The organism is Citrobacter sp. L55, from assembly GCF_002850715.1.
Classification (GTDB): domain Bacteria; phylum Pseudomonadota; class Gammaproteobacteria; order Enterobacterales; family Enterobacteriaceae; genus Citrobacter; species Citrobacter braakii.
The window spans coordinates 1-91,478 of sequence record NZ_KZ559414.1 but is presented as its reverse complement, the minus strand read 5'-3'; the positions used below and the strand labels follow the sequence as shown (position 1 = coordinate 91,478).

Here is a 91,478-nt window from a genome sequence, read left to right as displayed (position 1 = left end):
ACAGAATTTGCCTGGCGGCTGTAGCGCGGTGGTCCCACCTGACCCCATGCCGAACTCAGAAGTGAAACGCCGTAGCGCCGATGGTAGTGTGGGGTCTCCCCATGCGAGAGTAGGGAACTGCCAGGCATCAAATTGCAGTAAACCGGGATGAATAATCCGGGTAGTGACAAAGAAATTCGGTGGAGCGGTAGTTCAGTTGGTTAGAATACCTGCCTGTCACGCAGGGGGTCGCGGGTTCGAGTCCCGTCCGTTCCGCCACTTATTAAGAGCCCTGAGCTAACGCTCAGGGCTTTTTCTTTTCCAGCGAATTAATTATTGCTGAATCCGCAAAAATCCTCTGCATTTTTCACTCTTTTTCGGTAAAGAACTGATGGTCATAATCCTCTCAGTTAACGAACATAGTGATTAAAAAGAGGAATTCTATGACTATCCCTGCATTCGGTTTAGGTACGTTTCGCCTGAAAGACGACGTGGTTATCGCTTCTGTCAAAACGGCGCTTGAGCTGGGCTACTGTGCTGTCGACACTGCGCAAATCTATGAAAATGAAGCGGCTGTTGGTCAGGCGATTGCCGAAAGTGGCGTACCGCGTAACGAGTTGTACATCACCACCAAGATCTGGATTGAAAATCTCAGCAAAGACAAACTGATCCCAAGTCTGAAAGAAAGTCTGAAGAAACTGCGTACGGATTATGTCGATCTGACGCTGATCCACTGGCCATCTCCGGGCGATGCGGTATCCGTTGAAGAATTTATGCAGGCGCTGCTTGAAGCGAAAGAGCAGGGGCTGACTCGCGAAATTGGTGTCTCAAATTTCACTATTCCGCTGATGGAAAAAGCCATTGCTACAGTAGGTGCAGACAATATCGCGACCAACCAGATTGAGTTGTCTCCGTATCTGCAGAGTCGTAAGGTGGTTGACTGGGCTAAAGCGCACGGTATCCACATCACCTCTTACATGACGCTGGCTTACGGTAAGGCACTAAAAGATGAAGTGATTGCACGCATTGCCGCTAAACATAACGCGACCCCGGCGCAGGTTATTCTGGCATGGGCAATGGATGAAGGTTACTCCGTGATCCCTTCATCTACCAAGCGTGAAAACCTGGCAAGCAACCTGCTGGCGCTGGACCTGCATCTGGATACTGAAGATAAAAAAGCGATCGCTGCACTGGACTGTAACGATCGTCTGGTCAGCCCGGAAGGCCTGGCCCCTGATTGGGATTAATTGCCCGACCCTCTGTACCTTTAACCCTCTTTCACAGCTCCTTCGGGAGCTGTTCTTATATATTCACTTAAAAAGTCTATAAATGCCCGAATGCGTGTACTGACCGCGCGATCGCTGTAGTAAACGGCGCTGAAAGGCATTTCTACCGGCAGACGTTTATCGGCCAGCAGCTCCACCAGTTCTCCCCGCGCGATCTCTTTATCAATCATATAATCTGAAAGACATGCGATACCATTGCCGCTCAGGCAAAGCTGTTTTAACGTTTCCCCGCTGTTGGAAGAAAGCCCACATTCGACCTCATGGAGCTGTCCGTCGCTACGGGCAATCGGCCAGGTATTGAGTGAAACGGGTTCGGAAAACCCCAGACACAGATGCTGCTTTAACTGTTCGACGGTCTCGGGCTTGCCAAAACGGGCAATATAGTCCGGTGAGGCAATAATCTTACGATAGCTGGTAAACAACGGACGCGCACGCAGGCTTGAGTCAGTCAGCGTACCTGCTCGTATCGCGACATCCACTTTTCGTTCAATAAGATTGATGAACGTTTCTGAGGAGACAAGAGACAACGTCATCTCAGGATATCGCTCACGGAACGGTTTGATTAGCGGCATCAGGAAATGCAGCATCACCGGCGTTGCCGCGTCGATACGCAGCAGGCCGCGCGGGATATTGCGCGACTCCATGATTTCCGTTTCTGCTGCTGCCATCTCTTGCAGTATCTGCTGCACACGCCTGAAGTAGCGTTCTCCTTCTTCAGTCAGGCTTAGCTGTCGGGTAGTTCGATTAAGCAGACTCACACCCAATTTCATCTCCAGCTTTTTTACTGCCCGACTGACTGCGGAATTAGCCTGACCGAGTTGTTCTGCCGCCCGGCTGAAGCTGCCGCTTTCCACAACGGCCACAAAAATCGCAAGTTCTTCAGAGGTTGCTTTCATTTTTGCACCTGACGCAAAATTATATTGAGATTTTGAATATTTTTGTTATTAAAACATCCCGGCATACTGCGTGTCATCTGATTACTGATGTTACGGAGTTATTTATGCCTCTCGCATTATTTGCACTAACAATAAGTGCCTTCGCTATTGGCACGACTGAGTTTGTGATTGTTGGCCTGGTGCCGACCATCGCTCAACAACTGGCGATCTCGTTACCTTCAGCCGGGATGCTGGTTTCAATCTATGCGCTGGGTGTGGCGATTGGTGCACCGGTACTGACCGCTCTGACCGGAAGCCTGCCACGTAAACAGCTGCTTGTCGCGCTGATGGTCCTGTTTACGGCGGGGAATTTACTGGCATGGCAGGCACCCGGGTATATGACACTTATTGTCGCCCGTCTGCTGACGGGGCTGGCTCACGGCGTATTCTTCTCGATTGGTTCCACTATCGCGACAAGTCTGGTACCAAAAGAAAAAGCGGCTTCCGCCATCGCTATTATGTTCGGTGGCTTAACGGTGGCGCTGGTCACGGGCGTGCCGCTGGGTACGTTTATCGGCCAGCACTTTGGCTGGCGTGAGACTTTCCTGGCAGTGTCAATGTTAGGCGTGATTGCGCTGATTAGTAGCCAACTGCTGATCCCGGCTAACATTCCTGGTCGAGCGGCCGCCAGCATTCGCGACCAGGTGAAAGTGCTGACTCATCCTCGTTTGTTGCTGATTTACGCCGTTACGGCATTGGGCTACGGTGGTGTGTTCACGGCTTTCACCTTCCTGGCACCGATGATGCAGGATCTGGCGGGCTTCTCCCCGGCAGCGGTGAGCTGGATCTTACTGGGTTACGGCGTATCAGTCGCTATCGGCAATATCTGGGGCGGTAAGCTGGCGGATAAGCATGGTGCGGTTCCTGCATTGAAATTCATTTTTGCCGCGCTGTTTGTTCTGCTGATGGTCTTCCAACTGACGGCTTCCACGCAGTACGCCGCGCTGGCTACCATTCTGGTGATGGGGATCTTTGCCTTCGGTAACGTACCAGGGTTGCAGGTCTACGTGGTACAGAAAGCGGAACAATTTACGCCCAATGCTGTTGATGTGGCGTCAGGGCTGAACATTGCAGCGTTTAACATTGGTATTGCACTGGGTTCCGTGATTGGCGGACAAACGGTCGAGCATTATGGGTTGGCGCAGACACCATGGATTGGCGCACTTATTGTTCTGGTGGCTTTCCTGCTGATGGGGCTGAGCGGCCGTCTTGATAAGCCCACGCACGTTGCTCTGGGGTAAATCATTGATGTAAGCGCCCACTTACAAAACAAACTGCAATTGTTCGTTGAAAGTGAGTGCTAAAATCCCTATAACAGAAGAACCAGTCCGGCTGCGGACTGGTTGACGTTACAGAGGTTTGAAAGTCTAAAGTGCGAAAAAACACCTATGCCATGCGTTATGTTGCCGGACAACCCGCCGAGCGGATTTTACCGCCGGGCTCGTTTGCGCATATTGGCCAGGCATTACCCGCAGGCGTACCGTTGAGCAGTGAAGATCGCATTCGCGTGCTGGTATGGAATATTTTTAAACAGCAGCGAGCAGAATGGCAGTCGGTGCTGAAGAATTTTGGCAAAGACGCGCATCTGGTGTTATTGCAGGAAGCGCAAACCACACCAGAACTAGTGCAGTTTGCGACCACTAACTATCTCGCTGCCGACCAGGTTCCCGCCTTTGTGCTGCCTCAGCACCCCTCTGGCGTTATGACACTCTCCTCCGCCCATCCAGTTTACTGCTGCCCATTGCGCGAGCGTGAGCCTATTTTACGGCTGGCGAAATCGGCGCTGGTGACGGTGTACCCGTTGCCTGACACTCGGTTGTTAATGGTGGTGAATATCCACGCGGTTAACTTTAGCCTTGGCGTTGATGTCTATAGTAAGCAGTTACTTCCCATTGGCGATCAGATTGCTCATCACAGCGGTCCGGTGATTATGGCCGGCGATTTTAATGCCTGGAGCCGTCGACGGATGAATGCGCTGTACCGCTTTGCGCGTGAAATGTCGCTGCGCCAGGTGCGCTTTACCGACGATCAGCGCCGCCGCGCGTTTGGTCGTCCTCTCGATTTTGTGTTCTATCGCGGTCTGAACGTGAGTGAGGCCTCTGTGCTGGTCACCCGCGCCTCCGACCACAACCCGCTACTCGTTGAATTCAGTCCCGGCAAACCTGAACAATAACGGTGTGTCAGGTCTGCCGTAGGGCAGGCCTGTGATGGTTGCCCTTCATATTTCACAACAACCGAAGGACAACACAATGACAACACGCTCTCATCATGACAACGTCGAAAAACAGTTTGGCTCTCAGGCTAATGCCTACTTAACCAGTGCGGTGCACGCCTCTGGTCGTGACTTGCAACGTCTGGGGGAAAGGTTGCTGGCATTTCTGCAGGCCCGCGTGTTGGATATGGGATGCGGAGCGGGGCACGCCAGCTTTGTGGCCGCGCAATACGTAAAGCAGGTAGTGGCATATGATTTATCGTCGCAGATGCTTGACGTGGTCACTGAAGCGGCAAAGGACAGAGGTCTGGAGAATATCGCCACACGGCAGGGTTATGCTGAAAGCCTGCCGTTTGAAGATAACGTATTTGACGTGGTGATTAGCCGCTATTCCGCGCATCACTGGCATGATGTCGGGCGTGCGTTGCGAGAAGTGAACCGCGTTCTGAAGCCCGGCGGCGTGCTGATTGTGATGGATGTGATGTCGCCAGGCCATCCTGTACGTGACATCTGGTTGCAAACTGTGGAGGCGTTACGCGATACCTCGCACGTACGCAACTATTCCAGCGGAGAATGGCTGTCGTTAATCAATGACGCCAATCTGATTGCCGATACCTTGTTAACCGATCGTCTGCCGCTGGAGTTCAGTTCGTGGGTGGCGCGGATGCGCACGCCTGCAGCATTGAGCGACGCGATCCGTGTATACCAACAAAGTGCTTCTGCGGAAGTGAAAGCCTATTTTGCGTTACAGGAAGATGGCTCGTTTACCAGCGACACGATAATGGTTGAAGCACATAAAGCGGGATAAATAAAAAAGGCACTGGGGGGAAACCAGTGCCTTCATTTCTACAATGCTATCAGGAGTCCGGCATACCGCTGTTTTTCACAAACAACGTTAGCTGATCGCCTGGCTGCAGATTGTTCGTATCGCTGTTCCAGCGCATCACATCCTTGATGTTAACCCCGTGGCGTTTGGCAATGCTCGAGAGCGAGTCGCCTTTACGCACACGATAGGTGATGCTATCGCTGTTGTTCGCCAGTCGCTGTGCGCTGGTACCAGCGCCCACCGTCAGATTTTGGCCTACTTTCAGCGATGACCCGCGCAGATTATTCCACTGCTTAAGGTCATTGGTGCTCACGCCAAGACGTGAAGCGACACCAGAAAGCGTATCGCCAGAGCGAACTTTGTAGCTACGGCTGTTCAGCGGCGTGTTATCCGCAACCAACGTTGACTGCACGGCTGCAATTTCGCCTGAGGCCAGAGACTCACGCAGCTTCTCTGCATGCTTCTTTGGCACCATCACATATTGCGGACCGCTGGCACCCAACGTGGAGCCTTTCACGCCTGCATTGAAGGTTTTCAGCTTGCTGACGGAAATACCTGCCATATTGGCAACCTGAGCCATTTCAACCGGGCTACTCAGGCGAACACGTGCCAACGCGCGGCTTTCGTCTGTTGTTGGCAGACGCACGCCATAGCGTTTGCTGTTTTTGAGTATATCGCTCAATGCCAGCATTTTTGGCACATATAGCTTCGTTTCCTGAGGCAATGGCAACGACCAGAAGTCAGTGGGTTTACCACGGGCTTTGTTCGTTTTAATTGCCTTCATGACACGACCTTCACCGCTATTATAAGCAGCAACGGTCAGCAGCCAGTCGCCATCAAACATTTTGTTCAGACGCTGCATCATGTCCAGTGCGGCGGTGGTGGAAGCCACAACGTCGCGACGTGCATCATAATTGCGGGTCTGTTTTAAACCATAATTGCGCCCCGTGCTCGGAATGATCTGCCAAATACCTGCGGCATTGGCGCCAGACGTTGCGTGAGGATCAAAAGCGCTCTCCACTATGGGTAGTAGTACCAGTTCCATTGGCATGTTACGTTTCTTAACCTGCCCGGCTATCCAGTACATATACGGCTCTGCCCGTAAAGTTACATCGTGGAGATAGCTCTTATTGCGTAAATACTTCTGTTTCTGTTCGCGAATCCGGTTGTTTTCCGGAATTCCCATCTTTAGCTCGTCACCAATGAAAGCCCACAAATCTTGATCAGCAGCGATAGATGTTCCGTCGTCCATCCATCGCGCCTGACTTGTAAACTTTCCTGCTTCCCCTTGACCAGCTGCAGAAAGGCTCTGTGCGTGTTGTTGGACGTTACCAGTATTCTGGCACCCAACAAGCAGGACAGAGGCGAGTAATATCGCTTTTGCCTTCATGTGTGTGTCAATAGTTGCTTAAAAGACGACCGATCATAACGGCGAAGTTTTCAAAAGGCAACCCGCAATTGTCAGAACGTATCTTTCTTTGACCTTAACCAGGCAAAACGCTCTTCAGGTTGTTGCAATATTGTTTTTTTATTTATTTCATTAATTAAATCAATATCTTCTGTTCTTAAAAAAAGATTATTTCGTCGCTCATTTTTCAGAATTACGGGGAGTGTCATTTGTTTTTTTACGCGTAACTCATTAACTTTACGATAATATTCATTTATGAACGGATCGTGCGGAAGAATGCTTAAGGCAAACTTCATGTTTGCTAATGTGTACTCATGTGCGCAACAAATCAATGTATCGTCAGGAAGTGCGTTTAGTTTTTTAAGTGATTGATACATTTGAGATGCTGTGCCTTCAAAAAGCCGACCGCAGCCACCGGAGAAGAGCGTGTCGCCGCAAAACAGGTAAGGGTGGCTAAAGTAACAGATATGTCCTAAAGTGTGACCCGGCGTAGCAATTACCGTAAATTCATGCCCCAAAACGAGTGCAATATCGCCATCTTCGACTATATGCGTCGTTCCCTTATCTTGCGTTTCAGCCGGTCCGTATACCGCTATTTGTGGGAAATGTTGCAGAAGTTCTTTCACGCCGCCCACGTGATCCTGATGATGATGTGTCAGCAGAATGGCCTCGGGAACCCAGTTATGTTCTGCAATAGCTTTCAGAACAGGTTCTGCTTCACCCGGGTCCACAATCAGACAATGTTTGTCATTATTCGACAGGACCCAGATGTAATTGTCCTGAAATGCAGGAATACTGTTAAGATTCATAGATTACCTCTCAATGCGTAACGGAAGGTTGTGATGAAACCGGCAAGGATCCCTCAAACTGTCGTAGCGCCCGTTAGTTGGGATGATTTGCCCTGGGGCGAACACTATCGTCAGGCGCTGGAGCATCAGCTTAACCCGTGGTTCGCAAAAATGTACGGATTTCATCTGCTTAAGATTGGTAATTTAAGCGCAGAAATCAATTCCGAAGCGTGCGCGGTTTCTCATCAGGTAAATGTTTCTTTGCAAGGCGCTCCCATGCAGGTGACTGCCGATCCTTTACATCTGCCCTTTGCCGATAAGTCCGTGGATGTTTGTTTGTTGGCTCATACGCTGCCGTGGTGTTCCGATCCACATCGCTTACTGCATGAAGCCGATCGCGTGCTTATTGATGACGGTTGGTTGATTCTGAGCGGCTTTAACCCGGTAAGTCTGATGGGATTGCGTAAACTGGTGCCCGTATTGCGTAAAACATCGCCCTACAACAGCCGGATGTTTACCCTCATGCGGCAGTTGGACTGGCTCTCATTGCTGAATTTTGAAGTACTGCACTACAGCCGTTTTCATGTCCTGCCCTGGAACAAGAAGGGCGGGAAAATGTTAAGCGCCCATATCCCTGCGCTGGGCTGTTTGCAACTGGTGGTTGCGCGTAAGCGAACCATTCCGCTTACGCTCAACCCGATGAAACAAAATAAAAGCAAAACGCCTATCCGCCAGGCCGTTGGCGCAACCCGGCAATACCGTAAACCGGACGCTTAAGCCTCCGCCTGATACCCAATATCATCCTGAGTGGGACGCATTGCTGCGGCGCGCGCAAGCTCATCACAGCGTTCGTTTTCCGGATGGCCCGCATGGCCTTTAACCCATTCCCATTTGATTTGATGCGGCCCCAGCGCGGTATCCAGACGTTTCCACAGATCGACGTTCTTCACTGGTTTTTTATCTGCTGTTTTCCAGCCGCGCTTCTTCCAGTTGTGGATCCACTGCGTAATGCCCTGGCGCACATACTGGCTGTCCGTGCTGAGTATCACTTCACACTGTTCTTTCAGGGCTTCCAGCGCAACGATTGCCGCCATCAGCTCCATGCGATTATTGGTGGTGAGGTTGTAGCCTTCGCTAAAGGTTTTTTCGCGCCCGCGATAGCGTAAAATCGCCCCATAACCACCTGGCCCTGGATTTCCCAGGCAAGAACCATCGGTGAAAATCTCTACCTGTTTAAGCATCTCTGGTAGACTTCCTGTTTTAGCAAATCGAAATCAAACGATAAGTCTGACATAAATGACCGTTATGAGCACTGGAATTACACGACAGATCGTCCTCGATACCGAAACCACCGGTATGAACCAGATTGGCGCCCACTACGAAGGCCACAAGATCATTGAGATCGGTGCGGTTGAAGTGGTGAACCGCCGCCTGACCGGGAATAACTTCCACGTTTACCTGAAACCGGATCGGCTGGTGGACCCGGAAGCGTTTGGTGTACACGGAATCGCAGACGAATTCCTGCTTGATAAACCTACGTTTGCCGATGTGGCCGATGAGTTTCTCGACTACATCCGCGGTGCGGAGCTGGTCATCCATAACGCATCGTTTGATATCGGCTTTATGGATTACGAATTCGCTAAGCTCAGGCGGGATATTCCGAAGACAAACGAATTCTGCAAAATTACCGATAGCCTGGCGCTGGCGAGGAAAATGTTTCCTGGCAAGCGCAACAGCCTTGATGCGTTATGCTCACGCTATGAAATAGACAACAGTAAGCGAACCCTGCACGGCGCATTGCTCGATGCCCAGATTCTGGCCGACGTTTATCTGATGATGACCGGTGGGCAGACCACGATGGCGTTCTCAATGGAAGGTGACAGCCAGCAGCAGAATGACACGGGGATCCAGCGTATTGTGCGACAGTCCAGCAAACTACGCGTTGTTTTCGCCACTGATGAAGAGTTAGCGGCCCATGAGTCGCGCCTTGACCTGGTGCAGAAGAAAGGCGGAAGTTGCCTCTGGCGGGTATAGTTTGTACGTTTTCCGTATGGAAATGACCATTCGGGTGATTTTTGCAGCAAACGATTAAAAAACGTGAGAAAAAGCGTTGACGAGGCGTGAGGCAATCCGTAATATTCGCTTCGTTCCCAAGCGGAACACAACGCGGAGTGGTAGTTCAGTTGGTTAGAATACCTGCCTGTCACGCAGGGGGTCGCGGGTTCGAGTCCCGTCCATTCCGCCACTATTCAGAAAGCCTGAATCAGAAATGATTCAGGCTTTCGTCGTTTTAGCCCGCCACAATAATAATCTCATCATCACACTTTATCGACCACGTCCGTGCTATCGGGCAGGCAACACATCAGGTCATCCTTAACCCGACGCATATCCAGGGGCAGATCAACCTGCGAAGTGATTCATCACGCAGGCGAAGCGGGGGGAAAAGTTATCGCCGATAAGCACCGTTTCTTCATTCAAGTGCTTTAGCATATACAGCTTGTCGGCACGTTCGTAAGCGTCGAAGAAGAGATAATCGACAGCATCCGTTGCTTCATCATCGGGAGATTTTTCACGTCCGTTGGGAGTGAGCATGAAAACACCGGCGGTATGGCCGAGTGGTCGGGCATAGCGAAAGAACAGTTTTCGGTTCACAGCAAACTCGCCATCATCACTTTTGAGTTTCCCTTGTACTGACAATGAAAGGTGTCCGGAGTTGTAGCTGGTAATCAGCATTATTCCATGGAGTACCTTTTTTGTATCCTGGATGTCGAGTATCGACGTGAATTCCGAGGAGCAGGAAAAACTGATTTCTTGTTTTTTCGCATTCCCGGCGATAATAAAAAAAGCGATAGCCGCCAGCCCAAAAATGGCAATCACGACTGACCATAGTAAAGGAGAGTGATCGCTTTCTTGCTTCATATCATTCCTCATGATGGCGATACTGGCTGATGCAATGGTAATAGCCGAGGTTCAGCCCGCATTCAGCGGCAAACGACCACTCAACCAGATTATGGTTGCTCGCCCAGGTATTGAGATACAGATCTTTTGGGTACGAACAGTCGGGGTTAATGCCCACGGACTTGAAAATATCCAGCGCTTTCTTTTCGGTTATGGTATCGGTGAGGGCGTTTCCTAATATATGTACACGGCATTGTTCATAGTCGATAGTCCGCAGGATAGTCGCGTCCGTCATGGCGATTTCATTGGGTATCCATGTTAACCACGCTGTCGCCAGCACGGCGATACCGGTAATTAACGCGGTTATCGCCACAGGCCAACGGCTTTGTTTCTTTTTGTTGAGCGTCGATGCAACATTGGCAATTCTGGCGGGAGCTTGCGCTTCTTCCAGTTGCTGAATATTGATATTAGCGTCGCCCATCCGAAATCCCATCCGCGGAATTGTGACGATGAGTTCTGCAGGATGACCCGTAGACGTTATTGCTTTGCGCAGAAATGAAATGTGCTGATTGAGATTCGCATCCGTCGCTCTGGCGCCATTATGCTGAAAAACATTCAGCAGAATTTCATCACGCGAGGATATCTCTTTACCATTTTGCAACAAATAGAGCAGTAATTGTGTTGCCACATTATTCAATGTGGCCATTTCACCAGATGCCAGGTCTTTTAGGGTATTTTTATGTGGTCTGAAAACTAAGCCATCACCAATAATTACGGATTTAATTTTGTTTATTGGTATATGAGAAATCACTGATGTCTCCTTTAAAGCAGGATATCTCGCATTCGAGTGGGTGAAGCAATAGCATAACATAATTCATTTATAAAAAATGGTTGTGCCATAGATCGCTTTATTAATATTTACATAACAATCTCTTAATATCTCTTATAGAATCCTCTTTTCTCCTTCCTCTCTTTCACTATCTTATTGTCATTACTCACTTTTGATATCCAATTTCATTTTTACAAAAATTTCATAAATACATTTTGCCTGTTGTTCTGGCTAAATAAAAAAATAGTTGATAGATAAAAACTCTATAAAAATGCTAAATGATAGATACTAACACTGGCTGTGTCGTGATTTTTGGCGGTTTTTTAGGTAAACGATCGCTCTGCAGACAGTGTTACAACATGATTCCCTGAGTTTGATTAATACCGGATTTTTGCATTGTGTCATTTTCTCGTCGACTTAATATAAGCCCCGAAACAGCGTAAGCAACTGTGGACGGTATTTCTGATGGAATACCAATGAAGTTCAAAATACGGGGCGGCTTGAGATGGATTGTTTGCAAGGATATGCGCTACCGCCACCTGCAGATCAGGATTTTCCGGACATAAATTATCTGCGGAAATAGATCTTCGGAATAACTAAAAAACAGATATAAGGTTAAGTAGTAATATGAAAATGAAAAACGTGGCTGTGGCCTGTGCGCTGATGGCGGGAATGACTTTTACTGCCTCTTCTGCTTTTGCTGCAAACAATGTCGAACCGACTAACGGTAAAATTCACTTCACCGGTTCTCTGGTTAATTCCGCATGCGGTCTGGCACCAGAATCCAGCCCGGTACAGGTTAATTTTGGTGAGATCCCAACTTCCCAGTTAAAAGACAACCAACGTGCTGGCGTTAAGCATGCCAAAATCGTTCTGCAGGGCTGTGATACGACCGTCGCGAAAACGGCCACTGTGACCTATACCCCGGCAACGATTGATACAGACAACAACGCGCTGGCTGCGTTCACCTCTGGTACTGCAAAGGGTGCGGGCATCGGTATGATTGACAGTGGCAACCAGGACGTGGAATGGGGTCAAGCCGCCTCTCAGGTCAACATTACCGATGGTGAAACCGACATTGATTTCGTCGCTTACCTGCAGGCAAACAACGCATCTGCCGCGGTAACTCCGGGTGATTTCGAATCTACTGTTAATTTCCAGATCGACTACCAGTAACGATCTGCAGCAGGCGCATTAACGCGCCTGCTTAACCCTTCCTGCGAATAACTGAAAGGAAATGCGGTGATGCCTGGATGGCGAATTTTACTGCTTTTTATCTTCATATCGCCTGCATGGGTTTTGGCTGACACCAATCGTCTTGTCAGTACGCCCGGCAAAATGCGCATGCGCGGAAATATTATTGAGGCTGCCTGTTATGTCGATCCACGCGACCGGTCGCTACTGGTTGAATTTGATGATCTCTCAGCCAGAGATATTTCCGGAAAACCAGAGAAAGTATCAGCGCATGATTTCAGCATTCATTTGTTGGGATGTTCATTAGGGGATTCTCAACACCCCGGGAATCTGTTTCAACGCGCCAATATTACCTTTTCTGGCGCACCGGATAGTGACAATCCTGATTATCTAAGCGTGCAATCGGAAACTGAAAATTTAGCGATAGAAATATATGACAGCAACGGACAGCAAATTCATCTGGGTGAGCCATCACCGGACTATGTGCTTAATCCAGGGAAAAACACGCTCAATTTTACGGCTTATTTGATCTCCCGCGACGGAAGAATGACATCTGGCGAATTTACTGCGGTCACGCATTTTGTTGTGAATTATCTCTGAGCTGCACTGCAATTCGGGTATCTGAAGGTTTGCGAACGAAAATGATCACGCTGAAAACAGATAAAAAACGTCTGGCGCTTTTTATTGCTCTGGTCTGTGCCTCTTCATGGGCTGAAGCGGATGAGGCCATTGAATTTAATACCGACGTACTGGATGCCAGCGACAGGCACAATGTCGATTTGCAGCGTTTTTCCGAAGGCAACTTTGTGACTCCCGGAGAATATCTGCTGGATGTTCGTATCAACAGCCAGGAGATTCCACAGCAGTCGATCCGTTATATCGTCGATCCTGCCAACCCGCATAAATCCATGGCATGTCTGACCCCGCAACAACTCGAATTACTGGCGCTCAAAGAAGAAGCGCTGGCCTATATTCATCCGATTAGCGCGACCTGCTATGACATTTCCCGCCTGCCGGGTGTGGCGTTGAATAATAGCGCAGGCGTACTGGACATTATCGTGCCTCAGGCGTGGATGAAATATACCGATCCAGACTGGACGCCACCGGAACGCTGGGATAACGGCGTCGCGGGGCTGATTTTTGACTACAGCGTCTCGGGCCAGGCCACACATTATGAACAGGGCGGCGATCGTTATCGCTCTCTGTCTGGCTATGGGCAGACAGGTTTTAACCTCGGCGCGTGGCGATTTCGTGGCCAGTATCAGGCCAATTACGCTTCGGATGATAATCGCGGCCGTATCGACTGGGATCAGATCTATGCCTATCGACCGTTGCCGATGCAGGCTGCAAAACTGACGGTCGGCGAAATCTACCTGAATTCCCAGGTTTTTGATTCGGTACGTTTCACCGGGGCTAACCTCGCCAGCGACGAGCGTATGTTGCCACCGAATTTGCAGGGCTACGCGCCTGAAGTGCACGGCATCGCCCGCAGCAATGCGAAGGTTACCGTCAGTCAGCAGGGCCGTGTTATCTATCAAACCACCGTTCCTGCAGGGCCATTTAATATTCAGGATCTGCACGGTTCGGTACGCGGCACGCTGGATGTTCGCGTCGAGGAGCAGGATGGCAGCGTACATACTTTTCAGGTCAATACGGCCGATATTCCTTATCTGACGCGCCCAGGCTATGTGCGCTACAACGCCGCGGTTGGGAAGCCATCGCGTTATAACCACGACGTTCAGGGGCCTGCGTTTTATAGCGGTGATTTTTCATGGGGGGTCAGCAATGCATGGTCGCTGTACGGCGGCGCGCTGCTGACTGGCGATCGCTATAACGCCTGGTCGATGGGGATTGGGCGGGACTTGAGCTGGCTGGGGGCGCTGTCGGCTGATGCGACGCAATCCGTGAGTCGGGTAAAGCATCAGGCTGAACAAAAAGGCATGTCTTTTAAGCTCAGCTACGCCAAAACTTTTGATGAGTACAACAGCGCCATCACCTTTGCCGGTTACCGCTTCTCACAGCGTAACTTCCGCACTTTCTCGCAGTTTCTCGACGAGCAGTATGAAAATAACAACAGTGTCGGCAACGAAAAAGAGATGTACACCATCACCGGCAACAAAACCTTCTTTGCTGACGATCCACTATTAGCGACCACGCTGTACCTGACCTATACCCACCAGAACTATTGGGATCGCGGTTCCCAGGATCGTTACGGATTATCGATGGGGCACAGCTTTTCATTTGCTGGCATCCAGGGGATCAGCGCCAACGTTGCGGCTTACCGCTCTGAGTATCAGGGCAAACGAGACGACAGTCTTTCGCTTTCAATCTCGGTGCCATGGAGCGATGGCCGCTCTATGGATTACGAATTGCAGAACAGCGGCAACCAGACCAGCCAGATGGTTTCGTATTCCGATAACCGTGACCGTAACAATCCGTGGCGTTTGCGCACAGGGGTTTCCGGTGAAGGGCGTACGGCATTTGATGGCTATTACAAGCACCGCAGCATGATGGCGGAACTGGAATCTAACGTCAGCTGGCAGCAATCACGTTATTTCTCCGTTGGCGGCACGATGCGCGGCGGCTTTACCGCGACGCGTCACGGTGCGGCGCTGCACAACAGCCAGGCGTCGATGAATACCGCCAGAGTGATGGTTGATACCGACGGGGTGGCGAACGTGCCGCTGAACGGCGAACAGGCGCACTCAAACCGCTTCGGTATTGCCGTCGTACCGGACGTCGTTAGCTATCACAGCTTTGATACCCGTATCGATGTGGACGCAATGGACGAGGACATTTCCGCGACTAAAGCCATCGTGACCAACACCCTGACGGAAGGAGCGATTGGCTACCAGCATTTTGCCGTGGCGCAGGGGCAAAAAATGATGGCGCTGCTGCGCCTGAAGGATGGTTCGGTACCGCCGTTTGGCGCCGAAGTGTTTAACGCTAACGGCGTTAGCGTCGCCATGGTAATGGAAAACGGTATGGCCTGGATTGCGGGTGTGAATCCGGCTGAGCGTCTTTCCGTTGCCTGGGCTGGCCGTGCGCAGTGCCACTTACAGGTGCCACAACAAATCAACCCGGAAGGTAACGTGCTGTTGCCTTGTGAATAATTTCAATAACCTGAATGAATTTTGTCATGAATAATCAAGCTTTTTACTCCGTGCAGCGTTGGCTTAAACCCGTGGCCTGTGGCCTGCTTTTGATTGCAGAGATCAACACCTCATGGGCGGGTATTGCGCTCGACCGTACTCGCATGATCATCACTGGTGATGCGCGCTCAGTCAGTGCGAACTTAACCAATACCAGCCCGAGCATTCCGTTTCTGGCTCAGTCGTGGGTGGAAGATGCCAACGGAACAAAAATTACCTCGCCGCTGATGGTCTTACCGCCGCTGCAACGAATTAACGGCGGGCAAAAGGGAATTGCCCGCGTGACGAAAACCAGCGGGATCAACGCCCTGCCGCAGGATCGCGAGAGCTTGTTCTACCTGAACGTACGTGAAATTCCGCCTAAACCGGATAAGCCGAACGTGCTGCAACTGGCGATGCAGTCGCGCATCAAATTGTTCTACCGTCCGGCCGCCATTGTGCCGGAAACGCCGGGCGCCGTGTGGCAAAACCAACTGGTCTTTCACAAGCAGGGCCAGCGCTGGCGTGTGGATAACCCAACGCCTTACTTCGTCACCTTAATCGGCTTAAGCCGCAAGCCAGAAGCGCAGGGAGGCGGCAGATTGACCGACTTCCCCGGCGTTATGGTCTCACCAAAATCCTCTCTCGATTTCAGCGTCACGGACGGCAGCGTCAGCCAGTTCAGCATGATGTACGTGAACGATTTTGGCGGTCATCCCGAACTGAAATTCAGCTGCACAGGCAATGTATGTAAAGCATTGCCGATGGAGCAACAGCCCCGGTAACAGGAATCGTAAATGAAAAAGATGCTTTGCGCCCTGCTGATGGCGGGCATGGCCTGGCAGGTTCAGGCCACCAGCGGCCGCCAGGATATGAGCAACGTGTCCGGTGAGTATGGCAACGTCCGCTTTCACGGCCGGGTCTACGTGTCGCCGTGCGTGCTGGATATGGCCTCACGCGATCAGACCATCAATCTTGGTGATATTTCCGCCAGTCGGTTTCGCCAGGGCGGCGATCGCAGCGAACCGGTGTTGGTCACGCTGTACCTGAACGGCTGCTTAAAGGGCTCTGGTCATACCCTGAGGGATTTCCCCGGGCAGACCAGCGAAATGCCTGAGCTGGCGCACAGCACGGTGGAACGTGGCGTTTCTATGACGCTGATGGCCGAAGGCGCGCCGGAAAACAGTGACCTGGGGCGTATTCGTGGTGATGTGCGCGGCGCGGGCATTCGGCTACTGACCGAGCGTAATCAGCTGATCCATCTGAACCAACCGCAACGTATGTGGATCCTCAAACCAGGCGATAACGCCATTCACTTTCTGGCCACGCTGGAATCTTTTGGGCCAGAGGTGACTGCCGGAGAATTTAACGGCCTGGTGAGACTTAAGCTGGAGTATCTATGAGCGTATTACGCAAAGCGCTGTTGTGGGTTGCCCTGGCTGGCTGTCCACTGGCCGGGCAGGCATTTACACAGGGGGAAGGTGAGCCGGAGGGCGGGTCGCCGCATCAGTACGATATCGAATTGAGCTCGCTGGATGTCAGTAAAAACCACGTGGGTGGCAGAACGGATCCGTTTACCTGGAATCTGGGCAGTTGGTATGTGGTGAATTTCTATTGCGAGCAGGCTGACATCTCCCGGTCGCCGATTTACTACACCACCACGACTACGATGCCGCCTTCAAATCAGGGGGCGAACCGTTTTCGGCTAAATGAGTATCTGGATGTGGAAGTGCAGGTGTGGGTTGCCGGGGGCTATAAACAGTATGTTCAGGCGCCTTTTACCAACGTTTCAAACCGCAACAGCAATAACACTTGCAAAAAGCGCAAGGGCTACACGCGCGCCACTAACGTTGAAAGTGGTTCAAAAGGGAAAGTGACGTTTATTGTCACTAAACCCATTATCAACGGCATCAATATCACTTCCCAATCGCTGGTGGAGGTTGCCGGGCGCATGGGGAGCGCGGGACCTACGCCCACTACGGCGATTTCCCGTGTGGTGATTAAATCCGGGCTGATTACCGTACCGGACAAATGCACCTTCAACCGGGGAGACAAAATCAGTATTGAGTTTGGCGATCTGCCAGGATCCGCTGCCCGGCTCAATGGCACTAACTACAGCAAGTCGATCCCCATTCATGTTGTTTGTGAAGGCGGCAGCTTCGATCAGGGCGCGCTGAACATTAATCTTGGCGTACAAACTACCACGGCGTCAGGCACTGCGGGGTTCAACGATCATCTCCTCGGCACGCTGAGCGGCGGACAAAAGCGCGACGATCTCGGCATTATGCTTAAAGACGAGAGCGGTGGCACCGTCGTGCCCAATCAATTCTATAACGTGAAAGGTTTTTACCAGAATCAGGGCGACTGGAATCTCACCGCTGCACCGGTGGCAAAGCCGGGCGTGGGAAGCGTTAAGGAAGGTGAGTTTGAAGCCTCTGCCACCGTTGTTGCGCAGTTTCAGTAGGGGGATGCCATGAGATTTTCGGCGTTATTCGCGATCGGTGTGTTACTGCTTGGCGGCATGGCGCAGGCCGACACCAAACTGGTCGGCGGTGATATGTATTTTCACGGCACTATCAGAGCGCTGGCCTGCAGCCTGGCACCAGGAGGCGACAAAATCGAGGTCGATTTCGGGCAAATCGCGACGCAGGATCTCTATCTCTCGGGGCGCAGTAAGCCGGAAAAATTCAGCATTCAGCTACGCGACTGCAACCCCGAGGTTTTTCGCGGGATCTCGGTCACTTTCAGTGGTAGTGAGGATGCTGAACTGGACGATCATCTGGCGCTGGATAGCAGTGAACAGGGTGGCGCGACTGGGATCGGTATTGGGATGAGCGAAGAGGACGGCACGGCAATTCGCCTTGATGAGAGCACGTCAGTCAAAGAGATAACTGCAGGCTCGATGACGCTAAATTTTTGGGCGTGGGTCGCAGCAGAGCCGTCGGCGATAAAAAATCAGTCTCTCGAATACGGTCCGTTCAGCGCCAGCGGGACCTGGACACTGAACTACCAGTAGCATGATGAACGCACTGAATCGTATTGCCCCGCTGCCTGCGCAGAAATTATTGCTCGTTATTAGTCTGTTTTTCTGGTGTGGGGTAATGCATCTCTACTGGCCGAATAACGGCGGCAGCGGTCTGTCGTTGCCGCTTAATATTACGAGCTGGATTTATGCCGTTGTGCTGGCTGCAAGCGCATCAGTGCTGGTGCCTCGTCAACGCTGGCGTATCACTGTCCCCGCCACGGTTTTTTCGATGGGGGCGCTCATCCTGACGCTGCTTTGTCTGCTGACGCCTGGCGTCTGGCAGTTCGAGGCGCAGCTGGTCGCAGGGGCGCTGCTGGGAGGCGTGCTCGTCTATCTGGTGACATTACAGATTCCGCTTGCGGCAAACACCCTGACGGTACTGCTGACTCTGCTATGGGGCGCGTGCGTCATCGAATGTCTGGCGTTTTTGTATCAGTACTGGCATTTGCCGGGTGTTGATTACTGGGAGTTTGCCTGGCGACGCGGTACGCGGCCCTACGGTATTTTTCAGCAGGTCAATCTGATGGCCAGCTTCACTGCATCTGGTGTGCTGCTGTCAGCTCCGCTCTTTTTACGGCTACGCGACAGATATCGAATTGTCATCGGGATTGCCCTGGTGATGATGGGCTTTGTGCTGCATGAATCCCAGTCGCAAACCGGCTATGTGTCTGTGGTGGTAGGTGAAGTCTTGCTGCTGGTGGTTTTCCCGGCGCAACGCCGTATGTTGTTGCTACTTCTGCTGCCGCTGGCGTTAGGCATGGTGGCGGGCACGCTCGCTCGCTATTTTTTGTCCGTTGCTACAGTCGATCACCTGACCACTTCCCAGGTGCGCTGGACGGTGCTTAAAACGTCACTGGCATTATTTGCCGAACGCCCGTGGACGGGGTGGGGCGTGGGCAGTTTTGCCGCCGTGTTTCTCGAACGTGCGGGGCCGTTGGGGCTGAGCAGCATCTCGCATCCGCACAATGAGCTGGTGCTGTGGCTGGTGGAGGGCGGCCTGGTGGGGTTGGCGGGGGCGCTGTGCTTTATTACGGGGGGCTTCTGGCTGTGGATGCACGGAAATCGCTGGCGTCGCGCTTGTCTGGTGGCGGCGCTGCCGGTGGTTATTCATATGTTGACGGAATACCCCGTCAGGCAGTCAACACCACACTGGTTACTGCTGGTCCTGTTGCTTCGTTGTGCAGATAGCCCGCTAAAAGTGGCTCGCCTGACGCTTACGTCGACGTCGCTGATTCGTGCGCTGGCATTGATCTCGTTTTTAACCTTCACGCCATTGTTGCTTCTCTCACTGCACACGCAACAGCAGTTGACGCTGGCGGAGCGACAATCAGCGCAGTGGCGTCTGGCCGAGTCGCTCCCGGTAGGAGGCTGGCTCCTTGCCCCTCGCTACCGGTTTGATGTTCAGATGGGGTATCTGCAACGGTATCAGCGTACCCGGGACGCTCGCTGGCTGGAAGCGGTTCGCCGCTGGGCGCCTGACTATGTGCGTGTTCACCCAGACCCGAATGTCTCCTTCACGCAAATCTTGCTGGCGTTACAGCAGCGCGACCTACCTGAGGCGCATCGTCTGGCGACGCGCTTTTACCTGACATACCCGAACGATCGCCGTATCCCGTGGCTGCAGGATGCACGACGTCCTTTCAATCAAAAAATGGAATGATATGAACAGATTCAGCGAACAGACCCGCCCTGGGCCAGAGCTTCCCCGCAACGCCGAGCTGCTGCGGATCACCGGGATCCGTTTGCAGCGCATCCATTTTTTTGATGATGCATCGCTGGATGTCTGTGAGGTGTTAAGTCAGGTACGCACGCCGCTACCGCTCGATCTTTTTTTCAAGCACCTTTCCATCACCGCAAAACAGCAGCTATTTCTGTGGCAAATGCGGCAGGTACTGGCACTCTCAGGAAGTTATTCGCTGAATTTATCCGTCAGGATGCTGACCTGTCTGTCGTGGATTGCGCAGCTCGCCCGGCAGGCGCATCAGGGGCGGATTGTTATCGAAATACAGGATCCTGGCACCATGATGCGACTGGAAAAGGCAGAACAGCAGGCCGTATGCATTGCCGTTAAAACCCTGGTGCGTCACGGGTTTCGCGTGTGGCTGGATGATGTTTCGCCTGAGCTATTTTTTGTCTGGCGACTGTCTGGCATCCGTTTCGATGCCATCAAAATTGAAAGCGGAATGTTTCATCAGTTCAGGACGTCGGAGTGGCAGTTGAGGGTACTGGTCAATCAATTTCGCGGGCAGGGAGAACGGGTTGTGATCGAGGGGGTGGAAACGCCGCAGGATTACGCCATTTGCCGTATGAGCGGCGCAGATGCTGTGCAGGGATTTTTGTTCGAGCAGGAAGTATTACCGAAAGGCCTGAATCATTGCTGATTCAGGCCATGGTCATTATTCGCTCAGCGTCTGTGCGATATCTTTTTGCACCTGCTGGCGCTGTTCTGGGGTCAGTACTTTGTTCAGGTCGAAATAGTATTTCACGCGGTAATAACGCGCCTGCTGTTCGATATTGCTGAACGCGGAAAGCTGTTTTTTGACGGCGGCGTCATCCCATTTCCCGGACTTGATGACGTCAATCAACGCGCCGTCTTTAACATCCTTCACCGATATCTGGCTAACGTTGGTTTCAAGCTGCTGGTGCAGTTTTTTAATCTGCGCAACCTGGTCAGTGCTCAGTTTAAGGTGCTGAACTACCGGGTCCTGAGCTGGTGCGGGTACAGTGGATACGTTTGCTGCAAGCGTGCTAAAAGAAGCGCCAGCCACGGTTGCCGCCAGCAAAGTCATGCGTACGAAGTTCTTCATTTCGGGATCCTGATAAGGGAATTATTAACATTGTCTGTCACTCGCTGGTGACGAGTGATTATCCTTTGCAGAATACGATGCCCGAAGCACGTCGCCACGCGAATTTGTTTTGCGGTTGGTTACGGAGTGAAACAATCCCGCTACGGAAAACGTTGTGCAGCGGGAAGAAGGCGATATCTACAGCGTGAACGGGTCAGCGTCCTGCCAGGCGGGGAATTTCTCGCGGTACTCGCGCAGCGCCGAGAGTGACAGTTCAGCGTCAATGCGCGTAGCCTGATGCGGCTCGGCGGTGGCAATAATCTCCCCCTGCGGATTAATCACCCGGCTGTCACCGCGATAATGATGGCCGTTACCGTCAGTACCCACGCGGTTACATCCTGCTACATAAGCCTGGTTCTCAATTGCCCGTGCGGTGAGCAGAACCTGCCAGTGTAGCGAACGCGGCGCCGGCCAGTTGGCGACATACAATGCCAGGTCGTAATCGTTGCGGTTGCGCGACCATACCGGAAAACGCAGGTCATAACAGACCAACGGCAGAATGCGCCAGCCGCGCCATTCAAAAATAACCCGCGCGTCACCCGCCTGATAATGTTGATGTTCATCCGCCATGCGGAACAGGTGGCGCTTGTCATAGAAATGGACATTACCTTCGGGTTCGACCAGCAAAAAGCGGTTTACCGGGCCACGTTCAGACAGGAGAGCGGCGCTGCCTGCAATAAGGGCGTTCGTCTGTTGCGCCTTAGTGCGCATCCAACTGACAACCTCTTCCTGCGGCAGCGATTTGCTTGCCGCTTCCATGGCAAATCCGCTGGTAAACATTTCAGGTAACACAATGACATCACGTCCGGTGACGGTTTCCAGTTGGCGGTCGAAATGGCGCAGGTTAGCCGGGCCATCCATCCAGATCAGCGGTTGTTGCAGCAGAGTAATTTTCAAACCGGGCACGATCGAGGCTCCTCATTGAACAACATTTTGACACTGTAGCATGAGCTCTAACGGAAATGTGGCAATAAAAAGCCCCGCATTAAGCGGGGCTAAACGTTGTGCGTGTGTCGTTACGCGGCTTCGACTTTACGCACTTTCTCTGGCAGCTTTACCGGCTGAGTCGCCAGCGCCTCGGGTTCAAAGTCATCCACGTTAATGCTACGCAGACGACTCGCTTCGGCTTTCACCAGAATTGCGGCTTCATCTTTATCAATCAGCCCTTTAGCCAGCGCATTTTGCGCCAGTTCATCCAGGCGGGTAAACGGCAGGTTTTTACCCAGCTCTTTGCAGATCCGCTGGTGGATAGGGTCGGCTGCAATCACATCCAGCAAAGCCTCTTCCAGCAAACCTACCGGGTTATGCTCGCTCGGCGTCAGGTATTGACCACGACCAAGGCGAGAACGGGTGGCGCTCGGAACCTGCAGAATCTTCGCGACTTTATGATCCAGCTTGTCAGACGGTGCATGGTAGTGGCGACCGGTAGGGAAAATAACCACATTCAGCAGGCCCGCGACCAGTCGGTTCGGGAAGTTTTTCAGCAGGTCGTCCATCGCCTGTTCCGCTTTGTACAACGCATCCTGAACGCCCCAGTGAACCAACGGCAGGTCTGCTTCATTACGGCCTTCATCGTCATAACGCTTCAGTACCGCAGAGGCCAGATACAGCTGACTTAACACATCGCCCAGACGCGCGGAGATACGTTCACGGCGCTTCAGGCTACCGCCCAGTACGGCCATGGAGACATCTGAAAGCAGTGCCAGGTTAGCACTCAGACGGTTCAGATGCTGGTAGTAACGTTTGGTCGCATCGCCGGTTGGCGTGCTGCTGGTTAAGCCGCGCGTCAGGCCCAGCCAGAAGCTGCGCACTTTGTTACTACCGACGTGGCCGATGTGTTTGAACAGCAGCTTGTCGAACGCATTCACATCGTTACTCTGTGCCGCAGCCATCTCTTCCAGAACGTACGGATGGCAGCGAATTGCCCCCTGACCGAAGATCATCATGCTCCGGGTCAGAATGTTGGCACCTTCAACGGTAATGGCGATAGGCGCGCCCTGATAAGCACGGGCGAGGAAGTTGCTTTCGCCAAGCATAATGCCTTTACCGCCAGTAATATCCATTGCATCGATGATTGACTGCTGTCCACGGTGGGTACAGTGATACTTCACGATGGCCGACAGCACCGCCGGTTTTTCACCCAGCATAATACCGTAGGTAATCAGCGACGCCGCTGCATCCATCACGTACGCGTTACCCGCAATACGTGCCAACGGCTCTTCAATACCTTCCATCTTACCGATAGAGATTTTGAACTGGCGACGAATGTGCGCATACGCGCCGGTTGCCATTGCGACCGATTTCACGCCGCCCGTCGAGTTAGACGGCAGAGTAATACCGCGTCCCACGGACAGACATTCCACCAGCATGCGCCAGCCCTGACCGGCCATTTTTGGGCCACCGATGATGTAATCAATCGGCACGAAGACATCTTTGCCCAGCGTCGGACCGTTCTGGAACGGCACGTTCAGCGGGAAGTGTCGACGCCCAATTTGTACGCCTGGCGTTGACGTTGGGATCAGCGCACAGGTAATGCCAAGATCTTCTTCACCACCCAGCAGTTTTTCCGGGTCGGAGAGTTTAAATGCCAGACCCAGTACGGTAGCGATAGGCGCCAGCGTGATATAACGCTTATTCCAGGTCAGGCGCATACCCAGCACCTGCTGGCCCTGCCAGTCGCCCATACAAACCACGCCGGTATCAGGGATCGCGCCTGCGTCGGAACCCGCTTCCGGGCTGGTCAGAGCAAAGCAGGGGATCTCCTGACCGCGTGCCAGACGCGGCAGGTAATGATTCTTCTGCTCTTCGGTGCCGTAATGCTGCAGCAGTTCGCCAGGGCCTAAGGAGTTAGGTACGCCAACGGTGATCGCCAGGATCCCGGAAACGCCGGAGAGTTTCTGCAGAACGCGAGCCTGAGCATACGCGGAGAATTCCAGCCCGCCGTACTCTTTCTTAATGATCATCGCGAAGAAGCGGTGTTCTTTCAGATACGCCCACAGTTCCGGCGGCAGATCCGCGAGTTCATGGGTGATCTGGAAGTCGTTCGCCATGCGGCAGGCTTCTTCCACCGGGCCGTCAATAAACGCTTGTTCTTCAGCTGTCAGATGCGGCTGAGGATAGTTATGCAGTTTTTTCCAGTCTGGCTTGCCCTGGAACAGGTCGCCTTCCCACCAGGTTGTACCGGCATCAATCGCCTCTTTCTCAGTGCGCGACATCGGCGGCATGACTTTACGGAAACCGCGGAACACTGGCGCAGAGATCATGGATTTGCGCATTGGCGTAAAGTTAAACGGTACGAGGAGAATGGCCAGAGGAACCAGCAGCCAGATTGACCACAGGCCAACCACGCCAAGCGCAGCTGTCCAGGCGAGCAAAATTAAGCTGCTGAGGAATAAGCTCACGCGGTGATAAAACAGAACGCTGAGCAGAACAACCGTAGCGATAATACTCAAAATCATCATAACGAAAAGCTCCCTTGCTTGTAGGAGGTCTGACCACTTGTGATGATATGGTTGTAGTGGATGTAAATTCTTTTAGCAATGTGTTTACAAAATAATTACAACAAAGCTCACATTGTTGCTGTTTTAACCGGCACAAAAAATCAAAAGCCGCAGCCATTCCTGTGGCTTGTACTTCTCGCTGGTAGCGCTATCCGGTACACTGCATCTTGTCATTTACATTCATGCTGAAGGATATCCTCATGTACCAGGATCTTATTCGTAACGAACTGAGCGAAGCGGCGGAAACGCTGGCTAATTTTCTTAAAGATGACGCCAATATTCACGCCATTCAGCGCGCGGCGGTCCTGTTGGCAGACAGCTTTAAAGCTGGCGGTAAGGTACTTTCTTGCGGTAACGGCGGTTCCCATTGCGACGCGATGCACTTCGCCGAAGAGCTGACCGGACGTTATCGCGAAAACCGCCCAGGCTACCCGGCGATCGCTATCTCTGATGTCAGCCATATCTCCTGCGTCAGCAACGATTTCGGTTACGATTATGTCTTCTCCCGCTACGTTGAAGCCGTGGGTCGCGAAGGCGATGTCCTGTTAGGCATCTCTACTTCGGGTAACTCCGCTAACGTGATTAAAGCGATTGCCGCAGCGCGTGAGAAAGGGATGAAAGTCATCACCCTGACGGGTAAAGATGGCGGCAAAATGGCGGGCAGTGCGGATATCGAAATTCGCGTACCACACTTTGGCTATGCTGACCGCATTCAGGAAATTCATATCAAAGTGATCCATATCCTGATCCAGTTGATCGAAAAAGAGATGGTGAAGTAAGAAGGCTATTTTATTTGCCATTTTGAATCCGGGCAGTGCCCGAAATCCTCACGTACTACGTGTACGCTCCGGTTTCTGCGCGCTGTCCGAATCTAAACTGGCTGCAACAATTACGCCTTCCCGCTTAAAGGCGTTTGTGGAGGTGATGTATGTGCGAACTGCTCGGGATGAGCGCCAATGTGCCAACCGATATCTGCTTTAGCTTCACCGGGCTGGTTCAGCGCGGCGGAGGTACCGGGCCGCACAAAGACGGCTGGGGTATTACGTTTTATGAAGGTAAGGGTTGCCGTACGTTTAAAGATCCGCAACCCAGCTTTAATTCGCTATCGCCAAACTGGTACAAGACTATCCCATCAAATCCTGTTCCGTGATTGCCCATATTCGTCAGGCGAATCGTGGCGAAGTGGCATTGGAAAACACCCATCCATTTACGCGTGAACTGTGGGGACGTAACTGGACGTACGCTCATAATGGACAGCTCAGCGGCTATAAATCGCTGGAAACCGGTAATTTCCGCCCGGTCGGGGAAACCGACAGCGAAAAAGCTTTCTGCTGGCTGCTCCACAAGCTGACTGAACGGTATCCGCGTACGCCTGGCAATATGACGGCAGTGTTTAAATATATCGCTATGCTGGCAGGAGAATTGCGTGAGAAGGGCGTCTTCAACATGCTGTTGTCTGACGGGCGTTATGTGATGGCTTTCTGCTCGACCAACCTGTTTTGGATCACCCGTCGTGCGCCGTTTGGCGTGGCGACACTGCTGGATCAGGATGTGGAAATCGATTTTAGCTCAGAGACCACACCCAATGATGTGGTCACCGTGATTGCCACTCAGCCGCTAACCGGCAATGAAACCTGGCAAAAGATTATGCCAGGCGAGTGGGCGTTATTTTGTCTCGGGGAGCGTATAGTTTGATGCCAGTTGCGGCTGAACCACTTCGTGACTCAACGGCTTGCTGATAACGTAACGGCCATCGACGACGGAAACGGTCGGTGGCTTACGCGTTTGTTCAAAGTAATCGTAGCCAGGCTTTAGCTGCGCCCAGAATTCTTTGTAATACGAGAACTTATGGCGCTGCATGTTGGCATCGGTCATGCGGAATGGATAAATGCTAACCTGCACGCTGGACTGCCCAAACACCAGTGCGCCGGTGACAAACTGGAAAATCTCATCAATGCCGTTGTCGGTCATTGCGTAGCAGCCGACGGAAACGCAGGCGCCGTGGATCATCAGGTATTTACCTTCATAACCGTGTGCGCGGTCATAGGCGTTAGGAAAACCAATGTTAATCGCTTTATAAAAGCGGCTATCCGGTTTCAGCTGTCCGCGCTGTACGCTGTAAAACCCTTCCGGGCTTTTGAAATCGCCCTGACGCTGTTTCGGACCTAAGCCGCCGGAATAATTGCAGATCTTATAGCTGTCGAGCAATTGATACTGTTCGCCCATCTTGACGTACAGATCCAGCGTTCGCTCTTCTTTGAAGATCTGGATATAGACGGGGGAGCCCATTAATTGCTGCTTATATTCTTTGCTGACAGGCGTAGTCGGGCTGCTGCTGCTCAGCAAACCGGCAAATGAAACGCACGGCAATAAAAGCATCGCAAGAAAAAATGCGATTTTACGCATACTGCTTATTCCTTGATAAAACGATTACACACGCCAGGACGGCAAAAAGAGTTCCCAAATCGGATAAATCTGGATCTGGAGCGCTCACATTATCACCCAGAGAGTTTTTCGCAAGTCTCTCGTGCGGCGTTTACACTTTAGATTTTCTTTATACGGAAAATTGTGCTTAAAGGCAGTCAGACACTGACGTATTTTGCGGGTTAGCGCACGTCATTAAGTCTTCTGAGTGCAGAATTCCTAATATATTGAATTTAAAAAATTAATAATTTAATAATCGAATATTAAAATGGAATGCCCGGCAATAGCGGTAGACTGCGGCGAACGTGTTTGATTAGGTAGTGTTGTTTTCATGTCTTTTGTCTCTGCGCCCCGACGCTTTTTGCCGGGTCTGCTGTCTTTGTGTGTTGTGTTGTCCTCGCCGTCTGTCGCCAAAGTTCAGCCCCTCTTATCTGACGCCCATTTAAGCTATGCGGCGCAATTACGCATGCGTAACCGCGCCCGGCTGCTGAAGCAGTACCACGCGCAGGTAAAAAAGCAGGAAAGTTATGTGGTGGAAGGTAATGCGCAAAGTAAAAGCGCGCTGCGCCAGCAAAACAGGACGCTGATTAAACAGCACCCGGAGTGGTTCCCGGGGCCACTAAAAGCGAGCGATCAACGCTGGCAGGAGCTGGCTGAGAATGACCATTTTCTCAGTAGCGATCATCTGCACAACATAACCGAAGTGGCAATCCACCGTCTTGAACAGCAGTTAGGTAAACCCTATTTGTGGGGCGGGACCAGCCCGGAACAAGGCTTTGACTGTAGCGGGCTGATCTTTTATGCCTACAACAAAATTCTGGCAGCAAAATTGCCACGTACGGCGAATGAAATGTATCACTATCGGCGGGCGACCATCGTCGCTAATCGCGACCTTCGTCGTGGTGATTTATTGTTCTTTCATATTCACAGTCGGGATATTGCCGATCATATGGGCGTCTATTTGGGGCAGGGACAATTTATTGAATCGCCGCGTACGGGAGAAACGATTCGGGTGAGCAATTTATCCGATGACTTCTGGCAGGATCATTATCTCGGCGCCCGTCGTATTCTGACGGAAAATACCATTCTGTAATCAAAAAGGCGGTGCGAATGGCACCGCCTCGTCAGGGGTTAACTCAACGCCCCCATGATCTTTAATTCCAGCTCATCCGGAACTTCGTTATATGACAACACCTGTAAGCCTGGTGCAAACAGGCGCGCATAGCGCGCAAGCAGAGGACGTAGCTGCGGTGCGACCAGCAGTACCGGCTCTTTACCCGCGGCTTTCATCTGTTCTTTAATCTGCGGCATATTGGTCTGGAACTGATTCAGCATATTAGGATCGACCGGTACGCTATCGAGCACCACTTTTCCACTTTGCTGAGCCTGATTCACTACATTAGCCAGCAGATTCTCCAGCTCATTATTCAGCGTGTAGACCGCCAGCTCATCTTTGCGCACAAACGGATGGGTAATGCTGCGACGGAGCGCCAGACGCACATCTGCCGTTAACAGAATATGATCTTTAGTGACGGCGCTACTGGCGACCAGTACGGTGGCAATGGTAACGATATCGCGCAGCGGCACGCCTTCGACCAGCAGCGCCCGATAAACCTTCAAGAGCTGGCTGTAATTCAGCGCCGCGCTCAGATCTTCCGCCAGACGGGGGGCCATCGAAGAGAGGCGGTTATGCAGTTGGGTAATATCATCGTAGTTAAACAGGTCGGGAATAAAGTTGCGAATGACCTTATTCACATGCGTCGCAATGACGCTGGCACTATCAATGACCTGATACCCCATATTTAGCGCTTTGGCTTTTTGCGCCGGGACAATCCACGTCACCGGCATACCGTAGGCCGGATCGTGGCCTAAAACACCATCGATCTCGCCATACGTTTCACTGGAGGGCAGCGCCATCAGCTTATCTGAGGGAATATCGGCCTCATCAGCCTTGATCCCATTGATAAAAATGGCGTACTGGGTCGGTTTTAGACGGAAGTTTTCGCGGATGCGAATTTCCGGGAGCAGCACGCCGTTAGTGTCTGAGATAACCTGCCGTACACCGCGAATACGTTGGGTGAGCGGATTCCCTTTGGATTTGTCTACCAGCGACACCAGCTTGTACCCCAGGCTCAGGCTGATTGGCTCGATCAAAGGGATAGTTTCCCAACTGACCTGTTGCTCAGTAGTTTCAACGATGGTTTTAGTCAGCGTCTCAAGATTTTTCTCTTCAGTTTCAGCCACCTTCGGGCGCTTGCTCATACGCCAGGCGGTGAAACCCATCAGGGCGCTGAACACCAGGAACGGGAAATGCGGCATTCCCGGTACCACCGCCAGTACAAACATAATGCTGGTGGCGGTATAAAGTACGGAGGGGCTGGCCAGTAACTGGCTACGCACGTCTGTGGCGATATCACCGCTGTCGCTCACGCGAGTAACGATAATCGCCGCCGCGGTCGACAGCAGCAGAGACGGGATCTGGGCAACCAGACCGTCGCCGATGGTCATCAGTACGTATTGCTGGAATGCGGCTTCGGCGCTTAAATCGTATTTAAAAATACCGATACAGACGCCGCCTATCAGGTTGATGGCCAGGATCATCATCCCGGCGATGGCATCACCGCGCACGAACTTCGACGCACCGTCCATTGCGCCATAGAAATCCGCTTCGCCCGCCACATCTTTACGTCGCGCCTGCGCCTGTGCCTGATTAATCAGGCCTGCGTTCAGATCGGCATCGATCGCCATCTGCTTCCCGGGCATGGCGTCCAGCGTAAAGCGGGCCGAAACCTCGGAGATACGCTCGGCACCCTTGGTAACCACGATAAAGTTGATTGTGAACAGCGTCAGTAAAGCTGACCGCGAAAATATCGTGGCGGCGCTGCATGGTCAGTCAATCTTTAACGGTGGCGGTATGGCGCCGTTAAATAAGCTGGGCAAGCAGCCGATAGCGCCGGGAGCGCAGAAGAAAAACGTCACGCGCAACAAACTCGATAAAACCGTCAACCCGCAGGAGACGGCGAAAATTACGGAAGAGAACGCGAAAAAGGCGCTGGATGTGAATGAAAAAGCGGTGCTGCTGAAACAAAAATCAGCCCGCGAATTGGGCGAACTGGCGACCGACATTAACGTTATCGCCCGCAATGCGCATATGGAAACTAACCTTGAGATGGAGATTGTTCCTCAGGGGCTGCGCGTACTGATTAAAGATGACCAGAATCGCAATATGTTTGAACGCGGTAGCGCCAGGATTATGCCGTTCTTTAAATCGCTGCTGGTCGAACTGACTCCCGTGTTTGACTCGCTGGATAACAAGATAATCATCACCGGGCATACAGACGCGATGAGCTATAAAAGTAACATTTACAACAACTGGAACCTCTCCGGCGACCGCGCTTTGTCGGCGCGACGCGTGCTGGAGGATGCCGGAATGCCGCAGAATAAAGTCATGCAGGTCAGCGCGATGGCGGACCAAATGCTGCTGGATGCGAAAAACCCGGAAAGTGCCGGGAACCGTCGCATTGAGATCATGGTGCTGACGCAAAGCGCTTCCGATACGTTGTATCAATATTTTGGCCAGCAGGGAGAGAAGGTTGTGCAACCGCTGGTGGATAAGCTGGACAAGCAAAAGCAAGTGACTTCTTTACGTCAGCAATCTGCTCCCGTCACTCATTAATTCTGTTCCCGTCCCCCACGCAATGTGGGGGCAATTTATTCCTCAGGAAGGCAATGTGATAGATGTAACCCATATTATTCCATTGGAGATTCATACTGATAACGTCACCGATGTAGCCTGTCAGGGGGCGCATTTCGACAAGGTTTCAGGTATCTGGTACACCGAACCCCACGAGCTAAACGGGGCGCTTCGTGACTATGTCTACGAGACCGACAATTTTAATATTGTCGCGCCGTACTCTCTGGTGATTACCTCGAAGATGCACTGCTGGAGCTGCCACCAAATTACCCGCATCCATGGCGTGATGTTTACCCGCTTTATTAAGAAAAATCAGGATGGTCAGGGCTGGCAGTCGGTCAGGCGTAACAGCTTTTTGTTCCACATTAATTCTCTGCCTGAAGAGATAAAAAAGAGCATCAAAGCCAGCAATTACTACCTCGATAAAAGTAAAACCACCGGGCTACGTTACTGGATGAATCACTGTGAAATTTGTGGTGAACGTCTGGGCGACTACGAACTTTTCTGCGTTGAAAATGATGCCTTCCGGCTGATGACAATCGAAAAACTGCTGCGGGCAAATGTTCGCAAAGTGAATAAACTGTTTGTCAGTACGGCGGGTAATCCCGCAGAACATACGAAAAAGGATATTGTGCGTTACCTGTGCGATGCCCGCTTCGTCATGAATGGTCCGGCGTAAGGAATAATCATACTTCTCACACTATAAAAATACTGTATACTTAAACAGTGTTGTGGGAGGCGAGTAATGCGCAAAATCATACATGTTGATATGGACTGCTTTTTCGCAGCGGTGGAAATGCGCGATAACCCCGCTCTGCGTGACATTCCCATTGCCATCGGCGGCAGCCGGGAGCGCCGGGGGGTTATCAGTACAGCCAATTACCCGGCGCGCAAATTTGGCGTGCGTAGCGCGATGCCAACGGGAATGGCGTTAAAGCTATGCCCGCATCTTACCTTATTACCCGGTCGCTACGAGGCCTACAAAGAAGCCTCCCGCCAGATTCAGGCGATTTTCTCCCGCTATACCTCGCTGATTGAACCCCTGTCGCTGGATGAAGCCTATCTGGATGTAACCGACAGCACCTACTGCCACGGTTCTGCCACGCTGATCGCCCAGGAGATCCGCCAGACGATTTTTAACGAGCTGCAGCTAACCGCTTCTGCCGGGATTGCGCCGGTTAAATTTCTGGCAAAAATAGCCTCCGATCTCAACAAGCCCAACGGGCAATATGTGATTACCCCTGCCGATGTTCCTGAATTTCTCAAAACGTTACCGCTAGGCAAAATTCCCGGCGTCGGCAAAGTCTCCGCCGCGAAGCTGGAATCAATGGGATTGCGTACCTGCGAGGATGTTCAAAAATACGACCTGGCAATGCTGCTCAAACGTTTTGGTAAGTTTGGTCGCGTGCTGTGGGAGCGAAGCCAGGGCATTGACGAGCGGGACGTTAACAACGACAGACTGCGCAAATCCGTCGGCGTGGAGCGCACGCTGGCGGAAGATATTCATGAGTGGTCAGAGTGTGAGGCGATTATTGAGCGGCTTTATCCCGAACTGGAACGGCGTCTGGCCAAGGTAAAGCCGGATCTCCTTATCGCTCGCCAGGGGATAAAACTCAAGTTTAATGATTTTCAGCAGACCACGCAGGAGCACGTCTGGCCGCGCTTAAATAAAGATGACTTAATTGCGACGGCGCGTAAAACCTGGGAAGAACGTCGGGGAGGGCGAGGCGTGAGGCTGGTGGGATTACACGTCACGCTGCTGGATCCCCAACTGGAAAGACAGCTGCTGTTGGGGCTGTGACTCTGATGGATTGCCGGATAAGCGTAGCGCCATCCGGCATTTAGCGCAGGATCTTACTTCGCCGGAATAGACTTCAGCAGTTCAGTCAGCAGCGTCCAGTAGTGACCAACGCTTTCGATATGAACCTGCTCATCCGGGGAGTGCGGACCGGTGATGGTTGGCCCGATGGAAACCATGTCCATTTCCGGATACGGTTTCTTGAACAGACCACATTCCAGACCGGCGTGAATGATCTGGATGTTTGGCGTTTTGTTGAACAGACGCTGGTAGGTTTCGCGAACCAGGTGCATAACCGGAGAGTTAGCATCCGGCTGCCAGCCTGGGTATCCGCCTTTGGCCTGGGTTTTCGCGCCAGCCAGTTTACCCAGTGAATCCAGCATGCTCACCACGTAGTCTTTACCGCTGTCGATCAGGGAACGGATCAGGCAGTGAATTTCAACGTTGTCGTCAGTCATGGTTACAACGCCGACGTTCAGGGAGGTTTCTACCACGCCTTTGGCTACGTCGGAGTTGCGGATAACACCGTTCGGGGTGGCGTTCAGCAGACGTACGAAGCTGTCGCGAGACTGAGTGGTCAGCGCGGCTTTGTCGTGAGTAACGGCATCCAGCAGTAGAGCCAGGTTCTTCTCTTTGGCTTCCAGTTCGTTTTTCAGGATTTCCTGGTAGGTGTTGACCAGCGCTTTTAACGCATCAACTTTATCTGCCGCCACGGCGAGGGTGGCAAAGGCTTCACGCGGAATTGCGTTGCGCAGCGTACCGCCGTTGAAATCAACCAGACGCAGATCCAGCTCTTCAGCGTGACCCGCCAGGAAGCGTACCAGCAGCTTGTTAGCGTTACCGAGACCAACGTGGATTTCGCCACCGGAGTGACCGCCTTTCAGGCCTTTCAACGTCAGCTTAAAGCTCTGGAAGCCAGCCGGGATTGCTTCACGGGACAGCGGCAGGTTAGAGGTAAAGTCGATACCGCCTGCGCAACCCATATAGATCTCACCTTCTTCTTCAGAGTCGGTGTTGATCAGGATATCTGCCTGCAGCCAGTTAGCCTGCAGACCAAACGCGCCATCCATACCTGCTTCTTCGGTCATGGTCAGCAGCACTTCGAGCGGACCGTGTACCACGTTGTCATCAGCCAGAACGGCCAGTGCGGACGCCATACCGATGCCGTTATCCGCACCCAGCGTGGTGCCACGGGCTTTTACCCATTCGCCGTCAATATAAGGCTGGATAGGATCTTTAGTGAAGTCATGCACGGTGTCGTTATTTTTCTGCGGGACCATATCCAGGTGCGCTTGCAGAACGACCGGCTTGCGGTTTTCCATTCCTGCGGTAGCGGGTTTGCGAATCAGGATATTACCGACCTGATCGCGCTCGACGTGGAAACCTTTCTCTTGGGCCCAGCTCAGAATGTGTTCAGCGAGCTGCTCTTCATGGTAGGACGGATGAGGAATAGAACAGATTTTGGCAAAAATATCCCACAGCGGTTGCGGGGATAACTGAGACAGTTCAGACACGTTGAGTCTCCTTGGCGATGTCCTACAAAACTTGCTTGCAGGCCACAGGGTTAGCAGAATTAAAAACATCACAAGTCAGGCTTGCGCGATGCGATTGAGAATACCACTTTCTCCGCTGACGGCTAGCATAAAGCATGCAAAAAGAGGCGCGGATTCCGCGAAACACTGGTTTTTAGTGCGTCAGATCTCTATAATCTCGCGCAACCTATTTCCCCCTCGAACACTTTTTAAGCCGTAGATAAACAGGCTGGGACACTTCACATGAGCGAAAAATACGTCGTCACCTGGGACATGTTGCAGATCCATGCACGTAAACTGGCAAGCCGCCTGATGCCTTCTGAACAATGGAAAGGCATTATTGCCGTTAGCCGTGGTGGTCTGGTGCCGGGCGCATTGCTGGCGCGTGAATTGGGTATTCGTCATGTCGATACCGTATGCATCTCCAGCTACGATCACGACAACCAGCGCGAACTGAAAGTGCTGAAGCGTGCCGAAGGCGACGGTGAAGGTTTCATCGTAATTGATGACCTGGTTGACACCGGTGGTACCGCCGTAGCGATCCGCGAAATGTACCCTAAAGCGCATTTCGTCACTATTTTCGCTAAGCCGGCAGGTCGCCCGCTGGTGAATGATTATGTTGTTGATATCCCTCAGGATACCTGGATTGAGCAGCCGTGGGATATGGGCGTAGTGTTCGTTCCGCCGATCTCGGGTCGCTAATCTAAAAAGTTTTCAACGCCCGCACTGTCGGGCGTTGTTCTTTTTGTGCTGTGTCAGGTTACACTATGCCTTAGTGAGTACTCATGGAGGCTGCAATCATGTCACAGGCTAACCTCAGCGAAGTCCTGTTTAAACCCCGCTTCAAACACCCTGAAACGTCAACGCTGGTTCGTCGTTTTAATCACGGCGCGCAGCCGTCCGTACAATCGACTCTGGATGGCAAAACCATCCCGCACTGGTACCGCATGGTGAACCGCCTGATGTGGATCTGGCGTGGCGTCGATCCGCGCGAAATCCTCGAAGTGCAGGCACGTATCGTCATGAGCGAAGCCGAACGCACCGATAAAGAGCTTTACGACACGGTTATCGGCTATCGCGGCGGAAACTGGATTTACGAGTGGGCGAAGCAGGCGATGGACTGGCAACAGAAAGCCTCTATGGAAGAGGATCCGCAGGTGAGCGGACGCCACTGGCTGCATGCTTCCACGCTCTATAACATCGCCGCTTATCCGCACTTAAAAGGCGATGAGCTGGCAGAGCAGGCGCAGGCTCTGGCCAATCGCGCCTATGAAGAGGCCGCACAGCGTCTGCCGGGCACGCTGCGTGAGATGGAATTTGCCGTTACCGGCGGCGCGCCGATTACCGGCTTCCTGCATATGCCAAAAGGCGACGGTCCGTTCCCGACGGTGCTGATGTGCGGTGGCCTCGATTCCATGCAAACGGATTATTACACTCTGTATGAGCGCTACTTTGCCCCGCGCGGTATTGCCATGCTGACGCTGGATATGCCGTCGGTCGGGTTCTCGTCAAAATGGAAACTGACCCAGGACTCCAGCCTGCTGCACCAGCACGTATTAAAAGCGCTGCCGAATGTTCCGTGGGTGGATCACACTCGTGTGGCGGCCTTCGGCTTCCGCTTTGGCGCCAACGTGGCGGTACGCCTGGCGTATCTGGAATCATCACGTCTGAAGGCGGTGGCCTGTTTGGGGCCGGTGGTTCATGCGCTGCTTAGCGACCCGCAGCGTCAGGCAAGCGTCCCGGAAATGTACCTTGACGTTCTGGCCAGTCGTTTGGGAATGCACGACGCATCCGATGAAGCGTTGCGCGTTGAGCTTAATCGCTATTCATTAAAAGTGCAGGGCCTGCTGGGCCGACGCTGCCCGACGCCAATGCTGTCGGGGTTCTGGAAAAACGATCCGTTTAGCCCGGAAGAGGAGTCGCGTTTAATCACATCTTCATCTTCTGACGGTAAGCTGCTGGAGATTCCATTCAACCCGGTGTATCGCAATTTTGACAAAGGGCTGCAGGAAATAACCGGTTGGATCAATCAGAGATTGTGTTAAAAGTTTGCTAAATTTTATCGATTTGGTAAAACAGGTGCTTCACCTAAGGAGATCGTAATGACGTTACCGAGTGGGCATCCGAAAAGTAGATTGATCAAGAAATTCACCGCGCTTGGCCCGTACATCCGGGAAGGGCAGTGCGAAGATAATCGGTTTTTTTTCGATTGTCTGGCTGTTTGCGTCAATGTGAAACCCGCCCCAGAGAAACGCGAGTTTTGGGGCTGGTGGATGGAACTGGAGGCGCAGGAAAAACGCTTCACGTACAGCTACCAGTTTGGCTTGTTCGATAAAGACGGGAACTGGACTGCGGTGCCGGTGAAAGAGACTGAAGTGGTAGAGCGACTGGAATACACCTTACGTGAATTTCATGAAAAATTACGTGGGTTGTTAACGTCGCTGAATCTGGCGCTGGAGCCTGCTGACGATTTTAACGATGAACCGGTTAAATTAACGGCATAATGAACAGTAAAATGCCGGATGGCGGCGCAACCCCATCCGGCATTTTTTTATGCTACATCAGAACTGATAAACCATACCGACAGCAACGATATCATCATTGTTGATGCCCAGTTTATTGTCGCTATCGAGCTGGTTGATTTTATAATCGACAAACGCGGACATATTTTTGTTGAAATAGTATGTTGCGCCAACGTCGATATAATTCACCAGATCCTCATTGCCTACGCCTTCAATATCTTTCCCTTTTGACAGCACATAACCCAGTGACGGACGCAGACCAAAGTCAAACTGGTACTGAACTACCGCTTCGAAGTTCTGTGTTTTATTGGCGAAGCCACCGGAAATTGGCGTCATATTGCGCGTTTCAGAATAGAACGTCGCAATATAAATATCGTTAGCATCATATTTTAAACCGGTCGCCCAGGCTTCTGCTTTATCGCCAGTCCCGCGCGTTTGCAGATTCTGCTGGTTGGTACGATCGGAGTTGGTATACGCACCGCTCACCGCGAAATCGCTGCCGCCAAAGTCATAGGTAACGGAAGTACCAAAACCGTCGCCGTTTTGTTTTTTCACATCGCGGTCCTGATTTTTCCCCTGGTATTGCAGGGTGAGATCCAGACCATCCACGACGCCGAAGAAGTCGGTGTTACGGTAGGTCGCCAGGCCGCTGGCGCGTTTGGTCATAAAGTTATCGGTCTGCGCGGAGGAGTCGCCGCCGAATTCCGGGAACATATCGGTCCACGCTTCCACGTCGTACAGCGCGCCGAGGTTACGACCGTAATCAAACGAGCCAAGGTTTTTTAATTTCAGACCGGCAAAGGCCAGACGGGTTTTTTGCTGGTTAGAGTCGCTTTCGGCTTTATTGCCGGCGAACTCTGCTTCCCAGCGGCCATATCCCGTCAGTTCATCGTTAATTTGCGTTTCGCCTTTAAAACCTAAACGGATATAGCTCTGGTCGCCGTCTTTGCTGTCATAATCCGTCATGTAATGCATGGCTTTTACTTTGCCGTACAGGTCCAGTTTATTACCGTTCTTGTTATACACTTCCGCTGCCTGTACGGATGCCGACGCAGTAATACCCATCACCACTAATGCCAGAGTGCTCTTTTTCATTTTCATTCCTGATTAAAAGTACGCGCTAATATTCACTGGGTGTGATCCCCGTTAAAAGACAGGAGGGTTTTAACGTCTGGTAATGAACGTTTTATGACAAAGTAAGAATATTTTTAAAAAAGGATGTTTTTTTGTTTCTGTAATAAATGCGTCAAAATCTGCCGCTACGCTTGCTGATCCTGCGCAATAAAAATTCATGCTTTGTGCGCTGGTTGTTGGCAACCGGGGCCAGTCCTGCTAAAACGTTCGTTTGATATCATTTTCCCCAATTTTGAATGGCAGAGAATCATGAGTGACAGCCAGACGCTGGTGGTAAAACTTGGCACCAGTGTGTTAACGGGCGGATCGCGCCGCCTGAACCGCGCCCACATCGTAGAACTGGTTCGCCAGTGTGCGCAGCTCCATGCCGCAGGGCATCGTATTGTTATCGTTACCTCGGGCGCGATTGCCGCCGGACGTGAGCATCTGGGTTACCCTGAGCTCCCGGCAACGATAGCCTCGAAACAGCTGTTGGCGGCGGTAGGGCAGAGCCGATTGATTCAACTGTGGGAACAGTTGTTCTCGATTTACGGTATTCACATCGGACAGATGCTGCTAACGCGTGCGGATATGGAAGACAGAGAGCGCTTCCTTAACGCCCGCGATACGCTACGCGCGCTGCTGGATAACAACATCGTTCCTGTCATTAATGAGAACGACGCCGTAGCGACCGCCGAAATTAAAGTCGGTGATAACGACAACCTTTCAGCGCTGGCGGCGATTCTGGCCGGGGCCGATAAGCTGCTGCTGCTGACCGATCAGCAAGGGCTGTTTACCGCCGATCCGCGCACCAACCCGCAGGCTGAGCTGATCAAAGACGTTCACGGTATTGATGATGCGCTGCGCGCCATTGCCGGTGATAGCGTCTCGGGTCTGGGAACCGGTGGTATGGGGACTAAACTGCAGGCCGCTGATGTTGCATGCCGCGCCGGGATTGACACCATTATTGCAGCAGGCAGCAAGCCGGGCGTAATTGGCGACGTGATGGAGGGCGTTTCCGTTGGGACGCGTTTCCATGCACAGGCCTCTCCGCTGGAGAACCGTAAACGCTGGATCTTCGGCGCACCGCCTGCCGGGGAAATTACCGTTGATGAGGGTGCGACCGCAGCGATTCTGGAGCGTGGCAGTTCATTACTGCCAAAAGGCATTAAAAGCGTGACAGGCAACTTCTCTCGTGGTGAAGTGATCCGCATCTGCAATCTCGAAGGGCGCGATATTGCCCACGGCGTTACCCGCTATAACAGCGATGCGCTGCGCCGTATTGCCGGACATCACTCACAACAGATCGACACCATCCTGGGCTACGAATACGGTCCGGTTGCTGTCCATCGCGACGACATGATTACCCGTTAAGGAACAGGCATATGCTGGAACAAATGGGCATTGCTGCCAAAGCTGCGTCATACAAGCTGGCGCTGCTCTCCAGTCGCGAAAAAAACCGCGTACTGGAAACGATAGCTGATGAGCTGGAAGCGCAAACGGAAAGCATCCTCAGCGCGAACGTACAAGATGTTGAGCAAGCGCGAGCCAACGGCCTGAGCGAAGCAATGCTCGACCGCCTGGCGCTGACTCCGGCGCGTCTGAAAGCGATTGCCGACGATGTGCGTCAGGTATGTAATCTCGCCGACCCGGTCGGGCAGGTGATTGACGGCGGTCTGCTGGATAGCGGCCTGCGTCTCGAACGTCGTCGCGTTCCGCTGGGCGTGATTGGCGTGATTTATGAAGCGCGTCCAAATGTCACCGTTGACGTGGCTTCCCTGTGCCTGAAAACCGGTAATGCGGCGATCCTGCGCGGTGGGAAAGAGACGTACCGAACGAATGCGGCAACCGTGGCGGTTATCCAAAAGGCGCTGGAAGCCTGTGGTTTACCCGCTGCAGCCGTGCAGTCGATAGATAACCCGGACCGAGCGCTGGTCGCTGAAATGCTGCGTATGGATAAGTACATTGATATGCTGATCCCTCGCGGTGGCGCGGGTCTGCATAAGCTGTGCCGTGAGCAGTCGACTATCCCGGTCATCACCGGCGGCATTGGGGTTTGTCATATTTATGTTGATGATAGCGCGGAGATCGACCCGGCGCTGAAGATTATCGTCAACGCCAAAACCCAGCGTCCGAGCACCTGTAACACCGTAGAAACCCTGCTGGTGCATCAGGATATCGCTGCGCGTTTTCTGCCTGCGCTGAGCCAGCAGATGGCACAAAGCGGCGTCACGCTGCATGCCGACGACACCGCGCTGGCCACATTGCAGGCAGGGCCCGCTAACGTGGTTGCGGTGAAAGCCGAAGAGTATGACGACGAGTTTCTGTCGTTGGATCTGAACGTGAAAATCGTTACCGATCTGGACGATGCTATCACCCACATTCGCGAGCATGGGACCCAGCATTCCGATGCCATCCTGACGCGCACCCTGCGTAACGCCGATCGTTTCGTGAATGAAGTGGACTCTTCTGCCGTGTACGTTAACGCCTCTACTCGTTTTACCGATGGCGGCCAGTTCGGACTGGGGGCGGAAGTGGCTGTGAGTACGCAAAAACTGCACGCGCGTGGCCCAATGGGTCTGGAAGCACTGACCACCTATAAGTGGGTTGGCTTCGGTGACGACACGATTCGTGCGTAATTGAAAACGGGCGATGCCATAATGGGTCTATGCTTTTCAGGTCTGTTAAGGCATTGCCCGGTTAATTCTACTCTTTACCCCGCTACCGCATTTGTTTTCTATCCTGTGTTTTATCATCATCCGCATCAGTCTGGTTTTTAGCCATGTGCTCCCCGGCGTCGAAAAGGCGACGTATCACAGAATTTTCCCTACCAGCATGAATTTTCTGGGTCTGCGGCTCACGTATTGTTCCTATGGTCCAATCTATTAGAATCAGTCTCATTTTTATGAGGAGTCGTTGCGTGAAATCGGATATTCACAAACATAGCATTCCTGTTGTGCCACTCGGCAACCCGTTTCCCCCCCGCCATTGTTCACTGTGTCCAAAGGGCGTGGCGATTGATCGTGATAATCAATACCGATTAATAGACAAAAGAAGGAAGTTTAAAGCGGGGGAGATACTCGCCCGGCAGGATGGAGCCGCGGACATGCTTTTTGTTATTCACGAGGGGTACTGCACGTCCAGCGTGGAATGTGGTGATAACGATTTTATCAGTCGCTTTTATGTTCCGGGAGACATCATGGCGCTGGATGCCGTTGAGGGGGGTAAGTATCTGACAACGATCAAGGCTGCAACGGCTGCGGAGGTATGTCATATCGATATTGCGCGGTTGTTCAAGGCAGCAGAAAAGGAGCCGTCGGTTGCAGCGGCAGTCATCAAGTTTCTCTGCAGGGACAATGGATTCATTGTTGAAAAACTACGGCGTTATGCCAATAAACATGCTGAGGCCAGAATCGCTGCTTTCCTCGTGGAGTTTTACGAAATGCATTTACGTATTGGCAGGCCTGAAACGACGCTTCGCTTGCCATTCTCGCGGGAGGAAATTGCCAGTTATCTCGATCTTAAAATTGAAACCGTTAGCCGCTCATTAAAATCCCTCGAACATCAAAAGTTGATTAGCTTACATCGGGTCCGTACGGTAACAATTAATAGTTATTTGGGGTTAAAAGGTTTCAGCTAACCCTATCTTTGCCGTGCGTTATTTATCTCTTGATATTCCAGGAATATTCATTTTATATGGAAAATTCCTGGTTTTATTTATGTGGAATAATTATCAATTCGAATGATAATCCTACAGGTCAGCGCTATTTTTATAAGAATATTCCCTCTTAAATAAATATTTCATGAGAATTTTCTTGTAAAGTTAAAAAATTAGCATAATTGCAACAAATAATAAGCATTACAGAGAGAGTATGTGGATGTTAATTATCTTTATGTTTTTTAAGGGTTTTGCTCCTGGGCTATTTGTATGATCTTTTTGATATTTATCAAAAACATAAAAAAGATGAATTGTTTGGTTTTTATTGTTCGTTTGGATAATAATTCTAAAAATGTACGTATTTTAAGTAATTATATCTTAGGAAACTTCTTAGATAATGTTTTTTATAGGAAAATTCTTAGTTTTTTGTAGTTTTTACGTTTCAGGGTTTGTTGAGATGTTACTTAATCCAAATGATAATTTTTTGGCGCGGCAATTCTGGCTCGCAATTAATGGAACCGCTGGAGTGACTTAATAATAAGACTCGGTGGTGAGTTTGTTCTTAGGAGAAGATAAAATGAAAAAAATATTATTAGTAACATCTCTGGCTTCTGTATTTGTTGCAGCAAATGCAATGGCAGATGTTACTGCTTCTGCAACAGCCTCGTGGGACGCGACGGCAACGAAAGATACCACCAGCATGTTGGTTGTCACCCCGCTGAACTCTTTAACTTTCCAGTATGCTGAAGGGCTGAATGCCTTCAACTCTCAGGACGGTGCTTTTGATGTGACGATTCAGGGTCAGGAGACGGCAACTGATTTTGAGCTGACTGCTCAGATTATTAGTAACACTCTGATCAACGCCAGTGGTGATGCTTCTACCCTGAACGTAGGGGTGGCATGGAATGGCACTGCGCTGACTAATTCATCAGATACTGTCCTTGTTAACTCCAGCTCCACTTCTGGTCTTGAAAGCTTGATGGCTGATGGCGCTTATAACGGTGCCGATCGTGTCAGCGATCAATCCAACTTCAAATTCACCATCGCGTCAGCGACTTCTGATGGTAGTCAGACAGTAGCAGATTACTCTGCACTGCCAGACGGCTATTGGACTGGCGATGTAAAAGTACAGTTCAATGCAACCTGGACGACTCCGTCTGCCTAAGTAATAAAAAATTCGGGAGAATTTGTTCTCCCGAATTTATCAGGAATGGTGTCATGAAAAAATATTTACCGGCAGCGATGTTGGTAGGGTTAGTAGCATCTTTTCCCGGATGGGCAATTAATGTTGGTGAAATCACATCGATCATGACTTCTGCTGAGAGTTCATTATCGAAAGAAATTATCAATACGACAGATGCGGCGCGTTATGTCAGTGTTTCGGTAAAACAATTGTCATCACCTTTGGCGGGGGGAATCGAAATAAAGCCCGTAAATTCCGGAGAATTACTCTCTACACCTGCCAATCTTATTCTTCCTGGCCAGGCGAAGGATGTATTTCGTTTCTTTTATAAAGGACCTGCAGATGATGTCGAGCGTTATTATCGTCTGCAATGGATAGATGAGCCGGTCACCGAGAGCGCGGAAACCCGGGCGAATAAAATGGCTGTTGCAACAGCGTCGGCTGAAATTGGCACTATCCTGGTAGTCGCGCCGCGCAAGGAGCGTTTTGAATATAGCCGAAATGGCGATGTTATTACTAATACCGGCAATGTTTCGTTTCGTGTGATCGCCTATGGGGCTTGTAAAGATAAGGCTCGCGATCGGGGACGAGGCTGTCGCGAACGTTATTACATTATGCCGGGTACAAAAATAAAATTACAGTTTACCGACATTAGTAATAGCCGTTCACGCATCGGTATCTGGCACGGTAAGCAGTTTATTACAGTGAAGTGATGGTCAATAGCAGGGATAAATAAAATTACCGGAATGTAAGGATGCAGATGACAACAACAAATATTGTCGGCGGTAGCATTTGTCTTTTTCTTGCGCTGACACCAGGATTTTCACATGCAGCCCCAGTAAAAGTGGGTAATTATGTTATCCCCAGCGCTTTCGCCCGTTCACTGGAGCAGGGAATGACGGTGCCGGTATATATTCGTTACAACGAGACTGACGAGAAAAGTCAGCAAAAAGTTGCCGATGCGGTGATTTCCCTTGTTGATGGCAATATTACGGTTAAAGCCCTGGCTCTTGCTGAATTGCCCAATAATGCCGTGTTATCTGGAAAAACCCGCGCGTTGGTGGAAAAAATTCGTGATGTGAAGTTTCACGATAACACCAACATCGAGCTATCGAATGATGCACGTCTGCAACTCAACGTCTCTTCATTTCACCTGGAGATGATTGTCAGCAAAGATGCGTTAACTGAAGCGATTGTCGCACGCAGCAGCCTGCTTGGACCTTCCAGCGTGGAGACTCTCTCTAACGTCCTGAACTATAACTTTGGCACCTACTACAACGATTATCATAACGGCAGCAGTACCCGCAGCTATCTGACGATGGACAATACAACATCGCTGCGTGAACACCATGTCAACATTAACGGTTCGTTTTACGGCATAGGCGACAGCAACAGCACCAGTAAACTCTATCGCGCGATGTATGAGCGTGATTATGACGGATATCGACTGGCGCTCGGGATGCTCGACACCTGGAATGTCCAGTCTATTGCCAGCCTGAATGCGCTGAATGGTGGGAAAATTTATGGCGTAAGCTACGGAAACAAAGGAAGTACGGTTGTTGAGAATACCTCGCTTTCGCTCACGCCAATTACCGTATTTTTGCCAGCCGCTGGCGAGGTTCATGTATTTCGTGACGGGCGTTTGCTCAGCGTACAGAACTTTAATATGGGCAGTTATGAAATTGATACCAGTCGTTTCCCGTATGGTGTTTATGATGTCACGGTAGATATCGTGGTCAATGGCCGGACAATTAATAGTCGTATCAGTCGGGTTAATAAAATCTTTGCCCGCCAACAGGCAGCCGGAATTGATCAGCTCTCATGGCAACTATTTGGTGGCTCACTGGATTATGACCGTGTGAGTTATAAGCGAAACCACTATCAGGATTTAGGCAATGAGCAGACCTGGATTGCCGGCGGTGCCGCATCGGTGACACTGGCGATATTGTCGGGGCTGGGCCTGAAATCTACGCTCTACGGTTTTGGCAACAATACGGTTAATGAAACGGATGTCACACTCAATGTGAATGAATACGTAAGCATTGGCAATCAGACGCTGGTAGCGAACGATTCGTCATGGCGAAACATCAGTAATATCAATCTCAATATCCCCGAGGGATATGGTTCCCTTTGGGCATCTCGTGAAGACAGTAAAATTGGCGACCGTCTGCCCATGCAGGAGCGTGACAATTATTCCATTGGTGGCACTCTTAACCTCGGAAAGTTTATTCCTCATGGCGGCTCGCTTACCGTGAGTCAGACGGAGAATCGCTACTCGGGAAATAAATACCGTAACCTGGACTACAGCACGAACCTTTATTCAGGCAAGTATGCCACGGTTGGGTTGCGCGCAGGTATTCAGCGTTATTACTACAACAACCGGAATGACGATGGGCGACAGGAACGTTATGTCAGCCTGGATTTATCGTTGCCGTTGGCGTCCTGGATGAGCATGGGCGTCTCCCGGGATCGCTATGGCAGCACTCAGGGTAATCTCAGCGCGCGCAAGCAGTATGCTGAAGGCCCCATTAAATCGGTCGGATTGTCGGCTTCGACACGCCTGAGTGGTGAGCAGTATTACGACAATAATTACTCGGTAAACGGCAATCTGAGTTATGACACGAAATATAACGCCGGCACCGTATCGGTAACGCGTTCTGCGGACAACTCCACCAATATGAACTTCTCTTCTCAAGGTTCCCTGGCGTGGGCAGGAAAAGATTTCGGTCTGAGTAAAGAGAGGCAAAGGTCAGGCATTATTGTGAAAACCGATTTGACCGGCGAAGGGAAACTGGCTGCGAAGATTAATAACCGAAATTATCTTCTCAGCGGTAAATCAAATTTCATTGCACTGCCGCCTTATGCTCAGTATAAGCTGGAGATCCTCAATGATAAAAACTCTGAAGACAGCTTTGATATTGTTTCAGGGCGCAAACAGGAACTGACGCTATATCCGGGTAACGTGGGTGTTATCAACCCTGAAGTGAAAAGTATGGTCACCGTATTCGGGCGTATTCGTTATCCCGATGGGCAGTTGGCTGCAAACACCGATATTCATAATCACATCGGTAAAACGCGTACGGATGAAAAAGGGGAGTTTGCTATCGATATCGATAAGAAATATCCGGTCATCACGTTAATTTCAGCCAATGGCAGCCTATGCGAAGCCGATCTCGATTTGGAAAAAGCACGCGGCGCAGCGTGGGTTGGTGATGTGAAATGTGCCACGCAAACCACGATGGCGCAGAGGTAATAAAATGAAAGTATTAATTAAAGTAGCTACTGTAATCTGTGCCGTGGGGAGTTTCACGCCTGCGCCTGCTTTGGCTTTAAATGCAGTATCTTCCGGCTCAGTCAGTAATAACTATTTGTTTATTGAAAATGCCATTGATAGTGAATACTTTATCACCCCCTCCGCACTCGACCCTCGTTTCAGCGGTTCAAACACGTGGATAAAATACGGTACCTCTCAGGTAAGTCTCGGGTATTTAGGTTTTGTCATCTGGACTGCGCCAGGAAATTATTATCAGGACATGTGGATTGATAATTCCCCGATTAACGGGCCTTTTCGGGGGATCCGTTGTTATAGCGGCAGCCAGTGTCCATCAACTGGATTTATTGCCGGGCAAGGCACTGATAAAAACGGTTTTTATCATGCGCAGGTGGGATCTGTCGCAGGTGTTATTGGTGGTGCCTACGGATTCGCTTCCCTGACGGATACTGCCTATGAGTACTTTCGCAATGTGCCCACCGGTAGCAGCGAAACCTATGTGTTCAACCGTTGTTATACTTCCGTGGATTATGATTATTCTTCCGGGCAACGTTGCAAAGATCAATCGAAAGGATTATGGAATTACGTCAATTATACGTTAACCAAACGCGGTCATCTGTCACTGGTATCGACTAATGCATTTCAGGAGCTTTGGGTTGCCAGCGACGGTACGCCGAGCATCACCAAAGACACTGGTTATTGCGAGCTTGGCGTGGTTAACGGCGAAGACGGCGTGATTTGCAAAATGGTAAATTATAACCTGCAACAAACCGCCAATCTGACCGCCTCTCTGACGTTTCGCGCTTATGTCGACACGGCGATGCTTGGTTTTACGCCTGGACCGGCCACCGTGAAATACTCCGGGAATGGTTCAAACTGGTATAACTATGGTACTTCAACTGCTTATTACAACGTTTTCACGACCTCTGGAGAGTACATATATATTTTTCTGTCAAAAGTATTCCTGAAAAAACTCGTCGATTCAGGAATCAGCATTACTAACACTCAACCGTTTACCTTCGGTTTTTATAATGGCTTAACACCTGAGTCAGGGCACTACCAGTTTACGCCTTCGCTACAGATCAATATTGTGCCGAAGGAGTATGGGATCAGTATCGTCTCTTCAGACAACACCGCTTCTGCGAGCGGCAGTGGCACGATTGGCGACGCCGCTCCTATAGAAATAGATTACACCGTGACAGTCTCCGGTCCTCGTCAGGCTGATAGCATTACCGCGCAAGTTATTGGAGAAAGTACGACGATAAACAGTGTGCCTTACTGTCTGTTTACCTCCCCTCAAGGCGGGCTGTCAGTCCCAATCCCCGCCTTTCTGCAGTACAACAGTCTGTCGGGGGGCGTGGTGAAGAAACGAAATAGCTGTAGTGAAGCAGCAATCAATATGAGCGATGCGCAGTGGCAACAGACGCCCTGGGACGCAAATAACAATGATGATGGAAGCTACTATACTACGGATTTAAAATTGCTTTTCCCAATGAATGATTCACGGTCGATGTTAACTGTTTCCGGAACAGATTGGGAAGGTGTCGTCAGTGCCAGTGGAGAGATAAAAGTCACGGCGAATTGGGAGGGAGTGACGCCATGAACCGCTGCCGTTTGGTGTTTAGATGGGTATTTATCTTACTTTCCGGGTTGACTATATTCTCCGCACAGGCTGTCTACCTGGAGTCGACCATTTATGAGATGCCATCAGATAAATCATTTATCAGCAAACGGATCTATAACGATAGCCAGAAACAGAATTTGTACAGTATTGGCGCAGTAAAAATTGATAAGCCTGGACCGGGAGGTGAAAACAGAAGTGCCCTTGCTGAAGGCGAACTTCTGTTTACGCCGCTGAATTTTTCACTGGCTCCGCAGGCGAGTGAGTTTTTTAAGATTTTCTACCGTGGACCGCAGGATGATAAAGAACGCTATTACCGAATTCTGTTTCGTGAAATGCCGATAACGCTGTTTACCGAGCGTAATCAAGGGAAAGGAGGGCAGGCTCTCCCGGTGATCGCTATGGACACCATATTGGTTGTTCGCCCGAGAAAAATGAATCTGGCCTACACCATTGATGAGGCAAACGGAACACTGAAAAATACCGGGAATACTTTTTTTAAAATCATCGTACATCTGGGGTGCAACTCAACCGATGATGAAGCCACCATGCGTTATGTGTTGCCGGGTGAAACCTGGCGTAGTAGCGAATTGAAATCAAAAAACCGGAAATTTATCGTTGCATTGCAGAAATACATACCAGTAGGTCAGGGGTGCTTCAAACTCAATCAATAGTAAGCATTAAGTCTGATCCGATATGTCATGGTTAGATATCGAACCTATACTGTAACTGTCTTTATACAATGCAGTAATCAGCTCGGCACAGATGAAATTTTAGTCATTTGCACTCAACGTCACGGTAATTAAGAGTCAGGTAGTATGAACAGTATAATTAATGAACAGGTTGAGTATGATTCCACCAGAAAAAGCCTGAAACATCGCGATACGACAATAATTCTTTCGGCGTCTACCGCGAGACTACTTGAGCTATTCATTGCCCATAAAAATCAACAAGTCCACCGCGAGTTTATCATTGAAGAAGTGTGGAAAAAGCATGGCATGGCCCCATCGGGTCATAGTCTTAATAAAAGCATCAGTATTTTGCGAAAAGCATTTAGTGAGCTGGGGGCGGGTAATCCCATTGAAACGCTGCCTCGGCAGGGATTTTTGTTCCATGCTTCGATCAGCGATGAATCGTCATCTTCCTCTGAAGATGAAACTGTGCGTTCGGTAACTGAGACGGTGAACTCATCCGTAAGACCAAAACGTAAAAACATTATTCTGTTCATTTTATTATTTGCATTTCTTGGAAGCGCTGTTTTTATATTTTTAGCACTTAATTCAAGTTCCAAAAATTTTATCTATATCAGGGCAATAGATGATTGTGAACTTTATACTGCCGATGACAATAATGCTGATAAAACGAAAGCATTTTTATCTTCTGATATGTGGCGAAAAGTAAATGCGGCTTGTCATGATGGCAAGAAAACAATTGTTTTTTATGACGATAATAATTTATCAGCCGGCAATGATCTTAGAGTGAATTTGCTTGGGATTTGTACGTTAGATAAAGGAGGGGTTGTCCGTGAATGTGAAAATTTTGTTTATTAGTGGGGCAATCTTTCTTGCAGCGATAACAGCATATTTTTTATATCGCCATCAAGAACCTGAGACGCTGACCTGCTCGGCAAAAACTTACCTGCATCTGGAGGCGCAAACTCAGGGGGTAAAAATTGAAGGTGAAGTTCTGCTGGTTTTTCGTATTTCTTCTGCTACCGAAGGGCGGGTATCTCAGATAGGAAGCCTCAATATTCAGGGTAAAAATTATGCTGTAGATCGTAATGTTATCCTGAATTTTATTGGTAAAGATCGTGATGGTTACCTGCAGACCCGTCGTGTAGCTATTGTTAAAAATAAAAATGATAATGTTCCTGATGACGTTACCGAACAACTCATGTCACGACAGGAAATTTTTTATTATAAGATCATCCATATCGCCAAAAATGTCTATGCGATCAGAGATCTGCGACGTACGTTAATGGTTTGTCGGGCAGCATGAGTAACAATAATATGTTATCCTTATGGTTTTAGTAGTTTTATATTTTGTCGTTTTTAGTATTCGTGGTTTTTTGTTTTGTCTTGCAGTGAAAATGAGCAATAGGATTTGTATTGATGAAGAATTAGGATTTTTCCTTTTTCAATAATTAAAATGGCCTTAACATTTAATGGTAATATTCATATGGATGATCGTGATTATAAAATCTGAAACTGCGTGAGATGACTTATGGATAAAGTTAATTCGCGGACTGCATTGTAATTTCTGGAGGCTAAAGGTGTTGTATATTCTCTCGTGTATAAAACGAGGGACCTGCCATGCCATAAATTTAAGTTGGTGGTAACTATGAATACGAAAAAGGTTTTTCTGCTCAGTTATGATATTTTTCTTTTCTCAGGGATAAAAGCGTGGTTGCCAAATCTGGTGTTGGTCGATGCGCGGGCATTTATTTCTGGTTCACAGTCAATTATTCCACGGTATCCATCCTGTTTACTGGTGATCGATAACCGGTTACCATTATTCCAGGTCAGGAAGTGGTTTCAGAGAAATAGCACGCAGTTTATCAATATAAACTGTATTGTTCTTCGGATGAATGAAAATCGTTCTATTAATCGGGGGTATGAGGAGTATGCATTCATTAATGGACGGGAACTATCGGATCAGCTGATTTCTCAGTTGAGAGCCAATCTAATGGCTCCCAATGAGGTTGTGGAAGTCACTAAAGGTTCAGCGATATTTACTTTTCATTTGACTGAGTTTGAAGAGAAAATGCTGTATGCATCTTTCACAAAGGAAAAATTGCACGATTTTTGTCATGCTAACTCGATAACAATTAAGTCAGTGTATCGATATCGGGAACGAATTACCGCTCGCCTGGGATTTTCTCATTTTAATGAAACTATCATTTTTTTAACCAGGAATAATCTATTGCATGAAGGTTCCTCGACGAACAGTTATTCTGGTAAGAATGTAATATACGGCGAAGCATATGATGTCTCAGATTCTAGTCGACTGAGTATGGCAATAAGGAATGAAGAGATCATTCCTTATTTTCAACCCATCGTAAATATCAACGAAGATGTCTGTGGTGTTGAGGTTTTGGCTCGTTGGCCACAGGGGGATAATTATGCTATTTCTCAGCGTGAGTTTATACCGCTGGCTGAAAAAAGTGGTTTAATGAATGAGTTAACGAGCTATTTAATGAACACCGTCGCGCGTAATCTGGTCGACGGAAGCGAGGATTTCAATAAAACTTTATTCGTCTCCTTTAATGTTAGCCCATCAGGTTTAAGTAACCCCGTCTTTTATTGGGAGTGTCTTAATTTTATGGAAATAACGCAAAGGCTACCGATAAAATTGATGATTGAAATAACTGAAAACCAGACTCTCACTATTACTCCTGCAATCAAAGAGCTGATACGATCGTTGCGAAACAGAGGGGTTCTGTTTGCTTTAGATGATTTTGGGACGGGATACGCTAACCTTTGCTATCTCAATGAGTTAGACCTGGATGTTATAAAAATTGATAAAACGTTTATCAAAGCTATTAAAGAAGTTGAGCAACATATCCCTATGCTCGAGTCAATCATTCACCTTTCCGAACTCCTGGGGTTACGCATGGTGGCGGAAGGCGTTGAATATGGCTATCAGCAGCAATGGTTGGGGAAAAATAATGTTGATTACCTGCAGGGTTATCAATTTTTACCGCCAGTGACGTTTGATGATTTTATGCGTTACTACAAGCAGTCTGTAAATTTTTTTGAATCAGCGTCGGATTCTACTTTCTCAACGTAAAGCCTTTCGGGAACATCAGGGGCGGATGCCTCTGATGCAGGTATTTTTGTCGAGGTGAGTACGATAACTCCCGCCTGTCTGGTGAAGGCGATAGCCTGTTGTGAGTGAGGCATCGTTTGTTTATGTATCTAATACGGGGTATTTATAGCGGTATCAGCGTTAATTAAACCGATGCCGAGGTGAGTTCCTGGCCATGCGTCATTTCCTGACAAAATTAAGAGTCTGGTTTCCGCCGCCTCTTATCTTAGTACTTTTTCTCGTTGCGGATGTGCTGACGGCGAGTCCGCGTTTCACATTCGGCGAGGTGAATATCGTGATATGCGCATTGCTGGCCGGCGTCAGTCTGTTGGTGATATTGCATACCGCGTGGCAGATGCGGATGAAACGTACGACCCTGAATCCGCTGCATGCACATAAATCGACCACGCTTGTTACCGACGGATGTTACGCCTGGAGCCGCAACCCGATCTACCTTGGTATGAGTGGACTCCAGTTGGCCTTTGCTCTTTGCATCGGTAGCCTGACTGGAGTACTGGCTGTACCGGTGTTTATGCTGGTGGTTGCCAGATTACATATTGATTTTGAAGAGGAACAACTGCGAAAACATTTCGGGCTGGAGTGGGAGCGCTATGAACAACACGTTCGCCGCTGGTTATAGTAATACCCGACCGCGTATAAGCATGCCTGTAACGACACGATTCGTGCGTAATTGAAACCGGATGATGCAAAAATAGGCGTTTGATTCGCAAGGCCATTGACGCATCGCCCGGTTAGTTTTAACCTTCTACCCCGTGCTCACATTCGTGGACATGTCCTTTTCAGGGCCGATATAGCTCAGTTGGTAGAGCAGCGCATTCGTAATGCGAAGGTCGTAGGTTCGACTCCTATTATCGGCACCAAGAAATCAAATAGTTACGTAGTGTCTTATCTTTTTCCCACCAAAAATTATTTTCATGTAACTGCTGATGTAAGTAAATTCTATCAACGAAGATCAATCTTATCTACTGACCAAAAAGGCCGGATAGGGCTTCACTCGCTATACCTCCGTGGCTGCAGGTTTAGTTGTCCATGTCTACACCACTCCTAAATTCAATGTGTTGGCAATGTGTTCAATAAAGCTTGAACAAATTAGCTCATTATGATCGGTTAATACTTCACCTTCTGGTTGCATGATGGTTTGTCCGTAAAAGATAACGCGCCAGCCGGGTAGCAGCAGGCGCATTACGCAATAGGTAAACAAGGGAGGAAGTTCAGAAATGTAAATCGGGAAGGTTGTACGCAATGTTCATCGTACTACGTTGCTACGGCTTTGCTGCAACAAGCCAGTTGCCTGCCGCGCTCGCAGAATATCGACAGCCTGAAGATAAGGCGATTGTTCCTGCCAGTTAAATCCCTTCCTGTCGATACGCACCAGTTCGTATTTTTCCACCAGAAAATTCACGGCATCAGCCAGCGAGATCCCGGCATCGATATGTTCCTGTATAACACGTTCCTCACTGAACGGTGTGTCGTTGAGGGTGAGACCATAGTGCTGTTCCAGCAGGCGTGTCAGTAGCATTTGCCAGACAGCCACGGGTGACAGGCAGGGCTTCACCGCCCGCTGAGTTGTTGCAGGTAAAGTTTTCATGTTTGCTCTCGTGAAAGTTATTAGCGCTGGGTGGGATAAATGGCGATGTACACGTAACCGCAACTGCCAAGGGTGTCGGCTTCACAGGTGAAACCGTTGTGGTACATGATGACGCAGTGGGCATGTTGGGGGCTGACTTCACCGGTGGTCAGCATCGATTCCATCTGGCGGATAAAGTGCGGGAATGTTTCATCCAGCTTCCGGCATTCGGTGTCACTGAACTTGCCGGTGATGCTGGCCCGGTCAGCCAGATAATGCAGCCGGTTCCCCTCCTGCACCAGACGGGCTCCCAGGCGCGGCGTGATATTCCGCTTCAGGCCCCATGTGATGTGAGTCATAACGACTCTCCTTTGTATTGTCAGTTCAGAGTGATGCTCATCAGGCAGGCATAAGGCCCGTTGCGGTCCTGGCGGCGTTCGGCGTATACCGCGAGGACGCCTGCGATATCCGGAACGTCCCTGCCGGTGTAATGGCAGACGCTACCGTGCCACTGATATTTTCCACTGCAGTAGCGAAAGATCCGGGACTCAGGATGCTGGCGGTATATCGTCATTGCCCGGCGTTTACTGATAATTTTCATGTCATACCTCACANTCCCTGCCGGTGTAATGGCAGACGCTACCGTGCCACTGATATTTTCCACTGCAGTAGCGAAAGATCCGGGACTCAGGATGCTGGCGGTATATCGTCATTGCCCGGCGTTTACTGATAATTTTCATGTCATACCTCACAGCAGACCGTGTTCTGCGAACGAATAGATTTGCCTGCCGCCGACAATCAAGTGGTCAGGGACGCGGATATCCACCAGCTGAAGCACCTGCACCAGTCGCTGCGTGAGGGTTTTGTCAGCCTGGCTGGGTGTTGTCTCACCAGAGGGATGGTTGTGCGCGAGTATCACCGCCGCCGCGTTGAAGTACAGGGCACGTTTTACCACTTCCCGGGGATGCACCTCGGTACGGTTAATCGTGCCTGTGAAGAGCGTCTCATGGGCAATCTACTGATTCTGGTTGTCCAGATACAACACACGGAACTCTTCCCGCTCAAGCGCGGCCATATGCAGTCGCAGCCATTCACGTACGGCGTGGGTAGAGGTGAAGGCCACGCCGGGCTCATGCAGGTGGCGGTCCAGAGCCCTGAGCGCCCGCTGAATGAGACGCCGGTCCTGTGGCGTCATCTCGCCGGGTAAAAAGGAAAGCTGTTTCATCTGTTGCTCCTTCGGTCAGTCGATAATACGCAGAATGGCGTGNACGCCGGGCTCATGCAGGTGGCGGTCCAGAGCCCTGAGCGCCCGCTGAATGAGACGCCGGTCCTGTGGCGTCATCTCGCCGGGTAAAAAGGAAAGCTGTTTCATCTGTTGCTCCTTCGGTCAGTCGATAATACGCAGAATGGCGTGGGCCTCTGGATGCTGCAGGGCGTAGTCCCGCAGGCGGTAATAGTGTTCAGTCATGGCATCGCATTGGGTGCGACAGGCGTGATGGCTGTACGCAATCAGGCAGACAGCAATACCTGCGGCTTCTGCACTCATTTGGGCATCGTTGCCGTTCAGGCAATTAAACAGACGCCATGTCTCATCATTGTCAGACTCGGGAGCCATAAACGCCCCGCCATTGCTGAGGGTGTAAAAGGACCAGATACCACCGCTGTAGGTCGAACAGAAGCGGTCCATCCAGGCAAAAATACGCGGTTCCAGGGTTGTCCACTGCGGGATAGTGCCAAAGTGTTGCGGCCAGAAATCGATACGCTGTTCGTCGGGTACCTGCGTGACGGTCAGTTCAAATTCTGATTGGTTAGCGGGTGCGAGGTCGTACTGCGTCTGTGTTGTCATGGGCATGTCTCCGTTAATAAAAAACGCCAGCGGCGATGGCTGGCAAATGGGGGAATAAAGCGTGTTCGGGGAGGTGAAATGTGCGGGTAAATGCTTCGCGGTCAGCGGGTGGAGGTGCCTGTACGGATGCCAGAGGTGCGGATGTAGCGGTTAAGACTTTCAGCGGCATCGGGTTCAAAGTTCCATGCCCGCCAGACCATCCGGCCTTCAGTGTCACGAACCACAAGGCGGAAGTGACTGCCCTGGTCGTCTTCGAGGGTGATATTGCTGTACGTGGTAGTGACCGCTTGCGCATGTCTTCGGGTGAAGGGTCCCGGTGGCAGTAAGTGAGATTCAGGCATATGCCTCCTTAAATGCAAAAAGCCCCTGTTGCCAGAGCAACAGGGGCTGTGAGGACTACTGATACCACTCTGGTTAGAGTGGCAGGATTATCAGAAGGTGACTTTCAGTGTGGCCTGACCGTTGTAACCGTCAACGCTGTTACCGCTGACGCTGCGGGTATAACCGCCCTGCACGCCCAGTGTGACATTCTGCCGTACTCGTGCGTCAATACCCGCCTGCAGGTCAAGCGACGTGCCTTTCTGAGATGGGGTGAAGCTGACATTGCTGCCTGCAGTCGCCGTGCCCATGCTCATATCGCCATCGGAACTGAACGTGCGGATGACCGACGGACGTACCCACCAGTTCACCGGAAGCTCACTTGCGCTGCGCTTCATGCTGTCAGCAAACCCTGTGACCGCAGAGGTACCCTGACCGAAGTCCATTTCAGACGAACTGCCAAAACGGATACCGGCGCGGACATGCTGCGCACTGCCGTCACCAAAGTTCACGTAACCGCCGTTGTCATGCCCATCATCCAGAGACAGTCCTTGCCAGATGTACTGCAGTTGTGGCTCCAGCACCAATCCCTGACTGATGTTAAACGGTAGACCGGTTTCCACAGAGGCCAGCCAGCCAGTGCCGTCAGTATCAAAACGGTTATCCGAAGAGTTGGCTTTCAGGCTGTGACGGGAGCCTTGTGCCACGATATCTGCCCACAATCCACTGGCATCATGAACTGCTGTCAGATAGCCGCCGATGCTGTACACCGTGTCACGCACGCTGCCTGCTGCAGAGCGATCGTCGTTTTTCACATCCACCGACGATTGGCCTACTGCGCCATACAGACCAGTGGTTAGGGAAAGTGTACCGGTATCATGCTTGAACAAGTCACCACCAAGCTGCATAAAACCGTAGCTGCCGCTGCTTTCCGGGGTGTCGCCCTGTGCAATGCCGCCGTTACCATCACGCCCGGTATGCCCGCCCTGAATACGTCCCCAGATCCCTTGGTCGTTCACGGCGCTGCTGCGCTGACTGTATGTTCCCGCCAATGCACGGTCGTAATCCATACTCTGCGCAAACAAAGAGGCGTACAGCGCCACTTCGGCACGGTAACCCGCTTCACTGGTGAGGTACCAGTTTTCATCGGCACTGCCGTGGCTCAGGGTGTAGTTGTACGCCCCGGCCTGCAATTTGCGGCCCAGCGCAAAGGCTCCGGCTTCAGTGGTGGCTCCGTTAATCGCATCCACCACTTTGATGCCGTTGCCGGTTGTTGCTAGGCCCAGCCCTGCATCACCGGTATGGGTGAAGTTCAGCCAAGTTTTGCCGGTTGCCTGTCCGCCGTCAATGACCAGCATATCGGTCGGGAAGGCCGGGTCATCAAGACGAATCGACATGTTGATGGTGCCGTTACGGCCCGTCAGATTGGTGACCGTCAGTGTTTCCGGGACAAATTGACTACCGGTGGCTGGAGTAAAACTGATGGTTCCGGCGTTATCGAGGTTATCGAGCACCGATTTCACTGCCGCCCCACGCTGAATATTCCAGCTGGCAGCGCTGTCGAGGGTGACGTCAGTCGGGTCAATCGCGCCGTTCATCACCGAGTTGCCAGTCAGGCGCACTTGGGTACCAGACTGTGCGATGATATCGCTGTTGATGATCGCATTGTTCAGCGCCAGCGTTCCCTGATTCAGGGTTACCTGTGACTGAGACAACGTGCCATTGCTGACCGTCAGGGTACCGTTACCCTCTTTGAGTAATTGCCCGTCACCACTTACCGAACCGCTGATGGCTGCGTTACCGTTGCTGAAGTGCAGTTGTCCGCTATTGGTGGCACTCCCTGTCAGCGATGCACCGTCGCCAAATGTGGTGGTACCAGTAAGCGTGCCACCTTGGGCCACATTCAGTGTACTGCCTGCACCCACTGTGGTGTTATCCGCACTGCCGTTACCCAGTACCGTGAACTGACTGCCGTTATCAAGACGCAGGTTGCTGGCCTTACCGGTTGCGCCGTCAATGCCGAATGCGCCGGTGGTGTTCGTACCGCTGACCGTTGCACCGGTATCGGCAATCAGCACACCGCCGTCATGCATTACGATGTTCTGCGCCTTACCACCGGTCGCGACGGCCAGAATACTGCCCTGATTAACCGTAGTGGTATCGGCGATGCCATTGCCTAGTACATCAAGACGCCCGCCGTTTTCCAGCAGGACATTGGTAGCGATATGCGTGGTGCCATCAATGAAGAAATCCCCAAGACTGTTCGTCCCGGTAACCGTGGAATCGGTGGTCGCCCATAATGCACCGCCCTGTTTGATGACCACATCCGTCGCGGAAGTGCCCGCATCCACCGACAATATGCCATCCGCTTCCACTGTGACGTTATTCGCCGACCCGGCCACTGCCGTTTTCCCGGCAACAGGTTCATCCTGCCAGATGGACACTTCCAGCCGACCACCACGATTCACGACCGAGCCGATAGCTGTACCACCGGCAAAAACCGACTGTACCCCGCCATTATTGATGGTGGTATTTTCCGCACGTCCACCATCCACCATCTGATACGACAGGTCGGTCAGCAATTCGCCGGAGGGTGAATCATCACCGATAGTGGTGTTCAGGGCAGAGCCACCAGCCTGCACACTCTGCGAGGATGCGCTGTTGCCGTTTGCCACCTCGGTGCCAGTACCATTAAGGATAGTGGTATCCGTTGCCGTCGCTCCGTTCTTCACCACCTGCCAGCCGTTCTGGCTAATCACTGTACCTTCGGCGCTGGCACCTTCATGAACGTACTGGAAGCCACCTTCCAGCAGGGTATTAATTGCCGAACCGTGCACACTCTGGTCGCCGTCCGCTTTAATCACTGTGCTGGTAGCGAGGCCACCAGCGGCAATAATCTGACGACCATCGTTATTAATGGTGGTATCAGTTGCGGTACCGGCAACCCACTGCCCGTCGTTGTTCTCTGCATCGGGACCACCCTGTGCTCCGGTATTCACCACACTACCGGTAGCCTGCGCTCCAGCTTTTACCAGCTGAGCCCCGTCTTTATTAATGATCGTGCCGGAGGTAATACCGCCGCTGTGTACCCACTGTGTACCACCGTCAAGCGTGGTATCTGAAGCTTGACCATGCACGCTCTGACCACCACCGCTGTTGACTGTGGTGTCTGTGGCGCTGCCGCCAGCCAGTACACCCTGCAGCCCGCTATTATTAATGGTGGTCTGGTTTGCCACGCCCCCCGTCTGTACCCACTGACCACCGCTGTTGTCATCATTATCAGCACCGAACTCCAGGCCTGTGTTGATGACTGTGTTGTTTGTCTTACCGAAAACGATCTGTGAGTCGTGATTGCCGATCACCGCACCATTGACTACCTCACCGGCCGCTACCGTACGGGTGTTTCCCGGCGCATCATCAGCCAGTGCCGCAGGGCTTGCCACCAGTCCGGCAACTGCCAGCGCGAGAACAGCAGTGCTGCGCTTTCTTTTGCTTTTGCCAATTCTGAGACAACAACAAATGCTCCCAAAACTTCGTTCCATACCAGCCGGTAGCTGGTGTTCAGGTTTCGCTTCATCATAAATACCTTGTTGTGTGTAGAATTTCCCCTAAAAGGGTATCGGCAAGAAGCTGATTTCCTTTAGGTTGTAGTTATGTTGGTGATTGCCTGTTGAATAAACTGAAAATGCGGCAGTGCTCGGATAAAACTTAAATCTTCTGTCAGTCGGTAAAAGCGCTCGTTGCGTTTAAAACTCTCAGTGAGGGGCTGCACAAGGTGAATATCACTGAGCGAAAACACCACCGGACGGTCGTGATGCTCCGCAACCAAGTACCAGTGGCTCTGCTGGGCAATCAGCCTGTAAGGGGCCAGTCTTTCGCAACGATTTCCGTCAGTCAGCAACGTGACGCGCTGGCAGGTGGTAATAGCCTGTACCAGCCGGTAAAAGGACAGCTGGGTCGCAGGTGAGCCCACAGAAACCGCATCTCCGGTCAGGCAGGGGGCACCCTCGCAGTTCAGCAGCAGGCTCACCAGCCGACGGTCCAGCCCCGGAAAGAGGCCGGCGATGCCGGTACGGTGGGCAAACGTCAGGACATCCAGCTCGCCCTGCGGCCCGGCCCCTGTCCGTAGGCGATAGCAGCCCTGATGGCATTCGAGATCCAGATAAATCAGCCGTTCACGAAAGTCTCTGTAGAGGGTGCGGACTGACACGTCAAACTCGGTCGCGAGCTTTTGCATATCCAGCGTTTCACCCGCTACGAGGCGGCTGATAATCAACGACAGCCTGACCGCCAGTCTGTCGTAGCGACGCTCTGTCGGTGGCATGATGGTTCCTCCGTGCAGGTTAACCGGTTGAAAGACATGAGATTCTAAAGGAGGGGGTTGTCAGGATATGTCTGTTGGAGCCGCTATTTTGAGGGAGGCCTGAAGCCTGAATCTGTCAGGCCTGCGCCATTTTTCGGTGAAATACTCGGCAAAAATTGCCACCAAAAATGACAGGGAGTGTCATTTATTAACACCGCCGTAACGTTATCTGATGCAAAGTGTGAACTCACGCAGGCCGAAAACCACTGAGCATCGCTTCCGCCATCACCCACAGTGCCCGGTTAAGTTTCACGTCCCCGTCAATACCGCGAACGGCACGAGTATGCGACCGTCCTCCTTTGGCGTTACGCCCACTGAGACCGCCCTTAATCAGGTTCTCCTGAATACGCTGGTACGTGGTCCACAGGTCATTGCTCTCATCCTGCCAGCGGCGTGGGGAGAGTATTTGCGACTCCGTCACCGGCTGGTGGTCTTCACCAAAGCGGTATATGAGCGCAGCTTTTGCCAGTGCCTGCTGTGCCGGAGGCGGCAACAGCAACGACTGCATGGCATCCCGTTTCTCCTCCACCCGGTCAAAAATCCCCAGTACCTCATACGCGCCTTCAATCACCTGACTCACCACGTCCCCCTTGTGCGGCACCCGNGCTTTTGCCAGTGCCTGCTGTGCCGGAGGCGGCAACAGCAACGACTGCATGGCATCCCGTTTCTCCTCCACCCGGTCAAAAATCCCCAGTACCTCATACGCGCCTTCAATCACCTGACTCACCACGTCCCCCTTGTGCGGCACCCGCACCTCGCCAAACGACTCACCACAGACAAGGCCGTTCTGACAAACCGCACGAAATAGTCCCGGCAGCATCTGGTACGAACTGCTGCCATCGTGAGAGTTGAGCAGGATTATTTCCGGCACCTGCTTACCGGTTATCTGTCCCTCACGCCGTAGACGCAGCATATGCTTGGTGTGTTCGCGACGCTCCGGATCACGCACACGGGTCTGACAGGCAAAGAATGGCTGGAAGCCTTCTCGCTGCAGGCTGTCCAGCAAGGNTTTCCGGCACCTGCTTACCGGTTATCTGTCCCTCACGCCGTAGACGCAGCATATGCTTGGTGTGTTCGCGACGCTCCGGATCACGCACACGGGTCTGACAGGCAAAGAATGGCTGGAAGCCTTCTCGCTGCAGGCTGTCCAGCAAGGAGATGGTGGGTATATAGGTGTAGCGTTCACTACGGGATTCATGTTTGTCCTCGCTGAACACACTGGGCACCACGCGAAACAGCTCCTCGCGGGTTAACGGACGGTCACGACGAATAATGTTTGCAGCGCCAAAGCGCGAAGCCAGACGGGTCATAAGCAGACTCCTCATAACGGGAAAACAAATAAAGGGGATCCCCGTCGCATCNTCCTCGCTGAACACACTGGGCACCACGCGAAACAGCTCCTCGCGGGTTAACGGACGGTCACGACGAATAATGTTTGCAGCGCCAAAGCGCGAAGCCAGACGGGTCATAAGCAGACTCCTCATAACGGGAAAACAAATAAAGGGGATCCCCGTCGCATCTGCGACAGGGTCAGGGCAATAACAGGAATGGGTTAAATACTCAGAAGAAGAAATCCCAGATGGCGCGGGCCACTGACACCACAGTGGTGCGCACGGTCTGAATGACGGCCCGCACCGGGGCGGGTATCAGGGGAAAGGCACTGATGCTATCGAGTACAGCACCGACGGTTTCACCAAAATCGCTACGCGCCTGTTCCCGGACTACCGTCGTGCGAAAGGAAGGCTGGAGTTGCGACACCACCGGGCTGGTGGCCTCACGTGGCAGGCACTTAATCATTCGCTCGGCCATCACCCGCAGTCCCCACTGAAGACGGACCGACACGGCACACACTGGATGTACGGGCTGGAACAGCTCATGCAGCAGACAGATTTTACGGCTGATATTCTGCTTCTGCTCTTTGGACAATGGCCCCCCACCGCTGGTGGGCTCGACCTTATCCGACTGGCTGATAACAAACAGCACCTTATGCCGGTATGCCTCCCCAATCACTTGATGATAAAAGTGTTCATCCACTGCCAGCGCCCGGTCATCGGCCTTAATCAGCCACAGCACCAGGTCAAGCCGGGGAAGCTGTTCGCGATACAGCGCAGCATATTCGTTATCGCGAGCGCCACTTTCGCCCACACCGGGCAGGTCCACCAGCGTCATATGGCGGTCGCCAACCAGCAGACGAAAGCGTAAAGGTTCACGGGTGCAGGCCGCCACATCGCTGACCGGCGATACTTCGCCGACAAACAAGGCATTGCAAAGGCTACTCTTTCCCGCGCCGGTTTTACCCAGAATGCCGATCACTGGCTCGTAGTCGGTTAACTGGTTTATTTGCTGCAGAATCCGCTCTGATGCCCACTGTGGCAGACCAGAAAGCGATTGATGAAACGACTTCAAACCTTCAGAATTGTTCATTACTACTCCTCTGAAAAATAATACAAAAACGGCAGAATCGTGAGATTCTGCCGTTAATCGGGTATGTTCAGAAGAATGATATCTATCTGAAAATAATTTGAATTAAGGTAAGCGACGAGCCACAGCCGCCTGTGATCCCGGTCCCTGAGTCGTTAGGTTATTCTGGTATCCCTCATCCCAATACCAAAATAGTGGATAAGAGCAAATTGCCAGAGGGGGCTATAGGGCCTTGGGCAGCAAGGTTTTATAGTTGGATGGCATCAATTTAACGGTATAGAAACATCAACCCATACGATGACTGCCTACATTCAAGACATAAATTCTTGCTGTTACATAAGTATTAATGCTGATTGTCATCAATTTGATTATAATCATGGCACTTTATGGATTACCGTATTAAATATCATTTTTTCCCTATAGTGATGATTTATGCCTAGCTCCCCTTCTAAGCGGCTTGAGGACTTGAGTGTGGCCCAGCGAGAGCGGCTGGCCTACATCGATTTTCGGCTCTACTTCTTCGGTGAGATCGGTCGCCCAGATCTGATTGAGCGCTTCGGCGTGGCTCCAGCAGGGGCGACACGCGATTTGGCTTTGTACCGGGAAATCGTGCCGCATAACATCACCTTCGATGGTAGCAACAAGATCTATCGCATCGGGCAGGCGTTTTCCCCGTTGTTCAAACACGTATCGCAGCGTGTTCTGTCTGCGCTAGCTTTCGGCTTTGGCGATGGCGTGAACGGCTCAATGCAGGCGCTGCTACCATGTGAATCCCCCGCAGCCCTGTGCATCCCCAAGATGGATGTGTTAGCAGCGATTTGCCGAGCCATCCACGCCAAGCGACCTGTCGCCATCCGCTACCACTCGATGAGCGGCGGCGAGTCCGAGCGGGTAATTGTGCCCTTTGCCTTGGTTGATACCGGCCTGCGCTGGCACGTCCGGGCCTTTGATCGCAAGAGTAGAGAGTTTCGGGATTTCGTCGTCACCCGCATCGAAGTACCAACATTGCTCGACGAGGAGCCACAGGACAACGAACGGCAGGATAACGACATCCAGTGGACGCGCATCGTCGAGCTAGATTTAGTGCCGCACCCGAGCGTTGAGCGGCCCGATATTATCAAGATGGACTACGGGATGACAGATGGTTCGATCAGAATGCGCGTTCGCGCTGCGGTGGTGGGCTATATGTTGCAGCGCTGGCGGGTAGACTGCTCACCCGATCATTGCCTTCGTCGACCGGAGTACCGGTTATGGCTCAAAGATCATCTCGCAATTTACGGCGTAAAAAATGCCTTACTGGCACCAGGCTATAGCGCCACTAAGAAGGCTGACTATTAATGGAACTGATCGACAATATCAACCGCCTGCTCGGAGACGACCTAAAGCAGACGCTCAAACCTGGTGCTCGCCTGAAGATCGCCGCTTCCTGCTTTTCGATGTACGCGTTCGAAGCGCTCAAAGCAGAGCTGGAAAAAATCGACGAGCTGCAATTCATCTTTACCTCGCCGACGTTTACTGCTAACGAGGTTACCGACAAGATTCGCAAGGAACGCAGAGAATTCCACATACCGAAGGCTGACCGCGAACGGAGCTTGTACGGGAGTGAGTTCGAAATTCAGTTGCGTAACAAACTGACCCAGCGCGCAATTGCAAAAGAGTGCGCGGACTGGATGCGGCGCAAGGCAACATTCAAGTCCAATCGCAGCAAGGCACCGATGCAGCAGTTTACTTGCATTCAGGCTGCTGCTGCCGCAGATACTGCCTACATGCCACTGCACGGCTTTACCGCCGTCGATCTTGGCTACCAGCAGGGCAACGCTGTCTCCAACTTCGTCAACAAGATGGACGAGCCGACATTTACGGCGACCTACCTCAGTCTGTTTAACCAGATCTGGCAAGACCCCGAGAAGCTGGAGGATGTAACGGCGCAGATCTGCGACCACATTGCATCCGTCTACCAGGAAAACTCGCCTGAGAGCATCTACTTCCTGATGCTCTACAATATCTTCAATGAGTTTCTGGACGACATCAACGAGGATGTCCTGCCGAACGACCGCACGGGCTATCAAGACACGCTCATCTGGAACAAACTCTTTAATTACCAGAAAGATGCTGCCACCGGGATCATCAACAAACTTGAGAGCTACAGCGGCTGCATCCTGGCCGACAGCGTGGGCCTGGGCAAGACTTTCACCGCGCTGGCCGTGATAAAATATTACGAACTACGCAACAAGTCAGTTCTGGTGTTATGCCCCAAGAAGCTGGCGGACAACTGGCTGAACTACAGCCGTAACCTCAAGACCAACATCTTTGCTCGCGACCGGTTCAACTACGACGTGCTTTGTCATACCGACCTCAGCCGTACGAGCGGTGAGTCGTTCGGCACACCGCTGAATCGCATTAACTGGGGCAACTACGACCTCGTCGTCATCGACGAGTCGCACAACTTCCGCAACAATGACGCCTATAAGGACAAGGAAACCCGCTACCAGAAGCTGATGAACAAGGTTATCAAGGAGGGGGTGAAAACCAAGGTGCTGATGCTGTCGGCCACCCCGGTGAACAACCGCTTCAATGACCTGCGCAACCAACTGGCACTGGCCTACGAAGGCGATTCCGAAAACCTCAGCAAGAAGCTGCGTACCAGCAAGACGGTAGAGGACATTTTCCGTGGTGCGCAGGCCAGCTTCAATGCATGGGCAAAGCTTCCACCGGAAGAGCGCACAGCGCGGGCCATCCTGGATTCGTTAGACTTCGACTTCTTCGAATTGCTCGACAGTGTCACCATCGCACGCTCGCGCAAGCATATCCAGACCTTCTACGATACCACGGAAATCGGCCAATTCCCCGAGCGCCGCAAGCCTTTGTCGTTCCACTGTCCGCTCACGCCGCGAACGGATGTGATGAGCTTCAACGAAATTTTCGAGCAGCTGTCGTTACTCAAGCTCGCTGTTTACGCGCCGATCAGCTACATCCTGCCCAGTCGGCTCAAGAAGTACGAGGAAATGTATGACACTCAGGTTGCAGGGAAAGGCAAGCTTAAACAAGTCGACCGAGAAAAGAGCCTGCAGGCATTGATGACGACCAACCTGCTCAAGCGCCTGGAAAGCTCGATTGAGTCTTTCCGCTTGACGCTCAAGTCCCTGCGTGCGAACCACACGAATACACTAGGCAAGATCAGCACTTTCAATGAGACTGGCGGCCTCAGTGGCATTGACAGCAGAATCAATGACCTCACCGACCAGTTAGAAAACCTCGACGCGGACGACGACCTGCCAATCAATGGCGACAGTGAGATCGGAGGCAAGGTCAAAATCAGCCTCGCCGATATGGACTTGCCTTCTTGGGAGCACGAGCTGAAGGTCGATCTGGAAATCATTGATGCTTTGCTGACGTCGATGAACAAGATCACGGCTGCCGATGATGCCAAACTGCAGCATCTCAAGACACTGGTTCTGGAGAAGATCGCAGCACCTCTGAATCCCGGCAACAAGAAGGTGCTGATCTTCACCGCCTTCGCCGACACCGCTGACTATCTGTATGCCAATTTGGCTCAGGAATTGCTGGCTACACAGACCTTGCACAGTGCAAAAGTCACCGGCAAAGGGGCACCGAAGAGCACGCTCAAGAAGAGCTATGACTTCCAGGAACTGCTTACCCTCTTCTCGCCGCACTCGAAGGAGAAAGCCATCGTGCTGCCAAATGAGGAGGCAGAGATAGATGTGTTGATCGGCACCGATTGTATCTCTGAAGGTCAGAACCTGCAGGACTGCGACTACCTCATCAACTACGACATCCACTGGAATCCCGTGCGCATCATCCAGCGCTTCGGCCGTGTGGATCGCATCGGCTCACCCAACAGCAGCATCCAACTGGTTAACTACTGGCCAGACATCTCGCTCGACGAATACATCAACCTGAAGGAACGGGTTGAGAGCCGAATGATGATTGCCGATGTCACAGCCACCGGTGACGACAATGTGCTGAGCGCCCAAGCCAACGATGTGTCTTATCGCAAAGAGCAATTGCGACGTTTGCAAGAGGAAGTGATTGAGCTGGAAGACCTGAAAACCGGAGTGTCGATTACTGATCTCGGGCTCAATGACTTCCGAATGGACTTGCTCAACTATGTGAAGGTCAATGGCGAATTGAGCAACGTGCCAAGCGGGATGCACGCCGTAGTGCCTGCCAAGCCGGAGATGGGCCTACGCCCGGGTGTGATCTTCACGCTACGCAACCGGAATCCAAGCGTCAACGTCAGTCAGCACAACCGCCTGCACCCTTATTACCTCGTCTACATTAATCGCGAGGGGGAAGTCATTCACGATTACACCGAAGTCAAACGTTTGCTGGATCTGGTTCGCTCCTGCTGCAAGGGACAAGCCCAGCCTATTACAGATGCCTGTCTCCTGTTCAATAAGGAAACGGCCGATGGCCGCAAGATGCAGATGTATTCGGACCTGCTTGGCAAGGCCATCCGCTCAATGATCGAGGTGAAGGAAGAGAAGGATCTGGACAGCCTCTTCTGCGGCGGAAAGACCACCGCGTTGGTCAATACTATCGTCGGGCTAGACGACTTCGAACTGATTACCTTCCTCGTGATTCAGGAGGCCGGATGAGTCAGTCTGCGCGATTTGGGTCGAATACCGCGTTCATCTACTATCCGAAGCAGGCTGTCTTTGGTCGTACCCTGCCAAAGAATAAGATCTACGAACACAGCGGCGCCAATACAAGGCTGAAGGACTTGTTCGTCGAGCAAGTAGAGCAGATCGTCTGGCAATATAAGTTGGCCCCGGAAACGATCAATCTGCCCGCCAGGCCGGGAGTGCCTGAGCTTCAGATTTTCTCAATCCAGCTCAAGACATCGGAGCTGAATCTGGATGTTTTGCGTTGCATAGATGGCGCGGTGCAGTTTCCCATCATCTTCGAGCTGAGCTTTGATGGCCGAACAAAGGTGATCGCTGCATACAAACGCCCCAATGAGTCAGACGCCAGTCGTTGGGTCTTGAGTGACTACTTTGCCACAGCCTGGTTGCCGAGTGACAGTGAGCGCGCCGCAATGCCCTTAGCACTCGACCTGGGCGGCTTGTATGAGCAGGTGCTTCACCGCCTGATCTCCATGCCCGCGCGCCCACAAGAAAGTCTCGCGGACTTGGTCGCACGTGTCGAAATGGTTGCAGCCAAGCAGCGTGAGGTTGAGAAAGCCGCCAGTAGACTTGCCAAAGAAAAACAATTTAACCGCAAAGTAGAGATCAACGCGCAATTGCGACAGCTTAAAAACGAACTTGAAGAATTGACAGGGAGAGAGCGTGCATGACGCAGAGCCTGAATGACGAGTCAAGGAAACATATCGAGGAGATCGCTGGTGAAGCATTGGCGCAACTCGAAAGCATCGCTGAAACCGCCTGGGGCAAGCTGTACAATGGAAGGACACTTGGTTCCGATGCGCTGGCAAATATCAACACAATGTCGTCCAATTCAGCCATCCAAAGGCTGGGTAAGATCAGTCAGGCGAACCGCGAAAACCATCAGGTACTGGTGGCGGAGCCTGCCATTGCTCGTGTTGTGGTAGTCGATGAAGAGGGAGAAGAGAAAGTAACGTGCGCGTGTTCGACATCCAGCACATCAAAGGCATGGAGTTCGAGGCGGTGTTCTTTGTCAGCATTGACCAGCTCGCCACTCTGCACCCGGCGCTGTTCGATAAATACCTGTACGTCGGCACCACCCGTGCGGCAACCTACCTGGACGTGACCTGCTAGGGCAGCTTGCCATCTGCACTCGAGAGCCTGCACCTGCACTTTTTCTAGGACTTGCAACAAGGCAACTAACCATACCAATACGAACTTGAATTGTGAGCCGCTATGCCTTTTCAATAAGCAGCATAGCGGCCAGAGGAAAAGAATATGGAAAAGCTAAAAATGTATTCACCCAATCTCACGCAGGACAACATCGCTCGCATTCGCGATCTGTTTCCAGGCTGCGTCACCGAAGCTAAGGGCGAGGATGGTAGCGTGAAGCTGGCAGTGGATTTTGACCAATTGCGCCAGGAACTGTCTGATTCGATTGTAGAAGGGCCACAGGAACGCTACCAGCTGAATTGGCCTGGTAAGCGCGAGGCACTGCTCACTGCAAATGCACCGATTGCAAAGACGCTCCGTCCAGTACGTACGACAAAAAATTCAAAAGGCGAACACATTGAAGAGAGCGTCAACTTCGACACTACTAAGAATATCTTTATCGAGGGCGATAATCTCGACGCGCTGAAGCTGCTTCAGGAAAATTATCTTGGCAAAATCAAGATGGTCTATATCGACCCGCCGTACAACACGGGCAACGATTTTGTTTACGCCGACGATTTTGCAGACGAGGTCTCTGAGTTTTTTCTTCGCTCAAATCAGGTGGATAGAGAAGGAAACCGCTTAACAGCCAACCCCGAAACAAGCGGGCGCTTTCACTCGGACTGGCTGTCCATGATGTATTCGAGACTAAAGTTATCGCGCAACTTGCTACGAGATGATGGATTAATCGTAATTCATATTGATGAGAATGAATATCCCAACCTAGAGAAGCTTCTAGCTGAAATATATGGTGAGAAGAATAATCTCGGAACTATTGTGTGGGATAAGAGAAATCCAAAAGGTGATGCCACAGGTGTCGCGCAGCAGCATGAGCTAATTTGTATTTACTGCAAAGATCGAGAATTTTTCAAGACAACCTGCGAGTTCCAGCGACCAAAAGAGAATGCAGGAAAAATGCTTGCAAAAGCCAAGCAAATTCTTAGCAAGGAGGGCGGGGTAACTGAAAAAGCAAGGAAAGAATACAAAGATTGGGTAAACCAGCAAGATCTAACTGGCGGGGAAAAGGCATATAATCAAATCGATGACAATGGCGACGTCTTCCGTCCGGTTTCTATGGCGTGGCCGAATAAGAAAAAAGCACCGGAAGATTATTTCATTCCGCTAATTCATCCCGTAACAGGGAGGGAGTGCCCTGTTCCTGAGCGTGGGTGGCGAAACCCTCCTGCAACAATGCAAGAACTCTTGAAGTCAGGGTTGATTATTTTCGGTTCAGACGAGAAGACGCAGCCAACAAGAAAATATCGGCTGAATGACAATTTATTCGAAAATATCCCTTCTCTGCTTTATTACGGTGGCAGTGACGACGCTTTGCTTGCTGACCTTAAAATTCCTTTTGATACACCGAAACCGGTTCAGGTAGCAAAGAGACTAATTCAATCAATTTGCAAGAATGACGATATATTGATCGACTTCTTCGCTGGCTCGTGCACGGCGGCGCATGCAATTATGCTTTTGAATGCGGAAGATGGGGCAAATCGTCGATTCATAATGGTTCAATTGCCCGAGGAATGTGACGAGAAGTCTGAAGCCAGAAAACTTGGATACTCAGTAGTTTCAGAGATTGGAAAAAATCGCATTCGGAGAGCTGCAAAAAAAATTAGAGAAGAATTTTCAGAAATCTTGGCTACGAGAAATACGGATCTTGACTTAGGATTTCGCCTGCTTAAAGTCGATACATCGAACATGGCTGACGTCTACTACGGCCCCGATGTGCTGGAAAAAGCCAATCTCGACTTGTTTGTTGACAATATCAAGCCTGATCGCACGCCTGAGGATCTGCTGTTCCAAGTAATGCTGGATTGGGGCGTCGATCTGGCCCTGCCTATCGCCAAGCAGTCCATCCAAGGTAAAGACGTGTTCTTTGTCGATGGTAATGTGCTTGCCGCCTGCTTCGACGCCAATGGAAGCATTGACGAAGCCTTTGTGAAGGAACTAGCCAAGCATCATCCACTGCGCGTGGTGTTCCGTGATGCGGGCTACAAGAACAGCGCGGTCAAGATTAACGTTGAGCAGATTTTCAAGCTCTTGTCGCCCGTCACCGAAGTGAAATGTATCTGAGGGAGCGCGCAATGAAGATTAAATTTAAACACCAGCCCTATCAGGCTGCCGCCGTGCAGGCGGTCGTGGATATTTTTCAGGGACAGCCGCCGGCCTCTGCTGCGGCCATGAGCTATCGCCTTGACCCCGGTAGTGTCAAAAACGGCATGGGTGATTTGTTTGCGGTAGATACCGGTTTTAAAAATGCTGAGCTAACCCTCAGTGAGGATGCCTTGCGGGAGAACATCCAACAGGTGCAGCGTCAGCAAAACCTACCGTTGTCAGAGGGCTTGGTCAAGACTAAGGTCGCCAGGCTAAATCTTGATATCGAGATGGAAACGGGGACAGGTAAGACCTACTGCTACATCAAAACAATCTTCGAGCTGAACAAACAGTACGGCTGGAGCAAGTTCGTCATAGTGGTACCGAGCATTGCCATCCGCGAAGGCGTGGCCAAGTCGCTGGAAATCACGGCCGAGCACTTTCTGGAGACCTACCACAAAAAGGCGCGCTTCTTTATTTACAATTCTAAGCAGTTGCACCATCTGGAGAGCTTTTCCTCCGATGCCGGTATTAATGTCATGGTGATCAACGTACAAGCGTTTAACGCCACCGGCAAAGATAACCGCCGCATCTATGAAGCGCTCGATGATTTTCAGTCACGTCGCCCGATCGATGTGATCAGCGCAAACCGGCCCATCTTGATCCTCGATGAGCCGCAGCGGATGGAGGGGGGCAAGACGCTAGATTCCCTGGCGAATTTCAAACCTCTGATGATGTTGCGCTATTCCGCTACCCACAAGACCACACACAACAAGATCCACCGCCTAGATGCGCTTGATGCCTACAACCAGAAGCTGGTGAAGAAGATTGAGGTGCGCGGGATCTCGGTGAAGGGACAGGCGGGAACCAACGCCTATCTCTATTTACAAGCCATCGAAATCTCAAACAAAAAACCGCCAGTCGCGGTTGTGGAGTTCGAACAGAAACTCAGCGGAGGAAACATCAAGCGCGTCACTCGCAAACTGGGCAAGGGTGATAATCTGTTTGTGCTATCGAACGAGCTGGATCAATACCGCGATGGGTTTGTGGTATCGGACATCAATGCCAATACGGACACCTTGAGCTTTACCAATGGTGTAGAGCTGATGGTGGGTGATGCGACTGGTGATGTTTCCGAGATAGCGCTGCGCCGCATTCAGATCCGTGAGACGATCAGGGCGCACTTTGATAAGGAGATGGAGCTCTTCGATAAAGGGGTGAAGGTTCTCTCGTTGTTCTTTATCGACGAAGTAGCCAGGTACCGGGACTACTCCGCTGCCGATGAAAAGGGCGAGTACGCGAAAATCTTTGAAGAAGAGTACGCTAAGCACCTTCAAGAAGTGTTTGATAATGGGTTTATGGAGGGGGATTCCCCTTATGCTAAATATCTACGCCGCATTTCAGCCAATAAGACGCACAAAGGCTACTTTTCCATCGACAAGAAGAGCAAGCGCCTCACCGATCCCAAGGTCGCTGCGCGCGGTGAAAATGCTGGCTTGTCGGATGATGTAGATGCTTATGATCTGATCCTCAAAGACAAGGAACGGTTATTATCACTCGCTGAGCCGGTGCGTTTTATCTTCTCACACTCGGCCTTGCGTGAGGGCTGGGATAACCCGAACGTGTTTGTTATCTGTACTCTCAAGCATAGTGATAACACCATTTCACGCCGCCAGGAGGTCGGGCGCGGCCTGCGTTTGTCCGTTAATCAAAATGGTGATCGCATGGATCACCCGTCCATTGTTCATGATATTAACGTACTGACAGTTGTGGCCAGCGAAAGTTACAAGGACTTCGTGACCGCCTTGCAGAAGGACATTAGCGACTCCTTGTCTGCTCGTCCGCGTGTGGCGGATAAGGCCTACTTCACGGGCAAGATGCTGAACACGAAGGAAGGCCCGATTACGGTATCGGACGACCAGGCCACAGACATCGAGTTTTATCTGATCCAGAACGGCTACGTCGATAAGAAACGCAATATCACGGAGAAGTACCATCAAGGTAAGAAAGACGGCACGCTGGAGGCATTGCCGGATGAACTGCAACCCTGTGCAGAGCAGATATTTCAGCTGATTGATAGCGTATTCAGCGAAAGCCAACTCATGCAGATAGACGATGGCCGCAAGCCCAAAAGACTGCAGACCAACGCCAACTTTGAAAAGCAGGAATTCAAGGCGCTGTGGGGGCGAATCAATCGCAAGGCTACTTACAACGTGTTGTTTGATGATGTTGAGCTAGTGAACAATGCGATCAAGGCGCTCAATGACAAGAATGCTGGGTTGCGAGTGACGCCGTTGCAGTACACCATTCACCGTGGCGAGCAGGCTGATACGGCAACTTACGATGACCTCAAAAAGGGTGATGCCTTTGAGCTGAAAGTTACCGAAACAGAATCGCAAAACGCCTCCATCCACTCCGCTGTGCAGTACGATCTGATTGGCAAGTTATCAGAGGGGACTTTGCTTACAAGACGAACCGTTGCCGAAATTCTAAAAGGTCTCAATGCTGACGTCTTCGCGCAATTCAAGAACAACCCGGAAAGTTTCATTGCCGAAGCCATTCGCTTGGTCAACGAACAAAAGGCCAATGTCATCATCGAGCATCTGGCCTATGACACGCTAGAAGACAAGTTTGATTTGGACATCTTTACCACGGGTCAGAGCAAACAGGATCTCAGTAAGGCTGGGAATAAATTGCAAAATCACATCTATGATTACGTGCTTACCGACTCTGCGATTGAGCGCAAGTTCGTCGAAGAGTTGGATACCAGCAAGGATGTGGTGGTATATGCCAAGTTGCCACGTGGTTTTCTGATCCCAACCCCTGTCGGCGATTACAACCCCGACTGGGCTATTTCCTTCAAAGAAGGCTCGGTCAAGCATGTGTATTTCGTTGCTGAGACCAAGGGTTCGATGTCGTCACTGGATTTACGGCCTATTGAAGCCACCAAGATTAAATGTGCCCGTAAGTTCTTCGATGAGATCAACAAGAAGTTTGCTCCAGAAAACGTGAAGTATGACGTAGTGGATAGCTTTGGTAAGCTGATGGAAGTGGTGAAGTAAGGCACTAATGATTGGCCATGTGGTGGGGAGATTATGGCGTACACAAATTGCCACCTATACACATGGCCACATCTGAGCTTGCGTCAGGCATCTCTTGTTTGCGTTCATATTACGGCGTTCTATCTGCAAACGACCGGGCGATGCTTTAAGGTGAGATGCTTTATCCTCCACCTGACGTGTCTGTTCCTGTCGATGTATGGAGGCTTTATCGGCCTGGGCTGGATGCCGCCGATGCCCCATCTACGGAGCAGCAGTGCAGGGGAGTTTTAGGATTATTTCGTCGTACTGACTTGGACGCTGAAAAAGCTAGTAAATAAAACTAGACGTACAGTTGAGAGTGAAGATATAGGCCTTTTTATCAATGTGATACAGGGATTTTAAGCGTATTATTTACTACAAGTAGTAAATCACTAGAAAGATGTGGAGCCTGATGATGTCTGTGAACTGGACTAAAGCTGATTTTTTTAAGTGCGCTTTGCAAGTAAACCCTGCGGGTTACAGTAAGTATCGCGGGAAAGAATCACTCTGCGAGGATATCTACAATCAGCAGCTTTTGGAGGCCTGCCTAGAAGCTGGTATTCAGGTTGTTGGTGTTGCAGATCATGGTGCAGTTGATGCGGTAGACAGACTTCGTCAGCTCTTTAATGAGCATGGAATTGTCGTTTTTCCTGGGTTTGAGATCTGCTCAAGCGAAAAAATTCATTTTGTTTGTTTGTTTGATGAAAACCGGACCGTACAGGAACTCGAACGCTGCTTGAGCAATCTGGGGTATGAAAATCCCGATGATTGCATATCCCCTTCGAAGCTTAGCGCCATACAAATCATTGAAAAAGTAGAATGCCTGGGTGGGTTTATTTTCGCTGCACATAGCACGAATGATAATGGCGTACTGAAATGCCGTATGAATCATATATGGAAAGAACGTGGATTGTTGGCGGCGCAGATTCCAGGAACTGTCGAGGACTTGAAAGGGATTGAGGATGATTTTTATCGAAAAGCTATTCTGAACAAACTCCCTGACTATCGTCGCGAGCGACCTGTTGCCATTATCAATGCGGCAGATGTTTCCCAACCAGAGGAAATTAAAACACCGGGAGCATCCTGCCTGATAAAAATGACGCGGCCATGCTTCAGCTCATTTAAACAGGCATTTTTAGATCCAGAATCACGAGTGCGCCTAAACGCAGATAAGCCACACTGCTATGCTTCGGCAATTGAAAGTATTCGTTTTACGGGTGGATATCTGGACGAAACCGATATCTCTTTTTCCGACCACCTTAATGCTGTAATTGGTGGGCGTGGTACAGGTAAATCGACTTTGCTGGAGGCCATTCGCTTTGCTCTGGGTAAACAGCCTTTTGGTGATTCAGCACAAAAGCAACACATTGCAATTATCAAGAGCAACCTAGGAAATGGTTCGCTGGTTCAACTGCAGGTTCGCTCTGCTGTGATGCAGGGGCGTACCTTTACTATTAGTCGCAAATTTGGCGGGCAATCCATTGTAACGGACAGTGAGGGGAATGTTTCACCTTATTCTCCCGATGATTTACTTCCTGGGTTGGAGTTGTACGGGCAGAATGAAATTTATGAAATGACCCGAGATGCTCAGAGTCGTAACCGTCTGGTAGAGCGATTTTTAGAAGGTGATCACAATCAATACGATGTGATTATCAACAAAGCGTTGGCACGTCTGGGGGAGAGCCGTCTTGCTATCCTTAATGCTCTGGAGCAAAAAGCGGAGACAGAAGTTGAAGTTGCACGATTGCCGAAACTACTGGAGCAGGCAGCGCAATTTAAGCAGCTTGGTCTTGATGAAAAACTCAAAATAGTCCCTTTGCTGGAAAAAGAAAAGCAGCTCAGTTTACGTCATCAGGAAGAATTATCCGGGGTAAAGGACGCTCTTTTGACGCTTAAGGACAGCCTTCCCGACATCGCTTACCTCAGTGATGGTGTGATAAATGTTTTGCCTCACCACTCTCTTCTGCTCCAGCAACGTGACGTACTCCAGCGAGCGCAGGATCAAGTGTCAACATTAGTTCAGCAACTTGATGAGGTCGTTCAACGTTTATCTGCGGAACTTGCTCCTTTACAACTTGAATTATCAGGTTTAATCGGTGCAGAAGAGGCTCAGCTTGAAAAGGCCTTTAAAGATATCCCAGCCAGCCAGGGAAAAAGCGGACGACAGATTGGTGCAGACTATCAAACCTTGTTACGTCAGATTGCCTCTATTCGCCCCAAAGTAACGGCGCTAGAGAACAGGCAAAAGCAACTTGATGAGCTATATCAGCAGCGCAAGAGACTTCTTCTGGAACTTATCCAAGCGCGTTCTCAACGCTCTGCAGCTTTGGCAAAATCAGTAAAACGCCTGAACAGAAAACTAGATGAAAAAGTACGACTCAATTTGCAGCCAGAGGGTGACCGTCAACCCCTGTTGCATTTTCTGGAACAATGTAATCTGGAAGGGATTGGGTCACGACGCCTTGCTTGGGTAATGGAGCATGATTTTACACCCGAAAATCTGGTTGAGAGTATCCGTAGTGGTGAACAGGCTTTACATAGTGCCGGATGGGGAATCACTCCAACTGTCGCCCAGGCTTTGCTACGTCTGAACGAAAAACAGCTTTTGGAACTGGAAGCATTGCCGTTACCGGACACTATGCAAATTGAGTTGAATGTCATGCATGATGGCGGTGGCGTTTTCTGGCGCCATATTGACGAACTTTCTACCGGACAACAGTGTACAGCTGTCCTGCATTTGCTGTTACTGGAAAATCAGGACCCTCTGATCCTGGATCAGCCAGAAGATAACCTTGATAACGCATTTATTGCAGAGCGTATAGTGACAGAACTGCGTAAGGCGAAGTTGTCCCGGCAGTTTTTATTTGCCACACATAACGCTAACATACCGGTTTTCGGTGATGCCGAATGGATTGGTGTGTTGAGTGTGGAAGAGGGGAAAGGGCGTATTCTTCCCGAGCAGCAGGGTGCGATTGATCTACCTGAAATCCAGCGTCTGGCGGCGAATATACTCGAGGGTGGTCAAAGCGCATTTAATCAACGCCGGGAAAAATACGGGTTCAATTAACAAAGAATTAGGAGTCAGTCATGCTTAAAAGCGAATTACTGGAGATCATTGCCAATGGGGAGAGCTCTGGAGTGGAGTTTAAGCGTGATGATATCCGCCCAGAGCAGTTGGCGAAAGAAGTTGTTGCGATGGCTAACTTCCGGGGAGGGAGTGTCCTGCTAGGTGTGGAGGATGACGGTACCATCACCGGCATTCAGCGTCAGAACCTAGAGGAGTGGGTGATGAACGTTATGCAGGATAAGATTCATCCAATGCTTCTGCCGTTCTATGAAGAGGTCCGGATAGACGATAACCTTACAGTTGCTATTGTTAGCTTTCCGCAAGGGATCTCTAAGCCATATGTAGTTCGCCATCAGGGAAGAGAGGAAATATTTATTCGAGTAGGATCGACTTCTCGGCTAGCGACTCGTGAGCAGCAAATGCGTTTGTTTGAAATTGGCGGTATGTTACATACAGAGGTAATGCCTGTTCCGAGAACAGATATTAGCAGTCTGGATGAAGCTCGTTTACTAAATTATCTGCGTGATATTTTGCGTGATCCTGATATCCCTGAGACTCCGGAACAATGGCAACAACGGTTGTTAGGATTAAGTTTTCTGACACAAGCGGGTGAAAATGTCTGTTGTACAATTGCGGGGTTGGTCCTCTTCGGTAAACATCCACGCCAGTATTTACGTCAATCAGGTATTCGAGTTTTTGCCTTTGCCAGCGAGGATAAGGAGTACCAACCGTTACTCGATGATATTCTGGATGGCCCAATGGTTGGGCGTTTTGATACTGAGGAAGCCGGAAAGGCTTTGATCGATGGTGGATTGATTGAGCGTTTGATGTCGACCATTATGCCCTTCATCACTTCAGAGGCCCCTAAACCCGATACGCATCTACGTCGGGAAACAACTTGGTATTATCCACTAGAAGCTATTCGCGAAACTGTTGTAAATGCGCTGGCTCATCGTGACTGGACACGCTTTGTTGAGATAGAGATTGGCTTGTATAGCAATCGATTTGAAGTTATTAGCCCTGGGGCGCTGAATAACTCGATGTCGGTTGATAAGATGGTAGCAGGTCAGCGTTCACCACGTAACACGATTATCATGGAAGTCTTACGTGATTACGGCTACGTTGATTTTAGGGGGATGGGGGTCAGGACAAAGATTATACCACTTACACAGGCAATGAGTGGTCAACCCCCTGAGTTTACTGCAACAGATGATTACTTGAAAACCATACTTTATCGCTCGCCATCGTCTTGATATATAAGATCTGGCCTTTCCATCCATAAGAAAGGCCATCGTTGTAAAAAATAAATTACCCGCGACTGCAGCCGAAGCTACGGTCGCCATCTCCATAAGCTTTTGTATCGAGTTTAGCTAGGTAGTCGAGACGATTCAGTAATTTATTGTATTCTCCTTCAAAGTTAAAATCATTGACGTCTAATATATAACGACAATTTTCAGGGTAGTGAACCAATCCCGGATAATCATCCAGTTCCAATCCCAGTGCGCTATACCATGCTCTTACAATCATCATTCGTAAATTGCTTTCAGTCTCATAATCACCCAAATGGTAATAAGCATCTTTATTAAAAAAAAGAACAAGATGAAAGTGGCATTTTCCCTCTTCGGAAAACTCACGTACCCAAACGTGACGAACACGGTTTGGATAAATTCGTTTACCGTTAGCTGCTCTGGCTTTCTCATTGGCCTCCAGCATTGCATTTAACGCATTACGGAAACGGGATATAGCACCAGGCTCTAGATTAGGAAAACAGCAAACAGTGTCACCTCTGTCTAAAATGGGTGGATAATGAACATCAACACGTAACGCCATCGTTCTAGGGAATTCACTGATAGCATCATTGACGACTCGTTCAATATGTTTTTTATAGGCGAGCACATGCTCACCATGGGAACCATGATATAATTCCATGCTTCGATCCTGTAGTTAGCCCTACGGCTTATGATAGCCGTATACAGTAAAATGATCAGACATAGCTGAATGTCTGTGGTTAGTTATATTAATTAACTATTAATAGTAATGACTGTTATATAATACCTTTCCAACAATAAAACTTGTTATCAACCCATTACCCATGCAGTAAAATACTTAAAAAGCAACTCTGCAATTATAATCACCCAAAGATGCCGTTATCCCAGTGTCTTTTTACCGTGGAAATACTTATTCCTAAGATCTTTGCCACCTTGGATTGAGAGTAATGCTTAGCCTTCTCACTCTGAATTAAATGGTAATATTTACTTCCTTCAGGCCTTCCTAGAATTTTCTTTGATTTTGCTTTGTTAGTAGGCATCTTTTACCCTCATCAAGCTATTAGGTACTAACTCCATACTGTCGAGATGTATGCAACTAAGTGGTTATGCTTAACATTGGTATCAGAAAGTATGGTTTACTTCACCGTTAAAGGGGTTAATAATGATGGCATCTCCTCCTTTCATCGCCTTTTGAGGTGTATCGCCTTCGGCAATCACCGGGACCATTACCGCTAGATCATTTGTGTAATAAATTGGTATCCAGCAATAGCATGATTGTTTATGGTGGATTTTATTTCTTTTCAATACCTCTTCAATTCCAAATGTAATAAGTTCAAAGATTGGCATAATCACAATGCTGCTCAAATCAAAAAAACAACCATCGTAAACTGTTTCCTTTATCAGTATGATATTTGACAACCCTCCTGCAATTAGATGTTTGTGGTTCACGCGCCGATCTGTGTAAATAAAAATTGCTTTTTTTACATTGAAGCTTTTTATAATGTATGTGAGCTTTTCATGAATTAATTTTTTTTCACTCTTCCCCATCTTATCATGAGATATTTTGTGTGCATAAAAATTCTGGTCGATAACCTCGTTCCGGTGTCGAATGTGAGTGTTCCAGACGGAATGAAAAAACTCTTCGTAAGTTAATTTTGGCTCCCCCCGTGCTATTGACGGGGCCTTCTCTTCAAAAATACAGCCTAATGTTGACTCCAAAGTTTGAGCTATATGATATTGCGATGTTATTTTATTCAATGCTGGGACTGTGGCGTTTAATAAAAATGATATCACCTCTGACCTGGAGTATCCTTTTGCATTGCTATAGTCGTCAATTGCATCAATAGTAGAACTATTGTTTACGCTGAAAGTGATGCGTTTTTTCATATGTGACCTTGAATTTTGTTAATGTGAGATGTGATAAATAGTATTAATCTCCCCCCATTGTTAATGGAAGGTTTGTATTAACTAACCCGGCTATTCTTTAGAATAGCCGGGGGAGGCCTCTATTAGTTACTATATACTGAGAAGGTTAATAGGTATCTATCAATGTCTTTACGTGACCAATAATGTCGGTTTTTAATTTTCTTCGGTCGCGGTAAACCATTAGGCAGTTTGTCTTTGCAAAGCCAAGCTCGAATAGTTTGTACTTCATAGCCAATAATATTAGCTAACTCGCGGGTAGAAATTAGTTGTGACTGAGAGGGTTTTTGATGTTTGATATCGCTCATTTCATCACCCCAACATTTGATATGTGGGCAAATAAGACGATCATTGTTTTTAACAGAGATGAAAGAATGAAATGAAAAGGGGTGAATATGGGGTCTCTATCGGGATCGGGGTCGCTACTACTACCATCCGATGAAGATGATGATGAGTTTTTTGATGACGTTGTTGAACTTCGGCGTGAGCGGGAAGTATTCCCCTTTGGTGGAAAAGGGCATGTTATAGTATTGACTACATTCCTAATAGCAACTAAAAGTTTTGAAACACGGTGCCAAAGAGGTAGTATTCGGTCAGTACTACTATTATTAAAACGCTGAATTGTTGTTTCCCAAAAATTAGAACTTTTGTTTTTAGTCGGATGTAAACCCCATCTCGCTCTGATTTCCGCACTTCGGTCTTCTCTTGATACAGTTATTGGGTTAGTCACTGTAGTTAATCTCCTGCTTAGTGAGTGAATGTAGTTAGCAGTAATAAAAGATAACTGAAAAAAAATTTCTGTCAACACATGTGATTTTATGTAAGTTGTTGATATTTGATAAAATCAACGCTTATCAACGTTGTTTTTTATTTTTGCTTCTTCTAAGATCCATAATTCAACTTTTTCATGCCATTTTCTTAGCAAATCTAATGGACGGCGGCGATAGTGCTTTTCAGCAAGAGCGCTAGGCTTATGGCCCATAATCTGCGCAACAATACCTGTTGGTACTTCGACCCATTCAGCGAGGGTCCCAAAACTACGGCGCAATCCGTGCAAGCTGATATGTGGTAACTCCGCGCGAGTTAATGCTCTATTATGTGCTGAACGCGGTTCAATAATTTTGCCACTTTTGCTGTTACTTCTGAAAACCCAATTCTCCTCGTTTGTACCACGATTGGGGATCTCCATCAGTGAGCGTAACAAGTCAGAAACATAGGGAGTGAGGGGGATAATTCGCTCGCCTTCGATCTTGTCTTTAATTCTCATGCTTGACCATTTGAAATCTATGTCAGACCAGCGAAGTGAGGAAATTTCTTCACGCCGTGCACCGGTGAGCAAAAGCACTTGGAGATAGGCTGATGCAATGGGATTATTGAGGCTACGCACGGCACTGAACCAGCTTTTGAGCTGTTCTTTTTGTAAGCAATCTCCCGCTTTGCTCGCTGATATTGGAACCATTTTTCTCACGTTATGATCTTGTGCAAGATCGCCATGGATTATTCCCTGATATTTTTTCTGGTAATTAGCCCATTTGATGAATGCACGCAACAGACGGTAGGCATGAGCAGTGACGGTAGGCCGATTTTGTCTCTCTGTACTTAGCCATTCGGCAATGTTCTCTGGTGTTAGTTCTGATAATGGTCGGTCGAGCAGGCTAGCCAGTGGCCCAGGTGAGGTTGGGCCCCGGCCTCTTTTTTTACTTTCGCCTCCACGACTGGACAAGTTAACGTGATCGGCAATGTAGCGTGCAGAGTAGGGGCGTTTAGTTTTTGCGCTGATTCCGGTTCTCAATTCATCAAGATAATCTTCCCAAGCGCTTGAAAAGGTTGCCTTCGTTTTACGAGATTCAGCCTGCTGTGATTCCGCTTCAGCAATTTTTTCCGCCTTAGCTATACGCGGATCTATCCCAGTATCGATTAATGTTTGCAGTCGCCTGGCTTCGGCCCTCGCATCATCAATCCTCCAATCGTTAATGTTGCCAATGGTCATGCGAAGGGTTTTTCCCGCATACAGGCTTTGGAATACAAAGGCTTTTGCTCCACGAGTTGCTCGACATGCCAAGCTTGTTACGTCCGTATCCCAAAGGAAAACTTGGTTTTTCCCTTCAGGTAAAGTAAATCTTCGAATTCGTTCGAAGGTTAGTTTTTGTCTTGAAAGCGCCATTTTTAGGGTTCCTGTTGGGGATTACGGTTTACAGTAATGTAACGGCTGGTGTAAGTAAATTGAAAGGATAAACATCAACACTCATCAATTTACATCAACAGGTTTTTTGTTTTAATATTATGATTTAAAATGATAAATTTGTGATTTCTGATGGTTGTTCAAGCAGTTAAAATATAAAAACTTCGCATTCGTAATGCGAAGGTCGTAGGTTCGACTCCTATTATCGGCACCATCTCAACTTCCTTAAGCGTCCATATTAGTCCATAAACAATCTGATTTATAACGGTTTTTCTTCTTTTTAGTCCATAGTAGTCCGTAATCATCCAGTAGAATCCGGTACTGAATGTGTATAGGATTGTGTATATGTTCCTGTTCGGTCTGGATTCCTATACACATGCCTTTAAACGATATGCAGATTCGTCGCGCTAAACCTGAAACTAAAGCCTATACACTTGGCGATGGGCAAGGGCTTTCATTGCTTATAGAACCTAATGGAAGCAAGAGTTGGCGGTTCCGCTATCGTTTTGCCGGTAAACCCAAAATGATCTCGCTGGGTGTGTACCCGACGATCACACTTGCCGATGCGCGTTCTCGTCGCGACGATGCCCGAAAACTGGTAGCCGAAGGAAAGAATCCGAGTGAGGTTCGAAAAGAGCAGAAGATTGCTCTGCAAACCGAGTCTGAAAGCGCGTTCGAAAAGATAGCGACAGAGTGGCATCAAATGAAGTCTGCCAAATGGTCGGAAGGATATGCTTCTGACATCATGGAAGCGTTTCAGAACGATATTTTTCCTTACGTGGGTACGAGACCTGTAGGCGAAATCAAACCGCTAGAACTGCTTAATGTGCTGCGTAAAATCGAAAAGCGCGGTGCATTAGAAAAAATGCGCAAAGTTCGGCAGCGATGCTCAGAAGTTTTCCGCTATGCCATTGCTACAGGAAGGGCTGAATTTAATCCTGCAGCAGATCTCTCCAGTGCTCTTGAAGTACATCAATCCAATCATTTCCCGTTCCTAAAAGCTGATGAAATACCTGATTTCCTGCGTGCTTTAGACAGTTACACAGGGAGTAAGCTGGTTCAGATAGCCACGAAATTACTGATGATTACGGGCGTGAGAACCATTGAATTACGTGCGGCATTATGGCAAGAATTTGATCTGGATAACGCTATTTGGGAAATTCCTGCTGAAAGGATGAAAATGCGTAGGGCGCACCTTGTGCCATTGTCGACTCAAGCGTTAGATTTACTTAATGAACTCAAGATAATGACAGGGAACTATCGTTATGTTTTTCCGGGGCGGAACGATCCGAATAAGCCTATGAGCGAAGCGAGCATAAACCAAGTCATCAAACGTATCGGTTATAGCGGGAGAGTGACGGGGCATGGATTTAGGCACACCTTGTCTACAATATTGCATGAAGAATGTTACGATTCTGCATGGATAGAGATGCAATTAGCTCATGTAGATAGAAATAATATACGTGGTACTTATAATCATGCTCAATATTTAGAAAAAAGAATAAGCATGATGCAATGGTATTCAAATAAATTACTTGGTGAATAATTATGAATGTTGACATTAAACATTTTGAACACATTATTAAGGCTGCAGATGACAACTCACTAGCAATTTTTGTCGGAGCTGGGGTCTCTAAATCAGCGGAAAATGATACAACCAAATTACCTACATGGTCAGATTTGATCGAAGAGTTAAAAATAGATCTTGGTATAACCTATGAATTAGATTACCTGAAAGTGGCTCAATTATATTTTTTAGAATTTGGGCCTCATACCTACTATAAGAAAATCAAAAAGTATTTTCCTGACAATCTTGTTCCATCTAAAATACATGAATTAATTTTTGGGATAAATCCGCATTGTGTAATTACTACAAATTGGGATTGTCTGCTTGAAACCTCCGTGTTAGAAAATGCATATATTTATGACTTGGTTTGTAGTGATCAGGATCTAATGAAATCAAGCCTTGATAAAAAACTTATTAAAATGCATGGTGATTTCAAGAATCATAATATAGTTTTCAAAGAAGATGATTACATCAATTATGAATTTAATTTCCCATTGTTGTCGAATTATATAAAGAGCATATTATCAACTCACACAATAATTTTTATTGGCTATTCTTATAGTGATATTGATATTAAGCAAATAATAAAATGGGCTCAAAATCATACATCGATACGCCCTCCAATGTATTTGTTGGTGTATGAAAATGATGTTGTGCAAAGTCGGTACTTAGCAAGTCATGGTGTGCAGACTCTCATAGCAGGACATTACAATGGTGGAGGGTATTCTGATTATCGAACTAACAAATTATATGGTTTCCTTAAGTCAATTAAAGATAAAAAAGTTAGTAGTAGTGTTGATAAAAGTGTAATTAATATTGTTTTTGCAAAATTAGCAGAGCTTGGAACATTAAATGCAATATTAGCCGATCAGATTACTAGTTGTTTAGGTGAATGTTATATAGTTTATCGTGAGGTTGAACATCGTCAGGTTGCATTATTAAAGTTCTATAGGAATGAAGTAACCCAGTTACAAAATGCAGAGCTCAGAGAAATTTATGCTAAATTTAAAAGAATTATAAAGGCTAGCGATGATACAGGAGAGCATAAGAACTTACTTGGACCAATATTTGATATATTACAAAAAGCAGATATTGCTGGTGTAATCTGCGATGATGAAGACAAAGAAGCTGTTTTGACTCGTGATATGGCAACAATTCCTGTGAGAAAAAAAGCAATTGAAGTTTTTAGGTTTGACTATAATAATAAATTCGATTTTAGTAAAAAAAACAAATCAATTATGAATTTAAGTTTCGATAAAACAGATCCTTATCTATTTTATCAGCAATGTGATTTTGAAATGGCTTATCATGCGGTTGATATTATAATTAAGCATGAGTTGAAACATAAAAACTATGCCTCATTACTTATATCACTTTTAAACCATAATATGATTTTACATATTTTAAAAAATAGTTTTTTTCACAGTCGTGATAATTTCAGCGATTCAGAATCTTATGATATCAATGAGAGGTTTGATAACTTTCCAAAAAATGCGAAGAGATCACTATCTACTTTATTAGATATTGTTACTGTTGATTATATGTTTAAGTTTATTCATTCTGTAGATAAGATACTAACAAAAAATAAAGATAGAGAAGATAAAAAAACTTTTGTTTACTTGGATGCTGAAGAGTATAAAACTGATTTTGTTCATAAAAATATACTTTACTTTATAAAAGAAAATGGTTGTCTTGTTGATAACTATTCTGAGTTTAAATATGCTATTAATAAGATATTTGAGATAAAGGCCACAAAGCAAAAATCACAGGTAAATAATGATTCGATATTGTTTTCATTAGAGGAGCTATACTCTGCAATTAAGTATTTAGAAACTAATAGCCTTAAGGAAAAATTCAAATATAAAAAGAGAAATAAATATCTGAAGTTAGAATTAGATAGTGAAAGTGCAGAATGGTTGTTGAATCATGCTTTCAAGGAGTTGAGCCAGTTTTATAGAGAGAAAAAAGAAGTAGGTAATTATCACTTAGAGTCATTTAAAAACGCACTTTATCTTTTAGCCTTTTCTGATGAACGTCATAATGACAAAACATTGATTTATAGAGAGTTAATTGGCTTGGTTAGTGGTGATTACAATCAACTCGATTTTATTGATTGCATTACAGAATATGTGACAATCTGTTTTAATAATAAGAGGGAGATGGATTTAGAGTTTATTAGAGGTGTGATGAATGGTTTGATTGAAAATTATTCATTGTCAACGATTAAACAGAGAAGCTACTACAACCATATATTGAGTTCTGCACGTAATATTTTCATCATTGCTAATGAGTTAGGTTTATCATTTGATAATCATGCCTTATTGAAACAATTGTTATCGTCGGTAAATGATTGTGAATCTATGGAGAAAATTAGAACTGTAGAAACCATCATTCACGAACTTTTTATTGTTGGGGATGATCTGACTAAGAAAATGATAAAGGAGTTTATTGCTTCACTTGATATAGACCAATTTGGACACGATAAGAAAATCAAGTTTAAACTTTTTTTATTGGCTGCTAATATAATTGAAAAAGATGATCATATAGCTAATGATACTCTCACTATGATTAAAAACTTATCCAAGAATAAATTTAGCTCGGAATTATACTCAGTGAGAAATACACTGGAGTTTTTAGTTAATAATAAAGAAATGCAGGAGTTTTCTGAATCTTATGAGGAAATAAAAAAAGTAATCTTACTTTTAGAAAATAAATATCTAAGTCATTAAAGTGACTTACATGTTTTTTTATCATCAATAATTTCAGCAATTATAAGATGAGTGATAGCGCGCAATGCTCTCCCCGCCACGCCTGCCCGCTTCGTGGGGCACTTTTAATGCAGGTGCATGAAGGGACTCAGGCCGCGCCAGTGCTGGTGCGGTGCGGGGTGGAAAATTCAGGTTTTTGCATGCAAAGCCATGCAGCGTAGGCATGCATGGCTATTTTTATTAAAAAGACGGGTATTTTCGGGGCGTTTTATGCGGATTTTTTGCGGGTCTGCGCGGCCTGTCGGCGAATGAAAATCTGACTCTGTTCAGGCGTATATTTTGCCCGGTTGTCGTCTCTCGATGCTCTGTCAGGCCGGAAACCGATGGTTGTCAGAATGTCGCGATCTTCCTCTGCGTAATCAATATTTCCTCCGCGGGTTACATAAACGGACAGCGCTTCGCGAATACTGGCGGCCGCCCGGTCGAGAGCACGTTCTCTGACGATGTCAGGTTGTTCGCTGAGGTGCAGTAATTCCGGTGCCAGTGCGGCGGCCAGCGCGTCGCCGCTTACCTGCATAAAGGCGTGGAGCTGACGCCGGATACTGATACGCTGCACGGCCTCATGTGACCGGATGTACTGCCCGGCCGACTGATTGACCGCCCATTTTTTCAGGTCAATATCATCCCGCAGCGCCTGTGCGGCCTCCGGTTCATAACGGGTGCAGGTCAGCTCCAGCTCTTTCAGTGCCATTTCAGCCCGCGCCAGTGCTGACTTGCTGCTCATCCAGTCCGATTTATTCTTCTGACAGGTTTCAAAGGCCTGTTCCAGTAGTGCTCGTGCCATTCTCTTTTCTCCTGAATCAGTGGCGCAGCGATGACCGGGCGCAGTCCAGAATTCGGGGCGGTGTTTCTGGTACTGTCTGTGGTGGTTCGGGCTTTTCTTCTGCCGGTGGCCGTATCACCTCGTCGATAGACTCGGTGGTGCGAAAGGTTGCGGAGCAAAAGACATTCACGCACTGGAGGTAGCTCTGTTTGACGTTATCCGACAGGTAGCGGCTGGTACGGACATGGGCAGCCTGTTTGCAGTACGGGCAGCGCATCATGGCTTAACCCCCCGCGATTTTTTCTTCTGTGCCAGCTCTTTAGCCCGCGCCATTCTGAGAACAGGGCTTTTAAAGAGCTTCATGTCCACGCCGGTGAGTGCCGGACGGTGAAGCCCAATTTTTGAAATTACCGGCTCATGCGCCATGTTGAATGTGTAGTACCTGCTTTGCGCCAGTACATTCTCACCCAGCTCCTGAATGAGAACGTTGTGAGGGTGTTCTTCTCCCTTAATCTCGAGTTCACACAGACGTAACGCGAAAGCGCGTATCAGCGCCGGGGGAATCGCCTTCATCACCGCCGCCCACTCATTCCGGGCATGGACAGAAAGCGCCTCTGAATGGGCGCTGATGTATTCTTTTCCTGATGTACAGGCGTCCAGCATGGTACTGGCTTTATCATCGTTGAGTTCATCAATCAGGGCGGTGAATTCCTCCGCCAGCTCCCGACCGGCCACNCTCATTCCGGGCATGGACAGAAAGCGCCTCTGAATGGGCGCTGATGTATTCTTTTCCTGATGTACAGGCGTCCAGCATGGTACTGGCTTTATCATCGTTGAGTTCATCAATCAGGGCGGTGAATTCCTCCGCCAGCTCCCGACCGGCCACTCGCTGACTGTGCTCGGCTTTAAGTTCCGGGGTCATCATGCCGCGCAGTTCGCGAAAACGGGTACGCCAGTTCTGTTCCGCTTCGGCACTTTCATTCAGGGCGTTCTGACGCTCTTTCTCGCTGCGGGTAATGGCGGCATCAATATCATTCAGTTTCAGCATGTTTTCCGTGTGCGCGGATTTGGCCTTGCTGAATGCCTCAAGCGCATTATTTATCGTGGCCTCTGCGTTCTGGTTTGCTTTCTCGTTAAGGGTATCCAGTGCGCTGTCAATGGCCGTGCGGATGTTCTCATCCTGCGTGCTGCCGATGGTTTTCATTACTGCGGTAAACAAATCTGGTTTCATCGTCGGGTTCTCTCTGTGTTTTCAACCTGACGCCATTCTGCCGTCCCTCAGACAACAACTCGATTCATTGCCGTTGTAGCAGACATGGCACAAACAGGACTTAAAAACCCGGCTGGCCAGAGAAAGGTCGCAGGTAACCCCCTCTCTCTGTTTGTTTTTTTACTAATAACTATTCACTACTGTTCACTCAGTATAAAAATATAAGTAAAACAATAAATTAAAGAGTGAACAGTTGAGAGGGAAGTGTTCACCGACTGTTCACTACTGTTCACGCTATAGAAATTGAGCATTGCCTTATAACTATGTTAATTCCTGTTAATTTCTTAATAACCATAGATGTAACTAATCAAATATAAATTCTGATTTCCATCTAAAGCCATTTAAAGTCATTTAAAGCGATTTGAAGTTTTGCTGCTCAAAATTCAGACAGCTTGTGCCGTGCCTCATACAAAATTCGCTTGTTGCATCAGACCAAAATATTCACAAAATAGAGCGCTACCTGATACCGGACAGACACGTCCGGATCTCTGCGGATATTAACGAGGTAGCGTTATGCACACAGTTTCATCAGTACCATCGTCCCCCACCACCGCGCACCTGATGCCGGTTTCAGCCCCGGCTCAGGAACGTTTTTTACGTCTCCCGGAAGTCATTCATCAGTGCGGCCTGTCCCGCTCCACGCTCTACGATTTAATTGCCCGCAATGCTTTCCCGGCGCAGGTTTCCCTCGGGGGTAAAAATGTCGCCTGGCTGCAGTCTGAAATCACGGCGTGGATGGCAGAACGTGTCGCGCACCGCAACCGGAAATACGACGCATGAATCAGAGCCNCGTTTTTTACGTCTCCCGGAAGTCATTCATCAGTGCGGCCTGTCCCGCTCCACGCTCTACGATTTAATTGCCCGCAATGCTTTCCCGGCGCAGGTTTCCCTCGGGGGTAAAAATGTCGCCTGGCTGCAGTCTGAAATCACGGCGTGGATGGCAGAACGTGTCGCGCACCGCAACCGGAAATACGACGCATGAATCAGAGCCATTCTCACAAAGCCCCTTTTTCTGGCTTGCATCCGTTGTGTGTTTCCTGGTACAGTTTTGTCGCTGTCGCAAAATCGACAGCCGGGATTTGCAGCCCGTGTAATTCACAGGCGACACGACACGCGCCTTGCGTGTTTTTTTACGTCGTAGCTCAGGCACACCCTTATTTTGGGCTGTGGTGTTTACACCGTGGCTCCAGTCAGATAATGGTGGTCCGGGCGGGGCAGCCTTCGGGCTGGCCGGTATTCTGTGAAGCCGGTACTGCAAACCCTGTTCGGGTCACCACCAATGAGATTTGCAGCTCCGGTGGTGGCGATAACCGCTATTCACAGGAGGTTGCCCCTATGGCTACGACCCTCACCCCGTCACACCCGCAGTTTGTCTTTGTGTTTGCCGCCGTCCGTCGCGCAGACCGTAAACCCCGTATCTGTATGCTCCGCACCGTTGCCGGTGACGAGCTGGCCGCCCGCCGCACCCTTGTCCGGGAATATGTGCTTTCCCTTGCCGCCCGTCTGCCGGTTGTGGAGGTGTCACATGCATAATAAAAACACTCCTCAGACCGTCTCAGCGCGTCGTGATGACCTTAACCCCATGCAGGAACACCTCAGCATTGAGGCGTACCATAAACTCAATCGCGCCAGCGCCGTCTCGCAGTTCGTGGGCGGTGATTTGCTGCGCCGTGAGCTGAACGGTTTACACCAGCTATACCTGCCGCAGATTTTTAGTTATATCCATGAGGACGTCAGCTACGTCCTGGAAGAACTGAAAGCCAAAGGCCTGTGCCGTGACTTTCTCACCACGACGTCGGGAAACGGAGGGGAGCACCATGTTTGATTTCCCTCAGCCGGGCGAAACATATCGCTGTACAGGATTTCCTGATGTGGTGGTGTCGGGCGTGCTGGCCGACGGTATTCCGTGGGATATGCCGTACCGCTGCCCGGGGCTGGTCTGGAACCCGTACCGGCGCACCTACACCATCCTCATTCGTATTATTGCCGGAGGCCGTATGGCAGAAATTCCGCTCAGTCGTTTTTTGCGGGACTTTACCTGTGAGCATCCCGATGTATTTAAGCGCAACCCTGAAAACCGCCACGCCGTATTACGCGAAATAGCGGCCGACCCGGCATTACAGCAATACCGGGCGCGGAATATCGATAACTATCCTGATGATATTCCCCCGGTTAAACGTCCGGCGCCGGTGGCGCATAAATGGCGGAATAATTTCAGGCCGGAAACGGAAATAAAACCGGATAACAGCTACCGCCATTATCTGTAACTAAAAACGACACCCAAAAATAAAATGTGCGTATCTGCGCAGGGATACGCACGTCCTCAGGAGACGAAATAATGCCTGTTAACAGTACGGAACGGCCGCAGAATATAAACCAGCCCACCATCAGCCGGGCAGACCTTGAATGTCTCGAACATCTTCGCAATGTCGGCCAGCTNTAAAAACGACACCCAAAAATAAAATGTGCGTATCTGCGCAGGGATACGCACGTCCTCAGGAGACGAAATAATGCCTGTTAACAGTACGGAACGGCCGCAGAATATAAACCAGCCCACCATCAGCCGGGCAGACCTTGAATGTCTCGAACATCTTCGCAATGTCGGCCAGCTCGTCGGCGACCTGATGCAGGTGCAGGACTGTACCTCTTTGCGCCACAATCCGGCGCAGCAGCTACAGCTCACCTCAGTGATTTACCTCATGACTGCCCGGCTCGACGGCGTGGTCGACCGCTGTAATCAGCAGTGGCTGACCGGGGAGGGCAGTGTATGAAAAAGCCATTAACGCCCGTCTTACGCGCCGCGCTCTATCGCCGGGCGGTCGCCTGTGCCTGGCTGACCCTGTGCGAACGTCAGCACCGCTACCCGCAGCTCACGCTCAGCACGCTGGAAAGCGCCATTGCGACCGAGCTGGAGGGTTTCTACCTGCGCCAGCACGGCGAGGAAAAAGGCCGCCAGATTGCCTGTGCCCTGCTCGAAGATTTAATGGAAGCCGGACCACTCAAGGCCGCCCCGTCGCTGTCCTTTCTCGGGCTGGCTGTGATGGATGAACTCTGCGCCCGTCATATCACCGCACCGGCACTGCACTGAGGGAAAGCACCATGAAAATGAACGTAACGGACACCGTAAAACAGGCGTGCGGCCACTGGCCGCGCATTCTCCCGGCGCTGGGGGTNGCCGCCCCGTCGCTGTCCTTTCTCGGGCTGGCTGTGATGGATGAACTCTGCGCCCGTCATATCACCGCACCGGCACTGCACTGAGGGAAAGCACCATGAAAATGAACGTAACGGACACCGTAAAACAGGCGTGCGGCCACTGGCCGCGCATTCTCCCGGCGCTGGGGGTAACGGTCATCAAAAACCGCCATCAGGCCTGTCCGGTGTGTGGCGGCTCCGACCGCTTTCGCTTTGACGATAAAGAGGAGCGCGGGACGTGGTTCTGTAACCAGTGCGGCGCGGGGGACGGCCTGAAACTGGTTGAGAAAGTGTTCGGCGTGACCCCGTCAGAGGCGGCCGGGAAGGTGAACGCCGTGACCGGCAACCTGCCGCCGGTCTCCCCGGCGGTGACTGCGGCCGCAGACGCTGAAACTGAGGCCGACCGCAAAGCGGCCGCCGCGCTGGCCGCCAGACTGATGGAGAA

78 protein-coding genes, 3 tRNA genes, 1 rRNA gene and 9 pseudogenes are annotated in these 91,478 nt (G+C 49.9%); 59 read left to right on the top strand and 32 right to left on the bottom strand.

Annotated elements, in window-relative coordinates; genetic code table 11:
- Positions 1 to 10 precede the first annotated feature (10 nt).
- The 3 genes from rrf to dkgB all read left to right on the top strand — a co-directional run bounded on the left by rrf (position 11) and on the right by dkgB (position 1,226).
- A 5S ribosomal RNA gene (gene rrf, locus B9P82_RS23040) occupies positions 11 to 126 on the top strand.
- A 55-nt stretch (positions 127 to 181) separates the two neighbouring features.
- Positions 182 to 258 (top strand) — tRNA-Asp (locus B9P82_RS23035).
- 164 nt (positions 259 to 422) lie between these two features.
- Positions 423 to 1,226: a 2,5-didehydrogluconate reductase DkgB gene (gene dkgB, locus B9P82_RS23030; RefSeq protein ID WP_101701002.1), complete on the top strand. Its 804-nt coding sequence runs from the start codon at positions 423 to 425 to the stop codon at positions 1,224 to 1,226.
- Between the two features lie 20 nt (positions 1,227 to 1,246).
- Here dkgB and yafC read toward each other — a convergent pair whose 3' ends face one another.
- A complete protein-coding gene (gene yafC / locus B9P82_RS23025) occupies positions 1,247 to 2,161 on the bottom strand; it encodes a DNA-binding transcriptional regulator YafC (RefSeq protein ID WP_101701001.1) in 915 nt (304 codons plus the stop codon).
- Between the two features lie 104 nt (positions 2,162 to 2,265).
- Between yafC and B9P82_RS23020 the strand changes: the two genes are divergently transcribed.
- From B9P82_RS23020 to B9P82_RS23010, 3 genes are all read left to right on the top strand, one after another.
- Complete coding sequence (locus B9P82_RS23020) at positions 2,266 to 3,441, top strand: MFS transporter (protein ID WP_016151799.1); 1,176 nt, start codon at positions 2,266 to 2,268, stop codon at positions 3,439 to 3,441.
- A gap of 131 nt (positions 3,442 to 3,572) precedes the next feature.
- Entirely contained in the window at positions 3,573 to 4,373 is an 801-nt protein-coding gene (locus tag B9P82_RS23015; RefSeq protein WP_029139415.1) for an endonuclease/exonuclease/phosphatase family protein, read from the top strand.
- Between the two features lie 76 nt (positions 4,374 to 4,449).
- The gene (locus tag B9P82_RS23010; RefSeq protein WP_101701000.1) at positions 4,450 to 5,220 is read left to right on the top strand and encodes a class I SAM-dependent methyltransferase; all 771 of its coding nucleotides are present in this window, start codon (positions 4,450 to 4,452) and stop codon (positions 5,218 to 5,220) included.
- 49 nt (positions 5,221 to 5,269) lie between these two features.
- On the opposite strand, the gene mltD is transcribed toward B9P82_RS23010, so the two are convergent.
- Both mltD and gloB read right to left on the bottom strand, forming a co-directional pair.
- On the bottom strand, positions 5,270 to 6,628 hold the full coding sequence (gene mltD, locus B9P82_RS23005) for a murein transglycosylase D (RefSeq protein ID WP_101700999.1): 1,359 nt from the start codon (positions 6,626 to 6,628) through the stop codon (positions 5,270 to 5,272).
- 71 nt (positions 6,629 to 6,699) lie between these two features.
- Positions 6,700 to 7,455 carry a hydroxyacylglutathione hydrolase gene (gene gloB, locus B9P82_RS23000; protein WP_046274999.1) on the bottom strand — a complete coding sequence of 252 codons (756 nt, stop codon included), beginning with the start codon at positions 7,453 to 7,455 and terminating at the stop codon, positions 6,700 to 6,702.
- 33 nt (positions 7,456 to 7,488) lie between these two features.
- On the opposite strand from gloB, the gene B9P82_RS22995 reads away from it, so the two are divergent.
- Positions 7,489 to 8,211: a class I SAM-dependent methyltransferase gene (locus B9P82_RS22995; RefSeq protein ID WP_046275000.1), complete on the top strand. Its 723-nt coding sequence runs from the start codon at positions 7,489 to 7,491 to the stop codon at positions 8,209 to 8,211.
- On the opposite strand, the gene rnhA is transcribed toward B9P82_RS22995, so the two are convergent.
- Complete coding sequence (gene rnhA / locus B9P82_RS22990) at positions 8,208 to 8,675, bottom strand: ribonuclease HI (RefSeq protein WP_016151805.1); 468 nt, start codon at positions 8,673 to 8,675, stop codon at positions 8,208 to 8,210. The two genes, B9P82_RS22995 and rnhA, sit on opposite strands and share 4 nt — an antisense overlap.
- 64 nt (positions 8,676 to 8,739) lie before the next feature.
- On the opposite strand from rnhA, the gene dnaQ reads away from it, so the two are divergent.
- Together dnaQ and B9P82_RS22980 are read left to right on the top strand one after the other, a co-directional pair.
- Positions 8,740 to 9,468 carry a DNA polymerase III subunit epsilon gene (gene dnaQ, locus B9P82_RS22985; RefSeq protein ID WP_101701006.1) on the top strand — a complete coding sequence of 243 codons (729 nt, stop codon included), beginning with the start codon at positions 8,740 to 8,742 and terminating at the stop codon, positions 9,466 to 9,468.
- A gap of 134 nt (positions 9,469 to 9,602) precedes the next feature.
- Positions 9,603 to 9,679: transfer RNA gene (locus tag B9P82_RS22980), tRNA-Asp, on the top strand.
- Positions 9,680 to 9,834: 155 nt separating this feature from the next.
- On the opposite strand, the gene B9P82_RS22975 is transcribed toward B9P82_RS22980, so the two are convergent.
- Both B9P82_RS22975 and B9P82_RS22970 read right to left on the bottom strand, forming a co-directional pair.
- The gene (locus B9P82_RS22975) at positions 9,835 to 10,353 is read right to left on the bottom strand and encodes a hypothetical protein (RefSeq protein ID WP_016155747.1); all 519 of its coding nucleotides are present in this window, start codon (positions 10,351 to 10,353) and stop codon (positions 9,835 to 9,837) included.
- Between the two features lies 1 nt (position 10,354).
- Positions 10,355 to 11,038, bottom strand: a complete 684-nt coding sequence (locus tag B9P82_RS22970; RefSeq protein ID WP_223307926.1) for a winged helix-turn-helix domain-containing protein — start codon at positions 11,036 to 11,038, stop codon at positions 10,355 to 10,357.
- A gap of 750 nt (positions 11,039 to 11,788) precedes the next feature.
- Between B9P82_RS22970 and B9P82_RS22965 the strand changes: the two genes are divergently transcribed.
- The 9 genes from B9P82_RS22965 (at position 11,789) to B9P82_RS22925 (ending at position 20,892) form a co-directional block, all read left to right on the top strand.
- The gene (locus B9P82_RS22965) at positions 11,789 to 12,337 is read left to right on the top strand and encodes a fimbrial protein (protein ID WP_049040759.1); all 549 of its coding nucleotides are present in this window, start codon (positions 11,789 to 11,791) and stop codon (positions 12,335 to 12,337) included.
- 69 nt (positions 12,338 to 12,406) lie between these two features.
- Positions 12,407 to 12,955, top strand: coding sequence for a fimbrial protein (locus B9P82_RS22960; RefSeq protein WP_019076063.1), 549 nt, complete (start codon positions 12,407 to 12,409; stop codon positions 12,953 to 12,955).
- Positions 12,956 to 12,996: 41 nt separating this feature from the next.
- Complete coding sequence (locus B9P82_RS22955) at positions 12,997 to 15,468, top strand: fimbria/pilus outer membrane usher protein (RefSeq protein ID WP_101700998.1); 2,472 nt, start codon at positions 12,997 to 12,999, stop codon at positions 15,466 to 15,468.
- A gap of 26 nt (positions 15,469 to 15,494) precedes the next feature.
- Positions 15,495 to 16,271: a fimbrial biogenesis chaperone gene (locus tag B9P82_RS22950; RefSeq protein WP_019076064.1), complete on the top strand. Its 777-nt coding sequence runs from the start codon at positions 15,495 to 15,497 to the stop codon at positions 16,269 to 16,271.
- A 12-nt stretch (positions 16,272 to 16,283) separates the two neighbouring features.
- Positions 16,284 to 16,889, top strand: a complete 606-nt coding sequence (locus B9P82_RS22945; RefSeq protein ID WP_019076065.1) for a fimbrial protein — start codon at positions 16,284 to 16,286, stop codon at positions 16,887 to 16,889.
- Positions 16,886 to 17,950: a fimbrial protein gene (locus B9P82_RS22940; protein ID WP_016155754.1), complete on the top strand. Its 1,065-nt coding sequence runs from the start codon at positions 16,886 to 16,888 to the stop codon at positions 17,948 to 17,950. The genes B9P82_RS22945 and B9P82_RS22940 overlap by 4 nt, the downstream gene beginning before the upstream one ends.
- A gap of 9 nt (positions 17,951 to 17,959) precedes the next feature.
- Positions 17,960 to 18,502, top strand: coding sequence for a fimbrial protein (locus tag B9P82_RS22935; RefSeq protein WP_016155755.1), 543 nt, complete (start codon positions 17,960 to 17,962; stop codon positions 18,500 to 18,502).
- Position 18,503: 1 nt separating this feature from the next.
- Positions 18,504 to 20,171, top strand: a complete 1,668-nt coding sequence (locus B9P82_RS22930; protein WP_101700997.1) for an O-antigen ligase family protein — start codon at positions 18,504 to 18,506, stop codon at positions 20,169 to 20,171.
- A gap of 1 nt (position 20,172) precedes the next feature.
- Positions 20,173 to 20,892, top strand: coding sequence for an EAL domain-containing protein (locus B9P82_RS22925; RefSeq protein WP_101700996.1), 720 nt, complete (start codon positions 20,173 to 20,175; stop codon positions 20,890 to 20,892).
- 15 nt (positions 20,893 to 20,907) lie between these two features.
- Here B9P82_RS22925 and B9P82_RS22920 read toward each other — a convergent pair whose 3' ends face one another.
- The 3 genes from B9P82_RS22920 to fadE all read right to left on the bottom strand — a co-directional run bounded on the left by B9P82_RS22920 (position 20,908) and on the right by fadE (position 24,818).
- Entirely contained in the window at positions 20,908 to 21,318 is a 411-nt protein-coding gene (locus tag B9P82_RS22920; protein WP_046275741.1) for a Spy/CpxP family protein refolding chaperone, read from the bottom strand.
- Positions 21,319 to 21,495: 177 nt separating this feature from the next.
- Positions 21,496 to 22,263, bottom strand: a complete 768-nt coding sequence (locus tag B9P82_RS22915) for an amidohydrolase (RefSeq protein ID WP_016151813.1) — start codon at positions 22,261 to 22,263, stop codon at positions 21,496 to 21,498.
- Positions 22,264 to 22,373: 110 nt separating this feature from the next.
- Positions 22,374 to 24,818: an acyl-CoA dehydrogenase FadE gene (fadE, locus tag B9P82_RS22910; protein WP_080859941.1), complete on the bottom strand. Its 2,445-nt coding sequence runs from the start codon at positions 24,816 to 24,818 to the stop codon at positions 22,374 to 22,376.
- 239 nt (positions 24,819 to 25,057) lie between these two features.
- On the opposite strand from fadE, the gene lpcA reads away from it, so the two are divergent.
- Both lpcA and B9P82_RS22895 read left to right on the top strand, forming a co-directional pair.
- Positions 25,058 to 25,636 (top strand): D-sedoheptulose 7-phosphate isomerase, encoded by a 579-nt coding sequence (gene lpcA, locus B9P82_RS22905; protein ID WP_016155760.1) that lies wholly within the window; start codon positions 25,058 to 25,060, stop codon positions 25,634 to 25,636.
- A gap of 149 nt (positions 25,637 to 25,785) precedes the next feature.
- A pseudogene (locus B9P82_RS22895) lies at positions 25,786 to 26,552 on the top strand (class II glutamine amidotransferase).
- Here the strand turns inward: B9P82_RS22895 and dpaA are convergent.
- On the bottom strand, positions 26,523 to 27,263 hold the full coding sequence (gene dpaA / locus B9P82_RS22890) for a peptidoglycan meso-diaminopimelic acid protein amidase (protein ID WP_016151817.1): 741 nt from the start codon (positions 27,261 to 27,263) through the stop codon (positions 26,523 to 26,525). The pseudogene B9P82_RS22895 and the gene dpaA sit on opposite strands and share 30 nt — an antisense overlap.
- A 349-nt stretch (positions 27,264 to 27,612) precedes the next feature.
- Between dpaA and B9P82_RS22885 the strand changes: the two genes are divergently transcribed.
- Positions 27,613 to 28,374, top strand: coding sequence for a C40 family peptidase (locus B9P82_RS22885; RefSeq protein WP_047417069.1), 762 nt, complete (start codon positions 27,613 to 27,615; stop codon positions 28,372 to 28,374).
- A 38-nt stretch (positions 28,375 to 28,412) separates the two neighbouring features.
- Here B9P82_RS22885 and B9P82_RS22880 read toward each other — a convergent pair.
- A pseudogene (locus B9P82_RS22880) lies at positions 28,413 to 30,131 on the bottom strand (flagellar biosynthesis protein FlhA); the annotation flags it as partial.
- On the opposite strand from B9P82_RS22880, the gene lafU reads away from it, so the two are divergent.
- From lafU to dinB, 3 genes are all read left to right on the top strand, one after another.
- Positions 30,043 to 30,957: a putative lateral flagellar export/assembly protein LafU gene (gene lafU / locus B9P82_RS22875; protein WP_071600315.1), complete on the top strand. Its 915-nt coding sequence runs from the start codon at positions 30,043 to 30,045 to the stop codon at positions 30,955 to 30,957. The pseudogene B9P82_RS22880 and the gene lafU overlap by 89 nt on opposite strands.
- 55 nt (positions 30,958 to 31,012) lie before the next feature.
- Positions 31,013 to 31,654: a hypothetical protein gene (locus tag B9P82_RS22870; RefSeq protein ID WP_047357631.1), complete on the top strand. Its 642-nt coding sequence runs from the start codon at positions 31,013 to 31,015 to the stop codon at positions 31,652 to 31,654.
- A 66-nt stretch (positions 31,655 to 31,720) separates the two neighbouring features.
- On the top strand, positions 31,721 to 32,776 hold the full coding sequence (gene dinB / locus B9P82_RS22865) for a DNA polymerase IV (protein ID WP_047357632.1): 1,056 nt from the start codon (positions 31,721 to 31,723) through the stop codon (positions 32,774 to 32,776).
- Between the two features lie 53 nt (positions 32,777 to 32,829).
- On the opposite strand, the gene pepD is transcribed toward dinB, so the two are convergent.
- Complete coding sequence (pepD, locus tag B9P82_RS22860) at positions 32,830 to 34,287, bottom strand: cytosol nonspecific dipeptidase (protein WP_016151863.1); 1,458 nt, start codon at positions 34,285 to 34,287, stop codon at positions 32,830 to 32,832.
- 261 nt (positions 34,288 to 34,548) lie between these two features.
- On the opposite strand from pepD, the gene gpt reads away from it, so the two are divergent.
- The 3 genes from gpt (at position 34,549) to crl (ending at position 36,809) form a co-directional block, all read left to right on the top strand.
- Positions 34,549 to 35,007 (top strand): xanthine phosphoribosyltransferase, encoded by a 459-nt coding sequence (gene gpt, locus B9P82_RS22855; protein ID WP_003031380.1) that lies wholly within the window; start codon positions 34,549 to 34,551, stop codon positions 35,005 to 35,007.
- Between the two features lie 98 nt (positions 35,008 to 35,105).
- Complete coding sequence (gene frsA / locus B9P82_RS22850; RefSeq protein WP_016155767.1) at positions 35,106 to 36,350, top strand: esterase FrsA; 1,245 nt, start codon at positions 35,106 to 35,108, stop codon at positions 36,348 to 36,350.
- Between the two features lie 57 nt (positions 36,351 to 36,407).
- Complete coding sequence (crl, locus tag B9P82_RS22845; RefSeq protein ID WP_016151866.1) at positions 36,408 to 36,809, top strand: sigma factor-binding protein Crl; 402 nt, start codon at positions 36,408 to 36,410, stop codon at positions 36,807 to 36,809.
- A 57-nt stretch (positions 36,810 to 36,866) separates the two neighbouring features.
- On the opposite strand, the gene phoE is transcribed toward crl, so the two are convergent.
- A complete protein-coding gene (phoE, locus tag B9P82_RS22840) occupies positions 36,867 to 37,922 on the bottom strand; it encodes a phosphoporin PhoE (RefSeq protein ID WP_016151867.1) in 1,056 nt (351 codons plus the stop codon).
- 288 nt (positions 37,923 to 38,210) lie between these two features.
- On the opposite strand from phoE, the gene proB reads away from it, so the two are divergent.
- The 13 genes from proB (at position 38,211) to B9P82_RS22770 (ending at position 52,361) form a co-directional block, all read left to right on the top strand.
- Entirely contained in the window at positions 38,211 to 39,314 is a 1,104-nt protein-coding gene (gene proB, locus B9P82_RS22835) for a glutamate 5-kinase (protein WP_003031373.1), read from the top strand.
- 11 nt (positions 39,315 to 39,325) lie between these two features.
- Positions 39,326 to 40,579 carry a glutamate-5-semialdehyde dehydrogenase gene (proA, locus tag B9P82_RS22830; RefSeq protein ID WP_016151868.1) on the top strand — a complete coding sequence of 418 codons (1,254 nt, stop codon included), beginning with the start codon at positions 39,326 to 39,328 and terminating at the stop codon, positions 40,577 to 40,579.
- Positions 40,580 to 40,860: 281 nt separating this feature from the next.
- Positions 40,861 to 41,580: a Crp/Fnr family transcriptional regulator gene (locus B9P82_RS22820; protein WP_101700995.1), complete on the top strand. Its 720-nt coding sequence runs from the start codon at positions 40,861 to 40,863 to the stop codon at positions 41,578 to 41,580.
- 595 nt (positions 41,581 to 42,175) lie between these two features.
- Positions 42,176 to 42,763 (top strand): common pilus major fimbrillin subunit EcpA, encoded by a 588-nt coding sequence (locus B9P82_RS22815; protein ID WP_046276283.1) that lies wholly within the window; start codon positions 42,176 to 42,178, stop codon positions 42,761 to 42,763.
- Positions 42,764 to 42,816: 53 nt separating this feature from the next.
- Positions 42,817 to 43,494, top strand: a complete 678-nt coding sequence (locus B9P82_RS22810) for an EcpB family pilus assembly chaperone (protein ID WP_046276284.1) — start codon at positions 42,817 to 42,819, stop codon at positions 43,492 to 43,494.
- Positions 43,495 to 43,541: 47 nt separating this feature from the next.
- On the top strand, positions 43,542 to 46,034 hold the full coding sequence (locus tag B9P82_RS22805) for a CS1-pili formation C-terminal domain-containing protein (protein WP_101701005.1): 2,493 nt from the start codon (positions 43,542 to 43,544) through the stop codon (positions 46,032 to 46,034).
- Positions 46,035 to 46,038: 4 nt separating this feature from the next.
- Entirely contained in the window at positions 46,039 to 47,655 is a 1,617-nt protein-coding gene (locus tag B9P82_RS22800) for a fimbrial protein (protein ID WP_101700994.1), read from the top strand.
- A complete protein-coding gene (locus B9P82_RS22795; protein WP_101700993.1) occupies positions 47,652 to 48,347 on the top strand; it encodes a fimbrial biogenesis chaperone in 696 nt (231 codons plus the stop codon). Before B9P82_RS22800 ends, B9P82_RS22795 begins: the two co-directional genes overlap by 4 nt.
- A gap of 144 nt (positions 48,348 to 48,491) precedes the next feature.
- Positions 48,492 to 49,223 carry a winged helix-turn-helix domain-containing protein gene (locus B9P82_RS22790; protein WP_101700992.1) on the top strand — a complete coding sequence of 244 codons (732 nt, stop codon included), beginning with the start codon at positions 48,492 to 48,494 and terminating at the stop codon, positions 49,221 to 49,223.
- Complete coding sequence (locus B9P82_RS22785; protein WP_046276288.1) at positions 49,198 to 49,671, top strand: hypothetical protein; 474 nt, start codon at positions 49,198 to 49,200, stop codon at positions 49,669 to 49,671. Before B9P82_RS22790 ends, B9P82_RS22785 begins: the two co-directional genes overlap by 26 nt.
- A gap of 342 nt (positions 49,672 to 50,013) precedes the next feature.
- Positions 50,014 to 51,462, top strand: coding sequence for an EAL domain-containing protein (locus B9P82_RS22780; RefSeq protein ID WP_047357636.1), 1,449 nt, complete (start codon positions 50,014 to 50,016; stop codon positions 51,460 to 51,462).
- Positions 51,463 to 51,655: 193 nt separating this feature from the next.
- The gene (locus tag B9P82_RS22775) at positions 51,656 to 52,120 is read left to right on the top strand and encodes a methyltransferase family protein (RefSeq protein ID WP_047357637.1); all 465 of its coding nucleotides are present in this window, start codon (positions 51,656 to 51,658) and stop codon (positions 52,118 to 52,120) included.
- A gap of 165 nt (positions 52,121 to 52,285) precedes the next feature.
- Positions 52,286 to 52,361 (top strand) — tRNA-Thr (locus B9P82_RS22770).
- A gap of 386 nt (positions 52,362 to 52,747) precedes the next feature.
- Here the strand turns inward: B9P82_RS22770 and B9P82_RS22765 are convergent.
- The 13 genes and pseudogenes from B9P82_RS22765 to B9P82_RS22710 form a co-directional block, all read right to left on the bottom strand.
- Positions 52,748 to 53,089: a TA system toxin CbtA family protein gene (locus B9P82_RS22765; RefSeq protein ID WP_007777710.1), complete on the bottom strand. Its 342-nt coding sequence runs from the start codon at positions 53,087 to 53,089 to the stop codon at positions 52,748 to 52,750.
- 20 nt (positions 53,090 to 53,109) lie between these two features.
- A complete protein-coding gene (locus B9P82_RS22760; protein WP_101700991.1) occupies positions 53,110 to 53,427 on the bottom strand; it encodes a type IV toxin-antitoxin system YeeU family antitoxin in 318 nt (105 codons plus the stop codon).
- Positions 53,428 to 53,447: 20 nt separating this feature from the next.
- Positions 53,448 to 53,669: a DUF987 domain-containing protein gene (locus B9P82_RS22755; protein WP_007777714.1), complete on the bottom strand. Its 222-nt coding sequence runs from the start codon at positions 53,667 to 53,669 to the stop codon at positions 53,448 to 53,450.
- Between the two features lies 1 nt (position 53,670).
- Positions 53,671 to 53,808, bottom strand: a complete 138-nt coding sequence (locus B9P82_RS22750) for a DUF987 family protein (protein WP_371412082.1) — start codon at positions 53,806 to 53,808, stop codon at positions 53,671 to 53,673.
- A gap of 8 nt (positions 53,809 to 53,816) precedes the next feature.
- Positions 53,817 to 54,293 (bottom strand): annotated as a pseudogene (locus B9P82_RS22745) (RadC family protein).
- Between the two features lie 57 nt (positions 54,294 to 54,350).
- A pseudogene (locus tag B9P82_RS29095) lies at positions 54,351 to 54,440 on the bottom strand (hypothetical protein); the annotation flags it as partial.
- A gap of 15 nt (positions 54,441 to 54,455) precedes the next feature.
- Positions 54,456 to 54,914: an antirestriction protein gene (locus B9P82_RS22740; RefSeq protein WP_063618749.1), complete on the bottom strand. Its 459-nt coding sequence runs from the start codon at positions 54,912 to 54,914 to the stop codon at positions 54,456 to 54,458.
- 101 nt (positions 54,915 to 55,015) lie between these two features.
- Positions 55,016 to 55,255, bottom strand: a complete 240-nt coding sequence (locus B9P82_RS22735) for a DUF905 domain-containing protein (RefSeq protein ID WP_001115184.1) — start codon at positions 55,253 to 55,255, stop codon at positions 55,016 to 55,018.
- 90 nt (positions 55,256 to 55,345) lie between these two features.
- A pseudogene (locus B9P82_RS22730) lies at positions 55,346 to 58,812 on the bottom strand (AIDA repeat-containing protein).
- A 60-nt stretch (positions 58,813 to 58,872) separates the two neighbouring features.
- Entirely contained in the window at positions 58,873 to 59,556 is a 684-nt protein-coding gene (locus tag B9P82_RS22725) for a helix-turn-helix transcriptional regulator (RefSeq protein ID WP_001135318.1), read from the bottom strand.
- Positions 59,557 to 59,782: 226 nt separating this feature from the next.
- Positions 59,783 to 60,601, bottom strand: a complete 819-nt coding sequence (locus B9P82_RS29300) for a DUF932 domain-containing protein (protein WP_143704280.1) — start codon at positions 60,599 to 60,601, stop codon at positions 59,783 to 59,785.
- Positions 60,600 to 60,905, bottom strand: a pseudogene (locus B9P82_RS22715) (DUF932 domain-containing protein); the annotation flags it as partial. The pseudogene B9P82_RS22715 and the gene B9P82_RS29300, both read right to left, overlap by 2 nt.
- Before the next feature lie 250 nt (positions 60,906 to 61,155).
- Positions 61,156 to 62,019: a GTPase family protein gene (locus tag B9P82_RS22710; protein WP_101700990.1), complete on the bottom strand. Its 864-nt coding sequence runs from the start codon at positions 62,017 to 62,019 to the stop codon at positions 61,156 to 61,158.
- Positions 62,020 to 62,448: 429 nt separating this feature from the next.
- Between B9P82_RS22710 and B9P82_RS22705 the strand changes: the two genes are divergently transcribed.
- From B9P82_RS22705 to B9P82_RS22665, 8 genes are all read left to right on the top strand, one after another.
- Positions 62,449 to 63,354 (top strand): helix-turn-helix transcriptional regulator, encoded by a 906-nt coding sequence (locus tag B9P82_RS22705; protein WP_101700989.1) that lies wholly within the window; start codon positions 62,449 to 62,451, stop codon positions 63,352 to 63,354.
- A complete protein-coding gene (locus B9P82_RS22700) occupies positions 63,354 to 66,635 on the top strand; it encodes a helicase-related protein (protein ID WP_101700988.1) in 3,282 nt (1,093 codons plus the stop codon). The genes B9P82_RS22705 and B9P82_RS22700 overlap by 1 nt, the downstream gene beginning before the upstream one ends.
- A complete protein-coding gene (locus tag B9P82_RS22695) occupies positions 66,632 to 67,333 on the top strand; it encodes a DUF4391 domain-containing protein (protein WP_101700987.1) in 702 nt (233 codons plus the stop codon). The genes B9P82_RS22700 and B9P82_RS22695 overlap by 4 nt, the downstream gene beginning before the upstream one ends.
- Before the next feature lie 283 nt (positions 67,334 to 67,616).
- Entirely contained in the window at positions 67,617 to 67,775 is a 159-nt protein-coding gene (locus B9P82_RS22685; RefSeq protein WP_101700986.1) for an ATP-binding domain-containing protein, read from the top strand.
- 144 nt (positions 67,776 to 67,919) lie between these two features.
- Positions 67,920 to 69,932, top strand: a complete 2,013-nt coding sequence (locus tag B9P82_RS22680) for a site-specific DNA-methyltransferase (protein WP_101700985.1) — start codon at positions 67,920 to 67,922, stop codon at positions 69,930 to 69,932.
- Positions 69,933 to 69,943: 11 nt separating this feature from the next.
- The gene (locus B9P82_RS22675) at positions 69,944 to 73,015 is read left to right on the top strand and encodes a type III restriction-modification system endonuclease (protein WP_101700984.1); all 3,072 of its coding nucleotides are present in this window, start codon (positions 69,944 to 69,946) and stop codon (positions 73,013 to 73,015) included.
- 433 nt (positions 73,016 to 73,448) lie between these two features.
- The gene (locus B9P82_RS22670; protein WP_101700983.1) at positions 73,449 to 76,100 is read left to right on the top strand and encodes a TrlF family AAA-like ATPase; all 2,652 of its coding nucleotides are present in this window, start codon (positions 73,449 to 73,451) and stop codon (positions 76,098 to 76,100) included.
- A gap of 20 nt (positions 76,101 to 76,120) precedes the next feature.
- A complete protein-coding gene (locus B9P82_RS22665) occupies positions 76,121 to 77,353 on the top strand; it encodes an RNA-binding domain-containing protein (RefSeq protein ID WP_101700982.1) in 1,233 nt (410 codons plus the stop codon).
- Positions 77,354 to 77,408: 55 nt separating this feature from the next.
- Here B9P82_RS22665 and B9P82_RS22660 read toward each other — a convergent pair whose 3' ends face one another.
- From B9P82_RS22660 to B9P82_RS22640, 3 genes and pseudogenes are all read right to left on the bottom strand, one after another.
- Positions 77,409 to 78,029, bottom strand: coding sequence for an inovirus Gp2 family protein (locus B9P82_RS22660; protein ID WP_101700981.1), 621 nt, complete (start codon positions 78,027 to 78,029; stop codon positions 77,409 to 77,411).
- 461 nt (positions 78,030 to 78,490) lie between these two features.
- A complete protein-coding gene (locus B9P82_RS22650) occupies positions 78,491 to 79,255 on the bottom strand; it encodes a hypothetical protein (RefSeq protein WP_016246899.1) in 765 nt (254 codons plus the stop codon).
- An 880-nt stretch (positions 79,256 to 80,135) separates the two neighbouring features.
- Positions 80,136 to 81,530: pseudogene (locus B9P82_RS22640) on the bottom strand (tyrosine-type recombinase/integrase).
- Between the two features lie 319 nt (positions 81,531 to 81,849).
- On the opposite strand from B9P82_RS22640, the gene B9P82_RS22630 reads away from it, so the two are divergent.
- Together B9P82_RS22630 and B9P82_RS22625 are read left to right on the top strand one after the other, a co-directional pair.
- Positions 81,850 to 83,019, top strand: coding sequence for a tyrosine-type recombinase/integrase (locus B9P82_RS22630; protein WP_101700980.1), 1,170 nt, complete (start codon positions 81,850 to 81,852; stop codon positions 83,017 to 83,019).
- A gap of 2 nt (positions 83,020 to 83,021) precedes the next feature.
- A complete protein-coding gene (locus B9P82_RS22625) occupies positions 83,022 to 85,769 on the top strand; it encodes an SIR2 family protein (protein ID WP_101700979.1) in 2,748 nt (915 codons plus the stop codon).
- A gap of 247 nt (positions 85,770 to 86,016) precedes the next feature.
- Here B9P82_RS22625 and B9P82_RS22620 read toward each other — a convergent pair whose 3' ends face one another.
- The 3 genes and pseudogenes from B9P82_RS22620 to B9P82_RS29485 all read right to left on the bottom strand — a co-directional run.
- The gene (locus B9P82_RS22620) at positions 86,017 to 86,592 is read right to left on the bottom strand and encodes a phage polarity suppression protein (protein ID WP_101700978.1); all 576 of its coding nucleotides are present in this window, start codon (positions 86,590 to 86,592) and stop codon (positions 86,017 to 86,019) included.
- Positions 86,593 to 86,608: 16 nt separating this feature from the next.
- Positions 86,609 to 86,851, bottom strand: a complete 243-nt coding sequence (locus B9P82_RS22615; protein ID WP_000984214.1) for an ogr/Delta-like zinc finger family protein — start codon at positions 86,849 to 86,851, stop codon at positions 86,609 to 86,611.
- Between the two features lie 476 nt (positions 86,852 to 87,327).
- Positions 87,328 to 87,802, bottom strand: a pseudogene (locus B9P82_RS29485) (capsid protein); the annotation flags it as partial.
- Positions 87,803 to 88,354: 552 nt separating this feature from the next.
- Here B9P82_RS29485 and B9P82_RS22600 point away from each other — a divergent pair.
- From B9P82_RS22600 to B9P82_RS22565, 9 genes and pseudogenes are all read left to right on the top strand, one after another.
- Entirely contained in the window at positions 88,355 to 88,621 is a 267-nt protein-coding gene (locus B9P82_RS22600) for a helix-turn-helix transcriptional regulator (protein ID WP_016242327.1), read from the top strand.
- A gap of 4 nt (positions 88,622 to 88,625) precedes the next feature.
- Positions 88,626 to 88,823: pseudogene (locus tag B9P82_RS22595) on the top strand (helix-turn-helix transcriptional regulator); the annotation flags it as partial.
- Complete coding sequence (locus B9P82_RS22590; protein WP_101700976.1) at positions 88,820 to 89,374, top strand: host cell division inhibitor Icd-like protein; 555 nt, start codon at positions 88,820 to 88,822, stop codon at positions 89,372 to 89,374. The pseudogene B9P82_RS22595 and the gene B9P82_RS22590, both read left to right, overlap by 4 nt.
- On the top strand, positions 89,367 to 89,666 hold the full coding sequence (locus tag B9P82_RS22585) for a derepression protein (protein ID WP_101700975.1): 300 nt from the start codon (positions 89,367 to 89,369) through the stop codon (positions 89,664 to 89,666). Before B9P82_RS22590 ends, B9P82_RS22585 begins: the two co-directional genes overlap by 8 nt.
- Complete coding sequence (locus B9P82_RS22580; RefSeq protein ID WP_101700974.1) at positions 89,659 to 90,108, top strand: hypothetical protein; 450 nt, start codon at positions 89,659 to 89,661, stop codon at positions 90,106 to 90,108. The genes B9P82_RS22585 and B9P82_RS22580 overlap by 8 nt, the downstream gene beginning before the upstream one ends.
- Before the next feature lie 243 nt (positions 90,109 to 90,351).
- Positions 90,352 to 90,612: a hypothetical protein gene (locus tag B9P82_RS22575; protein ID WP_371412088.1), complete on the top strand. Its 261-nt coding sequence runs from the start codon at positions 90,352 to 90,354 to the stop codon at positions 90,610 to 90,612.
- Positions 90,609 to 90,929: a DUF5375 domain-containing protein gene (locus B9P82_RS22570; RefSeq protein ID WP_000743156.1), complete on the top strand. Its 321-nt coding sequence runs from the start codon at positions 90,609 to 90,611 to the stop codon at positions 90,927 to 90,929. The genes B9P82_RS22575 and B9P82_RS22570 overlap by 4 nt, the downstream gene beginning before the upstream one ends.
- 11 nt (positions 90,930 to 90,940) lie before the next feature.
- Positions 90,941 to 91,099, top strand: a complete 159-nt coding sequence (locus B9P82_RS28555; RefSeq protein ID WP_168188464.1) for a DUF5375 family protein — start codon at positions 90,941 to 90,943, stop codon at positions 91,097 to 91,099.
- An 11-nt stretch (positions 91,100 to 91,110) separates the two neighbouring features.
- Positions 91,111 to 91,478, top strand: a 368-nt coding sequence (locus B9P82_RS22565; protein ID WP_305764029.1) for a primase-helicase zinc-binding domain-containing protein, incomplete at its 3' end; no start/stop codon positions are given.

What these genes read in the sequence shown, in the direction of transcription:
- dkgB (WP_101701002.1), top strand. Translation starts at nt 423, where the DNA reads ATGACTATCCCTGCATTCGGTTTAGGTACGTTTCGCCTGAAAGACGAC.
- yafC (WP_101701001.1), bottom strand. Translation starts at nt 2,161, where the DNA reads ATGAAAGCAACCTCTGAAGAACTTGCGATTTTTGTGGCCGTTGTGGAA.
- B9P82_RS23020 (WP_016151799.1), top strand. Translation starts at nt 2,266, where the DNA reads ATGCCTCTCGCATTATTTGCACTAACAATAAGTGCCTTCGCTATTGGC.
- B9P82_RS23010 (WP_101701000.1), top strand. Translation starts at nt 4,450, where the DNA reads ATGACAACACGCTCTCATCATGACAACGTCGAAAAACAGTTTGGCTCT.
- mltD (WP_101700999.1), bottom strand. Translation starts at nt 6,628, where the DNA reads ATGAAGGCAAAAGCGATATTACTCGCCTCTGTCCTGCTTGTTGGGTGC.
- gloB (WP_046274999.1), bottom strand. Translation starts at nt 7,455, where the DNA reads ATGAATCTTAACAGTATTCCTGCATTTCAGGACAATTACATCTGGGTC.
- B9P82_RS22995 (WP_046275000.1), top strand. Translation starts at nt 7,489, where the DNA reads ATGAAACCGGCAAGGATCCCTCAAACTGTCGTAGCGCCCGTTAGTTGG.
- rnhA (WP_016151805.1), bottom strand. Translation starts at nt 8,675, where the DNA reads ATGCTTAAACAGGTAGAGATTTTCACCGATGGTTCTTGCCTGGGAAAT.
- dnaQ (WP_101701006.1), top strand. Translation starts at nt 8,740, where the DNA reads ATGAGCACTGGAATTACACGACAGATCGTCCTCGATACCGAAACCACC.
- B9P82_RS22975 (WP_016155747.1), bottom strand. Translation starts at nt 10,353, where the DNA reads ATGAAGCAAGAAAGCGATCACTCTCCTTTACTATGGTCAGTCGTGATT.
- B9P82_RS22970 (WP_223307926.1), bottom strand. Translation starts at nt 11,038, where the DNA reads ATGGCCACATTGAATAATGTGGCAACACAATTACTGCTCTATTTGTTG.
- B9P82_RS22965 (WP_049040759.1), top strand. Translation starts at nt 11,789, where the DNA reads ATGAAAATGAAAAACGTGGCTGTGGCCTGTGCGCTGATGGCGGGAATG.
- B9P82_RS22960 (WP_019076063.1), top strand. Translation starts at nt 12,407, where the DNA reads ATGCCTGGATGGCGAATTTTACTGCTTTTTATCTTCATATCGCCTGCA.
- B9P82_RS22955 (WP_101700998.1), top strand. Translation starts at nt 12,997, where the DNA reads ATGATCACGCTGAAAACAGATAAAAAACGTCTGGCGCTTTTTATTGCT.
- B9P82_RS22950 (WP_019076064.1), top strand. Translation starts at nt 15,495, where the DNA reads ATGAATAATCAAGCTTTTTACTCCGTGCAGCGTTGGCTTAAACCCGTG.
- B9P82_RS22945 (WP_019076065.1), top strand. Translation starts at nt 16,284, where the DNA reads ATGAAAAAGATGCTTTGCGCCCTGCTGATGGCGGGCATGGCCTGGCAG.
- B9P82_RS22940 (WP_016155754.1), top strand. Translation starts at nt 16,886, where the DNA reads ATGAGCGTATTACGCAAAGCGCTGTTGTGGGTTGCCCTGGCTGGCTGT.
- B9P82_RS22935 (WP_016155755.1), top strand. Translation starts at nt 17,960, where the DNA reads ATGAGATTTTCGGCGTTATTCGCGATCGGTGTGTTACTGCTTGGCGGC.
- B9P82_RS22930 (WP_101700997.1), top strand. Translation starts at nt 18,504, where the DNA reads ATGATGAACGCACTGAATCGTATTGCCCCGCTGCCTGCGCAGAAATTA.
- B9P82_RS22925 (WP_101700996.1), top strand. Translation starts at nt 20,173, where the DNA reads ATGAACAGATTCAGCGAACAGACCCGCCCTGGGCCAGAGCTTCCCCGC.
- B9P82_RS22920 (WP_046275741.1), bottom strand. Translation starts at nt 21,318, where the DNA reads ATGAAGAACTTCGTACGCATGACTTTGCTGGCGGCAACCGTGGCTGGC.
- fadE (WP_080859941.1), bottom strand. Translation starts at nt 24,818, where the DNA reads ATGATGATTTTGAGTATTATCGCTACGGTTGTTCTGCTCAGCGTTCTG.
- lpcA (WP_016155760.1), top strand. Translation starts at nt 25,058, where the DNA reads ATGTACCAGGATCTTATTCGTAACGAACTGAGCGAAGCGGCGGAAACG.
- dpaA (WP_016151817.1), bottom strand. Translation starts at nt 27,263, where the DNA reads ATGCGTAAAATCGCATTTTTTCTTGCGATGCTTTTATTGCCGTGCGTT.
- B9P82_RS22885 (WP_047417069.1), top strand. Translation starts at nt 27,613, where the DNA reads ATGTCTTTTGTCTCTGCGCCCCGACGCTTTTTGCCGGGTCTGCTGTCT.
- lafU (WP_071600315.1), top strand. Translation starts at nt 30,043, where the DNA reads ATGGCGTCCAGCGTAAAGCGGGCCGAAACCTCGGAGATACGCTCGGCA.
- dinB (WP_047357632.1), top strand. Translation starts at nt 31,721, where the DNA reads ATGCGCAAAATCATACATGTTGATATGGACTGCTTTTTCGCAGCGGTG.
- gpt (WP_003031380.1), top strand. Translation starts at nt 34,549, where the DNA reads ATGAGCGAAAAATACGTCGTCACCTGGGACATGTTGCAGATCCATGCA.
- frsA (WP_016155767.1), top strand. Translation starts at nt 35,106, where the DNA reads ATGTCACAGGCTAACCTCAGCGAAGTCCTGTTTAAACCCCGCTTCAAA.
- crl (WP_016151866.1), top strand. Translation starts at nt 36,408, where the DNA reads ATGACGTTACCGAGTGGGCATCCGAAAAGTAGATTGATCAAGAAATTC.
- phoE (WP_016151867.1), bottom strand. Translation starts at nt 37,922, where the DNA reads ATGAAAAAGAGCACTCTGGCATTAGTGGTGATGGGTATTACTGCGTCG.
- proB (WP_003031373.1), top strand. Translation starts at nt 38,211, where the DNA reads ATGAGTGACAGCCAGACGCTGGTGGTAAAACTTGGCACCAGTGTGTTA.
- proA (WP_016151868.1), top strand. Translation starts at nt 39,326, where the DNA reads ATGCTGGAACAAATGGGCATTGCTGCCAAAGCTGCGTCATACAAGCTG.
- B9P82_RS22815 (WP_046276283.1), top strand. Translation starts at nt 42,176, where the DNA reads ATGAAAAAAATATTATTAGTAACATCTCTGGCTTCTGTATTTGTTGCA.
- B9P82_RS22810 (WP_046276284.1), top strand. Translation starts at nt 42,817, where the DNA reads ATGAAAAAATATTTACCGGCAGCGATGTTGGTAGGGTTAGTAGCATCT.
- B9P82_RS22805 (WP_101701005.1), top strand. Translation starts at nt 43,542, where the DNA reads ATGACAACAACAAATATTGTCGGCGGTAGCATTTGTCTTTTTCTTGCG.
- B9P82_RS22800 (WP_101700994.1), top strand. Translation starts at nt 46,039, where the DNA reads ATGAAAGTATTAATTAAAGTAGCTACTGTAATCTGTGCCGTGGGGAGT.
- B9P82_RS22795 (WP_101700993.1), top strand. Translation starts at nt 47,652, where the DNA reads ATGAACCGCTGCCGTTTGGTGTTTAGATGGGTATTTATCTTACTTTCC.
- B9P82_RS22790 (WP_101700992.1), top strand. Translation starts at nt 48,492, where the DNA reads ATGAACAGTATAATTAATGAACAGGTTGAGTATGATTCCACCAGAAAA.
- B9P82_RS22780 (WP_047357636.1), top strand. Translation starts at nt 50,014, where the DNA reads ATGAATACGAAAAAGGTTTTTCTGCTCAGTTATGATATTTTTCTTTTC.
- B9P82_RS22775 (WP_047357637.1), top strand. Translation starts at nt 51,656, where the DNA reads ATGCGTCATTTCCTGACAAAATTAAGAGTCTGGTTTCCGCCGCCTCTT.
- B9P82_RS22765 (WP_007777710.1), bottom strand. Translation starts at nt 53,089, where the DNA reads ATGAAAACTTTACCTGCAACAACTCAGCGGGCGGTGAAGCCCTGCCTG.
- B9P82_RS22760 (WP_101700991.1), bottom strand. Translation starts at nt 53,427, where the DNA reads ATGACTCACATCACATGGGGCCTGAAGCGGAATATCACGCCGCGCCTG.
- B9P82_RS22755 (WP_007777714.1), bottom strand. Translation starts at nt 53,669, where the DNA reads ATGAAAATTATCAGTAAACGCCGGGCAATGACGATATACCGCCAGCAT.
- B9P82_RS22740 (WP_063618749.1), bottom strand. Translation starts at nt 54,914, where the DNA reads ATGACAACACAGACGCAGTACGACCTCGCACCCGCTAACCAATCAGAA.
- B9P82_RS22735 (WP_001115184.1), bottom strand. Translation starts at nt 55,255, where the DNA reads ATGCCTGAATCTCACTTACTGCCACCGGGACCCTTCACCCGAAGACAT.
- B9P82_RS22725 (WP_001135318.1), bottom strand. Translation starts at nt 59,556, where the DNA reads ATGCCACCGACAGAGCGTCGCTACGACAGACTGGCGGTCAGGCTGTCG.
- B9P82_RS22710 (WP_101700990.1), bottom strand. Translation starts at nt 62,019, where the DNA reads ATGAACAATTCTGAAGGTTTGAAGTCGTTTCATCAATCGCTTTCTGGT.
- B9P82_RS22705 (WP_101700989.1), top strand. Translation starts at nt 62,449, where the DNA reads ATGCCTAGCTCCCCTTCTAAGCGGCTTGAGGACTTGAGTGTGGCCCAG.
- B9P82_RS22700 (WP_101700988.1), top strand. Translation starts at nt 63,354, where the DNA reads ATGGAACTGATCGACAATATCAACCGCCTGCTCGGAGACGACCTAAAG.
- B9P82_RS22695 (WP_101700987.1), top strand. Translation starts at nt 66,632, where the DNA reads ATGAGTCAGTCTGCGCGATTTGGGTCGAATACCGCGTTCATCTACTAT.
- B9P82_RS22680 (WP_101700985.1), top strand. Translation starts at nt 67,920, where the DNA reads ATGGAAAAGCTAAAAATGTATTCACCCAATCTCACGCAGGACAACATC.
- B9P82_RS22675 (WP_101700984.1), top strand. Translation starts at nt 69,944, where the DNA reads ATGAAGATTAAATTTAAACACCAGCCCTATCAGGCTGCCGCCGTGCAG.
- B9P82_RS22670 (WP_101700983.1), top strand. Translation starts at nt 73,449, where the DNA reads ATGTCTGTGAACTGGACTAAAGCTGATTTTTTTAAGTGCGCTTTGCAA.
- B9P82_RS22665 (WP_101700982.1), top strand. Translation starts at nt 76,121, where the DNA reads ATGCTTAAAAGCGAATTACTGGAGATCATTGCCAATGGGGAGAGCTCT.
- B9P82_RS22660 (WP_101700981.1), bottom strand. Translation starts at nt 78,029, where the DNA reads ATGGAATTATATCATGGTTCCCATGGTGAGCATGTGCTCGCCTATAAA.
- B9P82_RS22650 (WP_016246899.1), bottom strand. Translation starts at nt 79,255, where the DNA reads ATGAAAAAACGCATCACTTTCAGCGTAAACAATAGTTCTACTATTGAT.
- B9P82_RS22630 (WP_101700980.1), top strand. Translation starts at nt 81,850, where the DNA reads ATGCCTTTAAACGATATGCAGATTCGTCGCGCTAAACCTGAAACTAAA.
- B9P82_RS22625 (WP_101700979.1), top strand. Translation starts at nt 83,022, where the DNA reads ATGAATGTTGACATTAAACATTTTGAACACATTATTAAGGCTGCAGAT.
- B9P82_RS22620 (WP_101700978.1), bottom strand. Translation starts at nt 86,592, where the DNA reads ATGGCACGAGCACTACTGGAACAGGCCTTTGAAACCTGTCAGAAGAAT.
- B9P82_RS22615 (WP_000984214.1), bottom strand. Translation starts at nt 86,851, where the DNA reads ATGATGCGCTGCCCGTACTGCAAACAGGCTGCCCATGTCCGTACCAGC.
- B9P82_RS22600 (WP_016242327.1), top strand. Translation starts at nt 88,355, where the DNA reads ATGCACACAGTTTCATCAGTACCATCGTCCCCCACCACCGCGCACCTG.
- B9P82_RS22590 (WP_101700976.1), top strand. Translation starts at nt 88,820, where the DNA reads ATGAATCAGAGCCATTCTCACAAAGCCCCTTTTTCTGGCTTGCATCCG.
- B9P82_RS22585 (WP_101700975.1), top strand. Translation starts at nt 89,367, where the DNA reads ATGCATAATAAAAACACTCCTCAGACCGTCTCAGCGCGTCGTGATGAC.
- B9P82_RS22580 (WP_101700974.1), top strand. Translation starts at nt 89,659, where the DNA reads ATGTTTGATTTCCCTCAGCCGGGCGAAACATATCGCTGTACAGGATTT.
- B9P82_RS22575 (WP_371412088.1), top strand. Translation starts at nt 90,352, where the DNA reads ATGCCTGTTAACAGTACGGAACGGCCGCAGAATATAAACCAGCCCACC.
- B9P82_RS22570 (WP_000743156.1), top strand. Translation starts at nt 90,609, where the DNA reads ATGAAAAAGCCATTAACGCCCGTCTTACGCGCCGCGCTCTATCGCCGG.